Origin of the sequence: Candidatus Pseudothioglobus sp. Uisw_050_01 (assembly GCF_048085775.1) — a bacterium.
Classification (GTDB): Bacteria; Pseudomonadota; Gammaproteobacteria; order PS1; family Pseudothioglobaceae; genus Pseudothioglobus.
This window is the reverse complement of sequence record NZ_CP159804.1, coordinates 115,343-230,685: the sequence shown is the minus strand read 5'-3', so window position 1 is coordinate 230,685 and position 115,343 is coordinate 115,343. Positions and strand designations below refer to the sequence as shown.

Genomic DNA, 115,343 nt, shown 5'->3' with positions numbered 1-115,343 from the left:
TGATATTGATGAAACTGCTGAGGAAGCATGCAAAGCACTTTCTCACACCATCCTTATCTATGAAGCACACCAGAGTATTGTAGAAAAATCAACTCGCAACAAGTATGCTAAAAAGATAGTTGATTCTTGGGCTTCAGCTGACTGGTTTACGTCGAAAGAGCCTCTTCCTGAAAGCATTAAAGCGGTAGTTTTTCGCGTAGATGGTGAAACAAATACAGATGACCTCTCGCCTGCTACTGAAGCTTGGTCTCGCCCTGATATTCCTCTTCATGCAAAAGCAATGCTTATTAAAAAAATGGATAAGCCGCTTGAAAAAATTGAGCAGCTTAAAGAAAAAGGACTTCCTTTAGCCTATGTTGGTGACGTAGTTGGAACGGGATCTTCGCGTAAATCCGCAATTAATTCAGTTTTATGGCATATGGGTAAGTCCATAGACTTCATCCCTAATAAAAATAGTGGCGGCATAGTTCTAGGAGGGAAAATTGCACCAATATTTTTTAATACCGCAGAGGATTCTGGAGCACTTCCGATTGAATGTGACGTTTCGAAGCTTCAGATGGGTGATGAAATTACAATTTATCCTTATGAAGGAATTATTAAAGATGCATCAGGTGATACGGTCTCAACTTTCAACCTGTCGCCCAGCACAATGCCAGATGAAGTCCGTGCAGGAGGAAGAATTCCCCTTATTATTGGACGAGGACTTACTGACAAAACAAGATCTGAGCTTGGCTTAGATGTAAGTGATGTTTTTCTGCGTCCAGTTGACCCAAAAAATAGTTCTGCAGGATTTACTTTAGCTCAAAAAATTGTAGGCAAGGCTTGCGGAGTTAAGGGCATTAGGCCAGGGACTTATTGTGAACCTCGAATGAGCACTGTTGGCTCTCAGGACACTACTGGCGCTATGACTCGTGATGAATTAAAAGAGTTAGCTTGTTTAGGTTTTTCTGCAGACCTTGTAATGCAAAGTTTCTGCCATACAGCGGCCTATCCTAAACCTATCGACCTTGAGCTTCAGCACACTCTTCCAGATTTTATGCATTCTCGAGGTGGAGTTTCGCTAAAACCAGGAGATGGCATTATTCATTCTTGGCTAAACCGTATGCTTTTGCCTGACTCTGTGGGAACTGGTGGAGATTCACACACACGCTTCCCAATCGGCATTAGCTTTCCCGCGGGCTCTGGATTAGTTGCTTTTGGAGCTTCTATTGGAGTCTTGCCACTGGATATGCCAGAGTCGGTTTTAGTTCGATTTAAGGGAAATATGCAGCCTGGAATCACCTTAAGAGATCTAGTCAATGCCATACCTTATGTTGCAATTCAAAAAGGTCTGCTCACTGTAGATAAATCTAATAAAAAGAATGTATTTTCTGGTCGTGTCTTAGAAATTGAAGGGCTAGGAGATCTTAAAGTTGAACAAGCATTTGAACTTGCTGATGCTACTGCTGAAAGATCTGCAAATGGCTGCACTGTTCAGCTTAACAAGGAGCCAATCGCAGAATACTTAACTTCAAATATTACTCTTCTAGGCTCAATGATTGATGCTGGTTATGATGATAAAAAAACCATTGCCAAAAGAATCCAAGATATGAAAAAGTGGCTTGATAATCCGGAGCTTCTTAAGGCCGATAAAGACTGTGAGTATGCTGAAGTAATTGAAATAAATCTAGACGAAATAAAAGAACCAATTCTAGCTTGTCCAAATGATCCAGATGATGTCAGACTTCTTTCATCGGTTGCCAAAACTTCAATTGATGAGGTTTTTATTGGCTCTTGTATGACTAATATTGGACACTTTAGAGCTGCAGCTCAGTTACTAAAAGATAAAACTGAGTTAAATACAGTCTTATGGGTAGTCCCTCCAACACGAATGGATGAAAAACAACTAAGGGCTGAAGGCATTTATGAAACATTTGAAAGGTTAACAGATCGAACCGAAGTTCCTGGATGCTCACTTTGCATGGGGAACCAGGCAAGAGTGGAAGAAGGTGCTTCAGTCGTTTCAACCTCAACAAGAAACTTTCCAAATCGACTTGGTGATAATAGTAATGTTTTCTTAGCCTCTGCTGAGGTTGCTGCAATATCAGCAAAACTAGGTTACATTCCAACTCCTGAAGAATATCTATCTTTAATGAAAGATATAGAGCCTATGTCTGGTGAGATCTATCAATACCTGAACTTTGATAAGATTGCTGACTACCAAAAATCAGCTTCAAAGGTCCCGCTTGAAAATATTCTTCAAAGCTAAATAGATTAGACGTTAAAAAAGCCGCTAGAAAGCGGCTTTTTTAATAATATTTTATAAAGAATTATTTAATCTTAGCTTCTTTATACATCACGTGCTTTCTTACCACGGGATCAAACTTCTTAACTTCTACCTTTTCAGGATGAATACGCTTATTTTTAGTAGTCGTATAAAAATGACCTGTTTCTGCTGAAGATACTAATTTAATTTTTTCTCTCATAAGTTACTCCCTATACCTTTTCGCCGCGTCCACGGATTTCTGCTAAAACTTCATCGATCCCTTTCTTATCGATGATACGAAGACCCCTAGCACATAGCTTTAACTTAACAAAGCGGTTTTCAGCTTCGACCCAAAAACGGTGTGTGTGAAGATTTGGATAAAAACGACGACGCGTTCTATTGTTAGCATGTGAAACGTTATTTCCACTTATTGGTCGCTTACCAGTTACTTGACATACTTTTGCCATAACGACTACCTTAACAAAATTCTAAAAAAGGGAAATTATACGCAAAAATTTGCGGTTTTTTTATATAAATTTGATTTACTTTATTGATAAAAACTGTATCATACCCATCTTCTGGAGGGATGGCAGAGTGGTCGAATGCACTGGTCTTGAAAACCAGCAAGGGTTAATCCCCTTCCAGGGTTCGAATCCCTGTCCCTCCACCATCTAAACCCCTATACTAAAGAACCCCAAAAAAATTGTTGCCTTAAAATGTTTCTAAATAGGGTTATTTTTATCTAATTAGAGCAACATTAGGGCAATATTTTCAATATTAAAATTGCAAGATTATTTTGCAATCAATTCTTGTCTTCACTTAATTAACGAAATTTGGACTTTGGTTCAAGTCACAATAAACAAAAACAATTCATGATTTTAATAGCGGCAAGTTTGGTTACTTAGAAAAATTTGTATTAAAAATATAATCTGTTACTTATGGCTCAGAAACACTCAAATACAATTTTGGTATATCAATTCCTATCTTCCATAAAAAAGGATCAGGATAAGCAGCTTCCCCCCAAGATAGAAACTCAATAAAATTGATATTATCTTGTTGAAAATTAAGCTGGTACAGAGTTTTATTTGTAACAGTGAAAGTCTCATTTAAAGCAGTCGTCATTAGTAATTTTGCAGAATTTTCACAAGCTGTTGCGAATGAATTATCCATCTTTAAAAGGTTCACAAAAAAATTACCATTTTTAATGAAGCCGTAATCCTGCCTATCACCTTCTGCATCCGTTTGATTTGCATTAGTATCAGGGTGGTGGCACATACCAAGCTTCCAATCATCTTCTCGCGAAAGGTCATTCAAAATCTCATAGGTCCATTGAGGCGTTCCTGGTGAAGTGTTACACTCCATCAGATATGCATCTGCACCTACTACTGCTTGAGCATGATCTAAAAACAGCGTGTCATTATTATTTATAGTGGTTGGCCCAGGGAGACTTGACCAGCAATGTTTGCCTAGATTATAGCCTGTATATGGGTTACCACTTTCGATTGTATTAGTGGTTTCAAAGGAAATCTTAGAGCCAAACTTATTACTAATAACAACCGCTACATAATCATAACTACCTGGCTTAATTGTTAATATATCAGTATTAATGGGGCTAGAAGTAAACTTTTTAATAGTGTGCTCTATGCCCTCAGTTGAATTCACAATAAATTGACAAGAACTTAAATCATTATGAGAAGTATCTTGTTTACATAAACCTATCTTATAAATTTTAATCCAGGTTTCTAGAGGGTCTTCATTACAGGCACGGTCGAGAGAGCCCCCATCCACATTTCTGACAACTGCTCCGTTAACATCTCCCGGAGCATCAAGGGTTATAATTTTACCAGAGGCATCCTTTACACAACCCCATTGATCATGATTCGCATTTGCAACTGTTGAGGTGAGAGTTAAGATTAAAAAAATACTAGATACTAATAGCCTTAAATACATGATTTTTATGTTAAAAAAAAGTATTGTAATCCATAGCTAGGGAAAGATAAACATCATAATGAACTACATATGTATAAATAATAATTTATAGCTATACATACCAACTTCAGAGCAACCATCCCTCCCATATTTATTCAGACTTTGAAGGCTATGGGGGGGGGAGGCTCATTGAGCTCGGCTAACTATTAATAATCCCTCCCTCACAGATGAAACGAAGTTTGGACTTTAGTTCAATCTGGAATATAATTCTATCATGCAAAAATTAACACAACAAAAAGTCAATGAATTCAAATCTCAAGGCTTTCTCGTATTAGAAGACTTTGTTAGCTCAGGAGTATTGTTAGAGCTTAAAGAATCACTCAATAACATCTTTAAAGAAATTGATAAAGAATCGAATAGAGTTAAGCAATCATATAACAATAAGCATTATGGTGATATTTCAAAAGCTGGTCGAAAGTTTATTAAAAATCAAAGTAGCTATTATCCTGCAATTCAGAAATACCTTAAAAGCAAACCTATAAAGGAAGTTGTTACAAAGTTACTTGATGGCGATGCATTTATTTTCAATGAACAATTCGTAATGAAAGAGCCTAACACGCAGTCGAGTTTTAATTGGCATCAAGATTCAGGATACATAAATTTTGACCGCAAGCCTTATTTGACAACTTGGCTGGCGCTTGATGATACCCATTCATTGAATGGACCTTTATCGGTTATTCCTACAAATATAGGGACCACTGCAGAAGTATTAACTCACCAATGGTCAGACAAATCAAAAGACCTATTTATTGAGGTTGATGAAGCCAAAGCAAAGACTTTGCATGTTGCTGCAGGGGCTCTTGTGGTATTTTCTAGTCTTACGCCTCATGCCTCTGGAGCAAATCAATCATCCAAAACAAGAACAGCTTATCTAGCTCAATATTCATCGGAGCCAATTATCGATCCAAATACAGGTTTAAATAGAAATCAAGCAATTCAAATTTAAATTAATTACTAATTTGAAGTTATTGAAGGCCCTCTATTGAACTCAGCTAACTATTAATAATCCCTTCATCACACATCAAACGAAATTTGGACTTTAGTTAAAGTTGATATACAATCTTAAGATGACTGAAAAAAAAGGTTTAAAAGATGCGTATTCATTGAAAACTCCTGAGGATTCAATAAATTTATATAAAACTTGGGCATCTACATATGATGATGATTTTGCCAAGCAAAATGACTACCGCTCTCCGATAGAAATAGCTAAATATTTTGCTAAATATTCTAATAATAAAGATACTCCTATCCTTGATGTTGGTGCAGGAACAGGTCTGATTGGAGAATGCTTAAACCAGAGTGCAAGCGAAATAGATGCTATTGATATTTCTCCTGAAATGCTAGAAATTGCTAGAGTAAAAAATTGTTATTCAAAAATAATCGAGGCAGACCTAACGAAAAGATTATTGATAAATGATAATCATTATGGAGCAATTGTAAGTGCAGGAACTTTTACTCATGGGCATGTTGGGCCAAATGTATTAGATGAGCTTTTAAGGGTTACTCGCTCTGGTGGTCTTTTTGTTTTTACGATTCACTATAAGTTATTTAAAAAGGCTGGTTTTGATAAAAAATTTATAGAAATTAAAAAAAATATTACTAAGCCAATTTTCCATGAAGTAGATGTTTATGGAAATAATCCAGATAAAGACCATGGAAGTGACCAAGTAATTATCACAGTATTTAGAAAAAAATAAGTATTAAATCCCCATATAATAGAATTTTTATTTGATCTGACTATTATCTCATATGCTGATAAATTCATTAAAAATTTCAAAAATAAGTTGTTTTTTATCCTTAATAGTTATGATTACTATTAACTCAAAAGCGATTGCTGTTGAAGACCTATCGTTCCCATTTAATGCTGATAGTGGTAAATACTGGCAGTACACTAGTGATCGAGTAATGGGCGGGGTATCGGATGGCCAAGTAACACTTGAACAAGATGGAGAAACCTATTATGCAAGACTTACAGGCAATGTTAGTACGGCAAACAATGGTGGCTTTATTCAGTTTCGCTCTGGGGTCTCATTTGCAAGTTCTGAAAAGGAAGGTAAAAACCTTCAAGGTGTTAGACTCAATGTAAGAGGCAATGGGGAAACTTACTATATTCACATTCGAACCAATGAAAGCTGGTCTCCATCAGACTATTATGCTACAACTTTCATAGCGAATGAACAATGGCAAATGATTGACCTGCCCTTTAATAAATTCGAACGAAGATGGTCAAAAGACTCAGCCTTGGATCCAAAAAAAATTAGAAGATTTGGTATTGTGGCCTATGGCAAAGATTTCATAGCTGATGTCTCAGTCTCAACAATAGAGTTTTACTATTAGAGAATAAATATATGAAGACAAAAGCGAAAGTTGTAGTTATTGGGGGAGGAATTGCGGGCTGCTCCACCTTATATCACCTTACTCAAGAGGGCTGGTCTGACGTTGTTCTTGTCGAACGTAATGATCTAACTAGTGGAACAACTTGGCACTCTGCGGCACAGGTTACTAATTTTGGCATGAACCAAACAATGGTTGGCTTAAAAACACATTCAATTAAATTATACAAAGAATTATCTGAAGATCCAGATCACCCAATCAACTACAATTACGGTGATGGAGGAATAAGACTTGCGAGTACAAAAGAACAAATACAGGGCTACCATCACTTCGCTTCAATGGCTCGAGGTATGGATGTTGATTTTGAAGTAATTGATGCAAAGGAGTGTCAACGACGTCATCCATTGATCTCAACAAAAAATTTAATTGGTGGATTATGGGACCCACTAGATGGAGATATAGATCCATATCAATTGTGTCACGCATTGACCCGAAAAGCGCGTCAAGCTGGTGCAGAAGTTTATACAAATACCCCTGTCATTGGCCTAAAACAATATAAAGATGGCACTTGGAAAGTAACCACTGAAAATGGTGATATTGATTGCGATATTATTGTTAATGCCTGCGGCTATAGAGTCAATGAAGTCGGCGCAATGATGGGAGTTCATCATCCTGTAGCGTCGATGGAGCATCAATATTTTTTAACAGAAGATATTCCTGAAATAGCTGAGGCAGGTCACCGCATGCCCCTACTTCGTTGCCCAATATCTGACTATTATTGTCGACAAGATAAGGGTGGGCTTTTGATTGGTTTTTATGAACAAAAATGTAAGACATGGGGAATGGATGGCATTGATCCAAACTTTGTAAATGCTCTCTGTCCAGATGATTTAGAGAGAGTGACTGATGTTTTGGATGGGGCATTTGAGCGCATGCCAGCTCTTATGAATGCTGGAATCAGAAGCATCATTAATGGCCCAATTACCTACACAATTGATGGCGCTCCACTGGTTGGAAAAATTCCAGGCAAGGAGAATGCTTTTTGCATTATTGGTCTTCGTGCAGGACTAGGTGAAGGTGGTGGACATGGCTGGCTTCTCGCTCAGCAGATTGTGCATGGTGAGGCTTGCTATGATACCTGGTGCCTTGATCCTCGAAGATTTACAACTCATGCTAATGTTGAGATGACCTCTCTAAAGGCCATTGAAGACTACCAAAACGAATTCCGTTTTCACTTTCCGCATGAGCATCGCCCAGCTGCTCGCAATGCGAAAACTACTCCTCTTACCCCAGTAATGGCAAAAGAAAATGCAGAATTCACAGTCATTAATGGATGGGAGCGTGTGGAATACATAAAACCATCTGAGGACTTTCATCCTTCGCTTTCATTTCACTTTGATGAAGCATTTGATATTGTCGCAAATGAAGTAAAAAATGTCCAAAATAATGTGGGACTCACCGAAGTCAATGGCTTTAACCGTTTTGAAATTAGTGGCTCAGATGCCGAGAGTTTTATTGATCGAATGTTTTGTGGCAATATTACTCACAAGATAGGTCGGGTTGGATTAGGTTACCTTCTTAATGACTTTGGAATGATAAAAAGTGAAGCAACAATTTCTAATCTTCCATCCTCAGATCGAGGTCCAAAAAGAATCTGGTATGGCTCAGCTGCAGCATCTGAGTTTCATGACATGGATTGGCTAAAACAACACTTAAAAGCCGATGAAGAGGTTGAAATTAAAAGTCTAACTAATGACCAAACTATTCTTCTTTTAGCAGGACCAAATGCCAGAGAAGTTCTATCTAGTTGTAGTCGTGAAGATTGGAGTAAGGAGGCCTTTCCATGGCTTAGTGTCAGGGAATGTTTCATAGGCTTTTCTCCAGCCACCGTAATGTCAGTAAGTTTTTCAGGTGAGCTTGCTTATGAAGTGCATGTCCCAAATGCATTTCTGTATGCAGCCTATCTATCAATCTCTAATGCAGGAAAAGGGTTTGGAATGAAGCTGTTTGGGTCTAGAGCTGTAGAGTCCATGAGATTGGAAAAAGGATTTTTAGCATGGAAGTCAGATTTATTAACTGAATTTGATCCCTTTGAAACTGGTCTCGAACGTTTTGTTAACCTAAAGAAAGATAACTTTATTGGTAAAGACGCATTACAAAATCGCATTAAAAATAGCCCAAAACAAAAACTTGTATGTCTCAAAGTTGCTTGTAAGTACGCTCCTGCTTATGGTGGAGCCTCAATTATGGAGGATGGTAAAGTCATTGGAACAATAACTTCAGGTGATTGGGGACACAGAGTAAACCTTAACTTAGCATACGCATTTGTAAATTCAGAAAAATCAGAGCTGGGAACTCAAATGCTGCTAGATTTATTAGGAGAAATGATCTCAGTGGAGGTTATTCCATTTGGACCATATGATAGTAACTTCAGTAGAATCTTATCTTAATAAAAAATACCCATCTTAGAATACCTACTAGGACATATCTACGCTTCGTTATATTGTTTTTTTAGCTCTGTTAATAATTGAATAACATGGCTATACCCACTTGGACCTAAACCGGCAACTACAGCATCTACCACAGGTGAGATATAAGAAACATGGCGAAAAGATTCACGTAAATGTGGGTTGGAAATATGCAACTCTATTTTGAAACCTGAAAAAGATTTTAATGCGTCATGAATTGCAATCGAAGTGTGGGTGTAAGCTGCTGCATTAATAACAATAGCATCGATTTTTTCTTTGATTGCATGCTGAATCCATTCAACTATTTCGCCCTCATAATTTGACTGCATAAATTTAACAGAATGGCTATCTTTTAAGCCTTGCTCTATACATTTTTTTTCAATATCACCCAATGTTTCGCTGCCATAAATTTCTGGCTCCCGCGTTCCAAGAAGGTTTATATTAGGTCCATTGATTACGTAAATATTCATCTAATTATGGTTTAGTTTTTCATGAATTGCTCTAATAGCTAGTTCATAGCTATGAACGCCAAGGCCACATATAAATCCGACTCCACTTTTTGAAACTATTACAGGCTCAGAGATGCCCTCGTTATCATGGAAAATATTTGTAATATGCACCTCAATCACGGGTTTATTTTTAAGGGTATCAGACTTTATATTTGAAGCATAGGCATCTAAATCAAAAGTTGATTCATGCGAGTACCCAACAGGGTTGATAATTAATGCATCACACTCTGTTATTCCTTCAACTATTTTTTTTGTCAAAGTAGCCTGATCATCAGTTTGAAAAAAATCTAGCTCCATGCCTAATGATTTGCACGTCTCCAAACATTTGTTTTGCAACTTTTCCAAGGTCAGATGCTCATAACCATAATCATTAAAGTTACTTAAATCGGAAAGCCCAGGGCCATTGATTATTAGTAATTTATTGTTATTCATTAACTGGTTAAATTTAATTTATTAGACTAATATTATACTTTCCCAATGAAGACATGTATGACGATTAAAAATAGAGAGTATTTTTAAGTTAAATACTAATATTGAACTAATGACTCTACTAAAGGCCTGAAGTATGAAAATTGTGGATGAGACTTTGAAGGATCTTTAGCTTCCTCATCCCAGTAACGTAGTTTTATGCAATCATCCAAATAAATATTTTTTTCAAACTCTTTAACTTCATCTTTACTCATTGGGCCACCTTGCAAATTAAGAGTGTGTATTGAGGCTTGTGTAAGACGTTCAAAATAGTCTGACTTAACAGAACATAGATAGCGCTTTGCAGAAACATGTTGACGTATTGGCTCAACAACTGATGTTGGAAAGTAGTCTTCTAAAAAATTAGCGCCCGCTTCTTCATGAAAATTGTTCATACCCTTGGCTAGTACTGACTCAGGTATTTCATTTTTATAGTGCCCTATATCATGAAGGAGTGCTGCAACAATTAGACTGGCATCTGCACCAGATTGCTCAGCGCACTGTGCAGCTTGAAGCATATGCTGGGCCATTGTTACGTCTTCACCTAAATAGGATTCAGCACCACGCCTCTTAAAAACATCTTCGATATGATTTACAATATTATCACTATTAATCTTAGTCATTATTTCGATTTTCTAGAATATTAAGAAGACTATAAAGGCCATCTAAATCTGTATAAGCACCCTGTAAATGGCGCTTACCTTTATCAGAAAAAGCGGTCCTTGCATGCATCACTCTAGTGTTGTCAAATATAATTATTTCCCCAGGTACTAACTGAAATATAACCTTTAACTCATCTCTCTCTATTACCTCTCCCCAGTGCCGATATGCCAAATAAAATGGGCGAATCTTCTCTGAAGGCAGGTTAATTGTATCGATAGATCGATTGTTATATCTCACCTTGATAACTTCATGATTATCATTAACTTCTATCATTGGCACTCTAGACCTAAGATCTGTTTTATCATCAGAAAAACGAAAATTAATCCAGTTATTTGTTAAATTTTCAAAATTTTCACTGCTTTCTTCTCTCAGTTTTTTTGCCGCATTAAAGCCATCCACCAAAACTGACTCTCCACCCTGTGTTGAGCTTTCAAGGCAATGTAAAAGCTGTACTGTTGGAACAGGGTCTCGATACGGATTATCAGTATGGGAGCCAAGACCCATATTAGTATAAGCAAGATTATTTGGTTTTACTTCAGTTCGAACTTCAAATAATTTTCCATAATTTGTCTCTCTAGTAAATCCTAATTGAGAAATTACAGATTGAACAAGCCCTTCTTTGATAGAAGCATCTTCGATAATGCAAAAACCCATATCTCGAACTGCACGCAAAACCTCTAGCCTACCTTCATCGGTTTCTTGAAAATTTTTATACTTGGTCCTAGGCATGCCATCTTTAAAGCTATTTTTTTGCCACAAATGTTTGTTTTTTTCACTTCTATCATCGAAATGATTATTAAGGTTATAACAGTTTATCCATAGCCAGTTCTGAGAAAAGATAGACCAATAATTTTCAGGCATAAACCGAATATGTAGATCACCTCTTTCATCTTGCTTAACCTCTTCAATAGAGGTATTTTTGGGTATGTTGATAACACTAAATAATCGCTGCCCATTATTAGCATTTCTTGATTGAGGCATTTGGCAATGATCTCTTAGCCAATGACTATAGAGATTACTTTGACTGCCATCTTGCCAATCAATCACTAGCTCATCATTAGCGAGATGAAACTTTTTAATCTGATTAATAGAATTATCACTTTTCATTAGAATAAGGCCATTCAACTAAAGGAATTATAATTACGAACAGTAAAATTATTACATCATTGAGCTCTTAGTTTTATCCTGCTGCCCAAAAAAAGAAACCTCTTTTGGGTACTCTGGTAACTCTACACTATAACTTGAGCACCTTACTGTATCCGTCTTTATACCTCTAACTATCATTCCATCTAAGTCACTTGGCAATGGGTTTTCAGTTAACGGTATTGCATCTTCTGCAGTATAGCTAACAATATATAAAGATCGTGGAAATTTTGTTCGATTCGAACTAGAGCCATGCAATAGTTTAGAGTGCATCAAGCAAGCTGAGCCCGCCCTTCCAGTGCAACTTACGGTTTCACCTTTATTAGCTAACTCAATTTCAGAACCCACCGCCCCAGTAAAAACTCCATCATGCCACAAAGAATAAAGAGGCCCATTGTGTGAACCTGGAACAACTTCAAGTGGCCCATTTTCAAGTGTAACGTCGTCTAGAAAAAAAAGAACCGTCATGATATCTTCGTTTGAATGGGGCTCAAAAGGAAAATCTTGATGAAACTTAACTTCTGTCCCTGAGCTGGGTAATTTGAGATTTAGTTTATTCGTCCAGTGCTTAATATTAGGCCCAAATATATCAGCAACAAGATCTAATGCACTATTGTCTTTAACAACATCAAGGCAAGAATCTGATATTTCTGCTGGTGATGTAATTCTTCTTAAGGCCGGCGTATCTGCGCTATGGCTTTTTGTATCAACATCAAAACGTGGCCTACCATCCTTAATCTTACCAAAAGACTCTGAATGAAGTTTGCTTTCATCAACCCAAGATAATAATTGATTATTAACTGCTAATAATTGAGGCTCTGTAAGAGCTTTTTCAAGAAATATATATCCATCTCTATGAAATTGATCAATTAAATCTTGGTTTTTTAAAGTATTTTTAGTTTGCATTTAACACCTCCAAATCGAATTATGTACTAAATTTAAGAAAAAATAAAGAAAAATTTAATACAACTTAAGAAAGAATATAAAATCTTATGTCATGGAATTCTTATTTGAAAATTTAAACTTTATGCACTGGCTGATTCTTGGCATTGCTTTAATAATTTTAGAGCTATTTGTCTGGACAGTATTTCTACTTTGGATTGGCTCATCAGCAATTACTGTTGGTATAATTTTCTTTCTGCTTCCTAATGTTTCTGGTTTATTACAGCTGCTGATTTTTATAGTTCTTGCAGTTGTGGCAACTCTTTTATCAAAAAAATACTACCCTGTAAAAACAGTAGATGAGCAGCTGCATGATAAAGCAAAGAAACATATTGGGAAAGAATGCATGATAGTATCTATCGAGGATGAAGTCGCTAAAGTCCAGATAGGAGAGTCTCTTTGGTTTGCTAAAGGTTCAAATCTTAGCGCTGGACAATCAGTAAAAATTATTGGTGTCGAGTCTTCAACCTTTATTGTTGAACTGTCGAAATAACGACTTACATAAATAAATATTACGTTTCATAATAACTGGATTAGTTGATGCCATATTGAGATCTATAGCGCTCAATTCTTAGAACAGTGCCTTCATCTTTTGAATCCTTTAAATAGTCAACAATGTGAGACAAGTTAATAATACTTAAAACCATAATTCCAAAAATTTCTTCAACCTCTTGAATCGCTGAAAGCTCTCCATTTCCTTTTTCTTGACGATCTAATGCAACTATGACTCCTTTTGTTTTAGCGCCATTGGCGGTGATAATATCTTGCGCTTCTCGGATTGCAGTGCCAGCTGTAATAACATCATCAATGATGAGAATATCGCCCTCTAATGAGTGCCCAACGATACTTCCTCCCTCACCATGATCCTTGACTTCTTTGCGATTAAAGCAATAAGGAATATTCCTTCCAAGGCTATCATTAAGGGCAATTGCAGTTGTTGTTGCTAATGGAATTCCTTTGTAAGCAGGTCCAAAAAGTACATCAAACTCCAGGCCACTTGCTTCAATAGCTTGAGCATAAAACTTTCCTAACTGAGATAAGTGACTGCCTTTATTAAAAAGCCCCGCATTAAAAAAGTAAGGACTAATTCGCCCAGATTTAAGAGTGAATTCACCAAACTTGAGTACCCCAGTTTCTAACGTAAAATCTACAAAATCCTTTTGATACTGTTCCATTGGTTATTCCTAAACTATTAAAATAAGTGCAATGAGAATTATAACAATTAATGTTAACGGTATTAGAGCTGCTGAGCGAAAAGGTCTGTTTAGCTGGCTCAAGACAAAGAATGCTGATGTCGTTTGCCTTCAAGAAATTAAAGCGCAAGAGGATCAGCTAGATGAAAAGTTCTACCCAGAAGGAATGAATACCTATTACCATAGTGCAGAGCGCAAGGGTTATAGTGGGACGGGGCTATACTGCAAAACTAAGCCTGATAAGATCTCTTATAGCCCCTGGGAAGATATGAATTTGGAAGGAAGGATTATTCAAGCTGATTTTGGAGATTTAAGTGTTCTCTCAATTTATCTTCCATCAGGGTCGTCAAAAGAAGAGAGGCAAGCATTCAAAATGGAATTTATTACTAACCGCTTTATGCCTCATTTAAAAAAGCTTCAAAAAGATGGCAGAAAATATATTATCTGTGGTGATTGGAATATCGCGCATAAAAAAATTGACCTAAAAAACTGGCGGCCTAACCAAAAAAATTCTGGCTTTCTCCCAGAAGAGAGAGAGTGGCTTGATACACTTTATGATGATGTTGGCTTCATCGACTCTTTTAGAGAAATCAACCAAGAAGAATATCAATACACTTGGTGGTCAAATAGAGGACAGGCATGGGCCAATAATACAGGCTGGCGACTTGACTACCAGGTAGTCAGTAGCAATTTAGCTGGCCTTGCCAAATCATGCGAAATATATAAAGAGCAGCGTTTTTCTGATCATGCTCCGCTAATCATTGATTACCAACTATGACAGAAGTAAAATATTTACGAAAAATACAGAGCTTTGTAAGGCGCTCAGGAAGAATCTCCAAGGCTCAATCTATTGGTCTTAATGAGCTATGGCATGATTATGGCGTTGATCTTAATGAAAAAAAACTTGATTTTAATAAACTTTTTCTATCAAAAAATAACGTCACACTTGAAGTTGGATTTGGAAATGGTGACAGCCTACTTGAGATGGCAATCGATCAGCCTAATCAAAACTTTTTAGGGATAGAGGTTTATGAGGCTGGCGTTGGAAGGCTTATTAATGAGGCTAATAAGAATAAACTTAGCAACCTCAAAATTATCAAGGATGATGCGGTAGAGGCTCTAACAAACAATATTTTAGATGACAGTATTTCACATTTTCAGCTATTCTTTCCTGATCCTTGGCACAAAAAGAAACATCATAAGCGTAGAATTGTTCAAATAAGCTTTTTGGACCTTCTATCCAACAAACTTAAAAAAGATGGTATTGTTCATATAGCTACCGACTGGGAGAACTATGCTGAGCATATTATGGAGTTGCTAGAATCACATTCACACTTTAAAAACTGTGCTGGTGTCCATATGTATTCTTTAAGACCAAAAAATAGGCCTTTAACTAAATTCGAAAATCGAGGTCAAAAATTAGGCCATGGGGTTTGGGACATAATTTTTACAAACATAAAAGGAGGTTAAATGTTATTTCCTATATTTGTTGTTGTCACACTTGCTGAAATCTATGTTCTGGTAACTGTAGGTCAAGCTATTGGTGGACTTTCAACAGTACTACTTGTGATTATTACTGCATTTATTGGCTCTCGTCTTCTGAAACAACAGGGCTGGTCAACTATGGCAAAGGCTCAACAAAGTATTGCTGAAGGAAGGACTCCTGCAGTAGAGATGTTTGAGGGGGTTGTCATTTTAGTATCTGGTGTTTTGTTATTAACACCTGGGTTTATTACCGATATTCTGGGCTTGCTTGGCTTAATGCCCTGGAGTAGAAGCTATTTCATAAACCACTTTTTAGAAAAAAATGCAGAGCGCGTCTTTAGTAAAAAAAAATCAGCCTTTATCAATAGAGGCGAAACTAGTGAAACAAAAAAAACTAACAAAGATGAGACTATTGAAGGTGAGTTTTGGGAAGATAAATAATTTAAACTTTTTTTTGATTTAGTAAAACTACTCTTCAATATGCAAAATAAAAGAACTCTCGATGATTGGCTGAATTGGCAAGAAACATTAATGGAGGAAACCATTGTTTTAGGCCTTGATAGAGTTCAAATTGTCTATGATCTGCTGTTTCCAAGTGGAGTTCCATATGCAGTTATTACAGTAGCAGGAACAAATGGGAAAGGCTCTACCGTTTCTTTTATTGATAGTATTTATCATAAATCAAAATACAAGGTTGGTCGCTCTACCTCGCCTCACCTATTAAAGTATAACGAACGCTTTGCGATTGATGGTAAGGAAGTTTCTGATGAATTAATCATAAAAGCGTTTGAATTAATTGAGACAAAAAGGGAAGGTGTAACGCTCACATATTTTGAATTTTCAACACTTGCAGCTTTAATTATATTTGCAGAAGCTAGTGTGGATCTTGCAATTCTAGAAGTTGGTCTTGGCGGAAGACTTGACTCTGTGAACGTGGTTGATAGTGATGTAAGCATTATCACAAATATTGCAATTGATCACACAGACTACCTAGGCGATACAAGAGAGGCGATTGGCAGGGAAAAAGCAGGGGTGATGCGAACCGCAAAACCATGTATTTGTGGTGATCAAGACCCGCCTCAAAGTTTATTGTCATACGCAAAACAAATCAAAACTCCCCTTACCCTTATCTCTGAAAGTTATAAAAATGAAATAGGTCTAGAAGGAGCGCATCAAAAGCTTAATGCTGCTGTCGCAGTTAAGGCCATTGAAAGTCTTGCAGATCGTTTTCCAGTATCCATCTCTATGATTACTGAAGGGGTTAAAAAAGCTAGAGTCGCAGCGCGATTTGAAAAAATAACTATAGGCGATAAAACAGTAGTTCTTGACGTGGCACACAATCCAGCAGCAGTAGAGGCTCTTATAAATACATTGTCAGAAAACCCAATGGAAACCGTCGCCATTTTTTCAGCACTGGCTGATAAAAACATTGTTGATATGATTGAACTCGCCTCTGGAGCCATTAAACATTGGTTTTTAGTTCCAATTTCAGCGGAACGATCAATCGATTTAGAGTCTCTAAAAAATAAGTTTGATGAGCCTGAATCGACCACTATCTGCCTTAATATGAATAGTGCGATTAGCCAATCACTTGAACTGAATGAAATTAAACGTATTGTTATTTTTGGCTCTTTTTATACAATTACTGATGCATTCAAAATCATAAAAAAGTTTAACGTTAATAGTTTCTGGAGTTAACGACAAACCATAAGAAACTGTTGTAAAATTACACCTATCTATCAGGGGGCTCATGGGCAATTTTTTTGACAATGTTTGGAGTGCTATAAGTTTACTGGCTTGGTCAGACTGGCTTACCTTGATTATTCTAATTATTTTTGTAGTTAGGGGCTTTATTCAAGGACTTGCTAGGGAAATCATTAGCTTTATTTTTGTTATCTTTGCAATTATCTTAGCTTGGCTATATTACGACTCGTTTGCAAAGACTTTCCTAAGTAGCTGGATTAGCCCAGACAACCAATCTATTTTTGCCTTATCTTTTGGTGGTATATTCCTTAGTATTTGGCTTATCAAAAAAGGTTTTTATAGGCTTACTGAAGCCTCTTCAAATAATGATAATCCAAACGCTCTAAATCGGCCTTTTGCGGTTACAACAATATTAGCAATTACTGCAGTAATAAGCTTTAACTATCGAGGGGCTGTAGCTGAATTTCAAACAATTGAATCACTAATAGCGAACGACTCATTGCGAAATTTTATTACATTTGCTATAGTTTTTGCAATTTTAGTAATTGCGCTAATTGCCTTATCAAAACTCCTTAACATTAAAATTGACTCAGAAAACCCCTCTCTTATGGCACCGGTTTATGACAGCATTATCAGAGTCTTGAGCTCACTTGATACTCTCATCAATGCTAGAAATGTTGGTGGAATAACTAATAATTTCCTTGGTGCATTTTTAGGGTTATTTAAAGGTGGCATTTTTGTTCTAATCATTGTATTAATCCTTCAAAGCATGACTTGGGTCACTCAAAACCATGCATGGGTTGAAACTAGTGGCGCTCTAAGAACATTTCAAGATTGGTCGGTTGATGTAAAGCCTGTATTGTCTAAACATTTATTATTTATTGAACTTGAGCCCGGCGATAAAATTGTCGAGTTCATAGAAAGTGAGATTACAGGGGATTAACTTATGTGCGGCATTGTTGGAATACTATCAACTACAAAAAAAGATGTGAGTCTTTATATTTATGATGCTCTCACAATTATTCAGCACCGCGGTCAAGATGCTGCTGGAATAACAACTGCCAGTAAGGGTCGTTTTTATATGCGCAAAGGTAACGGCCTTGTTCGTAATGTTTTTAGAACAAAACATATGGAAAAATTAATTGGTGATATGGGGATTGGTCATGTCCGTTATCCTACAGCTGGGAGTTCTTCTGAAGCAGAGGCGCAGCCTTTTTATGTAAATTCACCTTATGGAATAGCATTTGCACATAATGGAAATCTGACCAATGCAGAGTCATTAGCAAGTGAACTTTTTGAGCAAGATCTTCGTCATATTAATACAAATTCAGACTCAGAAATATTACTCAACATACTCGCGAGCGAAATAGCTGAAGAGCAAAAACATCGAATTAATGAAAATGATATTTTTAATGCAGTAACAAAACTTCATAAAAGAGTAAAGGGAGCTTATGCGGCTATTGGAATGATTCCAGGCTATGGTATCTTTGGATTTAGAGATCCCCATGGAATAAGGCCTTTAATCCTTGGAGAAAGAACTACACGAAATGGCACTAAGTATATGCTGGCCTCAGAAAGTGTCGGCCTTACAGCACTTGGCTTCAAAATTACCCGAGATGTAGAGCCTGGTGAGGCCATTGTGATTGACCGTAAAGGTAATGTTCATTCTCAGCAGTGCTCAGATAATTCAATATTATCACCTTGCATATTTGAATTTGTTTATTTTGCAAGACCTGATTCAATTATCGACAAAATTTCAGTTTATAAATCACGCCTCAGGATGGGCGAAAGACTTGCGATTAAAATTAAGTCTGAGTGGCAATATGAGGAAATTGATGTTGTAATGCCTATTCCTGATACCTCGAGAACATCGGCTCTTCAAGTCGCTAATGAGTTAAATTTAAAATATCGAGAAGGCTTTATAAGAAACCGTTATATTGCTAGAACCTTTATTATGCCTGGACAAAAACAAAGAAAAAAATCTGTTCGTCAAAAACTAAGTGCGATTGAACTCGAATTTAAAGACAAGAATGTACTTTTAGTTGACGACTCTATTGTTCGCGGAACAACAAGCCAGGAAATCGTTCAAATGGCAAGAGCTGCTGGTGCAAAAAAAGTTTTCTTTGCTTCCGCCGCGCCTCCAGTTAGATATCCAAATGTTTATGGAATTGATATGGCTAGTAAAAATGAGTTTGTCGCCCACAATAAAACAACAGAAGAAGTATGTAAAACTATTGGCGCTGATAAATTAATTTATCAAAATCTTGATGACTTAATTTGGTCAGTTCAACAGGGAAACCCTGATATTAAAAGTTTTGACTGCTCATGTTTTGATGGCAACTACCTCACCAAAGACATAGATGAGCCTTATCTTAATAACCTTGAAGCTCAAAGATCCGACAATGCCAAACTGGGTAATATTTCCAATGAAAGCTCAGAATTAATCTACAATGATGCTGACTAATTGAGCATAAATTATGAAAGACCTTAATTTTCAAACAAAAGCAGTTCGCGAAGGACATCATGCAACAGAGGAGCAAGAGCATTCTGAAGCTATCTTTTTGACTTCGAGTTATAGATTTAAGAGTGCTGAACAAGCTGCTGATCGCTTTGAAAACAAACAAAAAGGTAATGTTTACTCGAGGTTTACTAACCCAACAGTTGACGCCTTTCAAAATAAATTAGCTGCTTTAGAAGGTGCAGAAAAGTGCCAGGCAACTGCTAGCGGTATGTCTGCCATCTTTGCAACAATTATGACTCTTCTTAAGCCCGGAGAGCACATGGTGGCCTCTCGATGTATGTTTGGAACAACCATAGTTCTTCTAAATAGTATTATTGAAAAGCTTGATATTCAAATTACTTTTGTTGATTTAGGGGATTTAGATGGATGGAAAAAAAGTGTTCAAAAAAATACCAAATTATTTTTATTAGAAACACCATCAAACCCACTTGGTGAAGTTGTTGATATAGAAAAGCTTGCAGCTATATCAAAGAAAAACAATATTGTATTAGCTGTTGACAACTGTGTCATGACGCCTGCGCTTCAAAAGCCACTGACTTTAGGAGCTGACCTGGTCATTCACTCTGCCACTAAATATATTGATGGGCAAGGTAGATGTCTTGCAGGAGCTGTTGCGGGAAACGGGTCAATAATTGATCAAATAAGTGCGTTTACTCGAAGCACTGGTCCAACCTTAAGTGCATTCAATGCCTGGATTGTCCTAAAAGGTTTAGAAACACTCAAGATAAGAATGGATGCACACTGTAGAAGTGCAAAGAAATTAGCTGTTTGGCTTAGTGACCAATCTTTCATTAAAAAAGTTCACTACATTGGCCTTGAAAACCATCCAAATCATGAAATTGCAAAAAAGCAGCAAACAGGCTTTGGTGGAATAGTTTCATTTGAGGTTAGTGGCGGCAGAGCCGAAGCTTTTCGTCTAATAAATAATACTAAGATGATTTCAATTACTGCAAATCTTGGTGACACTAAAACTACCATCACTCATCCCTCTTCTACAACTCATGTTCGACTCTCAGATGAAGAGAAACGACAAACTGATATCACTGAAAACCTTATTCGTATATCAGTAGGGCTAGAAGATATTGGTGACATTATTGCTGACATTAGGCCATAAGTTGAATTTCAATAGTAATTTAACTATGATAAAATTCTATCAGTACTTGATTTATTGGACTTTATGAAGCAAAACAACTTTTCTTATGAGGATTTAATTACCTGTGGTAAGGGCGAACTTTTTGGCCCTGGCAATGCCCAGCTTCCCAAACCACCTATGCTGATGTTTGATCGCATTACCAATATTACTGAAACTGGTGGAGAATATGGTAAAGGTGGAATGACTGCAGAACTTGATATTAATCCAGATTTATGGTTTTTTGATTGTCACTTTAATGAAGATCCAGTAATGCCTGGTTGTCTCGGTGTAGATGCAATGTGGCAGTTAGTGGGTTTTTATTTAGGCTGGCTTGGCGGACCAGGAAGAGGTCGAGCACTTGGTTCTGGACAAATTAAGTTTACTGGCCAAGTCTTACCAACAAGTAAAAAGGTTACTTACAATATAAGTCTGTCTCGAGTTATTGCGAGAAAACTCTATATGGGTATTGCAGATGCAACCATGGAAGTAGATGGGAAAACTATCTTCGAAGCAACAAACCTTAGGGTAGGATTATTTACTGATACATCTTCCTTCTGATGAACAGAGTAGTCATTACAGGAATGGGTATTGTTAGCAGCTTAGGCTCCAACAAGTCCGAAGTTCTTAAATCCTTAAAGTCTGCTAAATCTGGAATAGTATTTAGTGAAAAATATTCAGAAATGGGTCTTAGGTCTCATGTTCATGGTGCAATTGCAGAGGTCGATACTAGTGATGTTATTGATCGAAAAATGCTGCGATTTATGGCTGATGCGGCGATATTTAATGCAATCGCACTCCATGAGGCAATCAAAGAATCTGGATTAAGTGAAGAAATGATTTCGAATGAAAGAACTGGTTTAATTATGGGTTCTGGTGGAGCTTCAAATCAAAATATTGTTGAAGCTGCTGATATTTTAAGAGAAAAAGGCATCAAAAGAGTTGGCCCATACCGCGTCCCAAGAACTATGGGTTCTACCACTTCTGCCTGCCTTTCCACACTCTTTAAAATAAAGGGAATAAATTACTCAATCAGTTCTGCTTGCTCTACCAGTGCGCACTGTATTGGTAACGCTATGGAGCAAATTCAACTTGGCAAACAAGATGTTGTGTTTGCTGGAGGGGGAGAAGAACTTGATTGGTCTTTAACTATGTTATTTGACGCTATGGGTGCCCTTTCTTCAAAATATAATGACACTCCTGATAAGGCATCACGTGCTTTTGATACAGATCGAGACGGATTTGTAATATCTGGAGGTGGCGGAGCCCTTGTGCTTGAGTCTTTAGACCATGCAGAGGCTCGAGGGGCAACTATCATTGCAGAGTTAGTTGGCTATGGCGCTACTTCTGATGGTTATGACATGGTCGCACCATCAGGTGAAGGTGCTAAACGCTGCATGCAGATTGCTACTGATGGGCTTAATGGTTCAATTGATTATATTAATGCTCATGGAACATCAACACCAGTTGGCGATGTTAAAGAGTTAGGTGCAATCAAGGAGGTATTTGGTACTACCTCAACGCCTCTTATTGGTTCAACTAAATCTCTTTCGGGTCATGCGCTGGGAGCAGCTGGAGTTAACGAATCTATTTATTCACTTTTGATGCTTCAAAATGATTTTGTTGCCGAATCTGTGAATATAGAAAATCTTGATGACGCAGCAATAGGCTTACCAATTGTTAGGAAAACGAAAAGCATTAAACTAAATCGCATCCTCTCAAATAGTTTTGGTTTTGGTGGGACAAATGCGTGTCTTGTTTTCGAAAGATTTAGCAAATAAAGTTATTTTTACGGTCTAGCATCAATCTCTTTTTTCTCTTTTTCCGAAGGCAGCATGTCTTCTTTGGAAATTCCCATCGCAAGAATAGTTGAACTCGCAACATAGATTGAAGAGTAGGTACCAATTACCACACCGATAAGAAGTGCACCAGCAAAACTATGAATCACCTCTCCCCCTAGATAAAATAGAGCAAAAAGAACAAGTAAAGTTGTGAGGGATGTCATTAATGTTCGTGATAAAGTTTGATTAAGAGCCTCATTAATAATTGATCCAGGCTCCACTTGGCGACTTGCAAGAAAGTTTTCTCGAATTCTATCAAAAACTACGATCGTATCATTAAGAGAATAACCAATTACTGCAAGAATAGCAGCCAATACTGTCAAATCAAATTCAATTTGCAGTAATGAAAACACTCCTAACGTAATAATCACGTCATGAATAAGGGCCGCAATGGAGCCTAGAGCAAAGCGATACTCAAATCTAAAGGCAACATAAATTAAAATTCCAATAAGTGCATAAAGCATTGCCAGGCCGCCATCATTGGTTAGCTCTTCACCAACCTTTGGCCCAACAAATTCAACTCTGCGAACATCAATTCCCTCACCAAGCATTCTAATAATTGATGAACTGAGTTTTGCACTTGAAGTAGCTTGTGGCTCCAACTGAATAAGAACTTCAGTATCTGATCCAAAATATTGAACATTAGCACCTTTGAAATCCGCAGCAGCAAGCTTTGAACGAATACCTTCAAGATCAGCTGATTTTTCATAGCCTAATTCGATTAATGTACCACCAGTGAAGTCAATACCAAATTTGAGACCTTGAAATCCTATTGAAGCTATAGAGACAATTAATAAAATTGCAGAAAAAATCATCGCATATTTGCGTCTACCTACAAAGTCAATAACTGGAATATTTAATGATCTAAGACTCATATTGCCAACTCCTTATCTTTCTTTCCACCGTAAATAAGATTGATCATTGCCCTAGAGACAATAATTGCTGTAAACATAGAGGTAATAATTCCAATTGAAAGTGTAACAGCAAAACCTTTAATTGCTCCTGTACCAAAACTAAATAACACCAAGGATGCTATAAGGGTTGTAATGTTCGCATCAGCAATAGTCAACAGTGCTTTCTCATAACCTGCAGAAATTGCTTTTTGAATATCTTTAGCTGAGCGCATTTCCTCTTTGATGCGTTCAAAAATTAAGACATTAGCATCAACCGCCATACCAACTGTCAAAACTATACCTGCTATTCCTGGTAAGGTTAAAGTTGCCTGAATCATAGATAGTATTGAAACTATAGTGATTAAATTTAATGTTAAAGCCACATTTGCAACCAAGCCAAATACACGATATCGCCACGCCATAAATACCAACACTAAGGCAAAACCAACTAAAACAGAAATGAATCCTTTTTGAATATTATCAGCACCCAAGCTTGGACCAATTGTTCGCTCTTCAATAATTTCAACCGGAGCTGAAAGCGAACCTGCTCTTAATAGTAATGCTAAGTTTCGCGCCTCTCTAGAGCTGTCTAAACCAGTTATCTGGAAACGATTAGAGAAGGTTCCTTGAATTGTTGCTGCATTAATAATATCTTGCGTCTTACTGCGCTTCTTCACTGCAACACCATCCTCAATAATTGTTTCTACTTGATTTTCAATAAAAACAACAGCCATTCTATAGCCTATAAATTCTTTAGTAGTTTCCAGCATGGTTCTTCCACCAGAACTATCTAAAACAATACTAACTTGTGGCTGATTATCTTGATCAACACTAGAAGATGCATCTACTATATTTTCACCCGTTGCTATAACAGTTGTTTTGAGTAGTAAAGGTCTTCCATCTTTAAACTTATAAAGCTTTGAGCCCGATGGTGTTTTTCCTGATTGGATGGCAGTTTGAACATCATTTTGCTCGTCAACTAACCTAAACTCAACTGTTGCTACAGCTCCTAATATTTCTTTGGCTCTGGCCGTATCCTGAACTCCAGGCAACTGAACAACAATTCTTTCTGTGCCCTGTTGCTGAATTATCGGCTCAGCAACACCTAGCTCATTTACTCGATTACGAAGGGTAGTAATATTTTGTTTTAGTGCACTAGATTTTGCTGTAGATTGAGCACTTGATGAAACTTCAAGACCAAACTCTAGCTCTAACTCACTACCTTCAACAATTACCAAATCAGGCAAATCATTTTTTAAAACCTTTTTTGCCTTGTTCTTAAGATCTTCACTCTTGAAGCTTACAACTAACCTATTATCTTCTTTGCGAATTTTTTTATACAGCTTATCCTTACGTAAAGCAGTTCTTAGCTCATTGTAATAACGATCTAAAGAGGTTGAAACTACTGCCTCCATATCTACTTCAAGTAAAAAATGAACGCCTCCTCTGAGATCAAGCCCTAAAGACATTGCCTTACCACCCAGATTCCCAAGCCATTGTGGAATTGACGGAGCAAGATTAAGAGCAACCACATAATTTCTGCTTAGTGAGTTCTTTAAAAGTGTCTTAGAAGAAAGCTGTGATTGGGAGTTGTTAAAACGAACTAGAATATTATTGCTATCAATCTTTATAGATTTAAAGTCAACATTATTTTCTGTCAGTGTACTACTTATAGACTCTAAATCACTATCTTCAACAATATAGTCGCCCGTTCCCGTAATCTGAATCGCCAAATCTGAACCATACAGATTTGGCAATGCATATAGAGTTGAGAGGAATAAGAAAAATACAATAAGTGCATTTTTCCAAGCTGCGTAATGATTCATATTGAGTTTTTATATATTATTTTTCTATCTCTTTTTTGCCGATTGCTTTTGTTTTTTTAGCTTTGGGGATTGCTTTTTCCTTAGAACCTGACTTAGTCATAGATTTTGCGCTTCCCTTTGGCATCTTTTGATTAATGCCCTGTTTTTGTAATTTAACTATAACTCCTGAAGCAATCTCTACTTCTGCAAAAGACTCATCAACTGCAGTAATTTTCCCAATGACACCGCCATTAGTAACAACTTCATCGCCTTTTTTTAAGGCTTTTAATAGGGTTTTGTGATCTTTAGCTCTTTTTTGTTGTGGTCTGATTAATAAAAAATACATCAGTACAAACATTGCTATCAGAAATAGTTCTGGTGGTAAATTCATTTCTCACTCCAAATTAATAAAGGGGTTATTTTATCTTAGTTGAGCCGCCCATGTAGACCTGTAAGACTTTTGGTATTGTAATACTGCCATCCGCATTTTGATAGTTTTCTATCACCGCAACCAAAGTTCTGCCAACTGCAAGTCCTGAGCCATTTAAAGTATGTAAAAACTCTGACTCTTTGGTGTCTGAGTTTTTCCAACGAAGCTGCATTCTTCTCGCTTGAAAAGCTTCAAAACACGAACATGATGAAATTTCGCGATATGCAGACTGGCCAGGAAGCCACACCTCTAAATCATAAGTTTTGGCTGAAGAAAAACCTAAATCACCAGTACACAATGAAACTTTTCGGTAGGGTAACTCTAGTAGCTTTAGTATGCCCTCTGCATGCGCTGTAAGCTCCTCAAGAACATCGTAAGCATCACTAGGTTTAGAGATTTGAACTAATTCAACTTTTTCAAACTGATGCTGACGTATTAATCCCCTAGTATCTCTTCCATATGATCCTGCTTCAGATCTAAAACATGGCGTGTGTGCTACAAACTTTAGAGGCAAATCAGACTCTTTTATAATTGAGTCGCGCACAATGTTGGTTACTGGAACTTCAGCAGTTGGAATTAAGTAAAGTGATTTCGCATCACCCTCTTCTCCATGGAGATGCGTTTTAAATAAGTCGGCTTCAAATTTTGGTAATTGACCAGTGCCCATCAGAGAGTCTGCATTTACCAGGTAAGGAACATACGTCTCGGTGTAACCATTAACCTCCGTATGATGGTCAAGCATGAACTGAGTGAGTGCTCTTTGAAGTTTTGCAATCTTACCAGTCATAACAACAAATCTAGCACCTGAAATCTTCGTGGCAGCAGCAAAGTCGATGCCATGCATTTCGCCTAAATCCACATGATCCTTTGGCTCAAAGTCGAATTTTTTGGGCTCCCCCCACTTAAGAACTTCAAGGTTGTCATCCTCACTAAAACCTTCAGGAACTGAAGGATGAGGTAAATTAGGAATTGCCATGGCAATCTCATCAATCTTAAATTGGAGTGCATTTAATTCGGATTTAGCACCATCAAGGCTCTCTCCAAGACTAGAAACTTCATCTAACAAAGGCTTAATGTCTTCTCCAGAAGCTTTCGCTTGACCTATTGCTTTTGATTTAGTATTACGTAAATTTTGCAGCTCTTGTGTGTGAACCTGGATCACTTTCCTTTGATCCTCAAGCTTATTAAACTCATCAACATCAAACGTAAAATTACGCCTTTTAAGTTGCTCAACAACAAAATCAATATTTCCTCTTAAAAGCTTGCTTTCTAACATTATATAAACCTAAATTATTTTAGATAAATTATACAATATCCTATGCTATAAGAGGGATTGATGCTTTAAGTTGACTTAAAAATGCAACACCTTAACTAACTGAGTCATTAATACTGGTACTTAACTTCCAAGTTAACTCTTTGGTACTGGTCAAACAAACTTAGCGCACGGTTTGGCTTAGCATCAGCATATGTGACGCCCAATGAAGCTTTCCAGTGATCATTAATATCCCAGTCAAGTCCAGCTGAAGTTAGTGAAAGATCATTGTTTGATAATATTATATGGGAGGTATTCCAGCTCCAGTCTGAATCACCAAACTTGTCATTTACTCTTGCCATATATGTCGTACTATTTTTATCTGCACTGACACTTCCTGTTAAAGTCGGTGTTAGATAATCACTGTAGAAATCTAATAGGTACTGAGAGTTAACTGAAATCAAGATCGTTCTATCATTTTTTTGAATATCAAAAGCCAAGTCCCAATCAATTCTATCTACCTTTACAAATTGTCCTGAACGGTTTTGCTGCAAGTTATGTTTATAGGCAACATCAAATTTAAGCAAATAATCATCAAAGGCTTTATTCATTCCAAGCCCTAATAATTGATATGGTGTTGCATAAACCAACCCATCTGTTAGGTTAATGATTGCATCATTAGGAACTAGCTGACCAGCATAAAAAGCCATATCACTTCCTTCCCCACTTATTCCATAGCGCAATCCAAATTCATCATAGCTATCATTTTTAAGTGTCATTAATGTGCTTTTTGCAATTCTAGGATTTGTATTATAAAAAAAACTTAAATCACTATCTTCAAAGTAACGAGTAGAGCTCAAAATCCATTGGGAAATCATGGATGGGTCTGTAAGCCCTCCTGAAGGATTAATTACGTCAAGTGCGCCGCCCTCAAGCTCACCCCAGCCAATAGTATATCGACCTAGCTTAGCACTCCAGTCATCAAAACTAAATTGCAAAAATGCCTTCTCTACCTCAATATCACTGGCCTCAATTACGTTGTTGCTATCACTCGGCCAATATTTTATTGCTTTAATTTCTACTTCGCCATAACCTGAGTTAAAAACAGAGCCACTTGTTCCTAACCTCAACTCAGTTCTTTCCATAGCAGTGCTATAACTATTTGCAGGATTAACACCATATTTCTGCGAAACACTTAAGTCCAGCCAAGAAAAAGATTTTTCTAGATTTATGTCATTATCACCAAAGACATCACTGTCATCATCCCACTCACCAAACTCTTCATCAGAATCGTCAAATACTAATTCATCGTCAAATAATAATTCGTCCTCAGCAATAGAAATGGAGTTAATTCCAAAGCTAATAATTAAAGCAATAATTCCTTTATAGATAAAATTTAACATACTCAGAATTTATTTAGCTTGTTTACGTAAATCCTTCAGAAATTTCTCTCTAAATGCTTGGTCAGTCAATGCTCTTTGAGTTAAAAAATCTTCTTTAATATCCATATCAAAGTTTATCGCCTCAAGTTTCATATTTGTTAGCCTATTGCTTACCGTATTGAAAAATGTCAGACTTCTTCCCATCCAAACATCATTAATTTTTTCAACTTTGCCAACCTCGAGCTTCTTGATAGGATTGTTGTATTTATCGAACATTTGTACCTTAAGAGTTATAAACCTTTCAGTATCAATCCAATTTTGCGTTTTCCCATAACTGCTTTTGCTAATTCGATGTTTTTTTGGTGTCGCCTCAACAACTGTAACCTCTCTTCCTCTAAAAGTTCCGAACTCTAGTAATTCGTATGTATAGTCATCAAGCTTTCCTGTCTCTTGATCTTCAGTGGTCATCTCAGTTCCAAAAATACTTGCAGATTCAGTTTCCTCATCATCACTGTTCCTAACACTAATTCTCTTTACTTTTCCAAGAGCAGAAAGATATAACCAGGTCTCATTATCTCGGTCACTGTCATCATAACTATATGAGAGCATTCCAATTCCTTTTTCACTTGCTGGCTCAAGGATTATGGCAATACTCTTAGTATCTTGGCTACCCTCTCCAGTATTAATTTGTGCATTTTCTATTAACTTAACTCGGGCTTTTTCAGCGCACTTTACCTTACCGCCGCTAAGACCATACTTGCAAGTAGTCAGCTTCATACGGGTGAATGCTGAGTCAGTAGACTTCCTGCTCTCAACATCAACTCTCTCCATAATCTCTCGTGCACTTAAATTAGTTTCAGCATATACATTTGGCGCTTGTAGAGTTAAAAATGCACCAAGTACAACAGTAAGCAAAGTAGATTTTGAGTAAGTAAGTATTAATTTATTCATTTTGTAGCCTCTATAAAATTTAAATTATCTTTAACATCTTTCTGACCAAACTTCGGCTTGAAAATCATAATCAATGCCGGGAAAAACAATAAGTCGCATAGTAGTGCAACAAATATAGCTAAAGAACCAAAAGTCCCAATCTTTGCTAATCCCAAATAGTCACTAAATGTAAGCATCAAAAACCCACAGCCTAGGATGAGAGTTGTAAATGTTACAGCTTGGCCCACCTCTTTTATAGTTTCCACGAGCGCAAGCTTCATATTGTGATTTTGTGCAAGTGACATTCTATAGTGACTAATAAAGTGAATCGTATCATCCACTGCAATACCAATAATTAAAGGAGCAATCATTAATGTGTCTGTATCAAGCGGAACTCCAAGAAGACCCATTAATCCAAATGCTAATGATGCAGGTATTAGGTTAGGAATAATCGACATAACGCCTGCCTGAAAAGAACCTAGCGTTATCATCAATAACAGACTAATAACCACAGCTGCTATCGCCAAACTCTTAAACTGATTATTACTAATGTCATCAGCAAGCCTCATCATTAAAGCGAATGATCCAGTAATTTGAACTTTTATATTAGGATATCGATCTTTTAATCCATTAAACTCTTTATTTATATCACGCTGAATATCTTTAAAAAAATCCTTGTATTCGTTAGAGCCTGCATTTTTTAATTGAACACTTATGTGACTCTTACTGTAATCATCACTGACAAGGGCTCTTCTCTCTTCAGGATTTGAACTATTAAACAAGTAAAGCAATTGGGATACCGCAATTTGACTATCAGGAATATTTCGATAATCTTCTGAGTCTTGCATAATAGCATGAGTGTCTATTACTAGATCTGCCAAAGAATTTGTTCGGATAATAAATTCACTATAATTTTCCTCAATTTTATTTTGAAGTCTATTCATAGCATTTAATACGTCAGGGTCCATTATTCCATCTGAAATTGCTGTGTCTACAACGATTTCCATATTTCCTGTGCCCATCATGTGTTCATCAACAATTTCATAGGCCTGACCAATAGGAACATCATCAGAATAAAGTTCAACTAGATTGGAGTCAATTTTGACTTGAGTTGCGCCATATATGCAAATTACAAATACACTCACAAAAATAATAGCTATAGAGTATTGGAAGCGCTCCACAAAAGCTGGAATTCTATTTAATAAAGGTTGAAGCCATTCTGCGCCTAAGAGCCAATTCAAACCCATTCTCTTTGAAAGTTTTGCTATTGGATTTACAAAGAAACATAAAAAACTCAACATTTTTGATTTCAATAAAGACACTATCGACCTTACTCCCGTTTTTCTACTTGCACTAATTGCCTGGGTCTTTTTAATTTGCATTGGGTGCCAATAATTGAGTAACACTGGCAGTAAATATATTGTGTATAAGAAAGCAAAAAAGACGCCAGCAGCTGAAGAGAAACCAAATTGCACAAACATTGGCATCCCAGTTACCGCTAATGATGACATTCCCGCCATCGTGGTAATTGTTGTTAATAAGATAGGAACGCCTGTCTTACCATAGGCCTTTGATAACGCCTCATCATGTTCTTTGCCATCACGTCTGAAAAACAAATAAGAACTCATCACATGAACGCAGTCAGCTACGCCAACCGCAATAATAAGCATCACTGTTAATGCAATAAGAGTTGTTGATGCTAAATTGAGCCAGCTCAGGCTTCCAATAACAAAGAGAATACTGAGGCCAATCGCTAATTGAGGAAGAACGACTGCACTTGCAGATCGAAACAATGACCAAAGCAACAGGTTAATGATTGCCACCATGCCTACTAGTAGAAACGCAGCTTGAATGAGCGTGTCCATAGCTAAGGAAATCATTGCAGAATTGCCAATTGGATAAAAATTAAAATGCTCTGACATCTTTTGCTGTTCAGTTATCGCCGTTATAGCCTTCATAAATGGAATATAAAGTCCTGGCTCATCTGGCTGATATTCAATTTTTTGAATAACAGCATTATCATCCATACCTTCATCAAAATCATCACTCCACGCATCATCATCAAACAAAGAGAACTGGTCATTTAATTCTTGAATTACTGGGATTGCTCCAAAGTCTGTTTGAATGGAAATTGCCCCAAAACGATGATCTTTTGAGAACATAAAGAGCGGCAAACTTGGCTGATTATCTGCCTCTGAACTAATTTCACTTAAAACCAAGGGGTCACTTGGAATTTTTTTAGGAACTAAACGAGGCGAACTTAAAACATCATCTTCATTTTTTTGAATTCTAATATTAGATAGTGACTGAACACGCTTAATATGAGTTAATGACTCAACAATTTCAGGAGTTAGTCCATATTTTTCAAGCCAAACATCATCACTTATCTGTCTATAGTTATCTAAAACCTCTGTTATTTCAGAGATTAGTGTTAGAGATTTATTTGAGAATACATCGCCATCTTTAGCCTCATAAACAATAAATAAACCATCGTCACTCCCAAACTGGTCACGAAAATCATCCAAAGCTTCAATTGCAGGATCAGACTCACTAAACCAAACATCAAATGAAGTATCTAAAACAAAGCGAGAAGCACCATACCCCATAAAAATAGTGGATAGCAATGCTAATGCAAGAACTGTTTTACGGTAAGGTATAAGCTGCCCTGGAACCTTCGCAAAATAATGGTTTAGATATAGTAAAAGATTTTTCATAGTTAAGTTTAGAAAGCAGAGCTATATGATATTTATTTAATATTTAATTAATGAAATTCAAGTCTCAATTTATACTATTTTTTGCCAATAAATTAAACCTTGAGTATTTATTTTGATATCAAGCTCTAACCTTTCTCTGCAAAAATCAAAGTCTTTGAAGCCAATCTTTTCAATTCCTTCTAAAAAATAATTCATCATCTTTTCTTGAATCACTTTTTCAGCATCACCCTCAGTTGCATATTTTTTTGCCAAATTGCTAACAAAATGGATACCAGCTATCAACTGTTCAACTACTTTTTGAGTTGGTGTAATTGCAGCAAAATGTGTTAAGCAGACTCGCTTAGGCTTGTACTTCATTATTTTATGTATACTTTTAATTAATTCCTCTGGATCAAACTGAACTGGGCTTGTGCTTGGGAAAATATACACTTCATCATTATGATCTAAATCACGATAAGAGATGCCAAACGTATCACCAGTAAACATCGATTCTGTTTGCTTATCCCAAATGCAAAAATGATGTCTTGCATGTCCTGGGGTATCAATAAACTTTAACTCTCTTCCATTAAAATCTAAAATAAAATTGTCATCAGCCTCAATAACTCTGCTTGCCTCAATTGGAATAATTTCACCGTACAACTTCTTAAATTTTTGCTCGCCATACACAGCCATAGCTCCAGCTATTAGCTTGGTAGGATCAATCAAGTGTCTCGCCCCGCGAGGATGAACTATTAGCTTGGCATTTGGGCATTGCTTCATAAGTCCACCTGCCCCACCTGCATGATCAAGATGGACATGAGTAGGAATAATATAAGCTACATCTACAAAACTTAGGTGGATTTTCTCAAGTGCTTTTTGAACATTAGAAACACTAAAGCTAGTTCCAGTTTCAATGATTGCAACCTTATTATTTTCCTTAATAAGATATATAGCTGCAAAATCGTTACTGAAATAGCCAGAATCAATCACGCTGATTCCACTAGCAATGGTTTTTACTTTAAAGTTATCAGTCATGGGTTACTTGCATAAATCTAGTAATAATGATAGTTTTATTTTACGTGATTAAGAATCAGATAAAAAAATACCCCGCCTTAAAAAAGGTCGGGGTATTTTGAATAAAAGCCTAGCAATGTCCTACTCTCACATGGGGAGACCCCACACTACCATCGGCGCTAAGTGGTTTCACTACTGAGTTCGGGATGGAATCAGGTGGGTCACACTTGCTATTGTCACTAAGCAAACTGCTTACTTGAATTAAGTCTGAACTTATTTCAAGTGAATTAAAAAGTTTTTATACCAAAAAGGTATAACAAAATGGATTAAGTAAAGTTTATAAGGCATATTGCCTGTTGACACAACAACATCTCCAAATATCTTGGGTGTTATATGGTCAAGCCTCACGATCAATTAGTACTAGTTAGCTCAATACATTGCTGCACTTTCACACCTAGCCTATCAACCTCGTAGTCTTCGAGGGATCTTTAGGATTATTAAATAATCAGGGAGACCTAATCTTGGGAGGGGCTTCCCGCTTAGATGCTTTCAGCGGTTATCCTTTCCACACATAGCTACTCGGCAATGCCACTGGCGTGACAACCGAAACACCAGAGGTGTGTCCATTCCGGTCCTCTCGTACTAAGAACAGCTTCCCTCAAGTCTCCAACGCCCACGGTAGATAGGGACCGAACTGTCTCACGACGTTCTAAACCCAGCTCGCGTACCACTTTAAATGGCGAACAGCCATACCCTTGGGACCTGCTTCAGCCCCAGGATGTGATGAGCCGACATCGAGGTGCCAAACACCCCCGTCGATGTGAACTCTTGGGGGGTATCAGCCTGTTATCCCCGGCGTACCTTTTATCCGTTGAGCGATGGTCCTTCCACTCAGAACCACCGGATCACTAAGACCTAGTTTCCTACCTGCTCGACGTGTCAGTCTCGCAGTCAAGCATCCTTTTACCTTTGCGCTCATTGCACGATGTCCGACCGTGCTGAGGATACCTTTGCGCTCCTCCGTTACTCTTTAGGAGGAGACCGCCCCAGTCAAACTACCCACCATGCATTGTCCCCGATCCGGATTACGGACCAAGGTTAGAACCCCAACCATACCAGGGTGGTATTTCAAGGGTGGCTCCACTCTAACTAGCGTTAAAGCTTCAAAGCCTCCCACCTATCCTACACAAGTAGGATCAGAGTTCAATGCAAAGCTGTAGTAAAGGTGCACGGGGTCTTTCCGTCTGGCCGCGGGTATACTGCATCTTAACAGCAATTTCAATTTCACTGAGTCTCGGGTGGAGACAGTGTGGCCGTCGTTACTCCATTCGTGCAGGTCGGAACTTACCCGACAAGGAATTTCGCTACCTTAGGACCGTTATAGTTACGGCCGCCGTTTACTTGGGCTTCGATCAAAAGCTTCGCGCAAGCGCTAACCTCATCAATTAACCTTCAAGCACCGGGCAGGAGTCACACCCTATACGTCCACTTACGTGTTTGCAGAGTGCTGTGTTTTTAATAAACAGTCGCAGCCACCTAGTTTTTTCAGCTCTTCTTTGCTCAATCAGCAAGTGATATCACATAACAAGAGCACACCTTCTCCCGAAGTTACGGTGTCATTTTGCCTAGTTCCTTCACCCGAGTTCTCTCAAGCGCCTTAGAATTCTCATCTCGTCCACCTGTGTCGGTTTGGGGTACGGTTTCATATAACCTGAAGCTTAGAGGATTTTCCTGGAAGCATGGTCTCACTCACTTCGCCCAAAAGAGGGCTCGTTATCACGCCTTGAAATAGAGGTTCCCGGATTTTCCTAAGAACCATTTCTACACGCTTGAACAAGGACAACCATCGCCTTGCTGAGCTAACCTACTCCGTCTTCCCATCGCAGTTATATGAAGTACGGGAATATTAACCCGTTTCCCATCGACTACGCATTTCTGCCTCGCCTTAGGGGCCGACTAACCCTACGCCGATTAACGTTGCGTAGGAAACCTTGGACTTCTGGCGAGGGGGTTTTTCACCCCCTTTATCGTTACTCATGTCAGCATTCGCACTTCTGATACCTCCAGCAAACCTCACAGTTCACCTTCAACGGCTTACAGAACGCTCTCCTACCATCGCAATAAATTGCGATCCGCAGCTTCGGTATATAGTTTAGCCCCGTTAAATCTTCCGCGCAAACCGACTCGACCAGTGAGCTATTACGCACTCTTTAAAGGAATGGCTGCTTCTAAGCCAACCTCCTGGCTGTCTGGGCCTTTTCACATCGTTTCCCACTTAACTATAATTTTGGGACCTTAGCTGACGGTCTGGGTTGTTTCCCTTTCCACTACGGACGTTAGCACCCGCAGTGTGTCTGCCGCGCTCATACTTTCTGGTATTCGGAGTTTGCAATGGTTTACTAAGCCTTGACGACCCGCTAGCCATAACAGTGCTCTACCCCCAGAAGTAATACGCGACGCTCTACCTAAATAGATTTCGGAGAGAACCAGCTATCTCCGGGTTTGTTTGGCCTTTCACCCCTATCCACAGTTCATCCCCTCATTTTTCAACATAAGTGGGTTCGCGCCTCCAGTTAGTTTTACCTAACCTTCACACTGACCATGGATAGATCACCCGGTTTCGGGTCTACTCCCAGCAACTAAACGCCCATTTAAGACTCGGTTTCCCTACGGCTCCCCTAATGGTTAACCTTGCTACTGAGAAGTAAGTCGCTGACCCATTATACAAAAGGTACGCAGTCACAGAACAAGTCTGCTCCCACTGCTTGTATGCATACGATTTCAGGTTCTATTTCACTCCCCTCCCGGGGTTCTTTTCGCCTTTCCCTCACGGTACTTGTTCACTATCGGTCAGTAGAGAGTATTTAGCCTTGGAGGGTGGTCCCCCCATATTCAAACAGCGTTTCACGTGCGCCGCCTTACTCGATTTCACAATTAAAAGATTTTCGTATACGGGACTATCACCCTGTGTCGTTGAACTTTCCAGAACATTCTACTAATCTCAAAATTGCTTAAGGGCTGGTCCCCGTTCGCTCGCCGCTACTAAGGGAATCTCGGTTGATTTCTTTTCCTCTAGGTACTTAGATGTTTCAGTTCCCTAGGTTTGCCTCCTTAACCTATGTATTCAGTTAAGGATAATGATCTTATGATCACTGGGTTTTCCCATTCGGAGATCTCCGGGTTAAAGCTTATTATCAGCTAACCGAAGCTTATCGCAGATTATCACGTCCTTCATCGCCTTCTACTGCCAAGGCATCCGTCGTATGCACTTATTCACTTGACCATATAACCCCAAAGTATCTGGGTTAATGGTTCTTTTTACACCGAGAAGTCACTAACTGCATCTTACGATACAATCGGTGAATTCTATTTTTTCAATGATAGATAAATCTATCAATGAGAATCCATATTTTTTGAAATTGTTGTGTCAATGCAATACACCTTTTACGTTGTATTGTATTTAACAAACTTTACTTCATATCCAAATTGTTAAAGAGCTCCGAACCAAGGAATAAACCAAGGCTTGGTATAAAAACTTAAATAAGACATATAAATAAATCTTATTTAAGTTTTCATTTGAGAAAAATGGTGGAGCTAAGCAGGATCGAACTGCTGACCTCCTGGATGCAAACCAGGCGCTCTCCCAGCTGAGCTATAGCCCCAATAGAAAACTAATAACCCAGAAAAAATATGGTGGGTCTGGGTGGATTTGAACCACCGACCTCACCCTTATCAGGGGTGCGCTCTAACCAACTGAGCTACAGACCCTTAATATCAATTAAATTGAATTTGGGTTATTGGTCTTTTTCTCTTTCTTTAATATTATCAAACAACTTGTGTGAACACTCGTACATTTCTTAAGGAGGTGATCCAGCCCCACCTTCCGGTAGGGCTACCTTGTTACGACTTTACCCCAGTCATGAATCACACCGTGGTGACCGTCCTCAATAAAGTTAGACTAGCCACTTCTGGTGCAACCCACTCCCATGGTATGACGGGCGGTGTGTACAAGACCCGGGAACGTATTCACCGTAGCATTCTGATCTACGATTACTAGCGATTCCGACTTCATGGAGTCGAGTTGCAGACTCCAATCCGGACTACGAAAAGGTTTCTGAGATTAGCTACACCTCGCGGCTTCGCGGCTCTTTGTCCTTCCCATTGTAGCACGTGTGTAGCCCTGGTCGTAAGGGCCATGATGACTTGACGTCGTCCCCGCCTTCCTCCGGTTTATCACCGGCAGTCTCCTTATAGTTCCCACCATGATGTGCTGGCAAATAAGGATAGGGGTTGCGCTCGTTACGGGACTTAACCCAACATCTCACGACACGAGCTGACGACAGCCATGCAGCACCTGTCACTGAGTTCCCGAAGGCACCAATCTATTTCTAGAAAGTTCTCAGGATGTCAAGACCAGGTAAGGTTCTTCGCGTTGCATCGAATTAAACCACATGCTCCACCGCTTGTGCGGGTCCCCGTCAATTCCTTTGAGTTTTAACCTTGCGGCCGTACTCCCCAGGCGGATAACTTAACGCGTTAGCTTCGCCACTAAGGGGTAAATCCCCCCAACGGCTAGTTATCATCGTTTACGGCGTGGACTACCAGGGTATCTAATCCTGTTTGCTACCCACGCTTTCGTACCTCAGCGTCAGTATTGGTCCAGAAAGTTGCCTTCGCCATTGATGTTCCTTCTGATATCTACGCATTTCACCGCTACACCAGAAATTCCACTTTCCTCTACCATACTCTAGTTGACCAGTTTCAAATGCAGTTCCCAGGTTAAGCCCGGGGCTTTCACATCTGACTTAATAAACCGCCTACGCACGCTTTACGCCCAGTAATTCCGATTAACGCTTGCACCCTCCGTATTACCGCGGCTGCTGGCACGGAGTTAGCCGGTGCTTCTTCTAAAGTTAACGTCAAGGCTAATGGCTATTAACCACTAGCTTTTCTTCACAATTGAAAGTGCTTTACAACCCTCAGGCCTTCTTCACACACGCGGTATTGCTGGATCAGGGTTGCCCCCATTGTCCAATATTCCCCACTGCTGCCTCCCGTAGGAGTTCGGGCCGTGTCTCAGTCCCGATGTGGCTGATCATCCTCTCAGACCAGCTAAAGATCGTCGCCTTGGTAGGCTTTTACCCTACCAACTAGCTAATCTTACGCAGGCTCATCTGATAGCGTGAGGCTCGAAAGTCCCCCACTTTACTACGAATAGATTATGCGGTATTAATCCGAATTTCTTCGGGCTATCCCCCACTATCAGGTAGATTCCTACGCGTTACTCACCCGTCCGCCACTCGACGCCTACTAGCAAGCTAGTATCGTTTCCGTTCGACTTGCATGTGTTAAGCATACCGCCAGCGTTCAATCTGAGCCAGGATCAAACTCTTCAGTTTAATCTTTGACTTTTTAGAACACTTGGCATTTTATAACCAATAGTTCAATTTTTTAAAAAGCTTATCTGCTTTTGTTTTTTATGTGCACTGCACAATTTCTTGCACGAGTGCCCACACAAGTTGCTTGATAAATTTTTAAAGAGCTACCAACTAAAAAAGTTCTTTTTGGTCGGTGAAAGCGGGAAATTATACATGCTCAAATAGTATCGTCAAGTGATATTACGAATATTTATCAAATAAACTTTAATGGGTCTAAATTGATAGGTTAAATCACCTATAAATAGCCATTAAAATCAATAATTTAGAGACTTATTTTGAACTTTCTAACTTCCTTTATTTTTTCTTTCGAAAAGAAATAATTGTACGCTATTTGCCAATACAAAATGAAGAGAAGATTTCACCCAATAGATCATCCGATGAAAACTCTCCAGTAATTTGCCCAAGAGACATACCTGCCTGACGCAAATCCTCTGCTACTAACTCACTCGCCCCTCCCTCTAATTGCTCAAGAGCACTGTTTATGTATATAAGCGTTTGATCAATTGATTCAATATGTCTTTTTCGAGCAAGAAAAACTCCTTCACCATCGGAGTTTAAGCCGGCAAATTCAGCTAGTGTCTTTCTTAGTATGTCAACTCCATCACCATTCTTGGCTGAAAGACTAACCTCCAATTGATTGCCTAGCTTTCTAACTTCAGATCTAGCATTTGACAGATCAATCTTATTTCTTATACATATAACTGGTTTATTTTTAACCAAATCAGGCAGTATTGAGAAATCAGGTGAATTGTCTTTTGTATCAAATACCAGTAACACTACATCTGCATTATTAATTTCAGTATATGCCCTTTTAATGCCCTCTTGCTCAATAATGTCATCACTGTTATGAAGTCCAGCTGTATCAATAATATGAAGCGGCATTCCATCGATATGAATTGTTTCTTTTAGAACATCTCTAGTGGTTCCAGCAATATCTGTAACAATTGCACTCGGCTGTTTTGTGAGTGCATTAAGCAAGCTAGACTTTCCTGCATTGGGTTTTCCAGCAATTGCAACGTGAAGTCCATCTCTTAAAATTGCCCCTTGATTGGCACTCTCGAGTATATTCTTAAGTAAATCTTTTAAATTTTTAAGTTTAGTTGAGACTTGGTGAGACTCAAGAAAATCTATTTCTTCATCAGAAAAATCAATAGTTGCCTCCACAAAAACTCTTAATGAAGTTAGCTCTGCAAGTAAATGATTAATCTTTTCTGAGAATTCACCCGTTAAGGATCTTACAGCGCTAAGGGCAGACTCTTCTGAACTCGATTGAATCAAATCTTGAACTGCTTCAGCCTGAACCAAGTCAATCTTGCCATTTAAAAAGGCCCTTTTACTGAACTCTCCAGGCTCAGAAAGTCTTGCTCCTAAAAATAAAGCAATTTCTAGAAGCTTTCTCATAACACTCATGCCGCCATGACCCTGGAATTCTACAACATCCTCACCACTATATGAGTTAGGTCCAGGGAAGTATATTGCTACTCCTTTATCAATAGTATTGCCTTCATTATCATAAAAAGCCCCATAAAAAGCGTGCCTTGGCTTTAACTCGGTTTGTAGTATTTTTTTAGAGATAACTTTAGATAGAGGGCCTGACACTCTTACAACTCCAATTCCGCTTTGGCCAATGGCAGTTGCTAATGCGCATATAGTATCTATCTTAAGCGTCATCTTCAAAATACTTTTCTAAAAATTGATCAAAATTTATAACATCTTTAGATTCAACTTCTTGTTGCTCTTTTATAGATCTAATTGAATGCTCATCTAATCTAAGGAAATAGTCTTTATCAAAAGCTTTCTCCTGATTTTGTGTTTTATATTTATGACTATATTGGTCAGTGAATTCGAAAAAACCTTTCTCCTGGCGTTTCATTTCATTAAGCATTATTGCTGATGGTGTTAAATCAGGATTTTTAATTCGAATTGAAATACTTTCTACCGATTCTTGATGCGCGTTGCTTAATAGCTTTGAGCATTGCTTTATTTTTTCAAAAAGACTTTCACCCCAATCAGCTAAAGTTTCTTTCTCACCAATATTCTTAAGAATCAAGTTAGGCTTTCTACCTTGGTGAGCAACCAAAAGAGCATTTGAGTCAATTTCTACTAATTCGGATGATGAAATCGCTGGTGAATCCTCCAAAAGACAGAACAATAAAAAGGCTTCTAAAAACTCAATTTGCTCTTTATCAATACCTACTTCAAGCAAAGGATTAATGTCCAGTGATCGTATTTCAATATAACCTATACCATTATTATTTAGAGCCCTTAGAGGCCTATCATTTCCATATAAAATAGGCTTTGGACGAACAGAAGAGTAGTACTCATTTGCGATTTGAAGGATGTTTGTATTGAGCTGCTGGTACTCTCCATTTTTCTTTAAACCAATCTTTTCAAAATCCTCACAGCTAGTTTTCATTGCCGCACGAAGACTGAATATATAATGACATAAACTATTATAGTTGGCCTTAACTCCTTTCTCATCCTCCTGAGAATTCTGATAACCAATATCACCCATTCTTAGGGAAGTCGCATAGGGTAAATACAAAGTGTTGTCATCAAATTCTTCTAAGTTATGCTCATGATAGTCATGCATAAATGACTTGCACACTGTTGCAGAAGCTCCAAATAAGTAGGGAATTAGCCAGCCATATCTCAAAACATTCCTAGTGAGTCCCATGTAGTGCACATCCATGAAGCTTTTAGAGTCAGTATCAGTTGACGATATTAATTCACGATACGACTGCCAAAACTCTAATGAAAATGAATAGTTAAAATGAATACCAGCAATCGCCTGCATTACGCTACCATATCGATTAGAGAGGCCGCGCCTATAAACTGTTTTCATCATTCCTAAATTTGAACTACCATAATTCGCAATAGGTATATTAGTTTGACCTCTTAATATACAGGGCATACTGGCAGGCCAAAATCGCTCATTTTCTGGCAAGTGGTGGTAAATATAATTGTGGATTGTTGTGAGCTCATCTAGAACTTGATCAGCCCCCTTTAAAGGCTGAGTGACTAATTCAAGTAAAGCTTCACTAAAGTCTGTAGTAATTACAGGATTTTTTAGAGCAGAGCCTAAACCATCTGGGTGCGGCGTTTGAGCAATACTTCCATCATCTGAGACGCGTAAACCCTCTTTCTCAATTCCCATAAGGTTGGTTTTAAGGCTATCCTTAAAGGGCATAAGTGATTGGATTTTTTTGTCAAGTTTCACTATATAATTTCAAATATTAAAGTCGTTATTTTACCTCGGACTTGCGTTAACGGTGATAATAGAAAATGCATCCATCAAATACCTGAAATTTAAATCGTGCTTTATAAAAATACCAGTATTGAAGTAGTAGTCGGGATAATACACAATAGTAATAATGAGGTATTTATTGCTAAGCGTCAAAAAAATCAATTTATGGCGGGCTATTGGGAGCTTCCTGGCGGAAAAGTAGAGCCAGGAGAAGATCACCTTAGCGCAATCAAAAGAGAACTTTTTGAAGAAACAGGAATTACCGTTAAAGACTGTAAGTTAGTTCAAAAGATTCAGCATATCTATCCTGAAAAAACCATCAATTTATCGGTTTATAGTGTTGATGATTATCTTAGTGAACCATTAGGGTCTGAAGGACAAGAAATTACTTGGAGTAGTGCAGATAAATTCAAAAATTTCAAATTACTTCCAACTATGTGGAGAATTATTCATAAATTTTCTCTTCCAAAATTTTATTGGATTACGCCTGATAATCATCAATCTGATATAGTCATTAACGAATGTAAAAAACAGTTAACTAATGGGGTTAAATTTATACAACTAAGAAGTAAGACTCATCTTGATCATACTTACATAAAAAAAATAAACAGGCTCTGTAAAAAAAATCAGGCAAAACTTATCCTAAATACACCAAACAAAACCTTTAATGAACCTTGTGATGGCTGGCACCTAACGAGTTTGGAGCTAATGTCATTAAAAGAAAGGCCAGTTATTGAAGAAAAACTAATTGGCGCATCAACCCATAACATTGATGAGGCGCTGCACGCAGAGAATATTTCTGCTGATTACATCAGCTTGTCATCAATAGAAAAGACACTGACTCATCCAGACTCTATACCTTTAGGGTGGGAAGATGCCTCTGGCATTATTGAGAAGTGTAATTTGCCAGTTTTTTTACTTGGCGGGATGAAGAAAAATCTAGTTGAAAAAGCTTTGAGTATAGGCGCCCAAGGCGTTGCTGGAATTAGAGATATTTAAATGCGTGAACCAGTAATCTCAAAAACTTTATTATGAATATCTTCTTTGCTCATTTGTGCTAATCCATCAGACCCACCCTTACATAAGAGCTTATCATTTACAAAAATTTGAGGGACAGTTCTGAAGCCAGATTTAACAAAAAAGTCTCGCGCATCTTTGTCTTCTTGAATGTTGAGCGTTTCATATTCAATATCAAGATTATCGAGATAGTTTTTTGCTCTTGTGCAGTAAAAGCAAGAGTGCGAAGTATATACTTTAATCATTAGTAGTTTTTACACAGTAAAAGACTGGAAATAATACCAGTCAAAGGAATCAGAGGCACTTTAAATAGTTTTACAAATATTGTGGGCTTTAGTCTCTGAGATAAACCCAAGAAGAGTCACTAGAAAGCTCTTTATCAAATCTATAGCCTTCATCGACAAAATCTTTTAGTCCCTCCGGACTCTTCAATCGATTTCGTATAATGTAATTCACCATCAAACCTCTTGCGCGCTTAGCATAAATACCTATAACTTTGTATACTTCCCCTTTTTTTTCCTTAAACACAATATCCAAAACATTCGCATTTAGTGTTTTTTTATCTACAGCTTTGAAGTATTCATTGGATGAAAGATTTACTATAAGTTCAGACTCATCCTCATTGAGGACATCACTAATCTCTGTTCCCCAATACTCATAAAGATCCTTGCCTTTAGAGTTAGAAAGCTTAGTTCCCATCTCTAAACGATAAGGCTGTATTAGGTCAAGTGGCCTTATAACGCCATAAAGACCAGAAAGCATTCGAACACTGTCTTGCGCAAAATTAAGATCATCAGTTGACAAAGCTGGGGCATCAATTCCGTTGTAAACGTCTCCTTTAAAAGCAAGTATTGCCTGCTTTGCATTTTCTCGATTGAACGGCAGTTTAAACTTTTGAAAGCGATCAAAATTCAACTTAGATAATTTCTCACTCAATGACATCAGTTTAGAAATTTGAGATTGGCTTTTCTTTTTTAAAATGCTAACCAACTCACTGGAGTTATCTAAGTTGCGAGTTTGAGAATAAAAATCAACATCACATTGAGAAAAATCTTGCGTTTTTGAAGGTGAAATAATTGCTAACATATTAGTAATAAAATAAAAATATTCTACCTTAATATACCCACTATAACAATATAAGTAGGCAAATTTGGAGTTTAAAAATCAGCTAAAATAAGGTATTATATATTTTCAGTTTTACATTCAGTTTCCATGAAAAATAAACAATTACACCTCCCAAAGGCTCGAGGACTTTACCATCCTAATAATGAGAAGGAGAATTGTGGTGTTGGTTTTATTGCCAACGTCAAGAGTCATTCTTCTCATAAAATTACGAAAGATGCTTTAGAAATGCTCTCTCGGATGGACCATCGTGGTGCGTGTGGCTGTGAGGCAAATACTGGTGATGGTGCTGGAATCTTAACCAATATACCTCACGAATTTTTTTCTGAGGAAATTAAAACGCTATTTGGCATTGAAGTGAATGCTGGAAGTTATGGTGTTGGTAATGTTTTTCTACCTCAAGATAATAAAGAAAGTAAACATTGTATTTCAGTCATTGAAAAAGTTATAAAGGACGAAGGGCAAACTTTAATTGGTTGGCGTGATGTTCCTGTTGACTCTGATAAAGCAAATGTAGGAGATACAGCTCGCAACTCACAGCCAGTAATGAAACAACTTATTATTGGTAACTCAGAGAATATCGGTTCAGAGGCTTTTGAAGCGGTTCTTTATATTATTCGAAAAAATGTCTCGAAGATTATTCGGACCGATGAGTCACTTTCTCAAGCATTGCTTTTTTATATTTGTAGTCTTTCTACTAGGGTAATTATTTATAAAGGCATGCTAATGGGCTCGCAGCTATTAGACTTTTATCCAGATCTAAATGATAAGAAATTCAGCACCTATTTAGCAATGGTTCACTCACGCTTCTCAACCAACACATTCCCTTCATGGGATCGTGCACAGCCTTGCAGGTTTATGGCCCATAATGGTGAAATTAATACTCGTCAAGGCAACTTCAACTGGATGAGGGCTCGTGAAGGAGTCTTAGAAAGTGAGATTTTTGGAGATAATTTATCAAAAACGTTACCCATAATTGAAACTGAAGTTTCTGACTCTGGTAGCTTTGATAATGTTCTAGAATTTCTATTAATGAATGGAAGATCTCTTCAGGAAGCGGTATTAATGATGGTTCCAGAAGCTTGGCAAAATGACACAGAAATGAGTCAAGAGAAAAAAGCTTTTTATGAGTATTTCTCAAATGTAATGGAGCCTTGGGATGGTCCAGCGTCTATTGCCTTTACAGATGGAAGATATATTGGAGCTGTTCTTGATAGAAATGGTCTTCGACCGTCACGTTATTATCTAACGCATGATGATCGTGTGATTATGGCATCTGAAGTAGGTGTTGTAGATGTTGCAACTAATAATGTTAAAACAAAGGGCCGCCTCAGACCTGGAAAAATGTTTCTTGTTGATTTTGAAAAAGGCAGGTTAGTTGATGATGATGAGATTAAAAATAGCTTTGCATCTAAAAACCCTTACGGTGATTGGCTAAAAGAACAACAAATATCTCTATCTGATTTAAAAACCAATACTAGTGAAAAAGGTTTTTTTCCAGATACACTTATCAACCGCTTACAAGCCTTTGGTTATAGCACTGAAACTCTTAAGTTTATGCTACTGCCTCTTGTAACTGAGCTGAGAGACCCAGTTGGATCAATGGGCAATGACTCGGCACTTGCGTGCCTTTCAGATCAGTCAAGAATAATTTATGACTACTTTAAACAGCTTTTTGCTCAGGTTACTAATCCAGCTATTGACTCAATTCGTGAAGAAGTTGTGATGTCCTTAAGCTGTTCAATTGGCCCTGAGGGAAATTTACTTACTAATAAAGCTGAAAATGCAAACCGATTAATCATTGATCACCCAATTCTAACAAATGAAGAAATATCCTCACTCAAAGAGTGCAATCATCGAGGATGGACAAGTAAAACAATTGATATCACCTATGACATAAACGAAGGCCAGAGCCTAAGTAAAATGCTTGACTCAATTTGCGCACAAAGCACCCAAGCTATTAATGATGGTCATAGCCTTGTCGTATTATCTGATAGAAAAATTGACTCTCAGCGAAATGCTGTAAGCGCACTCCTAGCATCTTCTGCAGTTCACCGGCATTTAGTGGCCACCCATAAGCGAACTCAAGTTGGAATAATTGTTGAAACTGGTGAGGCTAGAGAAGTTCATCACTTCTGCCTATTGACGGGCTTTGGTGCAGATGCTATTAATCCTTACCTAGCTTTTGAAGCCTTATGGCAGGCAAGAAGAGATAACTTAGTAAATCTAGAAAATGATGAGGCTATAGTCAGTGCATATCGTAAGGCAATAGCAAAGGGAATGCTCAAAGTGATGGCTAAAATGGGCATTTCAACACTTGCTTCATATAAGGGCGCTCAAATCTTTGAGGCTGTTGGTTTATCTGATGAGGTCATGCATAAATGCTTTTTCGAAACAGCGAGTCGCATTAGTGGTGTTGGATTTGACGTCATTCAAACTGAATCTGAAAAGCAACATAAAAAAGCATTTCTCTCAAACTCGCTCAATAATCTTGGTCATTATGCTTGGCGAAGTGGTGGTGAAAAACATATGTGGGAGCCAGAAACTATTACAAGTTTGCAGCAGGCTGCTAGAAGTAATGATCAAAATGCTTACTGGGAATTTGCTAAAAAATCTAATGAAGAGGGCACTAGAAATTGCACTCTTAGAGGGCTCATGTCATTTAAATCAGGCACCTCAATTGATATTGATAAAGTTGAATCAGCAAAAGAGATTGTCAAAAGATTTGTTACAGGAGCAATGAGCTTGGGCTCAATATCTCCAGAATCCCATGAATCTCTTGCAATTGCTATGAATCAAATAGGTGGTAAATCAAATACTGGTGAGGGCGGAGAAGACCCAAATCGCTGGACTCCAGATGCCAATGGAGACTCTAGGCGAAGCGCGATCAAGCAAGTGGCCTCTGGTCGATTTGGTGTTACCATTGACTACCTAAATAATGCTGATGAACTCCAAATTAAGGTTTCACAGGGCGCCAAACCTGGTGAAGGTGGGGAACTTCCTGGTGGCAAGGTGGATGATTTTATTGCCAAAATACGCTGCTCAACTGCGGGTGTTGGTCTAATTAGCCCACCACCGCATCATGATATTTATTCTATTGAAGATTTATCACAACTTATTTTTGATCTTAAAAGATCTAATCCTGCAGCTCGAATTAGTGTCAAGCTAGTTTCTGAAGTTGGTGTAGGAACTGTTGCTGCAGGAGTAACTAAAGCAAAATCAGATCATATTGTTATTGCTGGACATGATGGTGGAACTGGCGCATCTCCGTTAACCTCTATTAAACATGCAGGACTTCCTTGGGAGCTAGGCGTTGCTGAAACTCACCAAACACTGGTAATGAATGATTTGCGCTCAAGAGTAGTTATTCAAACTGATGGGCAACTAAAGACAGGTAGAGATGTTGCAATAGCTGCATTATTAGGAGCTGAAGAGTTTGGTTTTTCTACAGCACCACTTATAACATTAGGCTGCATTATGATGCGGAAATGCCATCTCAATACTTGTCCAGTTGGCATTGCAACTCAAGACAAAGTCTTACGTAAAAAGTTTACTGGTAAGCCAGAACATGTCGTTAATTACTTGTTTATGGTGGCAGAGGATTTACGTATTATTATGGCGGAACTTGGGTTTAAAAAACTAACTGACATGGTTGGCCGAGTTGATGTGCTTGAGATGAACAAAGCAATAAATCACTGGAAGCAAGACTCAATTGATCTTAGTAAGATATTAACACCTGCTGATAATCAATATAGGAATGCGGGCACCTATCAAACTATAAAACAAGACCATCAACTCAATGAACAACTGGATCATGATTTAATTGCTAAATCAAAAAAGGCTATTGAAGGTAATGGTAAAGTTAAATTTAAATTAAACATTTCTAATGTTGACAGAGCTGTTGGCGCTATGCTTTCCTCACATATTGTCAAAACTAGAAATGGTAACAATCTAAAAAATGGCTCAATAGATATTGATTTTAAAGGGTCTGCAGGTCAGTCTTTTGGGGCATTTCTTGCAAATGGAGTAACTCTATCGATTGAGGGTGATGCTAACGATTATGTTGGTAAGGGCCTGTCTGGTGGTCGGATTGTTATTTACCCACCAAAAGATTCCACCTACTTAGCACATAATGAAATTATTGCTGGAAATGTTTGTGGATATGGTGCTACTGGAGGTGAAATGTATTTATCAGGACAGGTTTCAGAGCGTTTCTGTGTCAGAAACTCTGGACTGATTGCTGTTGTTGAAGGAATTGGCGATCATGGTTGTGAATATATGACAGGTGGGCGCGCAGTAATACTGGGCGAAGTTGGTCGTAACTTTGGCGCCGGGATGAGCGGCGGAATAGCCTTTGTATATAATCCTAACCTAACTCTTCAGGGGAGGTCTAATTCATCTACGATAGACTTTGATCCAATGGATAAAGAATCCACTTCAGAGTTATTTGAATTTATAACCAATCATTTCGAATTGACTGGCTCAAAAATAGCTGAAAAAATACTCAGCAATTGGAATGAAGAAATAACTCATTTTGTCAAAGTAATGCCAAAAGCTTTAAAAGAAGTTCTTGCGGCTAAAAGTAAGCAGTTACTTCAAGCAAGTTAAATAGGTATTGCGTCGATTACATCAGCGCTTGCGCCCAAGACACTATTTACTCCATCGCCAACTACTGGTATTACAGATACAACTGCTCCAGTAACCCTCATAGGAACAGTAACAACTTTAGTAAAAACGCAGCCTGATAGGTACAAAGCTATTAAACCAAATAAAATAATATTTTTCATGATTGCCTCTCTAAGACTAAAAAGTGATAAGCATGCTGATTCGATGCATCAGGAAGATGGGACTCACAGCTAACCTGCCGCCAATCCGACTCATCATATTCTGGAAAATAGATATCCCCATCAAATTTACCTTCAATCTTTGTAATATAAAGTCTACTAACTTGGGGCAATAATTGCTCGCAAAGACTTGCTCCCCCAATGATCATTACCTCATCTTCATTTTCAGTGATTGAGAGGACCTCATCAATGCTAGTTCTGACTTCACAACCTGTGATTAAAGTTTTCGAGTTTCGAGAAATTACAATATTACGACGATTTGGTAAAGGCCTTCCAATAGAGTCATATGTTTTTCGACCCATTACAATTGACTTCCCCATAGTAATTTTTTTAAAATAAGCAAGATCTGCAGGAAGATGCCATGGCAACTTATTGTCTTTACCAATCAGACGATTTTCATCCATTGCGACTACTATTGATAAGCTCATAAATTCTGCCTGATTGAAGTAAAATATTAGAATATTTTACAATTTTTAAACTTCTAGTGTCACTCATTCTAGCCTCATCGTCGCCATTTAGAAAAGCTATTTTAGAGAAGCTTCGTATTGACTTTAAAGTAGCAGCGCCAAACATTAATGAAAGAAGAAAAAATGGAGAGTCTCCTTTTAATTTAGTTAATCGCTTATCTAAAGAAAAGGCTCTAGAGGTAGCCAAATCTCATTCAGGTTTGATTATTGCATCAGATCAGGTAGCTACTCTTGGCAATGGAAATAATGAAGATGATGAAATATTTACAAAGCCAGGTAGTCATGAGAATGCTTTTTTGGAGCTAAGGAAAAGCTCTGGAAAAACTATTACATTTCTTACTGGATTGGCTCTCTTGAATACTGAAACCTTAAAAATTCAAACTCATGTTGAGCTTTTCAAAGTTACCTTTAAACAACTTTCTGATAATCAAATTTTGTCCTATCTAAATAAAGAAGATGTTCTTAATTGTGCTGGTAGTTTCAAGTCTGAAGGGCTAGGAATTGCATTATTTAGTAGCATGGAGGGCAATGACCCTAACAGCCTAATTGGACTTCCAACAATCCAACTTATTAAAATGCTAGCTAAGGAAAATGTTCATATCTTATGAGCATTTTATATTCAGAAGAATTTAAGCCCTTCTCATCTGGCTTAAAAAATTATTGGGGATCTCTTTATGGCTCCTCTGAAGCACTCGCGCTTATTGAATTTGCTGAATCTCAAAAGCAAGTAGTGCTCTATATTGCAAAAGATATTACTCATTATGATGAGGTTAGAAAAGCACTCAATTTTTTTAACACTTCCTTAGAGATATTAGAATTTTCAAGTTGGGAGGTTTTAGCATTTGACCATTTCTCACCGCATCCAGATATTGTCTCATCAAGGTTAGAAACACTTTCAAAACTGCCCTCTCTTAAATCTGGCATTGTAATAACAACACTTGAGACGTTATCTCAAAGATTGTGTCCAAAAAATTATATTGAAATATATAGCCTTCACCTAAAAACTAAACAAAATCTTGAGATTAAGTCCTTTTCTGAAAGTCTTATAAAAATAGGATATCGCAGAGTTACAACTGTAATGGAGCAAGGTGAGTTCTGCATTAAGGGTGCCCTAATTGATTTGTACCCAATGGGTACTAAAAATCCATATCGAATTGACCTACTTGATAATGAGATAGATTCAATCAGATCTTTTGATACGTCTTCGCAGAGGTCAATTGAAATTATTAATGAAATCAAACTACTGCCTGCTCGAGAATTTGCAACAGATAGTGAGAGTATTTCAATCTTTAAAGATAACTATTTATCTGAATTTGGAAATACTGATGGATTCATCTATAGCGAAGTTAGTGAAGGACGTTATCCAGGTGGAATAGAATTTTATTTGCCTTTATTTTTTAAAACAACTGAAACTCTATTTGATTATATTTTGGGTGAGCCTGTAATCTTTTATCAAAAAGGACTTAACGAAGCGATGGAGCTTCAGGCTAAAGAATTATTAGAGCGTTTTGAATATTGTAAAGGTTCACTAGAAAGACTCCCTCTAGAAATTAATAAAGTATTTTTAAACACTGAAAGATTTTTCAATAAACTTACAGATAAAAAACAAATACAAATACAAAGCTCAAAAATAGAAAAAAAAGAAGGCTATAACTTCTCATCCTCTATACTTCCCCCACTTAAAATAGAAGCCCAAACAAAAAAACCACTTAATAAGTTAATTAAGTTTATTGAAAATTTTGATGGGCAAGTATTAATCGTTTGTGAATCAGAAGGCAGGCAAAGTGTTCTCACTGATCTACTTTCCACTCATCAACTTAAAGTAAATGACTGCTCTCATTGGAGTGACTTTCATAGTCAAAATAATAGGCTCTGCATTACTAATGCAAGCCTTAGTGAAGGCGTTCTTTTTGAGAAGATTGCAATTATTACTGAAAATAATTTGTTTGGAAAAGATGCTGTAAAACAGCGGAGAAGACGAAGAGCAAAACACAAAGATTTTGATGAGGCAATTAAAAGTCTTGTTGAGATCCAGTTAGGTGATCCTGTCGTTCATGAGCATTATGGTGTTGGCCGATATTTAGGACTTAAAAGTCGAAGTTTTGATGGCAATCAACAAGATTTTCTGTCACTTGAGTATGCAAATGGCTCGGTACTAATGGTTCCCATTGCAGCGCTTAACCTTATCTCTAGATACTCTGGCGCAAGTTCAGATAATGCCCCCCTTCATAAGTTAGGAAGTCAGCAGTGGACCAAAGCAAAAAGAAAGGCGGCAGAAGCACTTTATGATGTTGCCGCTGAACTATTAGAAATTTATGCAAAGCGTCAATCTCAAAAAGGATTTGCTTATCCAGCGCCAAATGACTCTTATAGCTCTTTTGTATCTAGCTTCCCATTTGAGGAAACACCAGATCAATTAAAAACAATGGATGATGTTCTTTTAGATATGCAATCTGAAAGACCAATGGATCGACTAGTCTGCGGAGATGTTGGATTTGGTAAAACTGAAATTGCAATGAGAGCTGCTTTTATAGCTGTTGAATCTGGCAAGCAAGTTGCAATTCTTGTTCCTACGACACTTTTAGCTAACCAACATGAACAAACTTTTAATGATCGCTTCTCCAAATTTCCAATTGTAATTAAATCTCTTTCAAGATTTCAAAACACGAAAGAACAAAGTGAAATTAAATCTCATCTTAATGATGGAAAGATTGATATTATTATTGGGACTCATAAACTGATTCAAGGAACTATTAAATATCATAACTTAGGTTTGATTATTATTGACGAAGAACATCGATTTGGCGTAAAGCAAAAAGAAGCACTTAAAAAAATCCGCGGTCAAAGTGATATATTGACCATGACTGCAACACCTATTCCTAGATCACTAAACATGGCATTAGGCTCTCTTCGAGAAATGTCAATTATTGCCACTCCTCCAGCTAAAAGAACAGCAATACAGACCTTTGTTGATGAATGGGATAAGGATACTATCAAAGAAGCATGTTCTCGTGAGTTGCATCGAGGTGGGCAAATTTTTGTTGTTCATAACGATATTGATACAATTGATAATATGGCAGAATCTTTGAGCGATCTGATGCCAAATCTAAAAGTTCGAATTGCGCACGGCCAAATGCCAAGTAAAGAGCTTGAGCAAATAATGGCCGATTTTTATCATCAGCGCTTTCAACTTTTAGTTTGCACTACAATTATTGAAACTGGAATTGATATTCCAAGCGCTAATACAATTATTATCAATAATGCACAAAACTTTGGTCTTGCTCAGCTCCATCAACTTCGAGGTAGGGTTGGTAGATCTCATCATAAGGCATACGCTTATCTTATAATTAAGTCTCACCAGTCAATTACAGAAAATGCAAAAAAACGACTAGATGCCATAGCTTCACTAGAAGAGCTTGGAGCGGGATTTATGCTAGCAAATCATGACCTTGAGATTAGAGGTGCCGGAGATCTTTTGGGAGAAAATCAAAGCGGTAAAATATCAGAAATTGGGTTTAATTTATATCATGACTTATTAAAGCGAACTATTCAAGCAATAAAAAACAATACCAAATTTGATATTAAAGATGCATTAGTAGAAGAAGTTGAAATTAATTCAGGAATTGCTTGCATCATTCCTGATACTTATCTACCAGACGTCCATGAGAGATTAATTCTTTACAAACGAATTGCAAGTGCTGAAAATGATGAAGAATTAAAGGATCTCAAAATAGAAATGATTGATCGCTTTGGCCTTCTACCAGATCAAACTAATAACCTATTTGAATCGACCTCATTAAAAATACAATCTAAGGAAATAGGGATACTCAAAATTAATATTTATGATGAGAAGCTAGAAATAACTTTAAATGAAAAAAATCTCATTGATACATCAAAAATTATTAATTTAATTCAAACGAAACCACAGAAATTTCAATTAAAAAATCAAAACACTCTAATTTCTAATGAAACTATGGAAGCTGACTTTTCACGTATTAGAGGCGCAAGTAAACTAATAGAGAGTCTAGTTTAATTACTGGTTTAAAATAACCAAAAATTCTAGTCTATTTAATCTTATCTTCCGATGGTACATGCTTAGGGGCAAAGTATCGAATCCCAGGCACAACAACCAGAGCAGCAAAAAATAAGACAATTAGAGAGCCTAGAATGTCACCAAGCAAATAGTTCTTTATGAATGAAAATGGCTCAACTAAACTTCCATCTGATTTTATTTCAAAGTATGAATAAACGAAGAATGTCAATATTGTGTTATAAAACGCTGTCAATATTCCCAAAAAAATCAAGTGCTGGAAAACTAGCTTACTATCTTCAAAGAAATTCGACAGTTTAAAAAACCTCATACTAATAATCGCACAAAGTGGTGAGAATGCGCCCACAAAATGCTCAAACATTTCACTAATATTATAGATTCGACTTAAATCAAAGCCAAAACCATGTGATGTAAAAATAACTGCTATTAATGCTCCCAAGAAAATTTTATACCCAAACAAAAGATAGCACAAAGAAACGGCTCCTATCTGAAGCCAAATCATATTTCCAATAAATGGGACTCCCTCACCGGGATTAAGAAAAGTAAATAAAGAAATCACTAGAAAAGCTATGATATTTTGATACAAAAACTCTGTTAACTTGCTTTGCATTAGATTAATGCCTTATTAACAATAATAGAATTTTTCAGGAAATATCTGTCACTAAGCTCTTTCATAGCTTTATCCATTTTTAGAGTCTGTAAAAAACTTACATCAGACTTATCAAATCAACCTATGTAGTAAATAAGAATATTATTACTATATTCAGCCATCACTTTTAACAAGGGTCAAAGGGAAGGCTCTTACTAAGGCTCTTAAAGAAGTCTATGTAATTTAGTTTGCAAATATAGAGACACCAATAGGAATAGTATTAATTGTAAATAATATTAACTCAAAATTAACAAACTAATTCTTATTATAGCTTGGGAACTATTGATCAAATATTAATATCATCTCACGCTTATCAGATGAAGACTGATTTGCACTAACTACGCCGTTAGAAGTTAGAAATAAAACTGCACGTTTTATAGTTGATAATGAATACTTAGAGAAGTATGGATCATTTTTTATTGCAGTAATTGTTACATTAGAATTAGAAGTGATGAAAGAAAAAACCGCTCTTTCAACTTCTGAAAACTCACCTAATCCAAATTCTTTTTCACATTCATCTAACGCTTTTCTTAACTGAAATAACCTGCTGACTGCTTTTTTCATTTTATGTTCCTCAAGTAACTTAGCCCCTTGACGAAAATTATAGATTAAAATGAGATATAAGTTACCACTTAATAGAACCAATAACCTAACATCTAATAGTCCAGAATTAAAGCTTCATTTTTTAACTCTAAACCCTTATCTTACTATTTCATTATTGAATATTAAATTGTTGCTTAAGGCTAATATATTCAATCACCCTTATTCTAGGTCCAAATTGACTAACTACCCTCGACGAAGCAGCATTAGCAAACTCAGCAGCCCAAGAAAAGTCCTTACCAAGACCTAGTGCATATAAAAAAGAACCAGCAAACATATCACCAGCACCATTCGTATCAACTGCACTTGCAAGAACACCTGGAGTATTAATCATATTAGTTCCATCAAAAACTAATGACCCACCTGCACCTCTTGTAATAGCAAAGGTTTTAGCATGTTTCTTTAATTCTTCAGCAGCCGCTTCTACTGTATGCGTTCCAGTAAAACTCCTAGCTTCATCACCATTACAAAAAATTAAATCCACACCATCATCACCAATAATTGTTCTTATGTTATCTGAAAAAACCTCAACAACAAATGGATCGGAAAGACTCAATGAAGTTTTAACCCCGCTCTTCTTAGCATAGATCATAGCATCTCTTGCAACAGCTGTTCTTTCATCATCAGTCACAACATAACCTTCAATATATAGCCATTCTGAAGATGCTAAAGCCTCTTCATCAACCTCACGATATGAAAGCTCTAGGCTAGCGCCTAAATAAGTGTTCATTGTTCGCTCTGCATCCGGACTAATCATTACCAAGCATTTACCGGTAATGCCAGTAGAAGGATCAACTTGATGAAAATCAACGCCCGCCCGATTTAAATCTTTCACAAAAAAAATGCCCTCATCATCATCTGCAACTTTGCCAGAAAAGAAAGCTGAAGATCCAAATCTACTTGCCGCCACTACTGAATTGCATGCAGACCCTCCACAACTCCTTTTAACAGCCACGCGTTGACTAGTCAGTTCATCCATTAAGTATTTTTGTCGTTTTTCGTCAACAAGAGTCATCAATCCTTTGCCAATATCATTTTCACTTAAAAATGAATCACTGACAATAACTTCAGTATCAACTATTGCAGCGCCAATTCCATAAATACCATATTTTTTCATAAGTTCAAATTCCTACATTTCTATTAATTTAATTAATACTTTTAGACTCTAAGTGCCTCAGGAACTGGAAAATTTACAGACTCCCTAGCACCGCTTACTTCAATAATTTCACTACCACCATTCATCATGAGATAAGACACCACTGCCTGAACTAGAACTTCTGGTGCTGATGCGCCTGCTGTAACTCCAATAGAAGTAAGACCATTCAGCCAATCATTTTGAATATCAGTTGCTCCATCAATTAAATAAGCAGGCTTACCCTCATTTTCTGCAATCTCTTTGAGTCGGTTCGAGTTAGAAGAGTTTTTTGAACCAATAACAAGGAGCATTTCTGAATTTTTAATCATAGACTTTACTGAGTCCTGGCGATTTTGAGTTGCGTAACAAATATCACTTTTTTTAGGTGCTTGAATTTTTGGAAATTTAGCTTTAAGAGAGTCAACAATCTCTTGGGTATCATCAACCGATAAAGTGGTCTGTGTTGTATAGGAAATGTCCAAATCTTTAGAAAACTCTAGATCTTTAATGTCTTTAATTGACTCTACTAAAGTAATACGGCTAGATGAATTTGACTGTCCTAAAGTTCCCTCAACCTCTGGATGACCGGCATGGCCAATCAAAATAACTTGATGATTTTGTTTTTGCCGCCTGGTGACTTCTTTATGAACTTTCGTTACTAGCGGACAAGTTGCATCATAAATAATATCTGAAATCTCAGCAGCATCTTTTCTTACGGCTTGTGATACTCCGTGCGCACTAAAAATTACAACACTTCCCTTTGGAACTTCATTAATCTCATCTACAAAAATTGCACCTTTCTTTTTTAGGTTACTTACAACAAATTTATTATGGACAACCTCATGACGTACATAAATCGGTGAACCATGTTTTTCAATTGCGCGCTCGACTATCTCTATAGCACGATCAACGCCAGCACAAAAGCCTCGTGGATTAGCCAAAAATATCTTCAAAATTTATCCAATTGATTCACTTAAAAAAATATTAATATTATTTTTTGTTATTGAGGTGAAGTGCGGAGAGGATCTGAAAAACTTTTTGTCGTAAGTCTGACCTATGCACTATCATATCAATAGCACCCTTCTCAAGTAAAAATTCACTTCTTTGAAATCCTTCTGGTAACTCTTCTCGAACCGTTTGTTCAACAACTCTGGCTCCTGCAAAACCTATTCTTGCATTGGGCTCAGCAATCTGAATATCGCCTAGCATTGCTAAGCTAGCTGAAACGCCACCCATAGTTGGATCAGTTAAGACTGAGATAAATGGGATTTTATTATCAGCTAATAATTTAACAGCAAGCGAAGTTTTTGACATTTGCATTAGAGAAAAAAGGCCTTCTTGCATTCTAGCACCGCCACTTGAAGAAAAGCAAACAAAAGGATGTCGGTTTTCAATAGCAATATTCGCAGCTCTTACAAATTTTTCACCAACAACTGACCCCATTGATCCGCCCATAAAACTAAAATCAAAAGCTGCAACAACAATTGGCATCCCTTTTAATACTCCAGTTTTAACAATTAACGCATCTTTTTCCTTGGTCTTTTTTTGGGCATCATGATAACGATCTTTGTATTTTTTTTGATCTTTAAACTTAAGTGGGTCTACAGACTCAATATTAGCAGCAATCTCAAGTTGCTGCTCAATATCCAGGAATCCCTCTATACGTTTTCTTGCAGATATTCTTAAATGATGGTCACACTTTGGACAAACATAATGAAGACGCTCAAGCTCCTCTTGATAAAGAACTCGTCTACACTCTGGGCACTTACTCCAAATTCCTTCTGGAATATTTTTTTTGATATTTATGCCAATAGATGGCATAATTTTTTCTAACCAACTCATAGTATTTGTAAATTAATTAATAGCATTTGAGATTTCCTTTGCCAGCTTCCCAACCTTAGTAATCATTGTATCTTTATCACTGGACAATTCTTCAATAATTGAAACTAGCGCACTGCCAACAATTACTGCGTCAGCATTCTCGCCAACTTGTTTCGCTACTTCAGCGTTACTTATCCCAAAACCAACTCCCACTGGTAATTTAAAATAATTTCTCATTCTTTCTAAGTGATGATTAACCGATGCAACATCGAGATTTCCTGCGCCTGTTACGCCCTTCAATGATACAAAGTATATGTAGCCAGTAGCCATTTCTGCAATATACTGTAAGCGTTCATCTGTCGTTGTTGGGGCAACTAAAAAGATAAGATCAATACCAACCTTGTCGAGCTCTTCCTTAAGATCATGGACCTCTTCTGGAGGCATATCAACAACCAAAATTCCGTCTACTCCAGCTTCATGGGCTCTGAGAGCAAATTCTTTATAGCCAAACACCTCAATTGGATTTGTATAACCCATTAAGACAATACCAGTTGACTGGTTATGCTCTCTAAACCTCTCAACTATTGCAAAAACATCATGCAAGTTAACGCCGTCTGCAACCGCCCTCTCATGTGATTTTGCAATTACTGGCCCATCAGCCATTGGATCTGAAAAGGGCATTCCTAATTCTATAATATCTGCACCACTATCTGCCAAAGTAAAAACCAATGCCTCTGAGTTATCCAGGCCACTATCACCAGCAGTGATAAATGGAATAAAAGCAGTCTTGTTCTTAGCTTCGAGTTGTTTGAAAATATTTAAGATTCGTGACATAATTATTGATGCTATTTTTTAATTAAATTTTAACATAGACAAAGTTAAACTCAATTTAATGTCCATATTATTAGGATTATTTAGTTTTGGTAGGGTATGAGTGAACCGCATCCACTAAAACTTTCATACTTTCTGGGTTAACATCAGGAGTAATCCCATGCCCAAGATTAAAAACATGCCCAGTTTGCCCTTTGAATTGGTCAAGAACTTTGAAAGCTTCAGCCTTGATTACATCAGGTGACGCATAAAGCACTGATGGATCAAGATTACCCTGTAATGCTACTTTTGAGCCCACTCTCCTTTCCGCCTCACCAAGCTCAATTGTCCAATCAATACCCACTGCATCGCATCCAGTTGCAGCAATTTGCTCGAGCCATGCAGCGCCGCCTTTAGTGAAAAGTGTCACCGGAATCGTTCTACCTTCATAGCTACGGTGAATCCCATCCACAATTTTTGACATGTACCTTAATGAAAAATTTTCATAACTACCCTTACTTAGAAGCCCACCCCAGGTATCAAAAATCATTACTGAATCCGCACCAGCTTCAATTTGAGAATTCAGATAGTCTATGACAGTATCAGCCAGAACATCAAGTAGTTGGTGCATGTGCTTTGGGTTTTCATACATCAAGCCCTTTACCTTTGAAAAAGTTTTACTAGTGCCGCCCTCAACCATATATGTTGCAAGTGTCCATGGACTTCCCGTAAAGCCTATTAATGGAACTCTGCCTTTAAGGTTTTTCTTGATTACAGAAACTGCTTTACTAACGTAATTAAGCTCAGTTCCAACATCTGGCTTGGTTAAGTGTTCAATGCTGCTGAGCGTGTGAAGAGGATTAGTAAATTTTGGCCCCTCTCCCTCAACAAAATGAAGCCCCAAACCCATAGCGTCAGGAATAGTTAATATGTCAGAAAAAAGAATTGCTGCATCAAGATCAAAACGCTCAAGGGGCTGAAGGGTAACTTCACACGCCAGATCACTTGACTTACATAAAGTTAAAAAATCACCAGCTATTTTTCTAGTAGCACGGTACTCTGGCAAGTATCTACCTGCTTGCCTCATCACCCAAATTGGAGTACGCGATACTTCTTTTTTTAGTAACGCATTAATGTAGTCAAATGCCATTATTTTTTCCCAGTAAAAGGTTGATTATAATCATTGTAGAGATTTATTTTGCTTTGCTTCTGACACAAAAAAAGCCACATTTGTGGCCTTTAGAGTGAATCAATTAATATTTAACGCTTGAATGCGCCGTAACGTGACTTAAATTTCTCAACACGTCCAGCAGTATCCATAATTTTTTGCTTACCTGTATAAAAAGGGTGACAACTTGAACAAACATCAAGATGAAGTTCGTCTTTACCCGAAGTTGAGCGCGTTTCAAATGAATTACCACAACTGCACACAACTTTAATAGTATCGTAAGAAGGATGAATGTCTGTTTGCATAACTTTATATCTTCAAATTTAAAAGAACGTGAATTATATACTATCTCTCTGCAGGGGTAAATGTTTTAACACTTAATGCATGAAGCTCACCGCTCTTTATCTCTTCTTTAACCACTGCTAAAACTGCTCTCTGCCTTTGCAATAAAGATAGCCCTTCAAAAATAGGTGAAACAATTACTGCAGAGCAATTACAACCATCGCCCTCCATAGTGACTTCAGATTGCTCTATTCCTAGTTCAAGTTTTTTCTGGACCTCTTCTAAAGTCATAATGCATCTCTACTTATAGTTTTATTATTAAACATTTTACTAAACTTCATTAGATTATGACGAGCCAAAAATACCTTTTAACATAAAGAAAAATAAAATCGACATTATGGCGCCAGCTGGAAGCGTAATAATCCAAGAAAGAAAAATTCGGTTAATAACTCTCAAGTTAAGTGAAGCAAGGCCTCTTGCAATGCCCACACCAAGTACAGCTCCCACCAATACCTGCGTAGTAGAGACTGGAAGGCCTGTATAGGAAGCAAAAACAACAGTTGTTGCTGCAGCAAGTTCAGCAGCAAAACCACGACTAGGCGTAAGCTCCGTAATACTTTTACCAATTGTTTTCATTACCCTGTAACCAAAAGTTGTTAGGCCAAAGACAATGCCGCCTCCTCCGACTAGTAATATCCATGAAGGTAAGACACTCTTAGAGACGATCTGCCCTCCTGATTCAACAATACTATAGACTGCGGCTAAAGGTCCAATTGCGTTAGCAACATCATTTGATCCATGCGCAAATGCCATTGCACAGGCAGTTATAATCATTAGTCCACCAAATAATTTCTCCATATTAGCGTATGAAAAGTCACTGTCATCTTCAGGATTGATCTTAATACGCCTAATAATAATAGCTGCAAGAATAGCTGCCAATATTCCCACTGCAGTTGCAATCATCATGCTGGTAGGTAGATCTTTACCAAGGTGCTTTAAGGATTCAACATGTTTAAGTCCTTTAAGTAGTGTCACTAAAGAGATAATAAAACCAACAAAAAATACATAAAAAGGGAGGTATTTTTTAGCATTCTCAAGAGGCTTTTCGGTATCAATAATATTGCTCTGTAAGCTCTTAAAGATTACAATTGCCAGCGTTCCAGCAATAATTGGAGAGATGACCCAACTCGCTATAATTGCATAGACCTTGCCCCAAGCTACAGCATCAATTCCAACACCTACAGCGCCAAATCCCACAATCGCCCCTACAATAGAGTGCGTTGTCGAAACCGGCCAACCAAGAGAAGATGCAATCAATAGCCAGGTAGCTGCAGCTAAAAGTGAAGCAAGCATTCCGTACACCAGTAATTCTGGATTAGAGACAAATGATCCAGAATCAAGAATGCCTTTTCGAACCGTTGCCGTAACCTCGCCACCTGCAAGAACTGCTCCAGCGAACTCAAATATAATTGCAATAACTACCGCTTGCTTAAATGTAATTGCACCAGAGCCTACCGATGTTCCCATTGCATTTGCAACATCATTAGCACCAATACCCCAAGCCATAAACAAACCAAAACCAATAGCCAGCATGATAAGAATATCACTATTTTGTACAATAATTTCCATGGAGAGCTCCGGTTATTTAGTTAACATTACTTCAAAACGTGACCCTACCTTTTGGGCAGCATCAGCGGTCTCGCCTAACCACTCAATAGCTCGGTAATAAAACATGACATCTACAGGAGGTAATTCAGATTCAAGCAAAAATAATTTATTACGAATATCATTCTGAGCTACATCAGTATCATGCTCTAGGACATTAATTTTTTTGACCATCTCTGCAACAATTTTACGTTCACGAGAACTAAACGCTGTTTCTAACAACTCATCAAGTTCATTAATAGCTACCATTGCAGAAGCTGAAGTCTTAATACAAAGATCAGCAAGCTTTATAAAGTCCTCTGCAAACTCTTTAGGAAAAACCATATGACGAGTCATCATCAAGCCAGCAAGGTCTTTAGTAATGTTGGCAATAGAGTCTTGGATTAAGAGAACATCAAGCAAATCTCTTCTTGAGAAAGGCATCATAAAAGTACTAGGCAAGTTCATTCTTAATTTTTTCTTTAACTGGTCAGCTTTTTTCTCTTTATTTCCAATTGAAACTCGAGCTTCTTGCGCCTTGTCCCAATCCTCAGATTGAGCAGCTTTAGCAAAAACTCCAAACTCTTTGATACAGGAATGAACCTGCTTCATGTGTTTTTGCAAAGGGCTTATTGGCGACTTTCCAAATAAACTAGTAATATTTCCTGATTTAGTCATAACTATTTATCTCCATAAAAAGAATTATTTAGTACTACTTATCACTACCTCTAAAAAAACGAATTTTATATAAATAACTAAAAAAAAGTAACTAATTTAAAAAATATTTTACCAGTGGAATTAGTTTCGATTTGACCTGCTTATAACACGCCTCAAATTCTTCAAAATCCTTGCCATCTGGGTCATCAAAACCTAAATGAACTAGCTCTGTTTTTCCTGGAAATATAGGACAAGTTTGACTTGCATTATCACAAACTGTAATGACTAGATCAAAGTCAATATGCAAGAGTGTTTCCAGTCTTTTAGAGTGGTACTCATCCTTCCAAATATTCTTAACTTCTAATATTTTTTTTGCATTCGGATTTACTAAGCCGCTAGCAGATACGCCGCTCGAATATGCTTCAATTCTCTCACCAAGCTCACTATTGATTAGCGCTTCCGCAATAATACTTCTACAGCTATTTCCAGTACACAAAACCAATACTTTTTTCATGGGAACTAATTAAGACTCGGATTGAAAAAGCTTTAAAAATACTTGCGCAGCAATTACAGCGCCAATGATAGTCGCCGCTATATAAATCCATAGATGCTCATAATTACCGCTCATCACTGCAGGCCCAATACTTCGAGCTGGATTCATACTACCACCCGTTATAGGCCCTGCAAACATTGCCTCAAGGCCAACTGTTAAGCCAATAGCCAATCCTGCAAAATCTTTTGTAGCTTTCCCATGAACCGCAGAAGAGCAGATAACAATCATTAATATAAAAGTCAAAATCAATTCAAACCCAAAGGCTTGAGTTACTGAGCCGTAAGGAAGAGTCGCACCAAGATAGCTCACCTCCGACATGGTGACAAAGTTCTCATTAAGTAAAAAATATAGGCTTGCACTTGCAGCTATCGCGCCCAAAATCTGAGCGCCAATGTATGGAACAACCTTCCTACTATCAAATTCTCCTATTGACCAAAAAGCTATCGTCACAGCAGGATTAAAATGAGCTCCCGATAAATGGGCAAAGCTATAAATTAGTGCCACTACGACAAAGCCAAATGTTAGCGCTATACCAACATGGCCAAGAGCTCCAGTAATATCATTAATCATCACGGCTCCAGTTCCAGCAAAGACCAGAATGTAAGCTCCAATTAACTCAGCAAGTAATTTTTTACGCATTTTCACTTAGCTTAATTTCTAAAGTGTAACATTATACAAACTATTTTTTACTACCTAACACTATACTTTTAATGCCAAATCAATCAACTAATAATGAAGTCAATGTAATCATTTTAGCTGCAGGTCAAGGCACAAGAATGAACTCAAGTGTATCCAAAGTTCTTCATGAAGTTGGTAATAAGACTTTAATCCAGCATGTCATAGATGCAGCAACGCCCTTGGCAAGCTCAATTAATGTAATTATTGGCCATAACTCTGAATCAGTAAAAAAATCAACACAGAATAATTTGATTAAATGGGTTTTACAAAAAAATCAACTTGGAACTGGGCATGCAGTAATGCAGGCAATCCCTAATATTCAAGAAAACTCAATGTGTCTTATTCTATATGGTGATGTTCCTTTAATTCAAACCCAAACATTATTAAAGTTGCTTGAAAAAGCAAATAAGACTGGCTTTTCTCTTTTAACAGTAATTCAAAATGACCCTTCAGGGTATGGCCGAATCATAAGAGACTCTTCAAAATCCATTAAATCAATTATTGAGCATAAAGATGCTAATACTGAAGAACTTAAAATTGATGAAATTAATACGGGCATTATGGCTATTACTGGTGCATTATTAACAAAGTACTTAAACCAGCTTGAGCCAAATAATTCGCAGGGTGAACTATATCTTACTGATATTGTTGAAAAAGCAGCCAAAGATAATGTTACTATTGCTTCATTTATTTGTGAAAATTCAGCAGAAGTAATGGGTATAAATGATAAAAATAACTTAGCCGAGGCTGAAAGGGCTCACCAGTTAAAAAATGCTGAAGAGCTAATGATCAATGGCCTCACTATTAAAGACCCTAGTCGTTTTGATTGTCGGGGTAATTTAACTTTTGGAAATGACTGTATTATCGATGTAAATGTTGTTTTTGAAGGTGAAGTTAGGTTAGGAAAAAATGTTCTAATTTCGCCAAACTGCATTATAAAAAACTCTAAAATCGGTGATAATGCTCACATCATGCCAAATTCAATGATTGAAGGCTCTGTTATTGGAAGTCACACTAGTATTGGGCCTTTTGCCCGCATTCGTCCTGAAACTCAAATAGGTAGTCATGCAAAGATTGGCAATTTTGTTGAAGTAAAAAAATCAACAATTGATGACAACTCAAAGGTATCCCATTTAAGTTACATCGGGGATAGTCAAATTGGAAAGGGTGTCAATATTGGTGCTGGCGTAATAACGTGCAACTATGATGGTGTAAATAAAAGTCAAACAACAATTGGAGATGGAGCATTTATAGGCTCAAATAGTCAATTAATTGCCCCAGTATCGATCGGAAAAAATGCAACCATTGGAGCGGGCTCAACTATCACTCAAGATGCCCCCGATGATAAGCTTACCTTGAGTCGCAATAAACAATCAACGATGAGCAAATGGAAGCGGCCTCAGAAGAAATAAATTTTTTCTACCTCACAGGATAACTGCTCAATGTTAAATCTTCCTAAGAATGTTTGGATATTAACTGCCTGTTTAGCCCTCTTTATGTCCCTTAGCGTTTTTATGCTATTTGTCGCGGGCATTATTGGAAGCGTTCTTGCACCCTTAAAAAGTTTATCTACCTTACCAGTTGCAACTATTGTAGTAGGCACTGCTGTAAGTATTATTCCAGCCATCCGGCTGATGTCAATTTTTGGTCGTAAGAAAGTTTTTTTGAGCTCTTGCATTTACACCATATTTCTAATCGGCCTGTGTATATTCTCAATCATCAATAAATCATTTTACTTATTTTGTTTTGCGTCTTTCTGTTTAGGTGGAACAGTTGCGGTTATGCAGCAATTTAGGTTTGCAGCGATTGAAAGTGTGGAGCCTGAACAAAGACCAAAAGCAACTGCAGTTGTTCTTTTAGGTGGGCTAATTTCTGCTTTTCTTGGCACGGAAATTGCAACTTTAGGCAAAAATTACTTTGATACCGACTTTGTTGGCTCTTTCGTCATCCTCTCCCTTTTGTTTATAATTGCATTTATATTGATGTGCTTCTTTAAGCCAGCTGAAAAGTTTAAGCAGCAAATTGATAATTCTAAAAGGTCATTGCTTAAAATTATTAAGCAAGGCTCTTTCATAGTTGCAGTTTGCGCGGCGACAACAGGCTATGTTGTTATGAGCTTTGTAATGACAGCCACGCCGGTCAGTATGCATATAATGGATGGCTATTCACTGCACCACACAAAATCAGTTCTTCAAGCTCACGTTATCGCAATGTTTCTTCCGTCACTATTTACAGCTTACATTGTTAAATATCTAGGGCTTACTCGGATGATGCTCCTTGGAGTTATATTTTTCTTTGCTTCTGTCTTCATTGCATACAGTAGCCATGCTCTTAGCAGTTACTGGTGGTCTTTAGTTTTTCTTGGTCTTGGATGGAACTTCCTATTTATAGGAGGAACAAACCTACTCCCAAGATCCTATAGTGAAAATGAAAAGTTTAAAGTTCAATCAATCAATGATTTTTTAGTTTTTGGTCTTCAGGCTTTTGCAGCACTTTCAGCAGGCTGGTTTGTTTTTAATTTTAGCTGGGAAGTAGTTCTTTTATCAGTCATTCCATTGTTATTTTTTCAATTATTTATTCTGTTATGGTGGTTGAAAAATAATAATTAATAATTGGTGATTGTTTTGTAATAAAATTCTTTAAAAACTCTATTGGACCTTATGATGTTGAAAGTCACTCCGCTAACTCCTTCAATTGGAGCAATAATCTCAAAAGTTTCACTAAATAAGGATTTAAATAGTGGGACCATTGAGCAAATATACAGCGCACTCATAAAGCATCAAGTTGTTTTTTTTAGGGACCAGAATATTTCCCCAGAAACTCACCTAAAATTAGCAGAGAGTCTTGGCGAAATTGATCCAGGTCACCCTGTCTACCCACATGTTGAAGGATATCAAAGCATTGTTTTACTTAAAAATGATGCAAATAATAGGCCAGATACAAATGATTGGCATAAAGACCTTACTTTTAAAGAAAGTCCTCCCTTTGCAAGCATATTACATGGCGTAAAGGTTCCTAAAGTTGGTGGTGACACGCTTTGGGCTAGTATGAGTGCTGCATATGATCAGCTTCCAAATGGATGGAAAGACCACCTAGAAGAACTTGAAGCGATTCATGATATGGGTACATTTAGAAATGACTTTTACAAAGAAGGTGGTATCGATTCGGTTAATAATGCTCTAAAGAACGTTGGCTCAGCAGTTCATAAAGTTATTGGAACTCACCCCATTTCAGGTCTCAAATATTTAAATGTAAACCAATCCTTTACTCGTAATATTGTCAATGAAAGTCAAGGTCCAAGTGATCATATACTGCAATTTTTATTTCAGCATATTTCAAAACCTGAATTCCAAGTTAGATTTCACTGGGAAGATAATTCAGTTGCTATTTGGGATAATCGCATTACTCAACATTATGCAGTTTTTGACTACTTGCCAGAATTCAGGCACATGCAGCGAGTTACAGTTGTAAACGATAAAAGGGATAAGTCTTAAATACTACCCAAGAACCCTGAAGCCTTGTTTTAGGTCTTCAATTAACTCACTTGAGTCTTCAAGCCCTATGCTAAGTCGAACTAGATGTTTTCCATCATGAACCCATTCTCCATCTCGCTTGTATGGCCTTGCAGTTAAGAGGCTTTTATAACCTCCCCAACTAAAGCCAAGGGCAAATATTTCAAGTGAATTTGCAAATAATGCAATTTTTTCATCTGAATATGACTTTTTGAATGTGAAAGCAAATAGCCCTGACGCGCCACTAAAATCTCTCTTCCATAAGTCATGCTGAGGGTGCGACTCAAGACCAGGATGAATTACAGTCTCAATAATATCATTCTTATCAAGCCATCTCGCAACTTCAAAGGCTGATTTTTGGTGCTCCTCTAGACGAACCTTTAGTGATCTCAGTCCCCTCAAAGCCTGATAGCAATCCTGTGGATTGGCGTAATTTTCAACAGTTTCAAAATATTTAGAAAACTCATCCGCATATTTTTGGTTTACCGTTGCGCAGCCCAACAAGATATCAGAATGGCCACAAATATACTTAGTTACAGATTGAATGGTAATGTCGATACCAAGATCCAAAGGCTTTAAGAAAAGAGGTGTAGCCCATGAATTATCTAAAATTGATAGTACGTTAGCTTTTTTTGCCTCTTTAACAATTGCAGAAATATCTTGTATTTCAAATGTATTAGAGCCAGGAGACTCTAAAAAAATTAATTTAGTTTTATCATTAATATAGTGCCTGATTTCAGCACCTATATTGGACTCTATATGCGTTATCTTTACATTATATTTTTCAAGAATATTATGGCAAAAGCTTGCAGTAGGACTATAAACATTGTCACACAATAAAACCTCATCCCCACTTTTAGTAAAGGCCATTAGTGTATTTGTAATAGCACTGATACCAGAGGGAAATGCATAAGAAATATGACCATTTTCAAGCTTACACATCGCTTCTTCAAAGGCTTTTTGAGTAGATAGCCCATGAGTTCCATAGTCAACACCAGGATAATTATGATCCATTGCTAACTGCATATCTTCAAAATGATTAAACAGAACTGTTGAGCCACTCTGCACATCAGGATTAATGGTTCTTATTTTTCTATCACCATATTTCTGAGTGTAATCAATCCATCCAACGATATCATTTTTCTTAGTCATATATTTATAGGTTTAACAAATTGGAAATCATCATAAGTACAATTAAGGAATTTGTCCAGCAATTTTTCAATACAAAAACAATTAAATTATTATTAACTGACTTGCAGCTGGGCAGTAAAGAGCAACCTTTGAAGGGAGTTTAAAAAAATCATCAAGAACCTCTTGATATATTTTGATTTGTTTTTGGTGTGACTGTTTTTGCCGCCCAATAAATGAGCTCATAGATTCACCATCGTTAAGCGATGCCGTCTTGAAATCTATAATCCATAAAGTGCCATCTTCAATAAACAATCGATCAATTATTACTGTTTTACTTGAATTACTATATTCGGCTTCTACTTCAGTAGAGTCTCGATATTTAAATAGCCATTCAAAATCTTTATCACGCTTTGTATTGAGAAGTAAAAGAGAGGCAGCTTTAGTATATGACTGAATTAGTTTTGTCGGCAATCCAAACTCCTTAAATCTTGCGTCAATACTTTCAAATGATGGCTCAAATAAATAATGCTCTAGAAAGTAATGCACTATTGAGCCCAATGCACTTTGATAAATTAGATTAATATTACTGGACATATTTTTAGATTGCTTAATGTCATTAATGACTCTACTAGAAAGAGTTGAAAGCACCTTATTACGCTGAAGTTTGGGCAAAGAAGTCTCTACTGGAATTGTTGCATCTTGAATTGGAATGTCATCGATAGATTGTTGAAAATAATTACTTAAAAATGACAGCAATGAGCCACTGACAGCTCTTCCAGTTTTTGAAACGCTACCTAACAAATGAATCTTATCTTTTGCTCGGCTCATCCCAACATACAGCACTCTCATTAATTCAAAGTGTGCCTGTTGTTTTTGTAAGTACTGCAAATAAAGGTAAGTTTTACTCTCAGAGTCTTCATAAGAAGATTTTAAAGGTGCCAGCAAAATATTATTATTTGAAAACTCTTGAATTTGTATTAAAGGTAGTGAGTCATTTTTTCCTTTTTTACCAAGGCCAGGAATAATTACAGTATCGAACTCTAAGCCTTTAGCCTGATGAATTGTCATTAACTTAACAGAGGCAGACTGGGAGGGTGCATATAAATCTTTAACCATCAATTCAATTGTCTTGATATCTAAACTTTGACTTAGTTCGCAATGATTCAGTAATGAAAGAAATTGAGATCTAATACTTTTTTCTTGCTCATTAAGTTCAATCTCATTACATAGCTGACTTAAGGCATAAGAAAAACGCTCTACAAAAGAAAACTTACCTTCACTATAAATAGCCTCTTCAGTTGCTAGGAATAAATGCCTAGAACGTAAAATACCATCATCACTCAAATCTTTAACGATATCATCATCTATTAACTGACTAAAAATTGTCTTATCTATTGAATCACTAAAAACTAATAAATCTTCTAACTTTAAGCCACACCATGGAGCTCTGAGAATAGAAAGCCAAGCTAAACGATCCGCCAAACTAAGCAATGCTCTAGCTAAACTTAGCAAGTCTCTGGTAAAAAGATTAGACCTTAATGGCTCAGTTTTTAAGGCTTCAAAATTAACCCTGCTTTCCTGAAGCAATAATGTAATGGCATTTAAATGAGATCTAGATCTTACAAGGACTGCAATCTCTTGATGTGGATTATTTAAAATAGATTTTTTAATAATACTAACCACCATCTCCGCTTCTTCAGAATCTTGATCTACACTAAACGGGTAAAAAGTGAGCGCATCATTTTGCTCAATATTTGAAGCAGAGCTTGATTCAGAATAATGAATAGCGCCCAACAATAAATTATCTTGGTTTGGAAATATTTGAGAAAAAATCTTATTATTTTGCTCAACAATACTTTTATTTGACCTAAAGTTAGCCCTTAATACTAGAGGCTTAATTTTAAGACTACCTATACCACCTTTCATGACTTCAAGGAAAATTCCAACTTGAGATTCACGAAATTTATAAATTGATTGCATTGGATCACCCACAAAAAAGATTGACTTTCCATCTCCCTCTTGCCAGCTATCAACAAGCTTTTCAATTAAGCTTAATTGTGAATATGAAGTGTCTTGAAACTCATCAACTAGTAGATGCTTAATTTGATAGTCTAACAATAGCGCAATATCACTTACCTCTTCACGACTATCAAGCACATTAATAGCTTGCATACCAACTTCTGAAAAATCTTGCAAACCTTTTTCTTTAAAAATTACCTTCAACTCTGCAACACTTAACTTTAAGACTTGTGCAATATCATTGATACTTTTACTCGTTGATTCTGGAAAATACGCACTTGGTAAGTTAGATAAATTATTAAGTATTTTTTTGAATTCAACTTCAGAATCAAAACTCTCTAATATTTCTTTAAATATCAGTTTTTCTTCCTTAAGTTCAGCTGGAAATCCAATATTAGCATCAATTTTCTTTCTCCAGTTCCCAGTACTTTTCGTTAAAAGTAACTCAGAAATAGTTTGCCAATCACTCAAATCTTCGATAGTTGAGCCTGGTAACTTTTTAATCTTAGAAACATCATGCCTGGTACTAACTTCTAATAAATTAAAAAAAGATTTATCAAGCAAACCAGATGCTGCACCTCTCAAGGTTCCAAGATATTCAACAATTAATTCTTGCGCTAGAATTTCTAATAAATTAATATCAAGAGCACCCTCAATATATAGTTTTGGTAGCCACTGCTCTCGCTTTGAGAGCATCTGAACTATGAGCCGATAGAACCTATCAACATGGTTATCAAGGTACAACAAAACAGATGAGATGCTAGCTTGATACTCACTCTCCTCAATTAGTAGAAGGGTATTTTCTGCTGCCTCTTGATAAATTTGCTCATACTCATAAGTATTAATCATTGTTTGAGGTGGGATTAATTGATCAATAGATGGGTACCTTGAGACAATTAAACTTGACAGCGAATCAATAGTAATTATTTTTATTCGAGAGGGGTGATTCAGTAAATTCCAATCTTTCAGACTTGATTGCTCTAACACTTTATTGGCAAGATCAAAGGTTTTGAGCTTGTGTGGCTCTTCAGGTGGGTGCAATCTTGCTCGATTAAGCGAGCTAATTATTCTATGCTTTAACTCATCCACCGCTCTGTTGGTAAATGTCATAACTAAAATATTTTCTGGCACATCTGCAGAGCTAAGTAATTTTAAATAACGTTGAGTTATAAGTTCAGTTTTTCCTGAGCCAGCAGGAGCTTGAACAATGAAAGAATCACCTATATTTAGTGCTTGATCTCTTTGCCTCTGATCATTCACATTGACTCTGGCGAACTAACCCCTAGAATAGTTAGCCCATTAAAGAGAACTTGTTTCGTTGCGTGGATCACTGTCAACCTAGCCTGGGTAAGATCTTGATCATCCAGTATAAAAGGACAGGCATTGTAGTAACTATGAAATTGAGAAGCCAATTCACGTAAATAGTAAGCAAGTTGGTGAGGTTCATACTGCATGGCAGCAGACTCTATGACACCTTTATAACGACTTAGCTCTCTTAAAATTGATTTTTCACTTTCTTCTGATAATAATCCTAAATCAGCATCTTGATAATTAAACACTATGCCCTTTTCTTGCGCTTGCTTAAAAACAGAGTTAATTCGAGCATAGGCATATTGAATATAGAAAACTGGGTTCTCGTTTGTCTTTGATTTGGCAAGGTCTAGATCAAAATCCATATGCTGCTCTGACTTTCTAAGGATATAAAAGAAACGTGCGGCATCATTTCCTACCTCACTTCTTAAATCCTCTAGGGTCACAAAAGACCCGCTTCTAGTTGACATTTGTACTTTTTTTCCACCTCTATAAAGGTTTGCAAATTGAACCAAAAGGATTTCTAATTTTTTAGGGTTATGATTAAATGCAGCTACAGAAGCCTTAACTCTAGCAATATAACCATGATGGTCAGCTCCCCAAACATTAATTACTTTATCATAGCCTCGCTCAAATTTTTCAAGGTGGTAGGCAATATCTGAAGCAAAATAAGTATGATTTCCATTATCACGGACTACTACACGATCTTTTTCATCTCCATAATCCGTTGTTTTAAACCATAGGGCGCCGTCCTTTTTATAAACGTGCTTACTGTCTTGAAGTCTTTTAATGCTAGCCTCAGAAAGGCCGTTATCAATCAAAGATTGCTCTGAAAACCACTTTTCAAAGACCACTCCAAAATCAGCTAGATCTTTTTTGATGCCACTTAGAATACTTTCAATACCTACTTTAAAAATAGATTTAAAGCCTTCACCCAATAACTCTTTTGACCTTGAAATTAACTCATCAATATGAGACTCTTTGTTTCCTCCTTCAAGCTCATCTTTGCAGATACCTTCAAAAACTAATGCGGATTCTTTGTGAAAAGCGTCACTATAAGTCTGCATAATATTACTGGCGATATCATTAATATACTTTCCTTGATAGCCATTATCAGGAAACCTTATTGTTTCTCCGCAGAGCGCTAAATATCGCAAGAAAATGCTTACAGATAAGATGTCCATCTGCCTACCCGCATCATTTACATAGTACTCATTATCAACTTTATAACCAACAGATCTTAGTAGGTTAGAAACAGTTGCCCCATAAGCGGCCCCTCTTCCGTGTCCAACATGAAGAGGTCCTGTTGGATTAGCTGAAACGTACTCCAAAAGAATACTTTGGCCTGCTCCTATATTAGATGTTCCATACCCATCACCACTTTCAATAATTTCATTTATCACAGCAGTACTCGACTTGTCTGACAGAAAGAAGTTAATGAACCCTGGGCCGGCTATTTCTGTTTTTTCAATAAAATCAGCGCCATCTAATTGGTCAATAATAGCTTGCGCCAGCTTCAGTGGGCTGGTTTTAGCCTGCTTTGCCAGCATTAAGGCTATATTTGTTGCATAATCACCATGACTTTTATCTTTGGTGTGATCTAGCCGAACTTTTGATGGCATCTCACTAAGTAATCCTTGATCAATTAAATCATGGATGCATTTAGTAAGTAGGTTTTGCAGTTGCTCTTTCATATAATTAACTCATTATTACTTTTTTGGTTATTAGAGCCTATTTTAATTTAACACATCAATAAGTCGATACTCAAATTCTATACTTAAGGTTTAGTGAGCCTCTTGCCAGTTTGTTCCAATTCCCACATCAACCTCTAATGGAATACTTAACTTCAAAGTATCTGACATCATAGAACTGACAATTTCACCATACTCTTTAGCTTTATCAGCTCGAAGTTCAAATACAAGCTCATCATGAACTTGCATGATCATTTTTACTCCATTATTTTCTCTATCAATCCAGGACTGGATATCGAGCATAGCTTTTTTTATAATATCTGCAGAGGAGCCTTGCATAGGAGCATTAATTGCAGTTCTTAGTGCGTGTTGCTGCAGCATTTTATTTTTCGAATTAATTTGAGGCAAATATAGCCTCCTACCTAAAATTGTTTCCACAAATCCCTGCTCTTTAGCCCTTTCTTTAGTTTCGTCCATAAACCTTAAGACACCAGGATAATTCTCAAAATAACCATCAATATATTGCTTAGCTTCAGTTCTAGAGACATCTATTTGTTTAGCCAAACCAAACGCACTCATACCATAAATTAAGCCAAAGTTTATCGCCTTAGCCTTTCGGCGCTGATCTTTAGTAACATTTGAAAGCTCAGTATCAAAAACTTGAGAGGCTGTTGCACTATGAACATCAACATTATTATTAAAAGCCTCAATTAAGCTCTTATCCTGTGAAATATGCGCCATTATTCTAAGCTCAATTTGAGAATAATCAGCAGCAAGGATTGCATTATCTTTATTTGCAATGAATGCTGATCTAATCTGAGCACCCCTCTCTGTTCTAATTGGAATATTTTGAAAATTAGGTTTTGAAGAAGAAAGCCTACCAGTTGCAGTTACTGCTTGATGATATGAAGTATGAAGCCTTCCAGTCTTTCTGTTAATTTGTTTTGGTAAGGCCTCTAAATAAGTAGAATTTAGTTTTGTTAAAGTACGATAAGCCATTATTAAATCAACTAACGGGTGATCAAGTAATTTTAGAGCTTCTTCATTTGTTGAAGGCTGGCCCTTTGCTGTTTTCTTTTTTGGCTCTAGGCCAAAACCCTCTTCACTAAATAAAATTTGCTGAATTTGTTTTGGAGACTCAAGATTAAATTCATCGCCAGCAACCTCATATGCTTCAGTCTGAATTTTCATCATTTCAGCTTTAACCTCAATCTGTTGGTTAAAGAGTGAAGTTTCATCAACAAACGCACCATTTCTTTCTAATTTCAACATAATTTTTATTAATGGAATCTCTATGCTTTTATAAAGCAGCATCACTTTAGGATAATCTTGAAGCCTTGATTCCAAGACATTATTTAGCTCATTTGTTACAATGACATCTTCACACGCATAAGGCATTGCTTCACTAATATCAACCTGGTTAAAGGTTAGTTGTTTTTTTCCGCTGCCAGCAACATCTGCATAATGAATTGTTTTGTGCCCCAAATAATGTAAGGCTAAATCATCCATATTATGGCGGCTTGCAACTGAATTCAAACAATAAGATTTCAACATAGTGTCGTCAATAATGCCATTTAGACTAATATCAATATTAGCAAGAATATGGGCATCATATTTTAAGTTTTGACCAACTTTGCCAATAGCTTTATTCTCGAGCAAGGGCTTTAAAGATGCCATTACCTTATGTCTAGCCAACTGAACTGGCGCATCTAAGTAGTCATGTGCAACTGGTAAATAATAACTATCTTTCTCAATAAGAAAAACAAGGCCAACAATCTCAGCCTCCATATAGTTAAGACTATTCGTCTCTAAATCAAATACAAAAGATTCACTATTGGACAGCTTAGTAAGCAATCCAGAAAAGTCTTCATCTGTAAGTATTAGATTTTGAGAATATTCTTTAAGAGAAATACTAGAAACAGGGCTGGGAGTTTCATCAGTGGCCTGCTCATCATTTTGAGCAATTTTAGGTACAGTCTTTTCACCTAATTGCTTAAGCCACATTGAAAAACCATACTCTCTAAAAAGATCTAGTAACTCCTCTTTGTTTTCTCCGGGCTCATCCAATAAGATATTTAAAGGAAGCTTGACATCAAACTTTAGCTGAACTAATTTATAAGAAAGATCCAATATCTCAAAAGATTCCCTTAGTTTTTCACCAACCTTACCGCCAATCTTTTCTGCATTAGCCTTAACACCTTCAATGTTTTCATAAAGCTCAAGCCACTTTGACGCAGTTTTTGGTCCAACACTAGGCACTCCAGGTATGTTGTCAGCTGAGTCCCCCGTTAATGCCAGTAAATCTAATATTTGGTTTGGATTAACTCCCATTTTCTCTTTAATTTCTTCCTCACCATAGAGCTTACCTTTCATGTCAAGTTGCTTAATATTGCCTCCGACTAATTGGAAAAGGTCTTTGTCCCCACTAGCAATAATTGTTTCAATGCCTTCTTCACGAGCAAGCTTAGATAACGTCGCAATGACATCATCTGCTTCGACACCCGGCTCGCATAAAAAATGAAAGCCCATTGCCCTAACTATTTTATAAAGGGGTTCAATCTGAACAACTAAATCATCCTCTGCTGGGCTTCTATTGGCTTTGTAGTCAGGAAACATTTCGTGACGAAAATTTGAACCTTTTGCATCAAAAATCATAATAATCTTTGCGTCCTGATACTTCCTTTGTAGATGTTTTATCGCATTTACAACACCAAACATAGCTCCAGTAGGAAAGCCACTTTCATTTGTCAAGTTTTGAGATAGCGTTGAGAAATAGGAGCGAAATAAAAACGCCGAGCCATCTACTAAAATGAGTTGCTGATTCATTCTCAAATTTTACCTCTAAACCAAGTTTTTTTATTGGAAACTACTTGATGAATTTAAACTTTCAAACTTTATATTTTGAGCTCATGCATGAATTGTTAGATAAAATATACTAATGTCAGATGCTCTCATAACTCTAAACAATATTAGCCTTAGTCATAATGGGAAAAATATCCTTGATGATGTCAGCTTTAAACTTCATCCTGGTGAGTTTATTACATTAATAGGTCCTAATGGTGCTGGAAAAAGCTCATTAATTAAGATTCTTTTAGGTGTTATTAAACAAGATTCTGGAGAAATAATACATAGCGATAATTTAAAATTTGGTTATACGCCTCAATCATTTACAGCAAATCCATACATACCTATATCTGTTATTGATTTTTTGACATTAAATCAAAAATTTGATCGTGAGTTCACGCGTCAAACTTGTGAGCTTACTAGTATTGAAGATTTACTTAAAATGCCGCTCAAAAATCTTTCAGGTGGTGAATTGCAAAAAGTCTTACTAACTAGAGCACTTCTAAATAAGCCTAATGTGTTGATTTTGGATGAACCAGCACAAAACCTTGATGTTGATGGGCAAATGCAGCTTTATAAATTAATTCAGGATATTCATCAAAAGCAAAACTGTGCTGTACTTATGGTGTCACATGATCTTCATAGGGTAATGAAAGAATCAACTCAAGTTCTGTGCCTTTATCATCATATCTGCTGTGAGGGACTCCCCGAATCCATATTGAAAGATGCTCAATTCAATGACTTGTTTGCTGATCAAATCCATGACTTGATGGCAACTTATGAGCATCATCATAACCACCAGCACGATCATTAGAGAAGTCTAAATGGACTCTAAATGATATAATTAACTTTTTTTTATTATGACAATTATGAAAGATATTATTGAAGCCGCATTTGAAGATCGAGCGCATATCACCCCTGACTCTGCAAGCAATGAAATTAAAGAGGCTGTTGATGAGGCAATTCACCTCCTAGACTCAGGAAAAGCTAGAGTTGCAGAGCAAAAAAGTATCGGCAACTGGGAGGTTAATGAATGGCTAAAGAAAGCTGTTTTGCTTTCATTTAGGCTTGCAGATAATGTCCCTATGCAATCTGGCTATACTCAGTACTATGACAAAGTACCATCCAAGTATGCAAATACCACAGCTGAAGAGTTTCAGGCATCAGGTGTTAGAGTAGTTCCTCCAGCCACTGCAAGGAGAGGTTCTTATATAGCCTCAAATACGGTTTTAATGCCATCTTATGTAAATATTGGTGCATATGTTGATTCTGGAACAATGGTCGATACATGGGCAACTGTAGGTTCTTGTGCACAAATTGGCAAAAATGTTCACCTTTCAGGCGGCGTAGGCATTGGTGGGGTACTTGAACCTTTACAAGCGAGTCCAACAATCATAGAGGATAACTGCTTTATTGGAGCAAGATCAGAAGTAGTTGAAGGTGTTATCGTTGAAGAAGGTGCTGTTATATCAATGGGCGTTTATATTGGCCAATCAACTAAAATCTTTAATAGAATGACGGGTGAAGTATCATATGGACGAATACCTGCAGGATCAGTTGTAGTTTCTGGCAACCTTCCATCAGCAGATGAAAGCTATTCACTTTATTGCGCCGTTATAGTTAAACAGGTTGACGCTAAAACAAGGTCTAAAGTTGGAATTAATGAGCTTCTTCGAGGGATTTAACTCAATCTTTTCCAAATAATAAAAAACCCGCTTAATGGCGGGTTTTTTATTGAGTTAATATGTATTACTTAGTAAAGATTTTGTACAGCAAACCAACGGCAATTAAACCAACCAAGTTTGCAGCTCCAAGTCCAACAATAATATCCGTAAGTCTAGCGATAATATCGCCAGGTAAGAATGCAGCTTGACTTCCAAAAATTATTTGAACAACAACTGCAAGTGCAATAAAACTTACACCTACTTCAGTTAATTTTTTTACCCATCCAATTACATTATCTAACATACTCTCTCTCCATTTGTTTTAAGACAACCAGATTTCCAGCTGATTGGTAAACTTTTTATAGTATCAAAATCACTATGTCAAGTTTTCTAGGTGCGTGATGACTAAAAAATTAGCTTTAGCACAATAAAATTAAGTACTTAATAAAATTTCATTCAAATAATAAAAAACCCGCCTTATGGCGGGTTTTCTATTGAGTTAATACGTATTACTTAGAAAAGATCGTGTACAACAATCCTGCTGTAATTAAACCAACTAAGCCAGCACCACCAAGTGCGCCGATCATATCAGTAAGCCTAGCGACAACATCACCAGGTAGGAATGAAGCACTTGAACCAAATATTACTTGAACAACAACTGCTAGTGCTACAAGACCCACACCAGCTTCAGTTAATTTTTTTATCCAACCAGTTACATTACTTAACATATTTTCTCTCCATTTGTTTTTAAAATAATCAACATTCTTGCTGATTGATGGACTTTTTATAGTAACAAAAACAGAGTGTCAAGTTTTCTTGATGAAAAAAAGCCAAAAAATAGGCCAAAATGACGTAATTTTGCTCAAATGTTGCAAAAAAACAACAAAACTTATGACTTGATGATTACCGAAAGAAAAATCCCTAAAAATGCAGTCATACCAATGAAATTATTATTAAGAAATGCCTTAAAATATTCTTCTTTTTGGCGTTTTTTCAGTAGAAATTGATGATAAATCATAAAAAATGAAATAATCACCAAAGAAAAGTCATAAATTAATCCTAAATCGAAAACATTGCCAATTAATATAAGCACAATAATTAATAAAATTTGCAATAAAGTGATAATAATTTGATCGTATTTTGCAAAAAGAATTGCTGTTGACTTTACTCCAATCTTTAAATCTTCATCGCGATCAGCCATTGCATAAAAAGTGTCATAAATCAAAGTCCAAACTAGGGTTGCAATAAAAACTAGCCAAGCAGTTAAAGGAACCACTCCAGTTTGAGCGCTAAAAGCCATAGGCACGCTCATTCCAAATGCAGCGCCTAAAACTAGTTGTGGTAAATTAGTCCAGCGCTTTGTAAAAGGATATAAAGTTGCCAGAAGAACGGCAATTAAAGACAATTTAATAGTTAAGATATTAGTTTGAAGAACTAAGCCTAATGCAAGGAGTAATAATAGACCAAATAATACTAGCGCGGAATTAGATGAAATTTCTCCAGTAGCAAGAGGCCTTTGCTGAGTTCTTATGATGTGCTTATCAATTTTTCGATCTGCAAAATCATTAATAATGCACCCAGCAGTTCTCATTATAAAAACACCTAAAGTGAAAATGAACAATATATCTAAATCAGGCCATCCATCTGCACTTAGAAATAAAGCCCAATATGTGGGCCATAAAAGTAGTAATGACCCAATAGGCTTATCAAGCCTCATTAAGCGAATATACGCATTCATAGTTTATTTAAAAATTCTTCAAGATCATTTGGCAATGGGGCTGTTACCTTTTGTATCTCATTAGTAATAGGGTTTGTAAAAACAATTGATTTAGCATGCAAAAAAAGTCGACTCAACCCTTTCTTTTTCATCAATTGATCAAAACTATTATCACCATACTTTTCATCTTGGGCAACTGGATGCCCAGCATGCTTTGCATGGACCCTGATTTGATGGGTCCTTCCAGTTTCTATAACAACTTCAACTAACGAGGCACTTTCATCATCCATAAGAAAATTTTTAATAGGGTGGAAATGACTTACTGAGTCTTTTCCTTTCGAATCAATAACACTATTCCTTGAGTTTTGATAAATTGGCGCATCAATGGTATGCTTTTTCTTGCTCCAGCTATTTTTAACAAGTGCAATATAACGCTTTTCCACTTGATGATGAACTAGCTGTTCATGAAATGATTTTAAGACTGACCGTTTTTTTGCAAGAATCAAACACCCTGATGTTCCTCTATCAAGTCGATGGACAAGTTCAATAGGCTCTTTATATTGACTTTTAAGTGCTTCAATAATTCCAATAGTAACGCCACTTCCCCCATGAACTGCCATTCCATGTGTCTTATTAAGCACTAATAAGCCTTTATCCTCATAAAGAATTGAGGAATTAAGCAACTTAAGCAGTCCATCAGATGGCTTAATATCCTTTTCGGTGGAGGTTCTAATAGGTGGAATTCGAATAACATCTTCAGAAACAAGCTTATAGTCTGCTTTTTTTCTACCTTTATTGACGCGGACTTCGCCTTTTCTAATAATGCGATAAATGCGAGACTTTGGGACACCTTTAAGTTGCTTTATTAGATAATTATCAAGGCGCTGTCCAATTGAAAATTCATCAACAGTTATGAACCTTGGAGCATCATGATTAGTCATAAGGTCACGAAAAAAATAGCCGATTAAAGTTATCAGTGGTAACTTTAGCAATCTCAGAAATACTCGTATTACGAATTTCTGCAAGTTTTTCTGCTACATAGTATGTATAGGCTGGACTATTTGGCCTTCCTCTATTAGGAACAGGGGTTAAATATGGCGAGTCTGTTTCAACCAAAAGACGCTCAGCAGGTATTTTTTTTGCTACATCACGCAAAGATTGAGCACTTTTAAAAGTCAAAATACCCGAAAAAGAAATATAATATCCAAGATCCAATGCCGCCTTGGCAGTCTCCCAATCCTCAGAAAAGCAATGCATAACGGCTGACTCAGCCTTCTCTTCAGAGAGAATTTTGATAGTATCAGATTTAGCTTCTCTGGTATGAATAATCAGAGGTTTACCCGAAATATTGGACGCCTTAATATGCCTACGAAATCGATCTCTTTGCCAATCAGCCTGATCTTCCTTAACATGAAAATAATCCAAACCAGTCTCACCAATTGCAATGATTCTGTCACTTTTTGCATATTCAAGTAACTCATCTGTAGTTGGGTCTTTACAATTAGTTTCTGTTGGATGCACGCCAACTGACGAATATATATTAGAGTATGCTAATGCAAGATCGTGAACTTGATCAAAATGCTCCAAATCAATACAGACGCATAGGAATTTCTTAACAGAGAGCTCACTGGCATGTTTGAGCATTGACTCAATACTTCCTCCAAAAGCATCTAAGTCAACTCGATCTATGTGGCAATGAGAGTCTATTATTTCCATAAATAAAAATTATAGCTGAATTTCTAAAAGTGAACGATTATCTGAAACAAATGGAACTTTTAAAATATGCACTTTTGCCTTCATTTTTTGAATAGTTTCTTCATCAATATTGTCACCCTTCATCATTAAGTAGCGACCATCATCCGCTATTAAATGCTTCACTTTTTCAATAGTACTCGTAACATTTGAAAATGCTCGAGATGTTATTTGAGGAAAAGACTCATGATAACTAAATGTCTCAACTCTACTATTAACTACTGTTAGATTGGTCAAAGAAAGTTCTGTTTTTACAGTTTGCATAAATCGACATTTTTTGCCAACACTATCGATGACAAAAACACTAGTTTTAGGCATCATAATTGCAATGATAATCCCAGGTAAACCAGCACCAGAGCCGACATCTAGTAATAATCCAGGCTTTATATAACTTAATATTGAAAGGCTATCCAAAAAGTGTTTTTTAATTGACTCTAATGGATCGCGTATGGCACTTAAATTGTATACCTTATTCCATTTAATAATTAATGCATGAAACCTAAGGAGCTGCTGAACTTGAAACTCTGAGAGATCAACATTCATTAACTCCGCCCCTTCACAGAGCAGCCTCTCGTTTTCATTCATGAGAGGGCTTTGTAAGTTTTCAAAAAAACCAATAGAATAGAAATTGATGCTGGGGTTACACCTTGAATTCTACTAGCTTGACCAATTGTCTCAGGCTTGTATTCATTAAGCTTTTGCCTAACCTCATTGGATAAGGCTTTAATCTCACTATAATCTATATCTGATGAAAGCTTAGTATTCTCATTTTTACGATATTTTTCAATTTCATCTAATTGTCTTTTTATATAGCCCTCATATTTAATTTGATTTTCTACTTGCTCGATAATCATCCTATCTTCCAGAAAGGGTTTTGCATTTACAATTTTACTGAGCAGCTTATAGTCAATATTTGGTCTTTTTAACAGGGCCTCTAAACTATATTCATGACTAAGCTTTATTCCCAAAACTTTTTCTGCTTGGGCGTCTCCTGACTGAACCCAAAAAGACTTTAAACGTTTTTTCTCATTCGCTACTTGCTCATATTTTCCATTAAAAGAAAGCCAACGTAAATCATCAACTAGTCCCATTTCTCTAGCTTGTGGAGTTAATCTCTCATCAGCATTATCTTCTCGAAGTAAAAGGCGATATTCAGCTCGAGAGGTAAACATTCGATAAGGTTCTGATGCCCCCTTGGTCGTCAAATCATCAACCATAACACCAATATAAGACTCATCTCTTTTAGGAGTCCAAGGGCCTTTCTCTTGAACCTGTAATGCAGCATTAATTCCAGCAAGCAAACCTTGTGCAGCGGCTTCTTCATAACCAGTAGTGCCATTAATCTGTCCTGCAAAGAAAAGACCTGATATTTTCTTAACTTCTAGTGTTTGTTTTAACCCTCTTGGATCAAAAAAATCATATTCAATGGCGTAGCCTGGACGAATGATCTTTGCATCTTCAAAACCTTTAATAGAGTTAACAAAATCCTCTTGAACTTCAAATGCTAGCGATGTTGAAATACCATTTGGATACACTTCATGAGTTGTAAGACCCTCCGGTTCAACGAATATTTGATGTGAGTCTCTTTCTGCAAATCTAACAACCTTATCCTCAATTGAAGGGCAATATCGCGGGCCAACGCCTTCTATTTTTCCACTATAGAGTGGCGAGTCTTTTAGACCATTAGTAATATACTCATGAGTTTTTGCATTCGTATGTGTAATAAAACATGGAATTTGTTCTGGGTGATCAGTTGATTTCCCCATAAATGAAAAGGTTGGTAGTGGAGTATCACCCTCTTGTTTTTGTAAGACGTTATAGTTAATTGTTCTTCCATCAAGGCGAGGTGGAGTTCCTGTTTTAAGCCTCCCAACACCTAAATCATAAGAGCGTAGTCGTTCAGATAACACATTAGCTGCTGCATCGCCAGCCCTTCCTCCCTGATAATTCTGTTTACCAATATGTATAATTCCACCTAAAAAAGTGCCTGAAGTTAAGATAATTTTATCTGCAAAGAACTCCAAGCCCATTTGCGTTATAACGCCTTTAACTCTGTTATTTTCAATAATTAGATCGTCAACTGGCTGCTGAAATAAACTTAGATTTTCTTGATTTTCAATTTTGCTTCTTATGGCTGCTTTATACAATATTCTGTCTGCTTGAGCCCTGGTAGCCCTAACAGCGGGTCCTTTAGATGCATTAAGCGTTCTAAACTGAATACCTGACAAATCAATAGCTTTTGCCATTATGCCGCCCATTGCATCAATCTCTTTTACAAGATGGCCCTTACCAATACCGCCAATCGCAGGATTACAGCTCATCTGCCCAAGCGTCTCCACATTATGAGTTATTAGAAGTGTATCGACACCCATTCTAGCTGATGCAAGAGCTGCCTCAGTTCCAGCATGGCCTCCACCAACAACAATTACTGGGTAATATTTACTTTTATTCATTCGTTTTTGTTTTTACAATACAAAAGGCCCGACATAATTCGGGCCTATCATTATACGCTTTAAGCTTTAGACTAAATTCTTAAGTCCAAATCTGATAAAAAGCAAAGATTAATACTTATAACCAGCTTCGAATAATGTGTCTTGAGAAGAAGGCTGAGAACCAGCAACATAATCACCAGTAGAAGACTCTGAGTTAGCTTGGCATCTTGCCATTAAGGCTTTTTGGCCTGCTTCAATATCACTTCCTTTCCAGGCTTGTAAACATGATTGCTGTAAAGCTCTTCCATAAGAAAACGTCAAACTGGTAGCGCTCTTATGTTCAATACTATTCATAGTATTAAGATAAACTGAAGCGTCTTCTTCAGTTAACCCGCCCGAAAGAAACATAATTCCTGGAACTGCAGCTGGCACACAACGATTCATTGTGCGAACTGTCATCTTGGCAACCTCTTCTGAGCCAGCTTTATTGGAATTATCAGTGCCAGAAACTGTCATTGAAGGTTTTAACAATGTTCCCTCTAGGAAAACATTATTTTCTGAGCAAGCTTTGTAGACTTCAACCAGGACCTTCTCTTGAACTTCTGCTGTCTTCTCAATAGTGTGATCCCCATCCATTAAAATTTCAGGCTCAATAATAGGAACAAGTCCTGACTCCTGACAAATTTTTGCATATCTTGCAAGGCCCCAAGCATTCTCCCTAATTGCAAGATCTGTAGGGCATCCATCAGCAGTAATTTGCAAAACAGCGCGCCATTTTGCGAAACGTGCTCCTTGTTTATAGTACTCAGCAGTTCTCTCAGCAAGACCTTCCAGACCCCTACACCACGTCTCTACTTCATGCCCCCCAGCTAATGGACTTAAGCCTTTATCTACCTTAATGCCTGGAATTATTCCCAGCTTATTAATTTTAGAAACCATAGTTTCACCATCAAGGTGGTTTTGATAAAGTGTCTCTTCAAAAAGGATGACTCCACTAATATATTCACCAATTCCTTCTGCAGTAAAGAGCATTCCACGATAGGCTTGACGATTTTCTTCTGTGTTTTCTACGTTAATCCCAGCAAGTCGTTTTCCTATAGTTGGAGTAGACTCATCTACTGCAAGAAGTCCTTTGCCTCTAGCAGCCAATAGATTTGCAGTTTGTCTTAATTCTTCTTGATTATTTATCATAATTTTTCACCCTCATAATTTACTTTTAATAATTTCCATCGCCTACACGCAAAATTTTCATCAGGTTTGTACCTCCTGATTTATCCTTATGCATCCCCTTTGTAACAATAACAATATCTCCTTTCTCAACTTGGGATTTATCCTCCAGATTTTCTATAACATGGGTATTGACATGATTCCAATCATCCGCACTTGTTTTATCTATATAACAAGGATAGACTCCTCTATAAATAGTAACTTTTTTTAAAGTTTTGTAATTATCTGACATTGCAAAAATTGCAATATTAGAACTAATTCTCGACATCCAAAGCGCTGTTTTTCCAGTTTGAGTGAGAGTTGCCACTACCTTTGCACCCAAATGGTTAGCAGCATACATTGAGCTCATAGCAATTGTTTCATCAATACCTTCAAAATGCTCATGAAGTCTGTGATGAGATACTTTTGCTGTTGGACTTTTCTCTGTTTCCAAACAGACATCACTCATTGTTTTGACTGCCTCTACAGGATGAGCACCTACTGCAGTTTCTGCAGAAAGCATCACTGCATCAGTTCCATCTAAAACTGCATTTGCTACATCAAAAACCTCTGCTCTAGTTGGTATAGGGCTAGTAATCATTGATTCCAACATTTGAGTTGCTGTTATAACAAATCTATCATTTGCCCTAGCTAATAAGATTAGACGTTTTTGTTGAGCAGGTAGCTGAGGATCTCCAATTTCAACACCTAAATCACCACGTGCGACCATAATTCCAGCTGATTCTTGAATAATCTCATTAATCACATCTTCCTGCAATGCTTCAGCTCGCTCAATTTTTGCAATAACACTAGCATTCGATCCAGCCTCCTTAAGAAGCCTCTTGGTCTCACGAATATCATCTGCATGAATAGGAAAAGAAATAGCGACATAATCAGCATCCGCCTTAGCCGCAGTATGAATATCTTGCTTATCTTTTTCAGTTAAAGCGCTTGCGCTTAGGCCGCCGCCACGCAAATTTATTCCCTTATTGTTAGATAAAGTTCCACCCTGAAGAACTTCAGTTAAAATTTTTGGCCCATCTATCTGCAAAACTTTGAGAATTATTTTTCCATCATCTAACAGTAAAGTATTTCCAGCGCTTAAATCATTTGGGAGCTGTTTATAAGCTATCCCGACTGCAGTCTGAGTCCCTTCAGATTTTGGTAACTCCGCATCAAGAGTAAATTGATCTCCCCTGCTAAGTAATACCTTATTATCTATAAAAGAAGAAATTCTAATTTTTGGGCCTTGCAGATCCATCAATACACCAATAAAGGTATCATTTTCTTTTTCGTACTTTCTGACTTGAGCAATTCGCTCTAAGTGTTCTTTTTCATTATTATGCGAAAAATTAATTCGAATAACGTTTACGCCAGCATCTAAAATTCCTTTTAAAACCTCAGGGTCATCAGTTGATGGTCCAAGAGTGGCTAAAATTTTTGTTCTTCTATTAATTATTTTGCTCCTGTATTCTTTTCTCTAACACTTCAACAACTGGGAGTTTCTTTCCTTCTAGAAATTCTAAAAATGCACCTCCACCAGTTGAGATGTAGGATATTTTATCTTCGATATTAAATTTACTAACTGCTGCCAAGGTATCGCCGCCGCCAGCAATCGAAAAGGCATCTGAATCTGCAATTGCATGCGCTATTTTCTCAGTACCATTTGCAAACTGCTCAAATTCAAATACGCCAACAGGCCCATTCCAAACTATTGTTCCTGCATTTTTCATAATCTCACATAACTCTTCAACAGAATTAGGGCCAATATCAAAAATCATGTCGTCAGAAGCAACACTGCTTGAATTTTTACTTTCTGCAGTTGCAAACTCAGAGAATTCTTTACCGCATACTACATCACCTGGGATAGGGATTTGACAATGCTCCATTAATGCTTGGGCTGTAGGAATAAGATCATGCTCACAAAGAGACTGACCAACACTATAGCCTTGAGCCGCAATGAATGTATTAGCAATACCTCCACCAACCACTAACTGATCAACAATTTTAGAAAGCGCATCTAGAACAGTTAGTTTAGTTGAAACTTTTGATCCTCCAACAATAGCAACCATTGGTCTTTTTGGATTTTCAAGTGCTTTACCAAGAGCCTCAAGCTCACCAACCAGAAGGGGGCCCGCGCAGGCAATTGGTGCGAACTCAGCAACGCCATAGGTTGAGGCATGGGCTCTATGTGCAGTCCCAAAAGCATCTTGCACACAAACATCGCATAAAGATGCCATTTGTCTTGACAAGGCCTCATCGTTTTCTTTTTCACCCACATTAAATCTGACATTTTCACAAAGAACAACTTCACCAAAATTCATCTCTACACCATCAAGCCAGTTTGATTCAAGAATTACTGGCTGGCCTAGTAAATCAGAAAGATGTTTAGCTACTGGTTTAAGTGAATATTTTTCATCAAACTCACCAGCCTCTGGTCTTCCAAGGTGTGACATTATCATAACCTTAGCACCAGCTTTAAGTGCGTGAGTAATAGTTGGTAATGAGGCTAAAATACGCTTATCACTGGTTACCTCACCATTTTTTATTGGGACATTTAAATCTTGCCTAATTAAAACTCTCTTTCCGCTTAGATCAAGATCAGTCATCTTAAGTAAATTCATCAAACCCCCCAAGTCAAATTAAAACTATTGTGAAACGTGTCCAGCTAAACGCAACAAGTTGCACGTATAACTATACTCATTATCATACCAAGAGACTATTTTAACAAATGTAGAGTCCATTGACATGCCTGCCTCTGCATCAAATATTGAGGCAAAAGTACTTCCAACAAAGTCTGTCGAAACAACTTTTTCATCTGTATAGCCCAGAACACCTTTCATTGGGCCCTGAGAAGCTGACTTCATTGCCGCGCAAATTGCCTCATAATCAGACTCATCATTTAACTCAGCAGTTAAGTCAACAACTGAAACATCAGAAGTGGGAACTCTAAAAGCCATTCCAGTTAATTTACCATTAAGTTCAGGCAGAACTTTACCAACCGCTTTTGCTGCTCCTGTTGATGATGGAATAATATTTTCTAATATACCTCGGCCACCACGCCAGTCTTTCAAAGAAGGGCTATCAACAGCTTTTTGAGTCGCTGTTGCTGCATGGACTGTAGTCATCAAGCCACGCTTAATGCCCCATTCATCATTAAGCACTTTAGCAATTGGAGCTAAGCAATTTGTAGTGCATGAAGCAGCTGATATTATCGACTGACCATCATAGGAGTCGTGGTTAACACCATATACAAACATTGGTGTGTGATCTTTAGAAGGGGCTGACTGTATTACTTTTTTAGCACCTGCATCTATATGCGCCTGGCAGCCCTCCTCTGTTAAGAAAAAACCGGTACAGTCAATAACTAAATCTGCACCAACATCTCCCCACTTTAAATCTGCAGGATTACGCTCAGCAGTTAAACGAATCTTTTTTCCATCAATGACAAAATTATTTCCTTCTACTGAGACATCTTTACCAAACCTTCCATGCACTGAATCATATTTCAGCATATAAGATAGATAATCATTATCTAGTAAGTCATTAATTCCAACTACTTCTAAATTATCAAAATCCTTATCGATTGCACGAAAAACCATTCTACCAATTCGGCCAAAACCATTAATTCCAACTTTTATTGTCATCTTAAACTCCTATTAAAAAAATTAACTTAAAACTTTGTTAACGGTGGCAATTACGTTATCCACTGTAAACCCAAAATGTTTAAATAGTTCTCCAGCGGGGGCTGATTCACCATATGTGGTCATTGAAACTATCCCTCCCTCAAGGCCTACATACTTATACCATGACTCCGCGACACCGGCTTCTATAGCAACGCGCTTAACTCCAGGCGTTAATACTGAATCCCTGTATCCTTGATCTTGCTCATCAAACGCATTTGTGGATGGCATTGATACAACACGAACCTTCTTATCGCTCATCATTGTTGCAGCATCAACTGCCAATGAAACTTCTGAGCCAGTAGCAATCAAAATTATGTCAGCATCGCCACTACAATCTTTAAGCACATATCCACCTTTCTCAATATTACTCACTTGCTCAATGGTTCGCTCCATTGGGGTCAAGTTTTGTCTAGAGAAAATTAATGCAGTAGGTGCATCACCTCTTAACATAGCTATTTTCCATGATACTGCGGACTCAATGGCATCACATGCTCGCCATGTTTGAAAGTTAGGTATGACTCTCATAGTAGCTATCTGCTCAACAGCCTGATGGGTTGGACCATCTTCACCAAGACCAATTGAATCATGGGTATATACAAAAATTGTTCCAATCTTCATCATTGCAGACATTCGAAGAGCATTTCTCATATATTCCATGAACATAAGAAATGTTGCGCCATAGACCTTAAAGCCGCCATGCAAAACCATACCATTGATCATTGCAGCCATTCCAAACTCACGAACTCCCCAGGAGATATAGTTTCCATCTGCATTTTCAGCGTTAACTACAACGCTTCCAGACCAATTTGTCAAATTTGAACCAGTTAAATCTGCAGATCCACCAAATAACTCAGGAACTATGGGACCCATTGCTTCGATTGTATTTTGGGAGGCTTTACGTGATGCTATATTGGGCATATCTTGCTGCGTCTTAGCAATAAAGTCGTCCATTTTAGAGTCAAAATTATCTGGCAAGCTTCCAGAAATTCGACGCAGAAATTCAGCAGCTTTACTTGGAAAGCTAACGCTATAAGCTTTAAATTTTTCATTCCATTCATCTTCTACTTCAGCACCTTCAATCTTATGATCCCAGCCTTCATAAATCTCTTCAGGAATTTCGAATGATCCATAATTCCAACCAAGTTTTTCTCGTGTTTTTGCAATTTCCTCATCACCCAAAGGTGCACCATGACAGTTATGAGAGCCTGCTAGATTAGGAGATCCAAAACCAATTACAGTTCGAGTACATATTAAGGTGGGTCTATCATTCATTGCTTTAGCTTCAACTATAGCAGCATTGATAGCTTCTGGATCATGACCATCAACATCAGATATAACATGCCAATTGTAAGATTTAAAGCGACCAGGGACCCCTTTTTCCATCCAATCACCAATATGTCCATCGATTGAAATATCATTGTCATCCCAGAACGCTATTAGTTTTCCCAGACCAAGAGTCCCAGCCATTGCGCAAGATTCATGCGACAGCCCCTCCATAAGACAACCATCGCCCATAAAAGCATACGTATGATGATCTACAATAGAATGGCCTGGCTTATTAAACTGTGCAGCAAGAGTTCGCTCCGCAATTGCCATGCCTACTGCATTACAAATACCTTGACCTAATGGGCCTGTCGTTGTCTCAACTCCATCAGCATAACCATATTCTGGATGTCCAGGTGTTTTAGAATGAAGTTGACGAAAATCTTTTAGATCATTGATACTTAAATCGAACCCAGTCAAATGCAGTAAAGAATAGATAAGCATTGATCCATGACCATTTGATAGCACAAATCGATCTCTGTTTGACCAATTTGAGTTTGATGGATTAAACTTTAAATGTTTATTCCATAAAACTTCTGCAATATCAGCCATTCCCATTGGGGCGCCAGGGTGCCCAGAGTTTGCTTTTTGCACAGCATCCATGCTCAAGGCTCGGATAGCATTTGCTAATTCAATTTGTGTCGCCATTATTTAAACCCCTGAAAATATTGTGAACCATAAATTATACATTTTTTTTGTACTTTTCTATCGTCAAAAAAGCCCATATAAAAGCAAATAGTAGGAATAATATTCAATTGCAATATAGTATCATTATCAAATTATGAAATACTTTACAATCTATAATTCACTTCATTTTTAATGTATTAAAATTATACTTTTGATGAAAAACTCTAGTATTACATTTTGTGTCAAAATGAATGCTACTTCATCAAATCTTGAGTTAATAAATAATATAAAAGGACCTTAATGTTTGAAAATATAGTCTGGCTAGATGATGTTGGCATGTCTGATGTTGAAAAGGTTGGAGGTAAAAATGCTTCTTTAGGTGAAATGATTAGTGGGCTGAGTTCGCAAGGTGTTCGAGTTCCTGGGGGCTTTGCAACAACAGCTGAGGCTTTTGAATCTTTCTTAAATTATTCACATTTAAAAACTCAAATCAATGAACTTCTAGTTTCGCTAGATATTACTGACATTAAAGAGCTCACCAAAACTGGAGCATTAATTCGTCAGTGGGTTGAAGACGCGCCATTTCCCGATGACCTTCATAAATCTATTGTTGAAAGTTACCAAAAATTAACTGAAAAATATGGTCCATCTGTAACCTTTGCAGTTCGTTCATCAGCAACTGCAGAGGACTTACCTGAAGCATCTTTTGCCGGTCAACAAGAAACTTATCTGAATGTTAGCGGTATCGATGATATTTTGAGCTCTATCAAAAAAGTATTTGCATCACTCTATAACGATAGAGCCATTTCCTATAGAGTTCATCAGGGTTTTGAACATGAAATGGTATCTCTTTCTGCTGGAGTCCAACAAATGGTTAGAAGTGATATTGGGGCAAGTGGAGTAATGTTTACTCTAGACACTGAGTCTGGTTTTGACGAAGTTGTTTTTATTACGTCTGCTTATGGACTAGGCGAAACTGTCGTTCAGGGCTCTGTAAACCCAGATGAATTTTATGTTCATAAACCAACACTAAAATCAGGAAAGCCAGCAATTTTATCTAGAAGTCTTGGCTCTAAGTCAATAAAAATGATTTATTCAGATGCAAAATCAAGCTCACCAGTTACAACCACTGAAGTTGACGCTCAAGAGCGCCTAAGATTTAGTTTAAATGATGCTCAAATTGAAGAACTTGCTGAATATGCAATGAAAATTGAGGTGCATTATGGAAGAGCAATGGACATTGAGTGGGCTCTTGATGGATCTGATGGCAAAATCTATATTGTTCAAGCAAGGCCTGAAACTGTTAAAAGCCGACAAAGTTCTCAGAAAATTGAGCGCTATAAGCTCCTTGAAACCTCTGAAATTCTTATAGAAGGTCGCGCAATTGGTCAAAAAATTGGAATCGGACAAATCAGAATAATTAACAGCTTATCAGAAATGGATTTGGTGAGTAAGGGTGATGTTCTAGTAACTGATATGACGGACCCAGACTGGGAGCCTGTTATGAAACTAGCATCTGCAATTATTACAAACCGCGGCGGTAGAACATGTCATGCAGCAATTATAGCTAGAGAGCTTGGAGTGCCGGCAATTGTTGGTACAGGAAATGCAACTGAAATACTTAAAGATTCTGAGGTAATTACAGCATCTTGCGCTGAAGGGGATACAGGAAAAGTTTATCAAGGGACTTTAAAATTTGAGCATACATTTTCTGAAGTAAGCAACCTGCCAGAAATTCCTGTCAAAATTATGATGAATGTGGGAAACCCCTCTAGGGCATATGATTTTTCAAGTATTCCAAATGCTGGAGTAGGCCTTGCTAGACTCGAATTTATTATAAATAATACAATTGGTATTCATCCTAAAGCTTTACTTGAATTTGATAGCCTTCCAAAAAATCTTAAAGATGAAATTAAAAAAAGAACCTCTTGCTATAAGTCTCCTATAGATTTTTATATTCAAAAATTAACGGAAGGAATTTCAACAATTGCTGCAAGCTTTTCCAAATCGCCAGTAATTATTAGAATGTCTGATTTTAAATCTAATGAATATTCAAATTTATTTGCAGGTGAGCTATATGAGCCACATGAAGAAAACCCAATGATTGGCTTTCGTGGTGCATCAAGATATATCTCTGAAGATTTTAGAGAATGCTTTGAATTAGAATGTCTTGCAATTAAAAATGTTAGAAATGAGATGGGTTTTAAAAATGTTGAAATAATGATTCCTTTCGTTCGAACTACATCTGAAGCTTCAAAAGTAATTGAACTCTTAAAAGATAATGGGTTGGAGCGAGGAAAAGATGGTTTAAGAATAATCATGATGTGTGAACTGCCATCAAACGCCATTATCGCTGAAGATTTTTTACAATATTTTGATGGCTTCTCTATTGGCTCAAATGATTTAACACAATTAACACTTGGGATGGATAGAGACTCTGGCCTAATAGCTGAAGGATTTGATGAAAGAAATGATGCAGTTAAAAAATTGATTACCATGGCCGTTGAGGCGTGCCATCGTCAGGGCAAATATATTGGCATATGCGGTCAAGGACCTTCAGATCATATTGATTTTGCAGAGTGGCTGCTAAAACAACAGATAACTAGCATCTCACTAAACCCTGATACTGTTGTTGAAACTTGGAATAAGCTTAGCAAGCTTTAAAACATTAATATGAGAACTGTATTTTTTATTTCAGATAGAACGGGTATTACAGCTGAAGCACTTGGTAACAGTCTTCTTACACAATTCCCTGAAATAAACTTTAAAAGGGTTAATCTAGCATTTATAGATACGCAAAAAAAAGCTCAGACAGCTGCCTTATTAATTAAAGAAGCCTCAGAAGCTGATGGCGAGCCTGCCCTTATTTTCAGTACCCAAGTATCAGCTGAATATGCCCATCTACTTGAAAATAGTGGTGGGATTATTTTTGATTTTTTTGAAACTTTTATTTCAAAAATGGAAGATACTCTAGAGACTAAATCATCTCATGAAATGGGACTTTCTCATGGAGTAGGAAATAAAAATACATACTCGGGTCGAATTGATAGTATAAATTTTGCACTCAATAATGATGATGGGTTATCTACTAAAAATTATGATCATGCAGACATAATTCTTACTGGCGTATCAAGATCAGGCAAAACGCCCACATGTCTTTTTTTAGCGCTTCAATATGGAATATATGCTGCTAATTATCCATTAATAGATGAGGACTTAGATTCAGTTAAACTTCCGAGTGTTTTAAAGCCATTTAAAAGCAAGCTTTATGGGTTAAGTATCAATCCAGTTCGACTTCAGAATATAAGGGGTGAAAGGAGGTCTAATAGTGGCTATGCATCAATTGAACAGTGTCAAAAGGAAGTTAGAAGAGCGGAAGATATGTATGTTCAAAATAATGTACCCTTTATAGATACAAGCCACATCTCGATTGAAGAAATCGCAGGGCGGATATTACAAAAAAGTAAGCTAGAAAGACGCTATTAATTTTTTTTAAAGTGAGCCCATAAAGACTCACTTTATTTAATCTACTAAGAAGCTTTTAAGACGTCTACAGCTACAATCTTGTATTCTGGACACTTAGTCTCTTCATCAGTAACTGCACTTGTTACCTCATTAATTAACACTTCAGGAAAATGAAAAGTAGTTCTTATGACTCCTTTTTTCACACGATCAGTAACCTCAACATCAAGAGTAATTTCACCTCTATCAGACTTCAAAGTTGCGCGATCACCAGTTATAAGATCTTTCGCCCTTGCGTCTTTTGGGTTTAGCATAATTACATCTTTCGTCAAGATTTTTACGTTTGATGTTCGCCTTGTCATTGTTGCGCAGTTGTAATGTTGAAGTTCACGACTAGTAGTAAGAATAAATGGATACTCATTCTTGTGCTTAGTAAGTTCTTCACTTTCCTTCCAATCATGATAGTGAAACTTACCCTTGCCTCGCTTAAATTCACCAATATGAAGTATTTGAGTGTCTTCGCCTTTTTTATTAACAGGCCACTGTAAGCCCATTGGGCTTGCGCGCAAACCCTCCCAAGTTACGCCCTCAAAAAATGAAACCACACTGGCTATTTCTTTCAAAACAAGCTCAGCATTGAAATCAGGCTGTTCAAAGCCCAATTTACGCATCATTTCTACAATAATCTGACCGTCTGTTTTTGTTCCAGGTAGTGGCTTAACTGCAGCATTTACTTGCTGAATTCGTCTCTCAGTATTTGTAAATGTACCACTCTTCTCAAGAAAAGTTGTTCCTGGTAGAACTACGTCAGCCATTTTGGCAGTTTCACTCATAAAGATTTCTTGCACAACAAGCAAATCAAGGCCCTGCATAGCCTTAACAACGTGATGTGTATTTGGGTCTGTTTGAACAACATCTTCAGCAAAAATCCATAGCGCTTTAAGGGATCCATCTACTGCACCATCAAACATTTCTGGAATCTTTCTACCTTGAGTTGTTGGCGAAGGAAGTCCTAACTTATCTTCATAGAAATCTTGAACTTCTTTTTGATCCATCCATAAGTATCCTGGACCATGATGAGGTTGGCAGCCCATATCTGCTGCGCCTTGTACGTTATTCTGGCCACGAAGTGGGTTAACACCAACACCAGGACGACCAAGGTTACCTGTCATCATTGCTAGATTTGAAATTAACATAACTGTCTTTGTACCCTGAGAATGCTCAGTTACACCTAGGCCATGAAACTCCATTGCATTTTTTGCAGAAGCATATGCAATCGCTGCTGCTTTAACATCATCTTTATCAAGGCCACTAATCTCAGCCATTGAATCCACATCAAGCTTTTTAATTTGTTCAATAAACTCCTCACCGCCCTCACATCGCTCTTTAATAAAGTCTTGGTCTAGAAGATCAGCCTCTACTATGAAATGCTGAAACATATTTAATACCGCAACATTTGTTCCAGGTTTCAGTTGTAAGTGGTGATCAGCCATCCGAGCCAATTCAGTACGAATTGGGTCAATAACAATAAGTGTCGCTCCAGACATGGCTTGCTGCTTAATTTTTGCGCCAGTTACAGGATGCGCAGAAGTTGGGTTTGCACCAATAACCATCATGCAATCGGCTAAAGGAATATCAGCAGTTGAATTAGTGCCAGCCCCTGTTCCAAAACTTTGTTGCATTCCCCAGGCAGTAGGTGAATGGCAAACACGGGCACAACAGTCAATATTATTAGTGCCAACTATTTGACGAATCATTTTTTGAAACATATAGTTTTCTTCATTAGTACAGCGTGCAGAAGAAATACCAGCAATTGCATCTGGACCATGATTCTCTTTGATTGATTCAAACTTGTCTTTAATAAAATCTAAAGCTTCATCCCAAGAACAAGGAACTAACTCTCCATTTTTTCTAATAAGTGGTGATGTTAGCCTGTCTTCATGGTTATAAAATTTAAATGCATAACGCCCCTTTAAGCAGGTATGTCCTGCATTAACAGCATCTTGAGGTGCTCGGATTGATAATACTTCATCATTTTTTACAGCCACTTCTAGATTACAACCTACTCCACAGTATGAACATGTCGTTCTAACTGTTTTGTCAGCTTCAACTGATTTTGACTGAAATACATCAGATATTGCTGATGTTGGACAAGTTTGTGCACAGGCACCACAAGAGACGCATGAAGAGTCTCCAAAGAGCATGTCATTATCTGTTGTAATACGAGACTCAAAACCTCTTCCTGTCATCGTCAACGTAAATTGGCCTTGAACTTCATCACAAGCACGCACACATCTTGAACAATTAATACACTTCGATAGATCCATTCTCATATAAGCATGAGACAAGTCTTTTTCACGATCACAATGGTTTTCACCTTTTGCATAACGTATTTGGCGAACGCCTACACTTGCCGCTACGTCTTGTAATTCACAGTTACCATTGACTTCACAAGTCAGACAATCAGGTGGATGATCACTTAAAACTAGCTCAACAATATTCTTTCGCAGTTTTTTAATACTAGTAGAATTTGTATGAATTCGCATACCTGGAACAATCGGCGTATGACATGATGCTACTGTTCTCTTTAATCCATCTTCTGATTGCTGAACCTCAACAGAACAAACCCTACAAGCTCCATAAGGTTGAAGATTATCATCGTTACAAAGGGTTGGAATAATTTTGTCTCCAAGAGCCTTATCAGTAAACGCTAAAATAGATGATGAGTCATCAAACGGAAACTCAACATCGTCAATAAATACACCTTGCGGGTTTTCTGACATACTACTTCTCCATCATAGGTTGGAACTCGTCACCGCAGTGCTCGAGTAAATTTTTAATTGCAAGAGGAAGGCCTCCGCCTAAAGCACATAGCGATCCTACTTCCATTGTTTCTAATAAATCGTAAATCAGTTCTTCAGAAAATTTTTGTTTACCTTCAATAGCTGATTCTAGCATTTCTTTGCCGCGAACAGAGCCTAATCTACAAGGAAAGCATTTACCACATGACTCATGCGCTGTAAAAGCAAACAAGTGTTTCGCATACTCGACTGCCGAGAATGACTTAGGAATACATACAAAACTAGCGTGTCCAAGCAAGAATCCGCCTTCAGAGAAAGCTTCAAAATCTAATGTTAGAGTTTTTAAGATATCAACTGGAACAATCCCACCTAAAGGACCACCAATCTGCAGAGCTTTGATATCATCATTAAAGCCTCCGCCAATCTCATCAATAATAAAACTAATTGGGGTTCCCAAATCAACTTCATAGAGACCTGGATTATTGAAATAACCATCTAAAGAGATTAATTTAGTACCTAATGATCTGCCGTTTCCAATACTTTTGTAAGCCTCACTTCCGAGTTTGAATATTGCAGCAACCGCTGCCAGGCTTTCAACATTATTAACTACAGTTGGTTTTTTGTATAAACCCTCTACGACAGGAAAAGGAGGTCGTACATCAACTTCTGCACGTCGCCCTTCAATAGAGGCTATTAATGCAGTTTCTTCACCACAAATATAAGCGCCTTGACCCTCAACAACATTCATATCAAAGTCAAAGCCAGTGCCTAAAATATTATCACCAAGTAGCCCTAGTTCACGAAGTTTTGCTAATGAGTCATTCGTAATAGTAATGGACTCAGGATATTCCCCTCGAATGTACAAAAAACCTTGTTTTGAACCAATGATATAGGCGCAAATTACCATACCAAATAAAACTTTAAGTGGCTGCTCTTCCATCAAATATCTATCAGAAAATGCCCCAGGATCGCCTTCATCAGCATTACACACAACATACTTCGTTGAAACTTCTTGATCTTTACAAAACTCCCATTTCATTCCAGTTGGAAATCCTGCGCCTCCTCGCCCGCGAAGTCCTGAATCTTTTAAAGACGCTATTAAATCGTCTTTGTCAGTTGCAAAACATACTTCAAGTAAATCTTTAAAATCGTCATAAGTAGAGAAAACACTCTCTTCCACTAAGAATGGAGTATTTGAAAATGATTTCATTGTGTAAGCAGGGCTAGTATGCTTTCCAGCAATAATTTGATCTAATTTATTGATGTCATCGCCTGAATAGTTTTCACCATTATAGTTAAATGCACTATTTTCATAACACCTTCCAAGACAAATCATCTCGCCAACGTTCTCTTCTCCAAATTTTTGATTCAGCTTATCAGAAACAACATCTTGAGTACCCCTACAAAGACAAGCACTTCCAGAACATACATAGGCTTTTTTACTTTGAAAGTCTTCATTAAGAAAGTCATAGAAGCTCTTAGTACTGTGCACCGTAGAGACACCTAAATTGTATTCAGCTGCAAGCTCCGAGTCACTAGCATCTGTTGGACTGACCGAAATCTTTCCAAACAAGCTATTTTTGTCATCTTTTTTTCCTGACAATAAACTGATATTTCTAGACATTTAATCTCCTAAGATCCTTCACTAATGCGCCAAGCACCAGTATATATATTATAATTATTTTTTTTAATGAAACCTATCAAAGTAATATCAAATTTTTTCGCTAAATCAAGTGCTAATGAAGTTGGAGCTCCGATACCAACGATCATTCCTATTCTAGACATTACTGCTTTTTGTATGATGTCAAATCCTAATCGACCAGAACACATAACAAATTGCTCAATCGGTCTCAGCATATCATTGCACCTTACGTGGCCTATCAATTTATCCAGCGCATTATGTCTACCCACATCTTCTGCTAAATGGAGTACCTTCCCGCCCTCAGTCAATAGTGCACTGGCATGAACTCCTCCAGTATTAGCAAATTGTTCTTGTCTCGCTCTTAATATATTAGGTAGTTCTGTAATCAAATCAATACTTACAATTGGACCAGCTTTATCAATATTTGGCTCATAGGCAATTTCAATGGCATTTAAAGTACCTTTCCCACAAACTCCACAACTAGAATTAACCATAAAGTGGCGCTGTAAATTTTTCAAATCTAACTGATTGCCTTTTGATAAAGTAACAATTAGTGAGTTATCAACATCATATTTTCCCTTATTTTCACCATTTACATCAATCGTATCAATAGCATCCTTATCCTGAATAATGCCCTCAGAAAAAAGCAGTCCACTAACCAAAGCTTCATCATCCCCTGGCGTTCTCATTGTTACCATAAGTGGGTCTACAATCCATTCATTATTCTTAAAATAACGAATAGCAATCTCTAGTGGCTCTTCAATAGCAATGCAGTCACTAGACTCTTCAAGAGTCGAATTTTCAACCCTATGAATGTCGTAATCAACTGTATCACTAATAGTCATAGCTTAAAAAAGTCCTTGGACTAGTCCATTATCATCCAATTTAATCTTGTCTGCAGCTGGAACTCTTGGTAATCCTGGCATAGTCATAATTGCACCACAAACCACTACAACAAACTCCGCGCCTGCTGAAAGCCTAACTTCTCGAATTGACATTGAGTGTCCAGTTGGAGCACCTAATAATTGAGGGTCGGTAGAAAAACTATACTGTGTTTTAGCGATACAAACTGGTAAATGACCAAAACCATTATCTTGGTACCTAGTAAGTTCAGCCCTAATAACTTTATCCGCTAAAACCTCATCTGCACCATAGAGTTTTTTGGCAATAGTTTCTACTTTCTCCAATAGGGATAGCTCATCATCATACAATGTTTTGAATTGCGCAGTGCCCGAGTCAGCTAGTTTAACGACCTTTTCTGCTAGGTCAATTGCACCTTCACCGCCATGTTCCCAGTGACTAGTCACGCTAACTTCTACATTAAACTGCTCACAATAATCTCTGATTACTTGAAATTCAGCCTCAGTATCCGATACAAATTTATTAATTCCAACAACAAGTGGAACTCCAAACTGGCTCAGGTTACGAACATGTCTTCCAAGATTCACGCAGCCTTTAGCAAGTGCGTCAGTATTTTCATTATTTAAATCTGCTTTAGCGACGCCGCCTTGATGCTTTAGAGCCCTAACTGTTGCAACTAAAACAACAGCATCTGGTGCAAGTCCTGCTTTGCGGCATTTAATATCAAAGAATTTTTCTGCACCTAAATCAGCTCCAAATCCAGCTTCTGTTACAACATAATCCGATAATTTAAGCGCTGTCTTTGTAGCAATAACTGAATTACAGCCATGAGCTATATTTGCAAACGGACCACCATGAATCAGCGCAGGATTGCCCTCTAAAGTTTGAACTAAATTTGGTCTAAATGCATCCTTAAGTAGAACTGTCATTGCATGATGAGCATTAATTTGTTTTGCCCTTACTGGCGTTAAATCACGAGTATAGGCGATTATGATATTTCCCAATTTTTCTTCAAGCTCTGCCAAGTTTTGTGACAGACAAAAAATAGCCATAACTTCAGAAGCTACAGTAATATCAAAGCCATCTTCACGCGGGTAACCATTTGTAGAACCACCCAAAGAAGAGGTAATTGTTCTTAGAGAGCGATCATTCATGTCAACAACACGACGAAATACTACTTTTCTGCTATCTATATTTGTTGAATTTCCCCAGTAAATATGATTATCAATCATTGCAGAAAGCAAGCTATGCGCTGAAGTAATTGCATGAAAGTCACCAGTAAAATGAAGATTAATATCTTCCATTGGAATTACTTGAGCATAACCGCCACCAGCGGCTCCACCTTTCATACCAAAACATGGCCCTAAACTTGGCTCACGTAAACAAACTGTTGTTTGTTTGCCAATCTTATTAAGGCCATCAGTGAGACCAACAGAAGTAGTTGTCTTACCCTCGCCAGCAGGCGTAGGCGTTACAGCAGTAACCAGAATGAGTTTGCCATTTTTATTCTTTTGGACCGCATCTATAGCGCTCCATGAAATCTTAGCCTTATCATGCCCAAAAGGCACTAAGTCAGCTTGATCAATATTGAGTTTTGCACCAATGTCATTAATGTGTTCACCGGTAACTTCTCTGGCAATATCAATATCTGTTTTATACTCGCTCATTTATTCTCCTAAATACTCACTAAAGTAAAAAAATAAAGAACAATAACACCTGTAATTTTCAAGTGAAAATAGCTCTTTAGCTTTATATATATAATAGTTGGAACATTATCTTACAAAATCAATCACACTTTAATAATTAAATTCATAACTGCTTGAATTATAATAAATATGAAAATTTAAATTATTAAATATTTGAATCTTCAAAACTATCTTTACGATCTTTAATATATTTTAATAAAGCTTCATCTACAGCTGCATCAAGCGGGGGCAATTTATACTCAGATAACATTTTTTTGTATATAGCATTAGCAATCATTGCTGTGTCTCTTGAGCCGTCTTGAACCCACTGCTCAAAACTATTATCATCAAGAACATCTGACATATAAAAAGCGCTCTTGAAATTCTTCTTTGTATGTTCACACCCCAAAAAATGCTTGGGTACATCATCAGACATAGCTCCAATTTCACGAATTGCATCCATTGCTTGACCATTTTCGCTCATATCAATCCCCTCTGCTGATACTCTCATCATGCCTGCTTGATCAGCATCCATTATGAATTTCTCATAGCTCATACATAAACCACCTTCCAGCCAGCCAGCAGTGTGTAAATTAAAATTGACACTTGCATTTAGAGTTGCTTGCATTGTATTAGCAGCCTCATAGCCTGCTTGAGCGTCAGGCATCTTAGCACCATTAAAGCCACCGCCACTCCTAAATGGAACACCAAGTCTTCTGGCTAAAGCTCCAGAAATATTCATCATGTGCGCAGCCTCAGGAGTTCCAAAAGTTGGAGCGCCAGATTTCATAGACATTGCAGTTACAAAATTACCATAAATTACAGGTGTGCCGGGCCTAATGAGCTGAGCAAATGCCATGCCTGCTAGCCCTTCTGCAAGACTTTGAGCTGCAACCCCTACTGCAGTTGTTGGAGCCATCGCACCAGCAACAATAAACGGGGTTACAATTGTTGCCTGATTATTTCTTGCATAGACCTTAAGCGCCCCAAGCATAGTGGCATCAAACGACATTGGAGAGCTTGCATTAATTAAACTTATAAGTACACAATTTTTATCAACAAAATCATCACCAAATAATATTTTAACCATATCAACGGTGTCCTGAGCTCTCTCAGCCGAAGTAACAGAGCCCATAAAGGCTTTGTCTGAGTACTTCATATGACTATAAACCATATCAAAGTGACGCTTATTAACTGGCAAGTCTACTGGCTCACAAATAGTTCCGCCAGAGTGGTGAATATTATCTGACATATACGCAAGCTTTATAAAGTTCCTAAAATCTTCTATCGTTGCATAGCGTCGACCCTCATCAAGATCATGAACAAATGGAGGGCCATAAGCAGGAACTAAAACCATATTATCACCGCCAATTTCAACATTTCTTTCAGGATTACGAGCGAATTGAGTAAACTGCTTTGGAGCATTATCTTGTATTAATTTGCGGCATATTCCTTTTGGAAATCTAACTCTCTCACCATCAACACTAGCACCAGCTTTTTCAAGTATATCAAGTGCCTCTTGGTCTTCAGAAAATACGATTCCAATCTCTTCTAAGATAGTGTCGGCATTTTCTTCAATAATACTAAGATCATCATCACTAAGAATACTGTAGTGGGGAATTTTTCTTTTTATATACGCAGGCGCTTTAGCTGCCTCTTGTGCATCAGAATCATCTGCTCCTCCTCTACGTCTTCTTCTTTCTCTAGCCATTACAATTTCTCCTAATTTATAACTAAGGCGCTCTTTTGCGGCGTCTGACTTTATTGGTTTGCTGTTGTTTTACTGGTGATACAGTGAATTTCATTGCATCAACAAAATACTCTTGGAATTTTGGCTCAGTAGCAGTTTCAATTTTAACAACTTTGTCCACTGCATCAATAATTATTTTTCGCTTATTAACATCTAATAATGCGGCACTAGCTCCAACACCAGCTGCATTGCCTACTGAAATAATTTTTTCTGCAGTTGAGGTTGGAATGATATCCAAAAGAGCAACATATCTGGCATCTAAATGCGCACCAAAAGCCCCTGCTAACAATACTTTATCAAACTCAGTACACTCAAGATAATCCATTAGTATAGAAACGCCAGCAGACAATGCGGCCTTAGCCAATTGAATTGAGCGAATATCTACTTGCTCTACATAAATCGATTTATCACCTTGCTCAACTAATAAAAAACGAGATGTATTTCCTTTCTTTGAGAAAAGCTCAGGTGCAACTGATTCAACAAAAAGTCCACTTTGATCAATAATACCTGCCTCAGCAAGCGCTACAATAGCCTCAATAATTCCACTTCCACATATTCCAACTGCCTGCATTTTAAGCATTTCATAGTCTGGCTCATCTGACCACGCATCGCATCCAATCACTTTAAATCGAACCTTCAAAGTGTCTTTATCTATCCTAACTCTTTCGATTGCCCCGTAGGTCGCTCTAACTCCAGAGGAAATTTCAGCACCCTCAAAGGCTGGTCCAGTTGGAGAGGATGTGGCATACACTCGCCCATCTTTAGCAAGCATAATTTCTGCATTGGTTCCAATATCAACCAGCAAGGTAGTTTCAGAGTGCATTGTATCCATTTGACTAAGATAAGCTGCAGCAGTATCAGCGCCAACATGGCCCGCAATTAACGGCAAAAATGACAGTCTTGTTTTAGGGTGCAAATCAAAACCCAAGTCTTTTGCGTCAACATCAAGCCAACTTCTTATTGATAATGTAAATGGAGCCTGACCAAGTTCTACGGGCGAAATTCCAAAAAATATGTGGTGCATAATTGGGTTACCAACTAGTACAACCTCTAATAATTTATCCCACTCAATCTCTAGATTTTCACAAGCCTCATGCAGCATCTCTGTAATCTTATTTCTTACTGCAGCAGTCAATTTCTCATCACCACCCTTATTCATCATCACATAAGAAACTCTACTCATTAGGTCTTCGCCAAATCGAATCTGCGGATTCATTGCAGAAGATTCAAAAACCAACTTACCGTCTTTCAGATCGTAGACATAGAGTGCTAAAGTGGTGGAACCAATATCGATTGCACCTCCAAATACTTTATGACTCCCTTGAGGATAGGCTGCAACAATTTGATTTTTATCCCTAACCGCAACAGTAAGATTTCCCTTAGTTTCATGAATTAAGGGCTGCAAACCTCTTAGTAGGTTGAAGTCAATACTTGCCTTGACACCTTGTTTTTCAAGTTGCGCCAATAGGTTTTCTGAGGCGGAGGGATTTTCATCCAATGTTGACTCTTCAAGCGTGCAATCTAAAAGAGTGATTGAACTTGAAATAGAATAATTTTGTTTAGCATTTTTTTTACTTATATAAGCCTTATGTTCTTGGCTGTCTTCAGGAACATCTACTACTAAGTCACCCTGGATACAAGTTTGACATGCGAGTCGCTTACCTTTGTAACTTGGATTATCGATGATTAATTGTTTTTCTAGACTGGTAATTCCGCTAACATTTTCAGGCTTACAATCAACACCAAATTTAGGATGTGAACCCTCAGACACCTCAATCCAGCACTGATGGCACTGCCCATAGCCACCACATAATGAACGTATAGCTACTCCTGCATCTTGAGCAACTTGCAGCAAAGTATCTCCAGCCTTACCCTTGAATTGGCGTCCTGACGGGGTAAAGCAAACTTGCTGGACATCTTCCAAAATACTACTCCTTGCTATTATGGCTTTTACCATAGCCCTCAATTTGAGTTTCATTGGGGCTAATTGTGTAATAACACCCTTTCTCTTCAGTAAAAATATTATGTTTCACATTCAAATTTTTTGCATCTTCTAAACTACCAGCAGTTACGCTTATAGTTGACAAACTGTCGTTTTGCCAAAACATATGTGCTCCACAATTATCACAAAAACCATGCCTTGAGTCCTCATGAGTATAAAACCATTTAATTTTTCCAATAATTTTAATTTTATCTCTTTTGGCTTGGCATGCAGCCATATAGTGACCAGTCATTTTTCGGCACTGCACGCAGTGGCAATAGGATACGTCAGCCAAATCCAAGGCGCTATAGCTTGTTTGGCCACAAACGCAAGATCCTCTATAGTCAATACTTGTCATTATTATTGTTACGCACGTTTTCTGCGGCGTCTCCCATCCCTAACATCACTTCCATCTGCTGTTGGCTCTCTGTAGGCTTTAATCCAACTTCCACAACCATCATCAACACCCGTTAAAACATCTCCAGCTCTAATTGCCTGAACTAACTCTGGGTGTAATGGGTTTACAATTGCAGAAGTCATTCCTGCTGCAATTAACATAGGAAGGAAAGCATTATTAATACCATTTCGTTGTGGTAAGCCAAAACTAACATTTGATGCACCGCACGTTGTATTAACTTTTAACTCACTACGAAGCTTCCTTACTAACTCAAAAACTTGATTGCCAGCTTGAGAAATCGCACCAATTGGCATAACTAATGGGTCAACAACTACATCTTCTGGCTTAATTCCATAGTCTGCAGCGTGTTCAACAATCTTTTTAGCAACCTTAAAACGCTCGTTTGGATCTTCACTAATACCAGTTTCATCATTAGAGATCGCTACAACTGCTGCGCCATACTTTTTAACTAGTGGAAGCACTCGCTCCAAATTTTCAGTTTCACCCGTGACAGAATTTACTAGTGCTCTTCCCTGATAGGCTTCTAGGCCAGATGCAAGGGCTTCAATAATTGATGAGTCAATTGAAATAGGAACGTCCACAACGGCTTGAACTTGTCTTATTGCTTCAGCAAGAATTGCTGGCTCATCTGCAAGAGGGATGCCTGCATTTATATCTAACATTTGTGCACCTGCAGCAACCTGCGCAATAGCATCAGCAACTACACGTGAGTAATCACCAACCTTCATTTCTGCAGCTAGAATTTTTCTGCCAGTTGGATTTATTCTTTCACCAATCATTACAAATGGATGGCCAAAGCCAATAGTTACCTCTTTTGATACTGAGGATAGTGTTGTTGTTGTCAATTTACTTACTCCTTCTATGAATTATTAATTGCATTTTTAATCCATGAAGCATTTGTATTTATACCGCCTAGAGGGAAAAAATGAATATTACTGATATTAAATTTTGGATTTTCTTTTTTATGTTTAGCTAAAGTCTCTAAAAAGTCATTTGGATCAAATGGAAGTAATAGTTTCTTCACATCTTTTGCTCTTTTTTGCAATACCTTTAATGAAGGACCAACTCCACAAGCAATTGAAAACTTGATTAAAGTTTGAAGTTTTGCGGGTCCAGCTACTCCAATATGAATTGGTATATTTATTCCATTATTAGTCAATGAGTTTGCCCATTCGATTACTGGCTCTGCTTCAAAACAAAACTGGGTTGTTATTGCGATATCAATATCTGAGCGCTCATTAAATTTTTGCTTCCATTGCAGCGCGTCATCGACATTTTTATTTGAACCATCGTTGTCAATATCTTTATTACCTTCAGGGTGACCTGCAAAGTGTAAGTTTTTAAAATTATATTTTTCAAATAGCTCTGTCTCTACAAGCTGCATTGAATCTTCAAACACACCATGTGGCTTGTCCACACCCCCAGCTAAAAGCAGCGCTTGATTAATGCCCGCCTCACCTTGATAAATATTTATCCACTCTTCTAAGGCACTCTTGTCTTTAATGATCCGAGCTGGAAAGTGAGGCATAACATTGAAGCCTTCGCGGCTTACCCGTTTAGCTGTCTGCACCATCTCTTTAATAGGAACACCTTCAATATGAGCAATATAAACCCTTGTATTTTTTGGAAGTATCTCTTTAAAACTTTCAATTTTTGCCGCAGTGCGAGGCATAACTTCAATCGAAAAATCAGTTAAAAACTCCTTAAGGTGATTACTTACTTTTGGGTTTTCTTCTTTAGAAGAAAAGAGATTTAATAATGACATTATTTACCCAGCCTAGCTTTCCAGCGATTTTTTATAATTACTTCTTTAAACATTTTGCATACTCCATTAATCTTTTATTTCCAATGGCTGGATATCAATTTCTTCAAAAACAACATCAAGGCTTCCGGTTCCTACAAGTCGATATTCATATTCAAAACCAAAATCTTTTGCATACTGCTGAGCATCTTTTTGCCACTGATTATTTTCAGTTTGAGCCAAATATACTAATTTTTTATAATGCTTAAAATAAACCTCAAAAAGCTCAGGATGCTTATCAAGCCCCAAACCCTTAATCATGATTCTATTAAAATTTTTAACCAGATAATCTGTCAAATAAAAAGTACCTAATTCTTCTTCTGATAACTGCTCAAAAACATCTGTTCCAGCGAAAAACTCATAGCAGTGTGCACCCTCTATACGTTTTGCATCAAACTTTTCTAAAACTCTGTCAAGCGCACCTCCAGTTCCACAGTCTGCATACGCAATATATATTGCCTCATAAAGATGAGCATTTTCAGACAAATATTCTTCAACGCCAGGAGCAATTAATTGAGGGCTGTTATGCCAGCTGGCCGGCAAACACTGCAAATTTACTTTATCTGAGAGTGATGGATTTTGTTTGATTAACCTTAGTAGATCGTATACTAATGCGCCGCAGCCTAAAACTAATCTTTTTTTAGTCTTATTATTATTTTTCTTATCGATGATCACGCTTTTTACGCAAACTAAGAACATGCTCCTCAGCCATTTCAGCGCTTCTAGCAGCGTCACGGCCATATGCAGGCACACCAATTGCATCAGCAAATTCTTGATTCAGCGGCGCACCACCACACATTATATGAGTATCTTTACGCATCCCTCTTTTTTCCATCTCTTCAACAACAACACCCATATAAGGCATAGTTGTTGTAAGTAAGGCAGACATACCAACAATTACTGGCTCATGCTCATCAATAGCTTCAAGATAATTTTCTACAGGATTATTGATACCTAAATTAATAACCTCAAACCCAGCACCTTCACACATCATAGCAACTAAGTTTTTACCAATGTCGTGAATATCGCCTTTAACAGTTCCAATAACAAACTTGCCTAATGAAGTGTCTTCTGCAGACTCTGCAAGGATAGGCCTGAGTATTCCCATTCCGCCCTTCATAGCTCCAGCACACTTAAGAACCTCAGGTACAAATAAAATACCATCCCTAAAGTCTACTCCTACAATTTTCATGCCCCCAACCAAAGCTTCACCTAATACATCGTTAGCGTCCCAGCCCCGAGCAAGCAAAATTTCAGTGCCTTCAGTGACCTCTGTGTCAAGGCCGTCATAAAGATCATCTTGAATCTGCTCGACTAATTCCTTATCATCTAAGTCATTTAGGTCAAAATCGTCTTCAACACTCATTAGTTTCTCCTTAGGTAGGATGTAAAATAAAACACTTAAAAAACGGAAAGATACCTTGAATTAAATTCGGTGTCAATCATTAAATTTACATTTTATTTTATTTACATAATTCGTATGATAATTTAGAACGAATTTACCTTTAAGATGTTGTTATATATGACTATTTTACTTATCTATAGATGTGAAATAATTCACAAAAAAACTTGAATTTAACTAAACTTTTAATAACATAAATTTTTAGCAAGACTGTTGTGCAAAAAACTTGAATTTAACTAAACCATTATTTGCATAAAGTTTTTATAAATTTGTTTTGCGCAACTCAAACATTGGCTCATATTTTCATCAGTATTTTTTTTAAGATCTGACAATGCGCCCTGGCCAAGTGTGTTTATTAAAGCTTCTGCATAAGCAGGGATAGCGCCCCAGTTTTCGACTGTATCCGCCTCTATTTCAACATGATATTGCATTGACCATGCGTTTACTCCTATCCGCATTGCCTGAATAGAGCAAACATCTGACTTAGCTAATATAACAGCCCCTTCTGGAGCTTGTGCCACCCTGACAGAGTGCCATTGAAGGCATTGCTGATGATGAGCTGTGCCTTTGAAAAGTGGATCTGACTTTCCCTCATCAGTGAGTTCAACTTCAAGAACGCCAATTTCAGGTATTTTTTGAGGGCCACAGGTTCCTCCAAGCGCATCTGCAAGCAACTGATGACCTAGACATAGACCTAAATATGGCTTACCTAAATCCTTAACCCAATGCCTAATTGCTGCTTTTTCATCAACCAACCAGGGGTTTTCCTCTATATCCCAGACATCCATTGGGCCGCCCATTACCCAAAGCGCGTCATAATTATCAAAGCTTGGGATTTTATCACCCCGATGTAAATAAACCGCATCCCACTCAATTCCGTCCTCAGCTAAAAACTGCCTTAAAGATCCAGGATGTTCACAGTCAACATGTTGAAAAACCAGTATGTGCATATAGACCCCTAATTAAACTTAATTAAAACAAGTGTGAGGTATATTAATACTTTTATAAAGGCTCGTCAAATAATTATGGTTATACTATCGCAACGTTAAAAGAATATTTATCTGGTGCAGAATAAAAAAATATTAAGTCTAGCAATTGCATTAGCTTGCATCCTTTTGGCTATTAATTTTGGCTTTAGATCATCACTTGGACTTTTTCTTAAACCAGTTTCTGAAACCTTTGGCTATGGTCGTGAAGTCTTTGCTTTCTCGTTAGCCCTGCAAAATCTTTTTTGGGGCTTAACTCAACCTCTTGCAGGCGCATTTGCTGATAAGTTTGGAACTGCAAGAGTAGTTGTAGTTGGCACCATTCTTTATTCTTTAGGTCTTTATGTGACGGCCACTGCAGATAGCTTTGTTAGTCTTCATATAGGTGCTGGAATACTTATAGGAATGGGAATTGCAGGAACTGGTCTGGGCGTTATTCTTCCAGCTATGGCGAGAATGGTTAGTCCAGAAAAAAGAGCACTCGCCTTAGGTGTTGGAACTGCTGCAGGCTCTGCTGGACAATTCCTTTTTATTCCTGTTGCCCGAGAATTTCTTGTTGCTTATGGATGGCAAACAGCACTAATAATAATGGCAATAGGTGCACTATCGATGATTCTATTCGCGCCAGTATTTAAAGGTGATGAAAAAACGAACATTAATATTGATAATGAGCCTTCTCAAAACCTCAGAGAGGCCCTTAATGAGGCGTCAGGACATATTCATTATTGGCTTTTAATTGCAGGTTTTTTTGTTTGTGGCTTTCAACTGGCATTTATCACTGTTCATATGCCTTCTTATCTTTCAGACAAGGGTTTTGACAGCTCAATTGCTGCAGCAAGCCTAGCAATTATTGGCCTTAGTAATATTTTTGGTTCTTTAGTTTCGGGTCATCTTTCAGGTATTTATTCAAAAAAATGGATACTAGCTTTTATATATGGCGCAAGGTCTATTGTGATTGTTTTATTTCTTGTAATTCCAATTTCAACTTTTACAATCTACGCATTCTCCTTTGCAACCGGATTGCTTTGGCTAGCTACAGTCCCTCCTACTTCGGGCCTAGTCGCGCAGATGTTTGGATTAAGATTTATGGGCACCTTATATGGGATTGTTTTTTTGAACCACCAAATTGGCTCATTCACAGGCGTATGGCTAGGTGGATATCTTTTTGATACAACAGGATCATACAACCAGGTGTGGTGGTGGGCTGCAATTATTGCAGCAATTACAGCACTTATTCATGTTTTCATAGACGAAAGGCCAATTAAAAGATTAAGGGCTGCCGAAAGAACTAGCTAAAGCTGTTACGAAAGTATTGCTGCACTTTTAACCTGCGCAAAAACCTTTGATCCATTTTTTAGATTCAAGACTTTAGCTGACTTTTTTGTTATTAGCGTGAGTAGAGTGATCTCTTTTATTTTAAGCCGAACCATAATTTGAGCCTTTCCTTCGGGTGACATTTCATCAACTATTGCAGGAAAGATATTTAAGATACTGGTGTCGATCTGCTTTTCTCTTGTAAGACTTACATCACGAGCTGAAACCCTTAATCGAACATTACTGCCAATTGGCAAGTTATTATCTGGAACTAAAAATTCACCTCCTGGGAAATCTAGATGCATTAGATTGAATTCTTTTTCACGGCTGATTACTTTAGCTTCAACTAATGAAGTAGCCTCGCTTCCATGCGACATTGGTAGGTCAAACCTAGTAAGCATATTGTTTATTGGTCCAGATCCAATAACTTTTCCATGATCAAGAAGTAGTAAATAATCAGCCAATCTTGATGCCTCATCAGGAGAATGAGTTACATAGATAATTGGAATATCTAAGTCGCTATGAAGCGCATCAAGATAAGGCAAAATTTCTTGTTTACGTTTAATATCAAGTGCTGATAATGGCTCATCCATTAATAAAATTTTAGGCTTAATCAGTAAGGCTCTAGCAATTGCAACTCGCTGCTTTTCACCGCCTGAGAGTTGCGCTGTAGATCGATTAAGTAATGTTTTTATATCTAATAAATTAAGTATAGAATCTATAAATTCTTTTTCTATATTTGACGTTCTTTTAATCCCATAATCGAGGTTATCCTGGACATTAAGGTGTTCAAATAAAGTGGTGTCTTGGAATACATAGCCAATTTGGCGCTTGTGAGTTAAAACAAAATTTTCACTATCCTGCCAAATTGAATCGCCTATTTTTAGAAATCCCTTATGAGTCTTTTCTAGACCTGCCAATACTCTTAATAAACTTGTCTTGCCAGATCCTGAAGGACCAAAAATAACAGTTACGCCTTTATCAGGAATACTAAAATTAGCATCAAGAATGAAGCTGTCTAAATCAATTTTTATCTTACACTCAATCACTAATCACTCCTCATAATAGAAAATCGGCGATTAAAGATATACACAACAAGGAGCATGACAAAAGATAAGACAAGCAAGCCCCCAGCTAAAATATGTGCCTGACCATATTCCATTGCCTCAACATGATCATAAATTGCTATTGATAAAACTCCTGTCTCACCTGGAATGTTGCCTCCTATCATAAGAACAACACCAAACTCTCCTACTGTGTGGGCAAACCCTAAAACACTTGCAGTGATAAAGCCAGAGCGAGCCAAAGGGACTGCGACTGTAAAAAAGCGATCTAGTTTTGATGCACCCAAGGTTGCTGCAACCTCCATGGGCTGCTTACCAATAGATCCAAAAGAATTCTGTAGTGGCTGAACTACAAAAGGAAGTGAATAAATAACCGACCCAACAACGAGTCCAGTAAATGTGAAAGCGATTGAACTTCCACCTAGTGACTCCAAAAAATTTCCTATTGGGCCATTAGTGCCCAAAGTCATCAGTAAATAAAAACCTAACACTGTAGGAGGAAGAATTAGTGGTAGAGCAATGATCGCTTCGATTACTGCCTTAAATTTAAAACGAGTTTGTGAAAGCCACCATGCAATTGGAGTGCCAACTAAAATGAGAATAACTGTAGTTATCGAAGCTAACTTTATAGTAACTAGAAGGGCTGCAAGATCATATTCATTTAACATTATGGTAAGTCATATCCATATTTTGAGATGATATTTAAAGACTCATCTGATTCAATAAATGACAAAAAGTCTTTTGCAAGCGAACTTTTCTTCAACAGCACTACTTGCTGCTCTATTGGCGTATAGAGTGTTTGGGGCACTTCCCAAAATGAACCAACCACAGGGTAACTAGAACTCATAAGTTGTGAGTAAGAAATGAATCCTAGTTTAGCATTACCACTATTAACAAATTGAAATGTCTGCGCAATATTTTCTCCCCTTACTAGCTTACTTTGCAACTCTTCCCATAGATTCATTGATAGCAACACCTCTCTAGCTGCCACTCCATAAGGCGCAATTTTAGGATTCGCTATTGCTAAAAACCTTAAATCATTACTATAAAGCCGCTCGTCTTTCTCTACAAATCCCTCTAGTGAGCTCCAAAGAACAAGTTTTCCCAGTGCGTAGGTGAACCTCGATCCAGTTTCAGGGATTCCTTTTTTTTCTAATAGAATTGGTCTTACCTTATCAGCTGAGAAGAATATGTCAAAAGGAGCGCCATTCAAAATTTGCGCATAGTGTTTGCCCGAAGAGCCTGAAATCAGAACTATATTATGATTCTCAGAAGATTGAGATTGTTTTAACTCATATTGCAATATAATTTCTTTCATTACTGGATAAAAATTACTTGCAACTGCAACTTTAATTTCATCTGCAGCAATTTGAGTAAAACTTAGTCCAATAGAGATTAATAAAAAATTAATCATCTTCAACTTAGTGTTAAACATATTATTTTTAATCGCCTATTGAAAAATATATTCTATAGTGAATTGCGAAATTAATTAATACAATTAGGATCATTCAAACCTGCAAATTTTTATGCAGATATGTTAATATGTTCCACATTAGGATTACCACTTAAGAACTACTTAAACTTTTAAGGAAAATTATGTCAAAAAATAAAATTCTTTTAGCTTTTCTAATGTCTATGCTATTTACTAATTCCTTTGCTGATTATATATCTGGGCAGAGAGAATATGTCAGTGGTAACTATGAAAGTGCTATTACTGAATGGACTCCAGTTGCTGAAGATGGAAATGCAAGAGCTCAATACAACCTTGGTTGGATGCATGCAAATGGTAAAGGAACAGCACAAGATTTTAAGGAAGCAATTGAATGGTATAAAAAATCTGCCGAACTGGGTAATGTTAACGCACAATATAATTTAGCCAATCTATATCTCAGAGGTCAGGGTGCTGTCCAAAATGATAAACTTGCTTTTAGTTGGTTTATAAAAGCTGCTGAACAGGGTGATGCTCCAGCTCAATATAACCTTGGAAGAATGTATCTTCTTGGTAAAGGGGATGATAAAAATATCTTAGAAGCTAGATTTTGGATTAAACAAGCTCTAGAGAATAATGATGCATATATTGGCGCGCTTGCACAACAAGTCTGGGATGATTTTAAACTTGCAACTTACTAGCTAAAATATTACTCTAAAAAGCCTAACTATTAAGTTAGGCTTCTAAAGCTACGACTGAGCAAGTCTCAATGCTTATTTTCTCAGCCTCAATAATCGCAATTGTCTCTGCTGCTTGAAGCAATAAATCAAAGTTTGTCTTATTACCAGATAAAATCTCATCGACAAAAGCTCGAATTTCATGCTCGTAACCCATCCCTTCTTTTAACTTTATAGATTTAGGCTCAAACCCAGCTCTGAATAGTTTTAATGTTTCATCTTCATCTAAAAGATAGCTGAGAGTGCCATTTTCAAAATTAGCAGTATATGACATATTAAAACCGTAGCCTTCCTGCATAGCCCATGTTCCTTCAGAGCTTACTAGGGGAGATGCATTAGTCTTACTAAATATATAATTTGTAACAACATGGTCTACACCTCCACTTGGGCCTTTGTATCCTTGGCTAAAGACTGCGTCTGGCAATCCTAAACAGTAATTAATAAAGTCAGTATCATGCACATGCAGATCTAAAAGGGCACCACCGCACTGGCTCTCATCAGAATAAAATGCACCTCCTGGAAAACTTGTCTGCCTCTTAAAGTTGAGTGATAAGCATTCTCCATAAGTGTTATTTTCAATTGCTTCCTTAAGAACAACCCATGCTGGCCAGTATCTTAGACACATAGCCGACATGACATGACATGAAGATTTTTTTTTGGCTAACTGGATAATTTTTTTTGCTTCATCATAAGTTCTAGCTAATGGCTTTTCAACTAACACGTGTTTATTCTTAGCTAGTGCAGCTTCAACAAAAATAAAATGCAGATCAGTCCCAACGCATATATCAACTATATCAATGTCTGGATTATTTATAAGGTCCATACCGTCAAGATATTTTTGAACACTAAGACCTAGAACTCCACCTTCAGCCTGGCCACTAATATTACCCTCTGCTTTGCTTGATCCATCTAGTCTACTCTGAATTGAATCCGCAATAGCGATGACTTCAATATCATTTATTTTTGAATAAATATCCAAATGGGTTGACCCCATACTTCCAAGGCCAATTACGCCAACTTTAAGTTTATTAGTCATAGGTTTTAAATTTAAGAAATAGAGTTGAAATCGAATAATTGATCCATTGCAGCAGATGTACGAGATAAAATTGTTTCATCCCAAGGAAGCATTTCAGCGATTATCGTATTTTGATAATTAATTGCCTTAAGTGCGTCTATTGTTTCCTTCCAAGGCACATCACCAGCCCCAAGATCACAAAAACTAAAACTACCAGTCCAGTCAAAATTTTCTTGAAAATCCTTTATTTGAACTCTTTTTATTCTTGAGTTAAGTAACTCAATCCAGTGAGGTGGATGTTGCTGATAACCAATAAGATTGCCTATATCTAGATAAACACCTAATTTATTTGAATCAAAAGAATCAATAAAATCCCTAAGCTCAATAGGTGAATAAAAGAAGCCATTCCATACGTTTTCAAGGCATAAGTCAACATCAAGATCTTCCGCAATTGGCAGCAACTGATTGACCGCATCTCTTAACCGATCTAGAGCTCTATCATAACGAACAATATCAGTAGAAATTGGACTTTTAACTACGCCAGGGACTATTAATAATGCCTTACACCCAAGATTACCAGCAACCTTTAGTGCATCTTGGTGAAGACTAATTGATTTTTTACGAGTAGCCTCATCATTACTAGTTGGGCTTACCCCCCAACTTATTCCAGTAGCCAAACTATCTACAAAAACCCCCGAATCATTAATAGTTTGTCGTATCTTTAAACATTCAGATTTAGTGGTGTTAGTTGTTAAAACGCCGTCTGTTGATATACCAAGCTCTAGTGCATCGAAGCCAAAAGTTTTTGTCTGTGTTAATGCAGATTCTATTGACTCAGTATTTGCCAGTCCATTTTCAAAAGAA

At 37.3% G+C, this 115,343-nt stretch carries 97 protein-coding genes, 3 tRNA genes and 3 rRNA genes (2 of these 103 running past the window's edge); 29 read left to right on the top strand and 74 right to left on the bottom strand.

Features of this window, described 5'->3' with window-relative positions:
* Window positions 1-2,248: the 3' portion of a bifunctional aconitate hydratase 2/2-methylisocitrate dehydratase gene (gene acnB, locus ABXT51_RS01095; protein WP_416695763.1), read on the top strand. Its footprint begins 311 nt before the window's first position; 2,248 of the gene's 2,559 nt are visible here — the last part of the coding sequence; the start codon falls outside the window, past its left edge; it ends in the stop codon at window positions 2,246-2,248.
* 61 nt (window positions 2,249-2,309) lie between these two features.
* Here acnB and rpmG read toward each other — a convergent pair whose 3' ends face one another.
* Complete coding sequence (rpmG, locus tag ABXT51_RS01090; protein WP_271556915.1) at window positions 2,310-2,465, bottom strand: 50S ribosomal protein L33; 156 nt, start codon at window positions 2,463-2,465, stop codon at window positions 2,310-2,312.
* Window positions 2,466-2,475: 10 nt separating this feature from the next.
* Entirely contained in the window at window positions 2,476-2,712 is a 237-nt protein-coding gene (gene rpmB, locus ABXT51_RS01085; protein WP_271556916.1) for a 50S ribosomal protein L28, read from the bottom strand.
* Window positions 2,713-2,825: 113 nt separating this feature from the next.
* Here rpmB and ABXT51_RS01080 point away from each other — a divergent pair.
* Window positions 2,826-2,915 (top strand) — tRNA-Ser (locus ABXT51_RS01080).
* Window positions 2,916-3,181: 266 nt separating this feature from the next.
* Here the strand turns inward: ABXT51_RS01080 and ABXT51_RS01075 are convergent.
* Window positions 3,182-4,195, bottom strand: coding sequence for a hypothetical protein (locus ABXT51_RS01075; protein ID WP_416695762.1), 1,014 nt, complete (start codon window positions 4,193-4,195; stop codon window positions 3,182-3,184).
* Between the two features lie 253 nt (window positions 4,196-4,448).
* Here ABXT51_RS01075 and ABXT51_RS01070 point away from each other — a divergent pair, with 253 nt between their 5' ends.
* From ABXT51_RS01070 to ABXT51_RS01055, 4 genes are all read left to right on the top strand, one after another.
* On the top strand, window positions 4,449-5,180 hold the full coding sequence (locus ABXT51_RS01070) for a phytanoyl-CoA dioxygenase family protein (RefSeq protein WP_416695761.1): 732 nt from the start codon (window positions 4,449-4,451) through the stop codon (window positions 5,178-5,180).
* Between the two features lie 121 nt (window positions 5,181-5,301).
* The gene (locus tag ABXT51_RS01065) at window positions 5,302-5,931 is read left to right on the top strand and encodes a class I SAM-dependent DNA methyltransferase (RefSeq protein ID WP_416695760.1); all 630 of its coding nucleotides are present in this window, start codon (window positions 5,302-5,304) and stop codon (window positions 5,929-5,931) included.
* Window positions 5,932-5,983: 52 nt separating this feature from the next.
* On the top strand, window positions 5,984-6,571 hold the full coding sequence (locus ABXT51_RS01060; RefSeq protein ID WP_416695759.1) for a CIA30 family protein: 588 nt from the start codon (window positions 5,984-5,986) through the stop codon (window positions 6,569-6,571).
* Between the two features lie 11 nt (window positions 6,572-6,582).
* Window positions 6,583-9,018: a GcvT family protein gene (locus tag ABXT51_RS01055; RefSeq protein WP_416695758.1), complete on the top strand. Its 2,436-nt coding sequence runs from the start codon at window positions 6,583-6,585 to the stop codon at window positions 9,016-9,018.
* 38 nt (window positions 9,019-9,056) lie between these two features.
* Here the strand turns inward: ABXT51_RS01055 and ABXT51_RS01050 are convergent, their stop codons facing one another.
* The 5 genes from ABXT51_RS01050 to ABXT51_RS01030 all read right to left on the bottom strand — a co-directional run bounded on the left by ABXT51_RS01050 (window position 9,057) and on the right by ABXT51_RS01030 (window position 12,725).
* Window positions 9,057-9,506 carry a type II 3-dehydroquinate dehydratase gene (locus ABXT51_RS01050; RefSeq protein WP_271556920.1) on the bottom strand — a complete coding sequence of 150 codons (450 nt, stop codon included), beginning with the start codon at window positions 9,504-9,506 and terminating at the stop codon, window positions 9,057-9,059.
* The gene (locus tag ABXT51_RS01045; RefSeq protein WP_416695757.1) at window positions 9,507-9,977 is read right to left on the bottom strand and encodes a type II 3-dehydroquinate dehydratase; all 471 of its coding nucleotides are present in this window, start codon (window positions 9,975-9,977) and stop codon (window positions 9,507-9,509) included. It abuts the gene before it with no gap.
* 95 nt (window positions 9,978-10,072) lie between these two features.
* Window positions 10,073-10,636, bottom strand: a complete 564-nt coding sequence (locus ABXT51_RS01040) for an HD domain-containing protein (RefSeq protein WP_416695756.1) — start codon at window positions 10,634-10,636, stop codon at window positions 10,073-10,075.
* The gene (locus ABXT51_RS01035) at window positions 10,629-11,783 is read right to left on the bottom strand and encodes a gamma-butyrobetaine dioxygenase (protein ID WP_416695755.1); all 1,155 of its coding nucleotides are present in this window, start codon (window positions 11,781-11,783) and stop codon (window positions 10,629-10,631) included. Before ABXT51_RS01035 ends, ABXT51_RS01040 begins: the two co-directional genes overlap by 8 nt.
* A 51-nt stretch (window positions 11,784-11,834) precedes the next feature.
* Complete coding sequence (locus tag ABXT51_RS01030; RefSeq protein WP_416695754.1) at window positions 11,835-12,725, bottom strand: phytanoyl-CoA dioxygenase family protein; 891 nt, start codon at window positions 12,723-12,725, stop codon at window positions 11,835-11,837.
* A gap of 121 nt (window positions 12,726-12,846) precedes the next feature.
* Between ABXT51_RS01030 and ABXT51_RS01025 the strand changes: the two genes are divergently transcribed.
* Window positions 12,847-13,254, top strand: a complete 408-nt coding sequence (locus ABXT51_RS01025; RefSeq protein WP_416695753.1) for an NfeD family protein — start codon at window positions 12,847-12,849, stop codon at window positions 13,252-13,254.
* A 40-nt stretch (window positions 13,255-13,294) separates the two neighbouring features.
* Here ABXT51_RS01025 and pyrE read toward each other — a convergent pair whose 3' ends face one another.
* Entirely contained in the window at window positions 13,295-13,936 is a 642-nt protein-coding gene (gene pyrE / locus ABXT51_RS01020; protein WP_416695752.1) for an orotate phosphoribosyltransferase, read from the bottom strand.
* Window positions 13,937-13,967: 31 nt separating this feature from the next.
* Here pyrE and ABXT51_RS01015 point away from each other — a divergent pair, with 31 nt between their 5' ends.
* The 9 genes from ABXT51_RS01015 (at window position 13,968) to fabB (ending at window position 22,574) form a co-directional block, all read left to right on the top strand.
* On the top strand, window positions 13,968-14,732 hold the full coding sequence (locus tag ABXT51_RS01015) for an exodeoxyribonuclease III (RefSeq protein ID WP_416687326.1): 765 nt from the start codon (window positions 13,968-13,970) through the stop codon (window positions 14,730-14,732).
* Window positions 14,729-15,424, top strand: coding sequence for a tRNA (guanosine(46)-N7)-methyltransferase TrmB (gene trmB, locus ABXT51_RS01010; RefSeq protein ID WP_416695751.1), 696 nt, complete (start codon window positions 14,729-14,731; stop codon window positions 15,422-15,424). Before ABXT51_RS01015 ends, trmB begins: the two co-directional genes overlap by 4 nt.
* The gene (locus tag ABXT51_RS01005) at window positions 15,425-15,880 is read left to right on the top strand and encodes an FxsA family protein (RefSeq protein WP_416687320.1); all 456 of its coding nucleotides are present in this window, start codon (window positions 15,425-15,427) and stop codon (window positions 15,878-15,880) included. It abuts the gene before it with no gap.
* A gap of 39 nt (window positions 15,881-15,919) precedes the next feature.
* On the top strand, window positions 15,920-17,137 hold the full coding sequence (locus tag ABXT51_RS01000) for a bifunctional folylpolyglutamate synthase/dihydrofolate synthase (protein WP_416695750.1): 1,218 nt from the start codon (window positions 15,920-15,922) through the stop codon (window positions 17,135-17,137).
* 52 nt (window positions 17,138-17,189) lie between these two features.
* Window positions 17,190-18,086 carry a CvpA family protein gene (locus tag ABXT51_RS00995; protein WP_416695749.1) on the top strand — a complete coding sequence of 299 codons (897 nt, stop codon included), beginning with the start codon at window positions 17,190-17,192 and terminating at the stop codon, window positions 18,084-18,086.
* A gap of 3 nt (window positions 18,087-18,089) precedes the next feature.
* A complete protein-coding gene (gene purF / locus ABXT51_RS00990) occupies window positions 18,090-19,607 on the top strand; it encodes an amidophosphoribosyltransferase (protein ID WP_271556769.1) in 1,518 nt (505 codons plus the stop codon).
* A gap of 13 nt (window positions 19,608-19,620) precedes the next feature.
* Entirely contained in the window at window positions 19,621-20,778 is a 1,158-nt protein-coding gene (locus ABXT51_RS00985) for an O-succinylhomoserine sulfhydrylase (RefSeq protein ID WP_416695748.1), read from the top strand.
* Between the two features lie 63 nt (window positions 20,779-20,841).
* A complete protein-coding gene (gene fabA / locus ABXT51_RS00980; RefSeq protein WP_416695747.1) occupies window positions 20,842-21,354 on the top strand; it encodes a 3-hydroxyacyl-[acyl-carrier-protein] dehydratase FabA in 513 nt (170 codons plus the stop codon).
* Entirely contained in the window at window positions 21,354-22,574 is a 1,221-nt protein-coding gene (gene fabB / locus ABXT51_RS00975) for a beta-ketoacyl-ACP synthase I (RefSeq protein WP_271537337.1), read from the top strand. Before fabA ends, fabB begins: the two co-directional genes overlap by 1 nt.
* Window positions 22,575-22,582: 8 nt before the next feature.
* Here the strand turns inward: fabB and secF are convergent, their stop codons facing one another.
* The 15 genes from secF to gshA all read right to left on the bottom strand — a co-directional run bounded on the left by secF (window position 22,583) and on the right by gshA (window position 41,691).
* Window positions 22,583-23,509 (bottom strand): protein translocase subunit SecF, encoded by a 927-nt coding sequence (gene secF, locus ABXT51_RS00970; protein ID WP_416695746.1) that lies wholly within the window; start codon window positions 23,507-23,509, stop codon window positions 22,583-22,585.
* Window positions 23,506-25,353, bottom strand: a complete 1,848-nt coding sequence (gene secD / locus ABXT51_RS00965) for a protein translocase subunit SecD (protein ID WP_416695745.1) — start codon at window positions 25,351-25,353, stop codon at window positions 23,506-23,508. The genes secF and secD overlap by 4 nt, the downstream gene beginning before the upstream one ends.
* 16 nt (window positions 25,354-25,369) lie before the next feature.
* Window positions 25,370-25,723, bottom strand: a complete 354-nt coding sequence (gene yajC / locus ABXT51_RS00960; RefSeq protein ID WP_271537331.1) for a preprotein translocase subunit YajC — start codon at window positions 25,721-25,723, stop codon at window positions 25,370-25,372.
* Between the two features lie 25 nt (window positions 25,724-25,748).
* Window positions 25,749-27,038, bottom strand: coding sequence for a serine--tRNA ligase (gene serS / locus ABXT51_RS00955; RefSeq protein ID WP_416695744.1), 1,290 nt, complete (start codon window positions 27,036-27,038; stop codon window positions 25,749-25,751).
* 107 nt (window positions 27,039-27,145) lie between these two features.
* Window positions 27,146-28,417: a Tat pathway signal protein gene (locus tag ABXT51_RS00950; RefSeq protein WP_416695743.1), complete on the bottom strand. Its 1,272-nt coding sequence runs from the start codon at window positions 28,415-28,417 to the stop codon at window positions 27,146-27,148.
* A gap of 9 nt (window positions 28,418-28,426) precedes the next feature.
* A complete protein-coding gene (locus ABXT51_RS00945; protein ID WP_416695742.1) occupies window positions 28,427-29,347 on the bottom strand; it encodes an outer membrane lipoprotein-sorting protein in 921 nt (306 codons plus the stop codon).
* Window positions 29,344-31,932: an efflux RND transporter permease subunit gene (locus ABXT51_RS00940; protein WP_416696286.1), complete on the bottom strand. Its 2,589-nt coding sequence runs from the start codon at window positions 31,930-31,932 to the stop codon at window positions 29,344-29,346. Before ABXT51_RS00940 ends, ABXT51_RS00945 begins: the two co-directional genes overlap by 4 nt.
* Before the next feature lie 177 nt (window positions 31,933-32,109).
* Window positions 32,110-33,054: an MBL fold metallo-hydrolase gene (locus ABXT51_RS00935; protein ID WP_416695741.1), complete on the bottom strand. Its 945-nt coding sequence runs from the start codon at window positions 33,052-33,054 to the stop codon at window positions 32,110-32,112.
* Window positions 33,055-33,161: 107 nt separating this feature from the next.
* Window positions 33,162-33,277 (bottom strand): 5S ribosomal RNA (gene rrf, locus ABXT51_RS00930).
* Between the two features lie 149 nt (window positions 33,278-33,426).
* Window positions 33,427-36,316: ribosomal RNA gene (locus tag ABXT51_RS00925) — 23S ribosomal RNA — on the bottom strand.
* A gap of 303 nt (window positions 36,317-36,619) precedes the next feature.
* Window positions 36,620-36,695, bottom strand: a tRNA-Ala gene (locus tag ABXT51_RS00920).
* A gap of 29 nt (window positions 36,696-36,724) precedes the next feature.
* A tRNA-Ile gene (locus tag ABXT51_RS00915) sits at window positions 36,725-36,801 on the bottom strand.
* Window positions 36,802-36,891: 90 nt separating this feature from the next.
* A 16S ribosomal RNA gene (locus tag ABXT51_RS00910) occupies window positions 36,892-38,432 on the bottom strand.
* Together the 16S, 23S and 5S rRNA genes with 2 tRNA genes alongside form the textbook arrangement of a ribosomal RNA operon.
* Before the next feature lie 366 nt (window positions 38,433-38,798).
* Window positions 38,799-40,142 carry a tRNA uridine-5-carboxymethylaminomethyl(34) synthesis GTPase MnmE gene (mnmE, locus tag ABXT51_RS00905; protein ID WP_416695740.1) on the bottom strand — a complete coding sequence of 448 codons (1,344 nt, stop codon included), beginning with the start codon at window positions 40,140-40,142 and terminating at the stop codon, window positions 38,799-38,801.
* Entirely contained in the window at window positions 40,132-41,691 is a 1,560-nt protein-coding gene (gene gshA / locus ABXT51_RS00900) for a glutamate--cysteine ligase (protein WP_416695739.1), read from the bottom strand. The genes mnmE and gshA overlap by 11 nt, the downstream gene beginning before the upstream one ends.
* A 96-nt stretch (window positions 41,692-41,787) precedes the next feature.
* Between gshA and ABXT51_RS00895 the strand changes: the two genes are divergently transcribed.
* On the top strand, window positions 41,788-42,717 hold the full coding sequence (locus tag ABXT51_RS00895; RefSeq protein ID WP_416695738.1) for a Nudix family hydrolase: 930 nt from the start codon (window positions 41,788-41,790) through the stop codon (window positions 42,715-42,717).
* Here ABXT51_RS00895 and ABXT51_RS00890 read toward each other — a convergent pair.
* Together ABXT51_RS00890 and yaaA are read right to left on the bottom strand one after the other, a co-directional pair.
* Window positions 42,714-42,980, bottom strand: coding sequence for a glutaredoxin (locus ABXT51_RS00890; RefSeq protein WP_271537209.1), 267 nt, complete (start codon window positions 42,978-42,980; stop codon window positions 42,714-42,716). The two genes, ABXT51_RS00895 and ABXT51_RS00890, sit on opposite strands and share 4 nt — an antisense overlap.
* Window positions 42,981-43,068: 88 nt before the next feature.
* On the bottom strand, window positions 43,069-43,821 hold the full coding sequence (gene yaaA / locus ABXT51_RS00885) for a peroxide stress protein YaaA (protein WP_416695737.1): 753 nt from the start codon (window positions 43,819-43,821) through the stop codon (window positions 43,069-43,071).
* Window positions 43,822-43,947: 126 nt separating this feature from the next.
* Here yaaA and gltB point away from each other — a divergent pair, with 126 nt between their 5' ends.
* The gene (gene gltB / locus ABXT51_RS00880; protein ID WP_416695736.1) at window positions 43,948-48,465 is read left to right on the top strand and encodes a glutamate synthase large subunit; all 4,518 of its coding nucleotides are present in this window, start codon (window positions 43,948-43,950) and stop codon (window positions 48,463-48,465) included.
* Here the strand turns inward: gltB and ABXT51_RS00875 are convergent.
* On the bottom strand, window positions 48,462-48,644 hold the full coding sequence (locus tag ABXT51_RS00875; protein WP_416652330.1) for a DUF6726 family protein: 183 nt from the start codon (window positions 48,642-48,644) through the stop codon (window positions 48,462-48,464). The two genes, gltB and ABXT51_RS00875, sit on opposite strands and share 4 nt — an antisense overlap.
* Window positions 48,641-49,129, bottom strand: coding sequence for a type 3 dihydrofolate reductase (gene folA / locus ABXT51_RS00870; RefSeq protein WP_416695735.1), 489 nt, complete (start codon window positions 49,127-49,129; stop codon window positions 48,641-48,643). The genes ABXT51_RS00875 and folA overlap by 4 nt, the downstream gene beginning before the upstream one ends.
* 56 nt (window positions 49,130-49,185) lie before the next feature.
* On the opposite strand from folA, the gene ABXT51_RS00865 reads away from it, so the two are divergent.
* On the top strand, window positions 49,186-49,776 hold the full coding sequence (locus ABXT51_RS00865) for a Maf family protein (protein ID WP_416695734.1): 591 nt from the start codon (window positions 49,186-49,188) through the stop codon (window positions 49,774-49,776).
* Window positions 49,773-53,201 carry a transcription-repair coupling factor gene (mfd, locus tag ABXT51_RS00860; protein WP_416695733.1) on the top strand — a complete coding sequence of 1,143 codons (3,429 nt, stop codon included), beginning with the start codon at window positions 49,773-49,775 and terminating at the stop codon, window positions 53,199-53,201. Before ABXT51_RS00865 ends, mfd begins: the two co-directional genes overlap by 4 nt.
* 31 nt (window positions 53,202-53,232) lie before the next feature.
* On the opposite strand, the gene ABXT51_RS00855 is transcribed toward mfd, so the two are convergent.
* The 13 genes from ABXT51_RS00855 to ABXT51_RS00795 all read right to left on the bottom strand — a co-directional run bounded on the left by ABXT51_RS00855 (window position 53,233) and on the right by ABXT51_RS00795 (window position 63,177).
* Entirely contained in the window at window positions 53,233-53,829 is a 597-nt protein-coding gene (locus ABXT51_RS00855; protein ID WP_416695732.1) for a hypothetical protein, read from the bottom strand.
* Window positions 53,830-54,147: 318 nt separating this feature from the next.
* Window positions 54,148-54,432 carry a hypothetical protein gene (locus tag ABXT51_RS00850; protein ID WP_416652320.1) on the bottom strand — a complete coding sequence of 95 codons (285 nt, stop codon included), beginning with the start codon at window positions 54,430-54,432 and terminating at the stop codon, window positions 54,148-54,150.
* Between the two features lie 151 nt (window positions 54,433-54,583).
* On the bottom strand, window positions 54,584-55,585 hold the full coding sequence (locus ABXT51_RS00845) for an adenosine kinase (RefSeq protein ID WP_416695731.1): 1,002 nt from the start codon (window positions 55,583-55,585) through the stop codon (window positions 54,584-54,586).
* 41 nt (window positions 55,586-55,626) lie between these two features.
* On the bottom strand, window positions 55,627-56,556 hold the full coding sequence (gene ispH / locus ABXT51_RS00840) for a 4-hydroxy-3-methylbut-2-enyl diphosphate reductase (RefSeq protein WP_416695730.1): 930 nt from the start codon (window positions 56,554-56,556) through the stop codon (window positions 55,627-55,629).
* Between the two features lie 37 nt (window positions 56,557-56,593).
* Window positions 56,594-57,445, bottom strand: coding sequence for an acetyl-CoA carboxylase, carboxyltransferase subunit beta (gene accD / locus ABXT51_RS00835; protein ID WP_416695729.1), 852 nt, complete (start codon window positions 57,443-57,445; stop codon window positions 56,594-56,596).
* Window positions 57,446-57,457: 12 nt separating this feature from the next.
* Window positions 57,458-58,258 carry a tryptophan synthase subunit alpha gene (gene trpA / locus ABXT51_RS00830; protein ID WP_416695728.1) on the bottom strand — a complete coding sequence of 267 codons (801 nt, stop codon included), beginning with the start codon at window positions 58,256-58,258 and terminating at the stop codon, window positions 57,458-57,460.
* Window positions 58,259-58,334: 76 nt separating this feature from the next.
* Window positions 58,335-59,384, bottom strand: coding sequence for a uroporphyrinogen decarboxylase (gene hemE, locus ABXT51_RS00825; protein ID WP_416695727.1), 1,050 nt, complete (start codon window positions 59,382-59,384; stop codon window positions 58,335-58,337).
* A 110-nt stretch (window positions 59,385-59,494) separates the two neighbouring features.
* Complete coding sequence (rpmE, locus tag ABXT51_RS00820) at window positions 59,495-59,707, bottom strand: 50S ribosomal protein L31 (RefSeq protein ID WP_271537236.1); 213 nt, start codon at window positions 59,705-59,707, stop codon at window positions 59,495-59,497.
* A gap of 40 nt (window positions 59,708-59,747) precedes the next feature.
* The gene (locus ABXT51_RS00815) at window positions 59,748-59,975 is read right to left on the bottom strand and encodes a BolA family protein (RefSeq protein WP_416678278.1); all 228 of its coding nucleotides are present in this window, start codon (window positions 59,973-59,975) and stop codon (window positions 59,748-59,750) included.
* Window positions 59,976-60,029: 54 nt separating this feature from the next.
* A complete protein-coding gene (locus tag ABXT51_RS00810; RefSeq protein WP_271537241.1) occupies window positions 60,030-61,313 on the bottom strand; it encodes an inorganic phosphate transporter in 1,284 nt (427 codons plus the stop codon).
* Between the two features lie 12 nt (window positions 61,314-61,325).
* Window positions 61,326-62,006 carry a TIGR00153 family protein gene (locus tag ABXT51_RS00805; RefSeq protein WP_416678276.1) on the bottom strand — a complete coding sequence of 227 codons (681 nt, stop codon included), beginning with the start codon at window positions 62,004-62,006 and terminating at the stop codon, window positions 61,326-61,328.
* A gap of 91 nt (window positions 62,007-62,097) precedes the next feature.
* Window positions 62,098-62,499 (bottom strand): arsenate reductase ArsC, encoded by a 402-nt coding sequence (locus ABXT51_RS00800; RefSeq protein ID WP_416678273.1) that lies wholly within the window; start codon window positions 62,497-62,499, stop codon window positions 62,098-62,100.
* A gap of 9 nt (window positions 62,500-62,508) precedes the next feature.
* Complete coding sequence (locus ABXT51_RS00795) at window positions 62,509-63,177, bottom strand: MIP/aquaporin family protein (RefSeq protein WP_416695726.1); 669 nt, start codon at window positions 63,175-63,177, stop codon at window positions 62,509-62,511.
* 71 nt (window positions 63,178-63,248) lie between these two features.
* Between ABXT51_RS00795 and glmU the strand changes: the two genes are divergently transcribed.
* The 3 genes from glmU to ABXT51_RS00780 are packed head-to-tail and all read left to right on the top strand — an operon-like array spanning window position 63,249 to window position 66,710.
* Window positions 63,249-64,628, top strand: a complete 1,380-nt coding sequence (glmU, locus tag ABXT51_RS00790; protein WP_416695725.1) for a bifunctional UDP-N-acetylglucosamine diphosphorylase/glucosamine-1-phosphate N-acetyltransferase GlmU — start codon at window positions 63,249-63,251, stop codon at window positions 64,626-64,628.
* Between the two features lie 30 nt (window positions 64,629-64,658).
* On the top strand, window positions 64,659-65,825 hold the full coding sequence (locus ABXT51_RS00785; RefSeq protein ID WP_416695724.1) for an MFS transporter: 1,167 nt from the start codon (window positions 64,659-64,661) through the stop codon (window positions 65,823-65,825).
* 51 nt (window positions 65,826-65,876) lie between these two features.
* Window positions 65,877-66,710 carry a TauD/TfdA dioxygenase family protein gene (locus ABXT51_RS00780; protein ID WP_416695723.1) on the top strand — a complete coding sequence of 278 codons (834 nt, stop codon included), beginning with the start codon at window positions 65,877-65,879 and terminating at the stop codon, window positions 66,708-66,710.
* A gap of 3 nt (window positions 66,711-66,713) precedes the next feature.
* Here ABXT51_RS00780 and metC read toward each other — a convergent pair whose 3' ends face one another.
* From metC to polA, 4 genes are all read right to left on the bottom strand, one after another.
* A complete protein-coding gene (gene metC / locus ABXT51_RS00775) occupies window positions 66,714-67,880 on the bottom strand; it encodes a cystathionine beta-lyase (protein ID WP_416695722.1) in 1,167 nt (388 codons plus the stop codon).
* A gap of 81 nt (window positions 67,881-67,961) precedes the next feature.
* Window positions 67,962-71,138, bottom strand: a complete 3,177-nt coding sequence (locus tag ABXT51_RS00770) for a UvrD-helicase domain-containing protein (RefSeq protein WP_416695721.1) — start codon at window positions 71,136-71,138, stop codon at window positions 67,962-67,964.
* Window positions 71,135-72,883: an arginine--tRNA ligase gene (gene argS, locus ABXT51_RS00765; RefSeq protein WP_416695720.1), complete on the bottom strand. Its 1,749-nt coding sequence runs from the start codon at window positions 72,881-72,883 to the stop codon at window positions 71,135-71,137. Before argS ends, ABXT51_RS00770 begins: the two co-directional genes overlap by 4 nt.
* Before the next feature lie 90 nt (window positions 72,884-72,973).
* Window positions 72,974-75,706 (bottom strand): DNA polymerase I, encoded by a 2,733-nt coding sequence (gene polA, locus ABXT51_RS00760; protein ID WP_416695719.1) that lies wholly within the window; start codon window positions 75,704-75,706, stop codon window positions 72,974-72,976.
* Between the two features lie 112 nt (window positions 75,707-75,818).
* On the opposite strand from polA, the gene ABXT51_RS00755 reads away from it, so the two are divergent.
* Complete coding sequence (locus tag ABXT51_RS00755) at window positions 75,819-76,538, top strand: metal ABC transporter ATP-binding protein (RefSeq protein ID WP_416695718.1); 720 nt, start codon at window positions 75,819-75,821, stop codon at window positions 76,536-76,538.
* A gap of 55 nt (window positions 76,539-76,593) precedes the next feature.
* Entirely contained in the window at window positions 76,594-77,409 is an 816-nt protein-coding gene (gene dapD / locus ABXT51_RS00750; RefSeq protein ID WP_416695717.1) for a 2,3,4,5-tetrahydropyridine-2,6-dicarboxylate N-succinyltransferase, read from the top strand.
* A gap of 64 nt (window positions 77,410-77,473) precedes the next feature.
* Here dapD and ABXT51_RS00745 read toward each other — a convergent pair whose 3' ends face one another.
* The 12 genes from ABXT51_RS00745 to tkt all read right to left on the bottom strand — a co-directional run bounded on the left by ABXT51_RS00745 (window position 77,474) and on the right by tkt (window position 90,152).
* Entirely contained in the window at window positions 77,474-77,692 is a 219-nt protein-coding gene (locus ABXT51_RS00745) for a hypothetical protein (RefSeq protein ID WP_271537260.1), read from the bottom strand.
* A 205-nt stretch (window positions 77,693-77,897) separates the two neighbouring features.
* Entirely contained in the window at window positions 77,898-78,116 is a 219-nt protein-coding gene (locus tag ABXT51_RS00740; RefSeq protein ID WP_271537261.1) for a hypothetical protein, read from the bottom strand.
* 161 nt (window positions 78,117-78,277) lie between these two features.
* Window positions 78,278-79,126: a 4-hydroxybenzoate octaprenyltransferase gene (gene ubiA / locus ABXT51_RS00735; protein ID WP_416695716.1), complete on the bottom strand. Its 849-nt coding sequence runs from the start codon at window positions 79,124-79,126 to the stop codon at window positions 78,278-78,280.
* Window positions 79,123-80,046, bottom strand: coding sequence for an RluA family pseudouridine synthase (locus tag ABXT51_RS00730; protein WP_416695715.1), 924 nt, complete (start codon window positions 80,044-80,046; stop codon window positions 79,123-79,125). Before ABXT51_RS00730 ends, ubiA begins: the two co-directional genes overlap by 4 nt.
* A gap of 4 nt (window positions 80,047-80,050) precedes the next feature.
* On the bottom strand, window positions 80,051-80,821 hold the full coding sequence (locus tag ABXT51_RS00725) for a TatD family hydrolase (RefSeq protein ID WP_416695714.1): 771 nt from the start codon (window positions 80,819-80,821) through the stop codon (window positions 80,051-80,053).
* Between the two features lie 9 nt (window positions 80,822-80,830).
* Entirely contained in the window at window positions 80,831-81,442 is a 612-nt protein-coding gene (gene rsmG, locus ABXT51_RS00720) for a 16S rRNA (guanine(527)-N(7))-methyltransferase RsmG (RefSeq protein WP_416695713.1), read from the bottom strand.
* The gene (gene mnmG, locus ABXT51_RS00715) at window positions 81,439-83,310 is read right to left on the bottom strand and encodes a tRNA uridine-5-carboxymethylaminomethyl(34) synthesis enzyme MnmG (RefSeq protein WP_416695711.1); all 1,872 of its coding nucleotides are present in this window, start codon (window positions 83,308-83,310) and stop codon (window positions 81,439-81,441) included. The genes rsmG and mnmG overlap by 4 nt, the downstream gene beginning before the upstream one ends.
* A 108-nt stretch (window positions 83,311-83,418) precedes the next feature.
* Window positions 83,419-84,480 (bottom strand): class I fructose-bisphosphate aldolase, encoded by a 1,062-nt coding sequence (locus ABXT51_RS00710; protein WP_416695709.1) that lies wholly within the window; start codon window positions 84,478-84,480, stop codon window positions 83,419-83,421.
* A 25-nt stretch (window positions 84,481-84,505) separates the two neighbouring features.
* A complete protein-coding gene (gene pyk / locus ABXT51_RS00705) occupies window positions 84,506-85,954 on the bottom strand; it encodes a pyruvate kinase (RefSeq protein WP_416696321.1) in 1,449 nt (482 codons plus the stop codon).
* Window positions 85,947-87,119, bottom strand: coding sequence for a phosphoglycerate kinase (locus tag ABXT51_RS00700; protein WP_416695707.1), 1,173 nt, complete (start codon window positions 87,117-87,119; stop codon window positions 85,947-85,949). Before ABXT51_RS00700 ends, pyk begins: the two co-directional genes overlap by 8 nt.
* 24 nt (window positions 87,120-87,143) lie before the next feature.
* Complete coding sequence (gene gap / locus ABXT51_RS00695) at window positions 87,144-88,142, bottom strand: type I glyceraldehyde-3-phosphate dehydrogenase (protein WP_416695705.1); 999 nt, start codon at window positions 88,140-88,142, stop codon at window positions 87,144-87,146.
* Window positions 88,143-88,163: 21 nt separating this feature from the next.
* Complete coding sequence (gene tkt, locus ABXT51_RS00690) at window positions 88,164-90,152, bottom strand: transketolase (protein WP_416695703.1); 1,989 nt, start codon at window positions 90,150-90,152, stop codon at window positions 88,164-88,166.
* Between the two features lie 279 nt (window positions 90,153-90,431).
* Between tkt and ppsA the strand changes: the two genes are divergently transcribed.
* Both ppsA and ABXT51_RS00680 read left to right on the top strand, forming a co-directional pair.
* Window positions 90,432-92,795 carry a phosphoenolpyruvate synthase gene (ppsA, locus tag ABXT51_RS00685; protein ID WP_416695701.1) on the top strand — a complete coding sequence of 788 codons (2,364 nt, stop codon included), beginning with the start codon at window positions 90,432-90,434 and terminating at the stop codon, window positions 92,793-92,795.
* Between the two features lie 9 nt (window positions 92,796-92,804).
* On the top strand, window positions 92,805-93,617 hold the full coding sequence (locus ABXT51_RS00680) for a pyruvate, water dikinase regulatory protein (RefSeq protein WP_416695699.1): 813 nt from the start codon (window positions 92,805-92,807) through the stop codon (window positions 93,615-93,617).
* Between the two features lie 44 nt (window positions 93,618-93,661).
* On the opposite strand, the gene fdhF is transcribed toward ABXT51_RS00680, so the two are convergent.
* The 12 genes from fdhF to ABXT51_RS00620 form a co-directional block, all read right to left on the bottom strand.
* Window positions 93,662-96,376 carry a formate dehydrogenase subunit alpha gene (fdhF, locus tag ABXT51_RS00675; RefSeq protein ID WP_416695697.1) on the bottom strand — a complete coding sequence of 905 codons (2,715 nt, stop codon included), beginning with the start codon at window positions 96,374-96,376 and terminating at the stop codon, window positions 93,662-93,664.
* 1 nt (window position 96,377) lies between these two features.
* Complete coding sequence (locus ABXT51_RS00670) at window positions 96,378-98,018, bottom strand: NADH-ubiquinone oxidoreductase-F iron-sulfur binding region domain-containing protein (RefSeq protein ID WP_416695695.1); 1,641 nt, start codon at window positions 98,016-98,018, stop codon at window positions 96,378-96,380.
* 8 nt (window positions 98,019-98,026) lie between these two features.
* The gene (gene fdhD / locus ABXT51_RS00665) at window positions 98,027-98,881 is read right to left on the bottom strand and encodes a formate dehydrogenase accessory sulfurtransferase FdhD (RefSeq protein WP_416687213.1); all 855 of its coding nucleotides are present in this window, start codon (window positions 98,879-98,881) and stop codon (window positions 98,027-98,029) included.
* Between the two features lie 3 nt (window positions 98,882-98,884).
* Entirely contained in the window at window positions 98,885-100,564 is a 1,680-nt protein-coding gene (locus tag ABXT51_RS00660) for a formate--tetrahydrofolate ligase (RefSeq protein WP_416695693.1), read from the bottom strand.
* 184 nt (window positions 100,565-100,748) lie between these two features.
* On the bottom strand, window positions 100,749-102,293 hold the full coding sequence (locus ABXT51_RS00655; RefSeq protein ID WP_416695691.1) for a trimethylamine methyltransferase family protein: 1,545 nt from the start codon (window positions 102,291-102,293) through the stop codon (window positions 100,749-100,751).
* A 22-nt stretch (window positions 102,294-102,315) separates the two neighbouring features.
* Window positions 102,316-104,289: an ASKHA domain-containing protein gene (locus ABXT51_RS00650; protein ID WP_416695690.1), complete on the bottom strand. Its 1,974-nt coding sequence runs from the start codon at window positions 104,287-104,289 to the stop codon at window positions 102,316-102,318.
* Window positions 104,261-104,671 (bottom strand): GFA family protein, encoded by a 411-nt coding sequence (locus ABXT51_RS00645; protein WP_416687205.1) that lies wholly within the window; start codon window positions 104,669-104,671, stop codon window positions 104,261-104,263. Before ABXT51_RS00645 ends, ABXT51_RS00650 begins: the two co-directional genes overlap by 29 nt.
* An 8-nt stretch (window positions 104,672-104,679) precedes the next feature.
* A complete protein-coding gene (locus tag ABXT51_RS00640) occupies window positions 104,680-105,576 on the bottom strand; it encodes a dihydropteroate synthase (protein WP_416695688.1) in 897 nt (298 codons plus the stop codon).
* 14 nt (window positions 105,577-105,590) lie between these two features.
* The gene (locus tag ABXT51_RS00635; protein ID WP_416695686.1) at window positions 105,591-106,496 is read right to left on the bottom strand and encodes a methylenetetrahydrofolate reductase; all 906 of its coding nucleotides are present in this window, start codon (window positions 106,494-106,496) and stop codon (window positions 105,591-105,593) included.
* 66 nt (window positions 106,497-106,562) lie between these two features.
* On the bottom strand, window positions 106,563-107,231 hold the full coding sequence (locus ABXT51_RS00630) for a DUF1638 domain-containing protein (RefSeq protein WP_416695684.1): 669 nt from the start codon (window positions 107,229-107,231) through the stop codon (window positions 106,563-106,565).
* Window positions 107,194-107,898, bottom strand: coding sequence for a corrinoid protein (locus ABXT51_RS00625; RefSeq protein WP_416695682.1), 705 nt, complete (start codon window positions 107,896-107,898; stop codon window positions 107,194-107,196). Before ABXT51_RS00625 ends, ABXT51_RS00630 begins: the two co-directional genes overlap by 38 nt.
* Before the next feature lie 272 nt (window positions 107,899-108,170).
* Window positions 108,171-108,884: a type 1 glutamine amidotransferase gene (locus ABXT51_RS00620; RefSeq protein ID WP_416695680.1), complete on the bottom strand. Its 714-nt coding sequence runs from the start codon at window positions 108,882-108,884 to the stop codon at window positions 108,171-108,173.
* Window positions 108,885-108,995: 111 nt separating this feature from the next.
* On the opposite strand from ABXT51_RS00620, the gene ABXT51_RS00615 reads away from it, so the two are divergent.
* On the top strand, window positions 108,996-110,216 hold the full coding sequence (locus tag ABXT51_RS00615; RefSeq protein ID WP_416696320.1) for an MFS transporter: 1,221 nt from the start codon (window positions 108,996-108,998) through the stop codon (window positions 110,214-110,216).
* Window positions 110,217-110,221: 5 nt separating this feature from the next.
* On the opposite strand, the gene modC is transcribed toward ABXT51_RS00615, so the two are convergent.
* Genes modC through modA form a run of 3 tightly spaced genes read right to left on the bottom strand, consistent with a single transcriptional unit; the run spans window position 110,222 to window position 112,712 of the window.
* Window positions 110,222-111,283, bottom strand: coding sequence for a molybdenum ABC transporter ATP-binding protein (gene modC, locus ABXT51_RS00610; protein WP_416695678.1), 1,062 nt, complete (start codon window positions 111,281-111,283; stop codon window positions 110,222-110,224).
* Window positions 111,283-111,966, bottom strand: a complete 684-nt coding sequence (gene modB, locus ABXT51_RS00605; RefSeq protein WP_416695676.1) for a molybdate ABC transporter permease subunit — start codon at window positions 111,964-111,966, stop codon at window positions 111,283-111,285. The genes modC and modB overlap by 1 nt, the downstream gene beginning before the upstream one ends.
* Window positions 111,966-112,712, bottom strand: coding sequence for a molybdate ABC transporter substrate-binding protein (gene modA, locus ABXT51_RS00600; protein ID WP_416695674.1), 747 nt, complete (start codon window positions 112,710-112,712; stop codon window positions 111,966-111,968). Before modA ends, modB begins: the two co-directional genes overlap by 1 nt.
* Window positions 112,713-112,894: 182 nt before the next feature.
* On the opposite strand from modA, the gene ABXT51_RS00595 reads away from it, so the two are divergent.
* A complete protein-coding gene (locus ABXT51_RS00595) occupies window positions 112,895-113,428 on the top strand; it encodes a tetratricopeptide repeat protein (protein ID WP_416652240.1) in 534 nt (177 codons plus the stop codon).
* Window positions 113,429-113,462: 34 nt separating this feature from the next.
* On the opposite strand, the gene ABXT51_RS00590 is transcribed toward ABXT51_RS00595, so the two are convergent.
* Window positions 113,463-114,500: a Gfo/Idh/MocA family protein gene (locus ABXT51_RS00590; protein ID WP_416695672.1), complete on the bottom strand. Its 1,038-nt coding sequence runs from the start codon at window positions 114,498-114,500 to the stop codon at window positions 113,463-113,465.
* 11 nt (window positions 114,501-114,511) lie between these two features.
* On the bottom strand, window positions 114,512-115,343 hold the 3' portion of the coding sequence (locus tag ABXT51_RS00585) for a sugar phosphate isomerase/epimerase family protein (protein ID WP_416695670.1). 23 nt of this gene lie beyond the right edge of the window; only the last 832 of its 855 coding nucleotides appear in the window; its start codon lies beyond the right edge, outside the window — the gene reads right to left on this strand; the stop codon is at window positions 114,512-114,514.

What these genes read in the sequence shown, in the direction of transcription:
- ABXT51_RS00740 (WP_271537261.1), bottom strand. Translation starts at nt 78,116, where the DNA reads ATGTTAAGTAATGTAACTGGTTGGATAAAAAAATTAACTGAAGCTGGT.
- ABXT51_RS00645 (WP_416687205.1), bottom strand. Translation starts at nt 104,671, where the DNA reads ATGACAAGTATTGACTATAGAGGATCTTGCGTTTGTGGCCAAACAAGC.
- ABXT51_RS00635 (WP_416695686.1), bottom strand. Translation starts at nt 106,496, where the DNA reads ATGTCATTATTAAATCTCTTTTCTTCTAAAGAAGAAAACCCAAAAGTA.
- mnmG (WP_416695711.1), bottom strand. Translation starts at nt 83,310, where the DNA reads ATGAATAAAAGTAAATATTACCCAGTAATTGTTGTTGGTGGAGGCCAT.
- glmU (WP_416695725.1), top strand. Translation starts at nt 63,249, where the DNA reads ATGCCAAATCAATCAACTAATAATGAAGTCAATGTAATCATTTTAGCT.
- ABXT51_RS00710 (WP_416695709.1), bottom strand. Translation starts at nt 84,480, where the DNA reads ATGATAAATAATCAAGAAGAATTAAGACAAACTGCAAATCTATTGGCT.
- ppsA (WP_416695701.1), top strand. Translation starts at nt 90,432, where the DNA reads ATGTTTGAAAATATAGTCTGGCTAGATGATGTTGGCATGTCTGATGTT.
- dapD (WP_416695717.1), top strand. Translation starts at nt 76,594, where the DNA reads ATGAAAGATATTATTGAAGCCGCATTTGAAGATCGAGCGCATATCACC.
- yajC (WP_271537331.1), bottom strand. Translation starts at nt 25,723, where the DNA reads ATGAATTTACCACCAGAACTATTTCTGATAGCAATGTTTGTACTGATG.
- secF (WP_416695746.1), bottom strand. Translation starts at nt 23,509, where the DNA reads ATGAGTCTTAGATCATTAAATATTCCAGTTATTGACTTTGTAGGTAGA.
- ABXT51_RS00780 (WP_416695723.1), top strand. Translation starts at nt 65,877, where the DNA reads ATGATGTTGAAAGTCACTCCGCTAACTCCTTCAATTGGAGCAATAATC.
- ABXT51_RS00805 (WP_416678276.1), bottom strand. Translation starts at nt 62,006, where the DNA reads ATGACTAAATCAGGAAATATTACTAGTTTATTTGGAAAGTCGCCAATA.
- rsmG (WP_416695713.1), bottom strand. Translation starts at nt 81,442, where the DNA reads ATGAATGAAAACGAGAGGCTGCTCTGTGAAGGGGCGGAGTTAATGAAT.
- ABXT51_RS01060 (WP_416695759.1), top strand. Translation starts at nt 5,984, where the DNA reads ATGCTGATAAATTCATTAAAAATTTCAAAAATAAGTTGTTTTTTATCC.
- ABXT51_RS00680 (WP_416695699.1), top strand. Translation starts at nt 92,805, where the DNA reads ATGAGAACTGTATTTTTTATTTCAGATAGAACGGGTATTACAGCTGAA.
- ABXT51_RS00730 (WP_416695715.1), bottom strand. Translation starts at nt 80,046, where the DNA reads ATGACTAATCATGATGCTCCAAGGTTCATAACTGTTGATGAATTTTCA.
- mfd (WP_416695733.1), top strand. Translation starts at nt 49,773, where the DNA reads ATGAGCATTTTATATTCAGAAGAATTTAAGCCCTTCTCATCTGGCTTA.
- ABXT51_RS00875 (WP_416652330.1), bottom strand. Translation starts at nt 48,644, where the DNA reads ATGAAAAATATTATTTTATTTGGTTTAATAGCTTTGTACCTATCAGGC.
- modB (WP_416695676.1), bottom strand. Translation starts at nt 111,966, where the DNA reads ATGTTAAATGAATATGATCTTGCAGCCCTTCTAGTTACTATAAAGTTA.
- fabB (WP_271537337.1), top strand. Translation starts at nt 21,354, where the DNA reads ATGAACAGAGTAGTCATTACAGGAATGGGTATTGTTAGCAGCTTAGGC.
- polA (WP_416695719.1), bottom strand. Translation starts at nt 75,706, where the DNA reads ATGAATCAGCAACTCATTTTAGTAGATGGCTCGGCGTTTTTATTTCGC.
- ABXT51_RS01045 (WP_416695757.1), bottom strand. Translation starts at nt 9,977, where the DNA reads ATGAATAACAATAAATTACTAATAATCAATGGCCCTGGGCTTTCCGAT.
- gap (WP_416695705.1), bottom strand. Translation starts at nt 88,142, where the DNA reads ATGACAATAAAAGTTGGAATTAATGGTTTTGGCCGAATTGGTAGAATG.
- ABXT51_RS00850 (WP_416652320.1), bottom strand. Translation starts at nt 54,432, where the DNA reads ATGAAAAAAGCAGTCAGCAGGTTATTTCAGTTAAGAAAAGCGTTAGAT.
- accD (WP_416695729.1), bottom strand. Translation starts at nt 57,445, where the DNA reads ATGAGTTGGTTAGAAAAAATTATGCCATCTATTGGCATAAATATCAAA.
- rpmB (WP_271556916.1), bottom strand. Translation starts at nt 2,712, where the DNA reads ATGGCAAAAGTATGTCAAGTAACTGGTAAGCGACCAATAAGTGGAAAT.
- ABXT51_RS01015 (WP_416687326.1), top strand. Translation starts at nt 13,968, where the DNA reads ATGAGAATTATAACAATTAATGTTAACGGTATTAGAGCTGCTGAGCGA.
- ABXT51_RS00855 (WP_416695732.1), bottom strand. Translation starts at nt 53,829, where the DNA reads ATGCAAAGCAAGTTAACAGAGTTTTTGTATCAAAATATCATAGCTTTT.
- ABXT51_RS00700 (WP_416695707.1), bottom strand. Translation starts at nt 87,119, where the DNA reads ATGAATTTACTTAAGATGACTGATCTTGATCTAAGCGGAAAGAGAGTT.
- ABXT51_RS00810 (WP_271537241.1), bottom strand. Translation starts at nt 61,313, where the DNA reads ATGGAAATTATTGTACAAAATAGTGATATTCTTATCATGCTGGCTATT.
- ubiA (WP_416695716.1), bottom strand. Translation starts at nt 79,126, where the DNA reads ATGAATGCGTATATTCGCTTAATGAGGCTTGATAAGCCTATTGGGTCA.
- mnmE (WP_416695740.1), bottom strand. Translation starts at nt 40,142, where the DNA reads ATGACGCTTAAGATAGATACTATATGCGCATTAGCAACTGCCATTGGC.
- argS (WP_416695720.1), bottom strand. Translation starts at nt 72,883, where the DNA reads ATGAAAGAGCAACTGCAAAACCTACTTACTAAATGCATCCATGATTTA.
- folA (WP_416695735.1), bottom strand. Translation starts at nt 49,129, where the DNA reads ATGAGCTTATCAATAGTAGTCGCAATGGATGAAAATCGTCTGATTGGT.
- modA (WP_416695674.1), bottom strand. Translation starts at nt 112,712, where the DNA reads ATGATTAATTTTTTATTAATCTCTATTGGACTAAGTTTTACTCAAATT.
- tkt (WP_416695703.1), bottom strand. Translation starts at nt 90,152, where the DNA reads ATGGCGACACAAATTGAATTAGCAAATGCTATCCGAGCCTTGAGCATG.
- ABXT51_RS00650 (WP_416695690.1), bottom strand. Translation starts at nt 104,289, where the DNA reads ATGGTAAAAGCCATAATAGCAAGGAGTAGTATTTTGGAAGATGTCCAG.
- ABXT51_RS00795 (WP_416695726.1), bottom strand. Translation starts at nt 63,177, where the DNA reads ATGCGTAAAAAATTACTTGCTGAGTTAATTGGAGCTTACATTCTGGTC.
- rpmE (WP_271537236.1), bottom strand. Translation starts at nt 59,707, where the DNA reads ATGCAAACAGACATTCATCCTTCTTACGATACTATTAAAGTTGTGTGC.
- hemE (WP_416695727.1), bottom strand. Translation starts at nt 59,384, where the DNA reads ATGGCATTTGACTACATTAATGCGTTACTAAAAAAAGAAGTATCGCGT.
- trmB (WP_416695751.1), top strand. Translation starts at nt 14,729, where the DNA reads ATGACAGAAGTAAAATATTTACGAAAAATACAGAGCTTTGTAAGGCGC.
- fabA (WP_416695747.1), top strand. Translation starts at nt 20,842, where the DNA reads ATGAAGCAAAACAACTTTTCTTATGAGGATTTAATTACCTGTGGTAAG.
- rpmG (WP_271556915.1), bottom strand. Translation starts at nt 2,465, where the DNA reads ATGAGAGAAAAAATTAAATTAGTATCTTCAGCAGAAACAGGTCATTTT.
- trpA (WP_416695728.1), bottom strand. Translation starts at nt 58,258, where the DNA reads ATGTCACGAATCTTAAATATTTTCAAACAACTCGAAGCTAAGAACAAG.
- ABXT51_RS00755 (WP_416695718.1), top strand. Translation starts at nt 75,819, where the DNA reads ATGTCAGATGCTCTCATAACTCTAAACAATATTAGCCTTAGTCATAAT.
- ABXT51_RS00595 (WP_416652240.1), top strand. Translation starts at nt 112,895, where the DNA reads ATGTCAAAAAATAAAATTCTTTTAGCTTTTCTAATGTCTATGCTATTT.
- ABXT51_RS01025 (WP_416695753.1), top strand. Translation starts at nt 12,847, where the DNA reads ATGCACTGGCTGATTCTTGGCATTGCTTTAATAATTTTAGAGCTATTT.
- ABXT51_RS00800 (WP_416678273.1), bottom strand. Translation starts at nt 62,499, where the DNA reads ATGAAAAAAGTATTGGTTTTGTGTACTGGAAATAGCTGTAGAAGTATT.
- ABXT51_RS00590 (WP_416695672.1), bottom strand. Translation starts at nt 114,500, where the DNA reads ATGACTAATAAACTTAAAGTTGGCGTAATTGGCCTTGGAAGTATGGGG.
- ABXT51_RS01030 (WP_416695754.1), bottom strand. Translation starts at nt 12,725, where the DNA reads ATGCAAACTAAAAATACTTTAAAAAACCAAGATTTAATTGATCAATTT.
- ABXT51_RS01055 (WP_416695758.1), top strand. Translation starts at nt 6,583, where the DNA reads ATGAAGACAAAAGCGAAAGTTGTAGTTATTGGGGGAGGAATTGCGGGC.
- ABXT51_RS00940 (WP_416696286.1), bottom strand. Translation starts at nt 31,932, where the DNA reads ATGGGGTATGGTGCTTCTCGCTTTGTTTTAGATACTTCATTTGATGTT.
- ABXT51_RS01075 (WP_416695762.1), bottom strand. Translation starts at nt 4,195, where the DNA reads ATGTATTTAAGGCTATTAGTATCTAGTATTTTTTTAATCTTAACTCTC.
- serS (WP_416695744.1), bottom strand. Translation starts at nt 27,038, where the DNA reads ATGTTAGAAAGCAAGCTTTTAAGAGGAAATATTGATTTTGTTGTTGAG.
- ABXT51_RS01005 (WP_416687320.1), top strand. Translation starts at nt 15,425, where the DNA reads ATGTTATTTCCTATATTTGTTGTTGTCACACTTGCTGAAATCTATGTT.
- ABXT51_RS00670 (WP_416695695.1), bottom strand. Translation starts at nt 98,018, where the DNA reads ATGTCTAGAAATATCAGTTTATTGTCAGGAAAAAAAGATGACAAAAAT.
- ABXT51_RS00785 (WP_416695724.1), top strand. Translation starts at nt 64,659, where the DNA reads ATGTTAAATCTTCCTAAGAATGTTTGGATATTAACTGCCTGTTTAGCC.
- ABXT51_RS01035 (WP_416695755.1), bottom strand. Translation starts at nt 11,783, where the DNA reads ATGAAAAGTGATAATTCTATTAATCAGATTAAAAAGTTTCATCTCGCT.
- ABXT51_RS00995 (WP_416695749.1), top strand. Translation starts at nt 17,190, where the DNA reads ATGGGCAATTTTTTTGACAATGTTTGGAGTGCTATAAGTTTACTGGCT.
- ABXT51_RS00845 (WP_416695731.1), bottom strand. Translation starts at nt 55,585, where the DNA reads ATGAAAAAATATGGTATTTATGGAATTGGCGCTGCAATAGTTGATACT.
- ABXT51_RS00745 (WP_271537260.1), bottom strand. Translation starts at nt 77,692, where the DNA reads ATGTTAGATAATGTAATTGGATGGGTAAAAAAATTAACTGAAGTAGGT.
- ABXT51_RS01040 (WP_416695756.1), bottom strand. Translation starts at nt 10,636, where the DNA reads ATGACTAAGATTAATAGTGATAATATTGTAAATCATATCGAAGATGTT.
- pyrE (WP_416695752.1), bottom strand. Translation starts at nt 13,936, where the DNA reads ATGGAACAGTATCAAAAGGATTTTGTAGATTTTACGTTAGAAACTGGG.
- ABXT51_RS00630 (WP_416695684.1), bottom strand. Translation starts at nt 107,231, where the DNA reads ATGTTCTTAGTTTGCGTAAAAAGCGTGATCATCGATAAGAAAAATAAT.
- ABXT51_RS01050 (WP_271556920.1), bottom strand. Translation starts at nt 9,506, where the DNA reads ATGAATATTTACGTAATCAATGGACCTAATATAAACCTTCTTGGAACG.
- fdhF (WP_416695697.1), bottom strand. Translation starts at nt 96,376, where the DNA reads ATGTCAGAAAACCCGCAAGGTGTATTTATTGACGATGTTGAGTTTCCG.
- ABXT51_RS00950 (WP_416695743.1), bottom strand. Translation starts at nt 28,417, where the DNA reads ATGTTAAATTTTATCTATAAAGGAATTATTGCTTTAATTATTAGCTTT.
- ABXT51_RS00620 (WP_416695680.1), bottom strand. Translation starts at nt 108,884, where the DNA reads ATGCACATACTGGTTTTTCAACATGTTGACTGTGAACATCCTGGATCT.
- ABXT51_RS01070 (WP_416695761.1), top strand. Translation starts at nt 4,449, where the DNA reads ATGCAAAAATTAACACAACAAAAAGTCAATGAATTCAAATCTCAAGGC.
- ABXT51_RS00660 (WP_416695693.1), bottom strand. Translation starts at nt 100,564, where the DNA reads ATGAGCGAGTATAAAACAGATATTGATATTGCCAGAGAAGTTACCGGT.
- ABXT51_RS01065 (WP_416695760.1), top strand. Translation starts at nt 5,302, where the DNA reads ATGACTGAAAAAAAAGGTTTAAAAGATGCGTATTCATTGAAAACTCCT.
- ABXT51_RS01000 (WP_416695750.1), top strand. Translation starts at nt 15,920, where the DNA reads ATGCAAAATAAAAGAACTCTCGATGATTGGCTGAATTGGCAAGAAACA.
- ABXT51_RS00625 (WP_416695682.1), bottom strand. Translation starts at nt 107,898, where the DNA reads ATGAGTGTTGAAGACGATTTTGACCTAAATGACTTAGATGATAAGGAA.
- ABXT51_RS00815 (WP_416678278.1), bottom strand. Translation starts at nt 59,975, where the DNA reads ATGACTTTAGAAGAGGTCCAGAAAAAACTTGAACTAGGAATAGAGCAA.
- ABXT51_RS00655 (WP_416695691.1), bottom strand. Translation starts at nt 102,293, where the DNA reads ATGGCTAGAGAAAGAAGAAGACGTAGAGGAGGAGCAGATGATTCTGAT.
- ABXT51_RS00890 (WP_271537209.1), bottom strand. Translation starts at nt 42,980, where the DNA reads ATGATTAAAGTATATACTTCGCACTCTTGCTTTTACTGCACAAGAGCA.
- metC (WP_416695722.1), bottom strand. Translation starts at nt 67,880, where the DNA reads ATGACTAAGAAAAATGATATCGTTGGATGGATTGATTACACTCAGAAA.
- ABXT51_RS00935 (WP_416695741.1), bottom strand. Translation starts at nt 33,054, where the DNA reads ATGACTGATAACTTTAAAGTAAAAACCATTGCTAGTGGAATCAGCGTG.
- ABXT51_RS00945 (WP_416695742.1), bottom strand. Translation starts at nt 29,347, where the DNA reads ATGAATAAATTAATACTTACTTACTCAAAATCTACTTTGCTTACTGTT.
- fdhD (WP_416687213.1), bottom strand. Translation starts at nt 98,881, where the DNA reads ATGACTATTAGTGATACAGTTGATTACGACATTCATAGGGTTGAAAAT.
- purF (WP_271556769.1), top strand. Translation starts at nt 18,090, where the DNA reads ATGTGCGGCATTGTTGGAATACTATCAACTACAAAAAAAGATGTGAGT.
- yaaA (WP_416695737.1), bottom strand. Translation starts at nt 43,821, where the DNA reads ATGTTAGCAATTATTTCACCTTCAAAAACGCAAGATTTTTCTCAATGT.
- ABXT51_RS00985 (WP_416695748.1), top strand. Translation starts at nt 19,621, where the DNA reads ATGAAAGACCTTAATTTTCAAACAAAAGCAGTTCGCGAAGGACATCAT.
- gltB (WP_416695736.1), top strand. Translation starts at nt 43,948, where the DNA reads ATGAAAAATAAACAATTACACCTCCCAAAGGCTCGAGGACTTTACCAT.
- secD (WP_416695745.1), bottom strand. Translation starts at nt 25,353, where the DNA reads ATGAATCATTACGCAGCTTGGAAAAATGCACTTATTGTATTTTTCTTA.
- ABXT51_RS00725 (WP_416695714.1), bottom strand. Translation starts at nt 80,821, where the DNA reads ATGGAAATAATAGACTCTCATTGCCACATAGATCGAGTTGACTTAGAT.